This window comes from Streptomyces sp. NPDC043685, from assembly GCF_056436585.1.
On sequence record NZ_JBWKCH010000007.1, the window covers coordinates 561 to 113727 of the forward strand.

102 protein-coding genes and 2 pseudogenes (1 of these 104 running past the window's edge) are annotated in these 113167 nt (G+C 72.7%); 62 read left to right on the forward strand and 42 right to left on the reverse strand.

Going from position 1 to position 113167, the window contains the following annotated elements:
- From AC0665_RS23125 to AC0665_RS23135, 3 genes and pseudogenes are all read left to right on the forward strand, one after another.
- Positions 1-382, forward strand: a pseudogene (locus AC0665_RS23125) (hypothetical protein); the annotation flags it as partial.
- 118 nt (positions 383-500) lie between these two features.
- The gene (locus AC0665_RS23130) at positions 501-1223 is read left to right on the forward strand and encodes a hypothetical protein (RefSeq protein WP_478705836.1); all 723 of its coding nucleotides are present in this window, start codon (positions 501-503) and stop codon (positions 1221-1223) included.
- Complete coding sequence (locus AC0665_RS23135; protein ID WP_478705829.1) at positions 1115-1906, forward strand: tetratricopeptide repeat protein; 792 nt, start codon at positions 1115-1117, stop codon at positions 1904-1906. Before AC0665_RS23130 ends, AC0665_RS23135 begins: the two co-directional genes overlap by 109 nt.
- Before the next feature lie 61 nt (positions 1907-1967).
- Here AC0665_RS23135 and AC0665_RS23140 read toward each other — a convergent pair whose 3' ends face one another.
- Positions 1968-3260 carry a DUF1015 domain-containing protein gene (locus tag AC0665_RS23140; RefSeq protein WP_478606826.1) on the reverse strand — a complete coding sequence of 431 codons (1293 nt, stop codon included), beginning with the start codon at positions 3258-3260 and terminating at the stop codon, positions 1968-1970.
- A 72-nt stretch (positions 3261-3332) separates the two neighbouring features.
- Between AC0665_RS23140 and AC0665_RS23145 the strand changes: the two genes are divergently transcribed.
- The 4 genes from AC0665_RS23145 (at position 3333) to AC0665_RS23160 (ending at position 7480) form a co-directional block, all read left to right on the forward strand.
- Positions 3333-4364 carry an HAD hydrolase-like protein gene (locus AC0665_RS23145; RefSeq protein ID WP_478705717.1) on the forward strand — a complete coding sequence of 344 codons (1032 nt, stop codon included), beginning with the start codon at positions 3333-3335 and terminating at the stop codon, positions 4362-4364.
- A gap of 85 nt (positions 4365-4449) precedes the next feature.
- A complete protein-coding gene (locus AC0665_RS23150) occupies positions 4450-5493 on the forward strand; it encodes a FecCD family ABC transporter permease (protein ID WP_478705718.1) in 1044 nt (347 codons plus the stop codon).
- Between the two features lie 35 nt (positions 5494-5528).
- On the forward strand, positions 5529-6566 hold the full coding sequence (locus AC0665_RS23155) for a FecCD family ABC transporter permease (RefSeq protein ID WP_468410726.1): 1038 nt from the start codon (positions 5529-5531) through the stop codon (positions 6564-6566).
- On the forward strand, positions 6563-7480 hold the full coding sequence (locus tag AC0665_RS23160) for an ABC transporter ATP-binding protein (protein WP_478606820.1): 918 nt from the start codon (positions 6563-6565) through the stop codon (positions 7478-7480). Before AC0665_RS23155 ends, AC0665_RS23160 begins: the two co-directional genes overlap by 4 nt.
- Here the strand turns inward: AC0665_RS23160 and AC0665_RS23165 are convergent.
- Entirely contained in the window at positions 7464-7811 is a 348-nt protein-coding gene (locus AC0665_RS23165; RefSeq protein WP_478606817.1) for a sterol-binding protein, read from the reverse strand. The two genes, AC0665_RS23160 and AC0665_RS23165, sit on opposite strands and share 17 nt — an antisense overlap.
- A 42-nt stretch (positions 7812-7853) precedes the next feature.
- Here AC0665_RS23165 and AC0665_RS23170 point away from each other — a divergent pair, with 42 nt between their 5' ends.
- The 5 genes from AC0665_RS23170 (at position 7854) to AC0665_RS23190 (ending at position 13138) form a co-directional block, all read left to right on the forward strand.
- Positions 7854-8129, forward strand: coding sequence for a hypothetical protein (locus AC0665_RS23170; RefSeq protein WP_468410682.1), 276 nt, complete (start codon positions 7854-7856; stop codon positions 8127-8129).
- 7 nt (positions 8130-8136) lie between these two features.
- Positions 8137-8952: a TlyA family RNA methyltransferase gene (locus tag AC0665_RS23175; protein WP_468410680.1), complete on the forward strand. Its 816-nt coding sequence runs from the start codon at positions 8137-8139 to the stop codon at positions 8950-8952.
- Complete coding sequence (locus AC0665_RS23180) at positions 8949-9854, forward strand: NAD kinase (RefSeq protein ID WP_363122572.1); 906 nt, start codon at positions 8949-8951, stop codon at positions 9852-9854. The genes AC0665_RS23175 and AC0665_RS23180 overlap by 4 nt, the downstream gene beginning before the upstream one ends.
- A 199-nt stretch (positions 9855-10053) precedes the next feature.
- The gene (recN, locus tag AC0665_RS23185) at positions 10054-11772 is read left to right on the forward strand and encodes a DNA repair protein RecN (protein WP_468637289.1); all 1719 of its coding nucleotides are present in this window, start codon (positions 10054-10056) and stop codon (positions 11770-11772) included.
- Between the two features lie 223 nt (positions 11773-11995).
- Entirely contained in the window at positions 11996-13138 is a 1143-nt protein-coding gene (locus AC0665_RS23190; protein ID WP_468637237.1) for a glycosyltransferase family 4 protein, read from the forward strand.
- 6 nt (positions 13139-13144) lie between these two features.
- On the opposite strand, the gene AC0665_RS23195 is transcribed toward AC0665_RS23190, so the two are convergent.
- Positions 13145-14791, reverse strand: coding sequence for a PucR family transcriptional regulator (locus AC0665_RS23195; RefSeq protein ID WP_478606808.1), 1647 nt, complete (start codon positions 14789-14791; stop codon positions 13145-13147).
- Positions 14792-14896: 105 nt separating this feature from the next.
- On the opposite strand from AC0665_RS23195, the gene AC0665_RS23200 reads away from it, so the two are divergent.
- A complete protein-coding gene (locus tag AC0665_RS23200; protein ID WP_478606806.1) occupies positions 14897-15853 on the forward strand; it encodes an LLM class F420-dependent oxidoreductase in 957 nt (318 codons plus the stop codon).
- A 57-nt stretch (positions 15854-15910) separates the two neighbouring features.
- On the opposite strand, the gene AC0665_RS23205 is transcribed toward AC0665_RS23200, so the two are convergent.
- The 5 genes from AC0665_RS23205 to AC0665_RS23225 form a co-directional block, all read right to left on the reverse strand.
- Positions 15911-16591 (reverse strand): haloacid dehalogenase type II, encoded by a 681-nt coding sequence (locus AC0665_RS23205; protein ID WP_478705719.1) that lies wholly within the window; start codon positions 16589-16591, stop codon positions 15911-15913.
- A gap of 112 nt (positions 16592-16703) precedes the next feature.
- On the reverse strand, positions 16704-17840 hold the full coding sequence (solA, locus tag AC0665_RS23210) for an N-methyl-L-tryptophan oxidase (RefSeq protein WP_478705720.1): 1137 nt from the start codon (positions 17838-17840) through the stop codon (positions 16704-16706).
- Positions 17841-17948: 108 nt separating this feature from the next.
- Positions 17949-19007: a tartrate dehydrogenase gene (locus tag AC0665_RS23215; protein ID WP_478705721.1), complete on the reverse strand. Its 1059-nt coding sequence runs from the start codon at positions 19005-19007 to the stop codon at positions 17949-17951.
- A 73-nt stretch (positions 19008-19080) separates the two neighbouring features.
- The gene (locus tag AC0665_RS23220) at positions 19081-19965 is read right to left on the reverse strand and encodes a LysR family transcriptional regulator (RefSeq protein WP_478606795.1); all 885 of its coding nucleotides are present in this window, start codon (positions 19963-19965) and stop codon (positions 19081-19083) included.
- A gap of 88 nt (positions 19966-20053) precedes the next feature.
- Complete coding sequence (locus tag AC0665_RS23225) at positions 20054-21856, reverse strand: glycoside hydrolase family 15 protein (RefSeq protein ID WP_363122580.1); 1803 nt, start codon at positions 21854-21856, stop codon at positions 20054-20056.
- A 473-nt stretch (positions 21857-22329) separates the two neighbouring features.
- Between AC0665_RS23225 and AC0665_RS23230 the strand changes: the two genes are divergently transcribed.
- The 11 genes from AC0665_RS23230 to AC0665_RS23280 all read left to right on the forward strand — a co-directional run bounded on the left by AC0665_RS23230 (position 22330) and on the right by AC0665_RS23280 (position 35305).
- The gene (locus tag AC0665_RS23230) at positions 22330-23976 is read left to right on the forward strand and encodes a CTP synthase (protein ID WP_363122564.1); all 1647 of its coding nucleotides are present in this window, start codon (positions 22330-22332) and stop codon (positions 23974-23976) included.
- 96 nt (positions 23977-24072) lie between these two features.
- On the forward strand, positions 24073-24699 hold the full coding sequence (locus AC0665_RS23235) for an NUDIX hydrolase (RefSeq protein WP_363122563.1): 627 nt from the start codon (positions 24073-24075) through the stop codon (positions 24697-24699).
- 270 nt (positions 24700-24969) lie between these two features.
- On the forward strand, positions 24970-27009 hold the full coding sequence (locus tag AC0665_RS23240) for a tetratricopeptide repeat protein (protein WP_478705722.1): 2040 nt from the start codon (positions 24970-24972) through the stop codon (positions 27007-27009).
- 137 nt (positions 27010-27146) lie between these two features.
- Positions 27147-28271: an alanine dehydrogenase gene (gene ald, locus AC0665_RS23245; protein WP_363122561.1), complete on the forward strand. Its 1125-nt coding sequence runs from the start codon at positions 27147-27149 to the stop codon at positions 28269-28271.
- 447 nt (positions 28272-28718) lie between these two features.
- Positions 28719-29846 carry a ParA family protein gene (locus AC0665_RS23250; RefSeq protein ID WP_363122560.1) on the forward strand — a complete coding sequence of 376 codons (1128 nt, stop codon included), beginning with the start codon at positions 28719-28721 and terminating at the stop codon, positions 29844-29846.
- A complete protein-coding gene (locus AC0665_RS23255; RefSeq protein WP_468410648.1) occupies positions 29831-30415 on the forward strand; it encodes a hypothetical protein in 585 nt (194 codons plus the stop codon). Before AC0665_RS23250 ends, AC0665_RS23255 begins: the two co-directional genes overlap by 16 nt.
- An 18-nt stretch (positions 30416-30433) precedes the next feature.
- Positions 30434-31705 (forward strand): segregation and condensation protein A, encoded by a 1272-nt coding sequence (locus AC0665_RS23260; RefSeq protein WP_478606784.1) that lies wholly within the window; start codon positions 30434-30436, stop codon positions 31703-31705.
- A complete protein-coding gene (scpB, locus tag AC0665_RS23265) occupies positions 31702-32388 on the forward strand; it encodes an SMC-Scp complex subunit ScpB (protein WP_468410644.1) in 687 nt (228 codons plus the stop codon). The genes AC0665_RS23260 and scpB overlap by 4 nt, the downstream gene beginning before the upstream one ends.
- Entirely contained in the window at positions 32388-33506 is a 1119-nt protein-coding gene (locus AC0665_RS23270) for a pseudouridine synthase (RefSeq protein WP_468410642.1), read from the forward strand. Before scpB ends, AC0665_RS23270 begins: the two co-directional genes overlap by 1 nt.
- Positions 33507-33569: 63 nt before the next feature.
- Positions 33570-34289: an NUDIX hydrolase gene (locus AC0665_RS23275; protein WP_468410640.1), complete on the forward strand. Its 720-nt coding sequence runs from the start codon at positions 33570-33572 to the stop codon at positions 34287-34289.
- Entirely contained in the window at positions 34286-35305 is a 1020-nt protein-coding gene (locus AC0665_RS23280; RefSeq protein WP_478705723.1) for an ADP-ribosylglycohydrolase family protein, read from the forward strand. Before AC0665_RS23275 ends, AC0665_RS23280 begins: the two co-directional genes overlap by 4 nt.
- A 24-nt stretch (positions 35306-35329) precedes the next feature.
- On the opposite strand, the gene AC0665_RS23285 is transcribed toward AC0665_RS23280, so the two are convergent.
- Positions 35330-35767, reverse strand: coding sequence for a Rieske (2Fe-2S) protein (locus AC0665_RS23285; protein WP_468410636.1), 438 nt, complete (start codon positions 35765-35767; stop codon positions 35330-35332).
- 179 nt (positions 35768-35946) lie between these two features.
- Here AC0665_RS23285 and aroH point away from each other — a divergent pair, with 179 nt between their 5' ends.
- From aroH to der, 5 genes are all read left to right on the forward strand, one after another.
- A complete protein-coding gene (aroH, locus tag AC0665_RS23290) occupies positions 35947-36309 on the forward strand; it encodes a chorismate mutase (protein ID WP_363122552.1) in 363 nt (120 codons plus the stop codon).
- Positions 36306-37391 (forward strand): prephenate dehydrogenase, encoded by a 1086-nt coding sequence (locus tag AC0665_RS23295; RefSeq protein WP_468410634.1) that lies wholly within the window; start codon positions 36306-36308, stop codon positions 37389-37391. The genes aroH and AC0665_RS23295 overlap by 4 nt, the downstream gene beginning before the upstream one ends.
- A 205-nt stretch (positions 37392-37596) precedes the next feature.
- On the forward strand, positions 37597-38259 hold the full coding sequence (cmk, locus tag AC0665_RS23300) for a (d)CMP kinase (protein ID WP_468410632.1): 663 nt from the start codon (positions 37597-37599) through the stop codon (positions 38257-38259).
- Entirely contained in the window at positions 38256-38903 is a 648-nt protein-coding gene (locus AC0665_RS23305; protein WP_468410630.1) for a lysophospholipid acyltransferase family protein, read from the forward strand. The genes cmk and AC0665_RS23305 overlap by 4 nt, the downstream gene beginning before the upstream one ends.
- Before the next feature lie 79 nt (positions 38904-38982).
- A complete protein-coding gene (der, locus tag AC0665_RS23310; RefSeq protein WP_478705724.1) occupies positions 38983-40476 on the forward strand; it encodes a ribosome biogenesis GTPase Der in 1494 nt (497 codons plus the stop codon).
- Between the two features lie 59 nt (positions 40477-40535).
- Here der and AC0665_RS23315 read toward each other — a convergent pair whose 3' ends face one another.
- Together AC0665_RS23315 and AC0665_RS23320 are read right to left on the reverse strand one after the other, a co-directional pair.
- Positions 40536-40922 carry a hypothetical protein gene (locus AC0665_RS23315; protein WP_478509850.1) on the reverse strand — a complete coding sequence of 129 codons (387 nt, stop codon included), beginning with the start codon at positions 40920-40922 and terminating at the stop codon, positions 40536-40538.
- 85 nt (positions 40923-41007) lie between these two features.
- Entirely contained in the window at positions 41008-41790 is a 783-nt protein-coding gene (locus tag AC0665_RS23320; RefSeq protein ID WP_363120446.1) for a hypothetical protein, read from the reverse strand.
- 541 nt (positions 41791-42331) lie between these two features.
- Here AC0665_RS23320 and AC0665_RS23325 point away from each other — a divergent pair.
- Complete coding sequence (locus tag AC0665_RS23325) at positions 42332-42991, forward strand: LysM peptidoglycan-binding domain-containing protein (RefSeq protein WP_478705725.1); 660 nt, start codon at positions 42332-42334, stop codon at positions 42989-42991.
- Between the two features lie 72 nt (positions 42992-43063).
- Here the strand turns inward: AC0665_RS23325 and AC0665_RS23330 are convergent, their stop codons facing one another.
- From AC0665_RS23330 to AC0665_RS23340, 3 genes are read right to left on the reverse strand one after another with little or no spacing between them, the layout of a single operon-like run.
- On the reverse strand, positions 43064-43705 hold the full coding sequence (locus tag AC0665_RS23330; RefSeq protein ID WP_478705726.1) for an ATP-binding cassette domain-containing protein: 642 nt from the start codon (positions 43703-43705) through the stop codon (positions 43064-43066).
- The gene (locus tag AC0665_RS23335) at positions 43702-46557 is read right to left on the reverse strand and encodes an ABC transporter permease subunit (RefSeq protein WP_478705727.1); all 2856 of its coding nucleotides are present in this window, start codon (positions 46555-46557) and stop codon (positions 43702-43704) included. Before AC0665_RS23335 ends, AC0665_RS23330 begins: the two co-directional genes overlap by 4 nt.
- The gene (locus AC0665_RS23340) at positions 46557-47033 is read right to left on the reverse strand and encodes a hypothetical protein (protein WP_478705728.1); all 477 of its coding nucleotides are present in this window, start codon (positions 47031-47033) and stop codon (positions 46557-46559) included. Before AC0665_RS23340 ends, AC0665_RS23335 begins: the two co-directional genes overlap by 1 nt.
- Positions 47034-47177: 144 nt before the next feature.
- On the opposite strand from AC0665_RS23340, the gene AC0665_RS23345 reads away from it, so the two are divergent.
- Genes AC0665_RS23345 through AC0665_RS23355 form a run of 3 tightly spaced genes read left to right on the forward strand, consistent with a single transcriptional unit; the run spans position 47178 to position 50082 of the window.
- Positions 47178-47741, forward strand: coding sequence for an MTB12 C-terminal domain-containing protein (locus tag AC0665_RS23345; protein WP_478606767.1), 564 nt, complete (start codon positions 47178-47180; stop codon positions 47739-47741).
- The gene (locus AC0665_RS23350; RefSeq protein ID WP_478606764.1) at positions 47716-49002 is read left to right on the forward strand and encodes an ABC transporter substrate-binding protein; all 1287 of its coding nucleotides are present in this window, start codon (positions 47716-47718) and stop codon (positions 49000-49002) included. The genes AC0665_RS23345 and AC0665_RS23350 overlap by 26 nt, the downstream gene beginning before the upstream one ends.
- A gap of 39 nt (positions 49003-49041) precedes the next feature.
- Positions 49042-50082, forward strand: coding sequence for a helix-turn-helix transcriptional regulator (locus AC0665_RS23355; protein ID WP_478705729.1), 1041 nt, complete (start codon positions 49042-49044; stop codon positions 50080-50082).
- Here the strand turns inward: AC0665_RS23355 and ctaD are convergent.
- Positions 49976-51652: pseudogene (gene ctaD / locus AC0665_RS23360) on the reverse strand (aa3-type cytochrome oxidase subunit I); the annotation flags it as partial. The gene AC0665_RS23355 and the pseudogene ctaD overlap by 107 nt on opposite strands.
- A gap of 425 nt (positions 51653-52077) precedes the next feature.
- Here ctaD and AC0665_RS23365 point away from each other — a divergent pair.
- On the forward strand, positions 52078-52293 hold the full coding sequence (locus AC0665_RS23365) for an I78 family peptidase inhibitor (RefSeq protein ID WP_478705730.1): 216 nt from the start codon (positions 52078-52080) through the stop codon (positions 52291-52293).
- A gap of 74 nt (positions 52294-52367) precedes the next feature.
- Here the strand turns inward: AC0665_RS23365 and AC0665_RS23370 are convergent, their stop codons facing one another.
- Both AC0665_RS23370 and AC0665_RS23375 read right to left on the reverse strand, forming a co-directional pair.
- Positions 52368-53360: a phosphatase PAP2 family protein gene (locus AC0665_RS23370; protein ID WP_478606758.1), complete on the reverse strand. Its 993-nt coding sequence runs from the start codon at positions 53358-53360 to the stop codon at positions 52368-52370.
- Between the two features lie 227 nt (positions 53361-53587).
- Positions 53588-54793 (reverse strand): mannosyltransferase family protein, encoded by a 1206-nt coding sequence (locus AC0665_RS23375; RefSeq protein ID WP_478705731.1) that lies wholly within the window; start codon positions 54791-54793, stop codon positions 53588-53590.
- A gap of 263 nt (positions 54794-55056) precedes the next feature.
- On the opposite strand from AC0665_RS23375, the gene AC0665_RS23380 reads away from it, so the two are divergent.
- Entirely contained in the window at positions 55057-56658 is a 1602-nt protein-coding gene (locus AC0665_RS23380; RefSeq protein WP_478705732.1) for an MFS transporter, read from the forward strand.
- A 164-nt stretch (positions 56659-56822) separates the two neighbouring features.
- Positions 56823-58013, forward strand: a complete 1191-nt coding sequence (locus tag AC0665_RS23385; RefSeq protein ID WP_468410604.1) for an acyl-CoA dehydrogenase family protein — start codon at positions 56823-56825, stop codon at positions 58011-58013.
- Positions 58014-58064: 51 nt separating this feature from the next.
- On the opposite strand, the gene AC0665_RS23390 is transcribed toward AC0665_RS23385, so the two are convergent.
- Positions 58065-58505: a cell division protein SepF gene (locus tag AC0665_RS23390; RefSeq protein ID WP_363120433.1), complete on the reverse strand. Its 441-nt coding sequence runs from the start codon at positions 58503-58505 to the stop codon at positions 58065-58067.
- Positions 58506-58794: 289 nt separating this feature from the next.
- Between AC0665_RS23390 and AC0665_RS23395 the strand changes: the two genes are divergently transcribed.
- From AC0665_RS23395 to AC0665_RS23410, 4 genes are all read left to right on the forward strand, one after another.
- Positions 58795-60057 carry a DUF5685 family protein gene (locus tag AC0665_RS23395; protein WP_478509839.1) on the forward strand — a complete coding sequence of 421 codons (1263 nt, stop codon included), beginning with the start codon at positions 58795-58797 and terminating at the stop codon, positions 60055-60057.
- A 27-nt stretch (positions 60058-60084) separates the two neighbouring features.
- Positions 60085-60867 carry a DUF1684 domain-containing protein gene (locus AC0665_RS23400; RefSeq protein ID WP_478705733.1) on the forward strand — a complete coding sequence of 261 codons (783 nt, stop codon included), beginning with the start codon at positions 60085-60087 and terminating at the stop codon, positions 60865-60867.
- A 230-nt stretch (positions 60868-61097) separates the two neighbouring features.
- The gene (locus AC0665_RS23405) at positions 61098-62003 is read left to right on the forward strand and encodes a S1 family peptidase (RefSeq protein WP_363120430.1); all 906 of its coding nucleotides are present in this window, start codon (positions 61098-61100) and stop codon (positions 62001-62003) included.
- Between the two features lie 368 nt (positions 62004-62371).
- Positions 62372-63454: a S1 family peptidase gene (locus AC0665_RS23410; protein ID WP_468410598.1), complete on the forward strand. Its 1083-nt coding sequence runs from the start codon at positions 62372-62374 to the stop codon at positions 63452-63454.
- Between the two features lie 145 nt (positions 63455-63599).
- Here AC0665_RS23410 and AC0665_RS23415 read toward each other — a convergent pair whose 3' ends face one another.
- Entirely contained in the window at positions 63600-64622 is a 1023-nt protein-coding gene (locus AC0665_RS23415; RefSeq protein ID WP_478606732.1) for a DUF3533 domain-containing protein, read from the reverse strand.
- 152 nt (positions 64623-64774) lie between these two features.
- Between AC0665_RS23415 and AC0665_RS23420 the strand changes: the two genes are divergently transcribed.
- Complete coding sequence (locus tag AC0665_RS23420) at positions 64775-68299, forward strand: DNA polymerase III subunit alpha (RefSeq protein ID WP_468410594.1); 3525 nt, start codon at positions 64775-64777, stop codon at positions 68297-68299.
- Positions 68296-69288, forward strand: a complete 993-nt coding sequence (locus AC0665_RS23425) for a DNA polymerase Y family protein (protein WP_478606726.1) — start codon at positions 68296-68298, stop codon at positions 69286-69288. Before AC0665_RS23420 ends, AC0665_RS23425 begins: the two co-directional genes overlap by 4 nt.
- Positions 69289-69304: 16 nt before the next feature.
- Here AC0665_RS23425 and AC0665_RS23430 read toward each other — a convergent pair whose 3' ends face one another.
- Positions 69305-69679: a cupin domain-containing protein gene (locus tag AC0665_RS23430; RefSeq protein ID WP_468637176.1), complete on the reverse strand. Its 375-nt coding sequence runs from the start codon at positions 69677-69679 to the stop codon at positions 69305-69307.
- A 79-nt stretch (positions 69680-69758) separates the two neighbouring features.
- On the opposite strand from AC0665_RS23430, the gene AC0665_RS23435 reads away from it, so the two are divergent.
- Both AC0665_RS23435 and AC0665_RS23440 read left to right on the forward strand, forming a co-directional pair.
- Positions 69759-70205, forward strand: coding sequence for a MarR family winged helix-turn-helix transcriptional regulator (locus AC0665_RS23435; protein ID WP_363120425.1), 447 nt, complete (start codon positions 69759-69761; stop codon positions 70203-70205).
- A gap of 172 nt (positions 70206-70377) precedes the next feature.
- Positions 70378-71253: an esterase/lipase family protein gene (locus tag AC0665_RS23440; protein ID WP_478606723.1), complete on the forward strand. Its 876-nt coding sequence runs from the start codon at positions 70378-70380 to the stop codon at positions 71251-71253.
- A gap of 93 nt (positions 71254-71346) precedes the next feature.
- On the opposite strand, the gene AC0665_RS23445 is transcribed toward AC0665_RS23440, so the two are convergent.
- Complete coding sequence (locus tag AC0665_RS23445) at positions 71347-72378, reverse strand: lytic polysaccharide monooxygenase (protein ID WP_468637170.1); 1032 nt, start codon at positions 72376-72378, stop codon at positions 71347-71349.
- A gap of 183 nt (positions 72379-72561) precedes the next feature.
- Between AC0665_RS23445 and AC0665_RS23450 the strand changes: the two genes are divergently transcribed.
- A complete protein-coding gene (locus AC0665_RS23450; RefSeq protein WP_478705734.1) occupies positions 72562-73011 on the forward strand; it encodes a GNAT family N-acetyltransferase in 450 nt (149 codons plus the stop codon).
- 30 nt (positions 73012-73041) lie between these two features.
- Here the strand turns inward: AC0665_RS23450 and AC0665_RS23455 are convergent, their stop codons facing one another.
- On the reverse strand, positions 73042-73176 hold the full coding sequence (locus AC0665_RS23455) for a hypothetical protein (RefSeq protein ID WP_478606715.1): 135 nt from the start codon (positions 73174-73176) through the stop codon (positions 73042-73044).
- A 139-nt stretch (positions 73177-73315) separates the two neighbouring features.
- On the opposite strand from AC0665_RS23455, the gene AC0665_RS23460 reads away from it, so the two are divergent.
- Positions 73316-73975 (forward strand): class I SAM-dependent methyltransferase, encoded by a 660-nt coding sequence (locus AC0665_RS23460; RefSeq protein ID WP_478705735.1) that lies wholly within the window; start codon positions 73316-73318, stop codon positions 73973-73975.
- On the opposite strand, the gene AC0665_RS23465 is transcribed toward AC0665_RS23460, so the two are convergent.
- Positions 73934-74434, reverse strand: a complete 501-nt coding sequence (locus AC0665_RS23465; protein WP_366050993.1) for a DUF402 domain-containing protein — start codon at positions 74432-74434, stop codon at positions 73934-73936. The two genes, AC0665_RS23460 and AC0665_RS23465, sit on opposite strands and share 42 nt — an antisense overlap.
- Positions 74415-75344, reverse strand: a complete 930-nt coding sequence (locus AC0665_RS23470; protein WP_468410576.1) for a GNAT family N-acetyltransferase — start codon at positions 75342-75344, stop codon at positions 74415-74417. Before AC0665_RS23470 ends, AC0665_RS23465 begins: the two co-directional genes overlap by 20 nt.
- Positions 75345-75415: 71 nt before the next feature.
- Between AC0665_RS23470 and AC0665_RS23475 the strand changes: the two genes are divergently transcribed.
- The gene (locus AC0665_RS23475; RefSeq protein ID WP_468410574.1) at positions 75416-75784 is read left to right on the forward strand and encodes a GntR family transcriptional regulator; all 369 of its coding nucleotides are present in this window, start codon (positions 75416-75418) and stop codon (positions 75782-75784) included.
- Between the two features lie 19 nt (positions 75785-75803).
- On the opposite strand, the gene AC0665_RS23480 is transcribed toward AC0665_RS23475, so the two are convergent.
- The 7 genes from AC0665_RS23480 to AC0665_RS23510 all read right to left on the reverse strand — a co-directional run bounded on the left by AC0665_RS23480 (position 75804) and on the right by AC0665_RS23510 (position 82591).
- Positions 75804-76580, reverse strand: coding sequence for a DUF72 domain-containing protein (locus AC0665_RS23480; protein WP_478606708.1), 777 nt, complete (start codon positions 76578-76580; stop codon positions 75804-75806).
- 64 nt (positions 76581-76644) lie between these two features.
- Positions 76645-77040 (reverse strand): hypothetical protein, encoded by a 396-nt coding sequence (locus AC0665_RS23485; RefSeq protein WP_468410570.1) that lies wholly within the window; start codon positions 77038-77040, stop codon positions 76645-76647.
- Between the two features lie 95 nt (positions 77041-77135).
- Entirely contained in the window at positions 77136-78230 is a 1095-nt protein-coding gene (locus tag AC0665_RS23490; protein WP_468410568.1) for a DUF5925 domain-containing protein, read from the reverse strand.
- A 75-nt stretch (positions 78231-78305) separates the two neighbouring features.
- Positions 78306-79106, reverse strand: coding sequence for a polysaccharide deacetylase family protein (locus AC0665_RS23495; protein ID WP_478606706.1), 801 nt, complete (start codon positions 79104-79106; stop codon positions 78306-78308).
- Complete coding sequence (locus AC0665_RS23500) at positions 79099-80088, reverse strand: glycosyltransferase family 2 protein (protein ID WP_478705736.1); 990 nt, start codon at positions 80086-80088, stop codon at positions 79099-79101. The genes AC0665_RS23495 and AC0665_RS23500 overlap by 8 nt, the downstream gene beginning before the upstream one ends.
- A complete protein-coding gene (locus tag AC0665_RS23505) occupies positions 80085-80906 on the reverse strand; it encodes a glycosyltransferase family 2 protein (protein ID WP_478509825.1) in 822 nt (273 codons plus the stop codon). The genes AC0665_RS23500 and AC0665_RS23505 overlap by 4 nt, the downstream gene beginning before the upstream one ends.
- Before the next feature lie 479 nt (positions 80907-81385).
- A complete protein-coding gene (locus AC0665_RS23510; protein WP_478705737.1) occupies positions 81386-82591 on the reverse strand; it encodes a S8 family peptidase in 1206 nt (401 codons plus the stop codon).
- Positions 82592-82927: 336 nt separating this feature from the next.
- On the opposite strand from AC0665_RS23510, the gene AC0665_RS23515 reads away from it, so the two are divergent.
- On the forward strand, positions 82928-83734 hold the full coding sequence (locus AC0665_RS23515; RefSeq protein WP_478705738.1) for an SGNH/GDSL hydrolase family protein: 807 nt from the start codon (positions 82928-82930) through the stop codon (positions 83732-83734).
- A gap of 4 nt (positions 83735-83738) precedes the next feature.
- On the opposite strand, the gene AC0665_RS23520 is transcribed toward AC0665_RS23515, so the two are convergent.
- The 4 genes from AC0665_RS23520 to AC0665_RS23535 all read right to left on the reverse strand — a co-directional run bounded on the left by AC0665_RS23520 (position 83739) and on the right by AC0665_RS23535 (position 90238).
- Positions 83739-85394, reverse strand: coding sequence for a serine/threonine-protein kinase (locus AC0665_RS23520; RefSeq protein ID WP_478705739.1), 1656 nt, complete (start codon positions 85392-85394; stop codon positions 83739-83741).
- Positions 85395-85506: 112 nt separating this feature from the next.
- Complete coding sequence (locus tag AC0665_RS23525; RefSeq protein ID WP_478705740.1) at positions 85507-87099, reverse strand: HoxN/HupN/NixA family nickel/cobalt transporter; 1593 nt, start codon at positions 87097-87099, stop codon at positions 85507-85509.
- Positions 87096-88604: a tetratricopeptide repeat protein gene (locus AC0665_RS23530; protein WP_478705741.1), complete on the reverse strand. Its 1509-nt coding sequence runs from the start codon at positions 88602-88604 to the stop codon at positions 87096-87098. Before AC0665_RS23530 ends, AC0665_RS23525 begins: the two co-directional genes overlap by 4 nt.
- 101 nt (positions 88605-88705) lie before the next feature.
- Positions 88706-90238 (reverse strand): DUF4331 domain-containing protein, encoded by a 1533-nt coding sequence (locus AC0665_RS23535; protein ID WP_478705742.1) that lies wholly within the window; start codon positions 90236-90238, stop codon positions 88706-88708.
- Positions 90239-90465: 227 nt separating this feature from the next.
- Between AC0665_RS23535 and AC0665_RS23540 the strand changes: the two genes are divergently transcribed.
- From AC0665_RS23540 to AC0665_RS23550, 3 genes are all read left to right on the forward strand, one after another.
- Positions 90466-91008 (forward strand): sigma-70 family RNA polymerase sigma factor, encoded by a 543-nt coding sequence (locus tag AC0665_RS23540; protein ID WP_363120403.1) that lies wholly within the window; start codon positions 90466-90468, stop codon positions 91006-91008.
- On the forward strand, positions 91005-91823 hold the full coding sequence (locus AC0665_RS23545) for an anti-sigma factor (RefSeq protein WP_478705743.1): 819 nt from the start codon (positions 91005-91007) through the stop codon (positions 91821-91823). The genes AC0665_RS23540 and AC0665_RS23545 overlap by 4 nt, the downstream gene beginning before the upstream one ends.
- A gap of 126 nt (positions 91824-91949) precedes the next feature.
- Entirely contained in the window at positions 91950-92216 is a 267-nt protein-coding gene (locus AC0665_RS23550; RefSeq protein WP_030850794.1) for a hypothetical protein, read from the forward strand.
- Positions 92217-92378: 162 nt separating this feature from the next.
- Here the strand turns inward: AC0665_RS23550 and AC0665_RS23555 are convergent, their stop codons facing one another.
- Together AC0665_RS23555 and AC0665_RS23560 are read right to left on the reverse strand one after the other, a co-directional pair.
- The gene (locus AC0665_RS23555) at positions 92379-93161 is read right to left on the reverse strand and encodes an ABC transporter permease (RefSeq protein WP_478705744.1); all 783 of its coding nucleotides are present in this window, start codon (positions 93159-93161) and stop codon (positions 92379-92381) included.
- The gene (locus AC0665_RS23560) at positions 93158-94123 is read right to left on the reverse strand and encodes an ATP-binding cassette domain-containing protein (RefSeq protein ID WP_468637138.1); all 966 of its coding nucleotides are present in this window, start codon (positions 94121-94123) and stop codon (positions 93158-93160) included. The genes AC0665_RS23555 and AC0665_RS23560 overlap by 4 nt, the downstream gene beginning before the upstream one ends.
- Positions 94124-94186: 63 nt before the next feature.
- Here AC0665_RS23560 and AC0665_RS23565 point away from each other — a divergent pair, with 63 nt between their 5' ends.
- A complete protein-coding gene (locus AC0665_RS23565; protein ID WP_478606688.1) occupies positions 94187-94903 on the forward strand; it encodes a TetR/AcrR family transcriptional regulator in 717 nt (238 codons plus the stop codon).
- A gap of 141 nt (positions 94904-95044) precedes the next feature.
- On the opposite strand, the gene AC0665_RS23570 is transcribed toward AC0665_RS23565, so the two are convergent.
- Together AC0665_RS23570 and AC0665_RS23575 are read right to left on the reverse strand one after the other, a co-directional pair.
- Complete coding sequence (locus AC0665_RS23570) at positions 95045-95335, reverse strand: transposase (RefSeq protein ID WP_478606685.1); 291 nt, start codon at positions 95333-95335, stop codon at positions 95045-95047.
- Between the two features lie 244 nt (positions 95336-95579).
- Entirely contained in the window at positions 95580-96368 is a 789-nt protein-coding gene (locus AC0665_RS23575; RefSeq protein WP_478705745.1) for an AfsR/SARP family transcriptional regulator, read from the reverse strand.
- Between the two features lie 110 nt (positions 96369-96478).
- On the opposite strand from AC0665_RS23575, the gene AC0665_RS23580 reads away from it, so the two are divergent.
- Together AC0665_RS23580 and AC0665_RS23585 are read left to right on the forward strand one after the other, a co-directional pair.
- Positions 96479-98647 (forward strand): MMPL family transporter, encoded by a 2169-nt coding sequence (locus tag AC0665_RS23580; protein ID WP_478705746.1) that lies wholly within the window; start codon positions 96479-96481, stop codon positions 98645-98647.
- A gap of 138 nt (positions 98648-98785) precedes the next feature.
- Positions 98786-98986 (forward strand): hypothetical protein, encoded by a 201-nt coding sequence (locus tag AC0665_RS23585; protein WP_478705747.1) that lies wholly within the window; start codon positions 98786-98788, stop codon positions 98984-98986.
- Between the two features lie 136 nt (positions 98987-99122).
- Here AC0665_RS23585 and AC0665_RS23590 read toward each other — a convergent pair whose 3' ends face one another.
- The 3 genes from AC0665_RS23590 to hmgA all read right to left on the reverse strand — a co-directional run bounded on the left by AC0665_RS23590 (position 99123) and on the right by hmgA (position 102490).
- Positions 99123-100277, reverse strand: a complete 1155-nt coding sequence (locus AC0665_RS23590; protein ID WP_478705748.1) for a type ISP restriction/modification enzyme — start codon at positions 100275-100277, stop codon at positions 99123-99125.
- Between the two features lie 26 nt (positions 100278-100303).
- A complete protein-coding gene (locus AC0665_RS23595) occupies positions 100304-101053 on the reverse strand; it encodes a GntR family transcriptional regulator (protein WP_468637132.1) in 750 nt (249 codons plus the stop codon).
- 90 nt (positions 101054-101143) lie between these two features.
- Positions 101144-102490 carry a homogentisate 1,2-dioxygenase gene (hmgA, locus tag AC0665_RS23600; protein ID WP_468637130.1) on the reverse strand — a complete coding sequence of 449 codons (1347 nt, stop codon included), beginning with the start codon at positions 102488-102490 and terminating at the stop codon, positions 101144-101146.
- Positions 102491-102643: 153 nt separating this feature from the next.
- Between hmgA and AC0665_RS23605 the strand changes: the two genes are divergently transcribed.
- From AC0665_RS23605 to AC0665_RS23640, 8 genes are all read left to right on the forward strand, one after another.
- The gene (locus AC0665_RS23605; protein ID WP_478606667.1) at positions 102644-103240 is read left to right on the forward strand and encodes a hypothetical protein; all 597 of its coding nucleotides are present in this window, start codon (positions 102644-102646) and stop codon (positions 103238-103240) included.
- On the forward strand, positions 103237-103857 hold the full coding sequence (locus tag AC0665_RS23610; RefSeq protein WP_363120394.1) for a TetR/AcrR family transcriptional regulator: 621 nt from the start codon (positions 103237-103239) through the stop codon (positions 103855-103857). The genes AC0665_RS23605 and AC0665_RS23610 overlap by 4 nt, the downstream gene beginning before the upstream one ends.
- A gap of 86 nt (positions 103858-103943) precedes the next feature.
- Positions 103944-106211, forward strand: coding sequence for a molybdopterin oxidoreductase family protein (locus tag AC0665_RS23615; RefSeq protein WP_478705749.1), 2268 nt, complete (start codon positions 103944-103946; stop codon positions 106209-106211).
- Between the two features lie 134 nt (positions 106212-106345).
- The gene (locus AC0665_RS23620) at positions 106346-107788 is read left to right on the forward strand and encodes a CitMHS family transporter (RefSeq protein WP_478606661.1); all 1443 of its coding nucleotides are present in this window, start codon (positions 106346-106348) and stop codon (positions 107786-107788) included.
- A 23-nt stretch (positions 107789-107811) separates the two neighbouring features.
- Positions 107812-109149 (forward strand): MFS transporter, encoded by a 1338-nt coding sequence (locus AC0665_RS23625; RefSeq protein WP_478705830.1) that lies wholly within the window; start codon positions 107812-107814, stop codon positions 109147-109149.
- A 93-nt stretch (positions 109150-109242) separates the two neighbouring features.
- Positions 109243-109836 carry a hypothetical protein gene (locus AC0665_RS23630; protein WP_468637122.1) on the forward strand — a complete coding sequence of 198 codons (594 nt, stop codon included), beginning with the start codon at positions 109243-109245 and terminating at the stop codon, positions 109834-109836.
- Between the two features lie 742 nt (positions 109837-110578).
- Positions 110579-111679 (forward strand): class F sortase, encoded by a 1101-nt coding sequence (locus AC0665_RS23635; protein WP_478705750.1) that lies wholly within the window; start codon positions 110579-110581, stop codon positions 111677-111679.
- A gap of 197 nt (positions 111680-111876) precedes the next feature.
- Positions 111877-113167, forward strand: the 5' portion of a protein-coding gene (locus tag AC0665_RS23640) for an ABC transporter ATP-binding protein (RefSeq protein ID WP_478705751.1). Its footprint extends 89 nt past the window's final position; only the first 1291 of its 1380 coding nucleotides appear in the window; the start codon lies at positions 111877-111879; its stop codon lies off the right edge, out of view.

A 113167-nucleotide genomic window follows, 5' to 3' on the forward strand; every position in this document is an offset into this window, starting at 1 on the left:
TGGTGGCTTCGGCCGGCGCGACGACCGTGACCGTGGACCCCGTAGGGACGATCGTGATCGCGGTGGGTTCCGTCGGGACGACAGCCGTGGTGAGCGGCCCCCCTTCCGCCGTGATGACCGGGACAACCGCGGCGGCGAGCGCCCCGCCTTCCGGCGCGATGACCGGGACAACCGTGGCGGCGAACGCGGCGGTGACCGTGGCGGTTTCCGTCGTGACGACAGCCGTGACAACCGTGGTGGTGGCTTCGGCCGGCGCGACGACCGTGACCGTGGACCCCGTAGGGACGATCGTGATCGCGGTGGGTTCCGTCGGGACGACAGCCGTGGTGAGCGCCCGCCCTTCCGCCGTGATGACCGGGACAACCGCGGCGGCGAGCGCCCCGCCTTCCGGCGTGACGACCGGGACAACCGTGGGGAGCGTCCCCCCTTCCGCCGTGACGATCGGGACAACCGGGGCGAGCGCCCCGCCTTCCGTCGCGACGACCGCCGGGACGACAGGCGTGACGACCGGCGTGGCGAACGGCATGAGGGCGATCGCGGTGGGTTCCCTCGTCGCGACGACCGGGACCGTGGCGGCTTCCGCCGTGACGACAACCGCGACCGTGGCTTCCGTGGCGACGACCGAGGCCGCGACGGTGACCGTGGTGGTTTCCGGCGTGACGACCGTGGTGGTTTCCGGGGCCGCGATGACCGACGCGACGACCGTCGGGATGATCGCCGCGGAGACGACCGCCGCGGAGACGACCGCCGCGGAGACGACCGCGGTGAGCGCGGCGGCTTCCGGCGTGACGACGCCGGCCGGGGCGGGCGTCCCGCTTTCCGTCGTGAGGACGGGCCCCGCAGCGACCGCGGCGAATTCCGCCGTGACGACAACCGGGGTGACCGCGGTGACCGCGGTGACCGCGGCGACCGTGGTGGCTTCCGCGGCCGGGACGACCGCCGTGACGACCGCGGTGCGCGCGGCCCCCGGCGTGACGACCGGGGTGACCGTGGCTACCGGCGCGACGACCGGCGTGACGGTGACCGTGGTGGCTTCCGCGGCCGGGACGACCGGCGTGGTGGCGAGGGCCGGTTCCGTGATGAGCGTGAGCGGGACAGGGAGCCGATCAAGCGGCTGCCGATCCCCGAGGACGTCACGGGCGACGAGATCGACAAGGACGTACGGCAGGAGCTGCAGAGTCTGCCCAAGACGCTCGCGGAAGACGTCGCCAGGAACCTGGTGATGGTCGCGCGGCTCCTCGACGAGGACCCCGAGGGCGCGTACGGCTACTCCAGGGTCGCGCTGCGGCTGGCGTCGCGTGTCGCCGCCGTACGGGAGGCCGCCGGGTTCGCCGCGTACGCCACCCAGAAGTACGGCGAGGCGCTGGCCGAGTTCCGGGCCGCCAAGCGGATGACCGGGAACATCGACCTGTGGCCCGTCATGGCCGACTGCGAGCGCGGGCTCGGGCGGCCGGAGAAGGCCCTGGACATGGCCGGCGCGCCCGAGGTCAACAAGCTCGACAAGGCCGGGCAGGTCGAGATGCGTCTCGTCGTGGCCGGTGCGCGGCGGGACATGGGGCAGCTCGACGCGGCCATCGTGACGCTGCAGAGCCCGGAGCTGGCCGCGAACTCGGTCCAGCCGTGGACCGCGCGACTGCGGTACGCGTACGCCGACGCGCTGCTCGCGGCCGGGCGGGAGACCGAGGCGCGCGAGTGGTTCGCCAAGGCCGTCGAGGCCGACCGCGACGGCAGCACCGACGCCTCGGACCGGCTCGCCGAGCTGGACGGCGTGGAGTTCGTCGACGCCCTGGTCGAGGACGAGACCGAGACCGAGGACGAGGACGAGGCCGACGAGGTTCCGGCCGCGCCGCACGCGGACCAGGACGACGACGGGGACCCGGTCGAGGGCGAGCACGACAAGGACTGACGTCCGCGGAAAGGGGCGGGACCCGAGGCCATGAGGCCTCGGGTCCCGCCCCTTTCTGCTGTCAGAGGTCCAGCGCGCGAAGCACCAGGCCCGTCGCCGGTTTCGGGCCGAACGAGGTCGACTTGCGGGGCATCGTCACGCCCTGGCGGGCCAGTTCGCGGACGACCTCCTCGCGGACCGGGTGCATCAGGACGGCCGTGCCGCCGTCGCGTTCGGCCTTCTCGACCGTGGCGGCCGTGTCGTGGATGTAGGCGATGTGGGCGGGGGAGTCCTCGGGGATGTGCCAGACGTGTTCGAGGAGCGTGGCGTGCAGGACCGTCGCGTCCAGGGTGCGCCAGGCGGCGGGGCGGTCGGCCGGGATGGTGCGGGCCAGCAGGTCCGGGTCCGGGCGGTCGGCGAGGTGGAAGGCGCCGTCGCCGGCCAGCAGGAACGCGTTGCCGGCGCAGGCCGCGTCCGCCAGGGTGTCCAGGGCCTCGGCCAGCGGGACGTCGAGGCGGCGCACGCGGAAGTGGCCCTCCAGGGCGGCCACGGCGTCGCCGACCGGCAGATCGTGCAGGAGGCGGTGGATGGCGCGGACCCGGAGGGGATAGCGGGCCGTGTCGACCAGCAGGACCAGGCCGTGGTCCCAGGGGCTGGGCGAGGGGTGCTCCGTACGGAGGCGGCGGTAGGTCGCCCAGCGATGGTGGCCGTCGGCGATGAGGGCCTGGTGCCGGCCGAGGTCGCGCTGGATCGTCGCCAGGTCGTCGGGGTCGGTGACCGACCACAGGCGGTGGCGGAAGCCGTCCTCCGTGGTGGTGGCGAGGAGCGGGGGCCGGTCGGCGGTGCGCTCGATCAGGTCCGCCGTGGCGGTCGTCGAACCGTCGCCCCGGTAGGTGAGGAGGAGGGGTTCGAGGTTCGCGGAGGTGGCGCGCATGAGGGCCGCGCGGTCGGCGACGATGTGCGGCATGACGTCCTCGTGCGGCAGCACCACCTGCTCGGCGGGGTCCGACACGCGCAGGGCGCCGATGACGCCCCGTTGCAACATGCCGTTGCCGTCCTGCTGCTCGTAGACGTAGAGGCCCGGTTCCGGGTCGGTCGTCAGGACACCCTCGGACAGCCAGCGGCGCAGGGTGTCGGCGGCGCGTTCGTTGCGGGCGCTGGGCGTGGCGGCCTGGGGGAGGATCAGGCGGACGATGTTGTGCGGGTCCGCCGATTCGAGGTGGTGCAGGCCGTCGGGGCGCACCACGACGTCGTAGGGCGGAGATGTGACGGCGGCAAGGCTGCCGACCCGGTCGGGGTCGTAACGAAGGCCTCGGAACGGGGTGAGTTCCAGGCCTCGGTGCGTCGTTGCCTCCGAGTGACCTGCTGTCTTCATCAGGGCATCGTACGGCTGTCGGTGGCATGGGGGATGATCGGGGGAAAGCCGTCGAACGAGGAGCGATGCGGGATGAGCCGGAGCGTCAGGACAAGGCCCGAGGCCAGTGGGCAGGCCCTGAGCGAGGCGTACGACACGGCGCTGCTCGATCTGGACGGCGTCGTGTACGCGGGCGGGAGCGCGATCGCGCACGCGGTCGAGTCACTGGCCGCGGCCCGGGAGGGCGGGATGCGCCTGGCGTACGTGACGAACAACGCGCTGCGGACCCCGGACACCGTGGCCGGGCATCTGACGGAGCTCGGCATACCGACGGGCGCGGACGACGTCATCACCTCGGCGCAGGCGGTCGCGCGGCTGATCAGTGAGCAGGTGCCGCGCGGCGCCCGGGTGCTGGTGATCGGCGGTGAGGGGCTGCGCGTCGCGTTGCGCGAGCGGGGGCTCGTGCCCGTGGAGTCGGCCGACGACGATCCGGCGGCGGTGGTGCAGGGGTTCGGCGGGCCCGACCTGCCGTGGGGCCGGTTCGCCGAGGCCTCCTACGCGGTGGCGCGGGGCGTGCCGTGGTTCGCCTCCAACACCGACCTGACGATTCCCAGCGGTCGCGGCATCGCGCCGGGCAACGGGGCCGCGGTGGAGGTCGTCCGGATCGCCACGGGCGCCGAGCCGCAGGTCGCGGGCAAGCCGCTGCCTCCGATGCACCGGGAGACCATCCTGCGCACCGGCGCGCAGCGGCCGCTGGTGGTGGGGGACCGGCTGGACACGGACATCGAGGGCGCGTTCAACGGCGAGGTGGACTCGCTGCTCGTCCTGACGGGTGTCACGGACGGCGCGCAGTTGCTGGCGGCGCCGCCGCAGCACCGGCCGACGTATGTGGACGCCGATCTGCGCGGGATGCTCCGCGGCCAGCCGGAGGTCGCCGAGGTGAGCGAGGGTGCCTTCCGGTGCGGTGGCTGGACGGCGAAGGCCGGTGCGGACCGGCTGGAGCTCGACGGGAAGGGCGAGGCTGTGGACGGGCTGCGCGCGCTGTGCGCCGTGGCGTGGACGACCGCCGGTGAGGGTGTGTGCGAGCTGGACGGGGGGAAGGCGCTGGCACGACTGGGTGTCTGAGCACGTGGTCGGGGAGTCGGGGGGCACGGTGGGCACCCGGGACGCCGGATCTCGCGTGTATGCGAGGGTAGGCTAACCTAACCACGTGTTGGTCGAGAGTCCCCCCGAACAGCGCGCGGAGACCGCCCCCGCGCCCTCAACCCGACGGACGGTACGAGCCTTTGGGCTGCTCCTGTCCGCCGCGATCCTGGTGCTGGTCGCGCTGGCGAGTATCGCGATCGGTGCGAAAGAGCTGTCCCTCGGGCAGGTCTGGCACGGCCTGTTCGACGACACGGGGACCTACGGGGACGTCGTCGTCGCGGAGCGGCTGTCGCGGACCGTGCTCGGACTGCTCGCCGGTGCCGCCCTCGGCCTGTCCGGGGCGGTCCTCCAGGCTCTCACCCGCAATCCGCTGGCCGACCCCGGACTGCTCGGCATCAACGCGGGCGCGTCCGCCGCGGTCGTCACAGCCATCACGTACTTCGGGGTCACCTCGCTCAGCGGCTACGTCTGGTTCGCGTTCTTCGGCGCGGCGGCGGTCGGGGCGCTGGTCTGGTTCCTCGGCGGCAGCCGGGGTGCGACACCGGTGCGCCTCGCGCTCGCCGGCACGGCGATCAGCGCCGCGCTGTACGGCTACCTCCAGGCCGTGATGATCATGGACGAGGCCGCGCTCGGCAAGATGCGGTTCTGGACGGTCGGTTCGCTGGCCTCGGCCACGAACTCGACCATCACGCAGGTCCTGCCGTTCCTGCTGACCGGCACGGTCCTGGCTCTGGCCCTGGCCCGGCCGCTGAACGCGATGGCCATGGGCGACGACACCGCCAAGGCCCTCGGCGCCGACCTCAACCGCACGCGGGCGCTGTCCATGCTGGCCGCGACCGTGCTGTGCGGTGCGGCGACCGCCGCCTGCGGGCCGATCGTGTTCGTCGGGCTGATGGTGCCGCACGTCGTGCGCTCCTTCACCGGGCCCGACCTGCGCTGGATCCTGCCGTACGCGGCGATCCTGTCGCCCGTGCTGCTGCTCGGCGCCGATGTGCTCGGGCGGATCGTGGCCCGGCCCTCGGAGCTTCAGGTGGGCATCGTCACCGCGATCCTCGGCGGACCGGTGTTCATCTTTCTCGTACGACGGCGGAGGACCGCACAGCTGTGAAGACCACCCACCGCGCGGCGACCACCGGCCGTGGCGTGCAGACCACCAGCCGTACCGTGCGAAGCGGCCGGCTGTCGATACGCCTGGACCTGCGGGCCGTCACCGTCGTGCTCCTGCTGCTGGCGGCGGCGCTCGCGGCGAGTGTCGTGCTCATCGGCACCGGCGACTTCCCGATCCCGGCCGCCGACGTGCTGCGGACGCTGGTCGGTCAGGGCAACCCGGGCCAGGAGTTCATCGTCACCGAGCTGCGGCTGCCACGGGTCCTGGTGGGTCTGCTGGTCGGCGCCTCCCTCGGACTCGGCGGCGCGCTGTTCCAGGCCATCTCCCGCAATCCGCTGGGCAGTCCGGACGTGCTCGGTCTCGGGCAGGGCGCCACGGCCGGCGCGCTCGTCGTGATCGTGCTGACCTCCGGGAGCGCCAACCAGGTGGCCGCCGGGGCGCTGGTGGGCGGCCTGGTGACCGGCCTCGCCATCTACGTGCTCGCCTGGAAGCGGGGGGTGCACGGCTACCGGCTGGTCCTGGTGGGCATCGGCGTCTCCGCGATCGTCACGGGCATCAACGGCTATCTGCTCACCAAGTCCGACATCGTGGACGCGGCCCGCGCGGTCGTGTGGATGACCGGCTCCCTGGACGGCCGGGACTGGGACCAGGTGTGGCCGCTGCTCGCGCTGACCGCCGTGCTGGTGCCGCTCGTCCTGGTCAACGCGCGGGGGCTGCGGATGATGGAGATGGGCGACGACGTGTCGTACGCCCTCGGCGTACGGGTCGAGCGCGTACGGCTGCTGCTGATGGTGGCGGCCGTGCTGCTCACCGCGTCCGCCACCGCCGCGGCCGGTCCCGTCAGCTTCGTCGCGCTCACCGCGCCGCAGCTGGCCCGGCGCCTGACCCGTGCGCCCGGGCCGAACCTGCTCGCCTCGCTGTGCATGGGCGCGGCCCTGCTGGTCGTCGCCGACTGGGCCTCCCAGCGCGCCTTCGGTGCCGAGCAGCTGCCCGTGGGCGTGGTCACCGGCGTGCTCGGCGGGGTCTACCTGCTGTGGCTGCTGGTCAGCGAGCGCAGGGCGGGCCGGATATGAGGGCGGGCACAACGAGCGCCGAGCACAGCACCACCAGCGGACTGAACAACCCAAGGAGCCCCGTGAACCGCCTGTCCGCCGAGAACGTCACCCTCGCCTACGACCAGCGGGTCATCGCCGAGCAGTTGTCGGTGGAGATACCCGACCAGTCGTTCACGGTGATCGTCGGCCCCAACGCCTGCGGCAAGTCGACGCTGCTGCGGGCGCTGTCGCGGATGCTCAAGCCGAGCAAGGGCCGGGTCCTGCTGGACGGGCACGTCATCCAGTCGATGCCGGCCAAGAAGGTCGCGCGGACCCTCGGCCTGCTGCCCCAGTCCTCGGTCGCGCCCGACGGCATCACGGTCGCCGACCTCGTCGGCCGCGGCCGCTACCCGCACCAGGGCATCCTGCGCCAGTGGTCCACGGAGGACGAGCGGGTCGTCCAGGAGTCCATGCGGCAGACCGGCGTCGCCGAACTCGCCGACCGCTACGTCGACGAGCTCTCGGGCGGCCAGCGCCAGCGCGTGTGGATCGCCATGGCCCTCGCCCAGCAGACCCCGCTGCTGCTGCTCGACGAGCCGACGACCTACCTGGACATCCAGCACCAGATCGACGTCCTGGACCTGTGCGCCGAGCTGCACGAGGAGCAGGGGCGCACCCTCGTGGCCGTGCTGCACGACCTGAACCACGCCGCCCGCTACGCCACCCACCTCATCGCCCTGCGCGAGGGGCGGGTCATCGCCGAGGGCGCGCCGAAGGACATCGTCACGGCGGAACTGGTGGAGGAGGTCTTCGGGCTGCGCTGCCAGGTCATCGACGACCCGGAGACGGGCACACCGCTGGTCGTGCCGGCGGCCCGCACGTCCCGCGCCGCGCACGCGGTCGGGAAGGCCGCGGCCACCGTCGGGAAGACCGCGGCTACAGAAGCTTCCTGAGCCGGAGCAGGTCCCGCACGCCCGCGTGCAGCCTCACCCGGCCCGAGCCCCAGGCCTTGGCGAAGTGCAGCTCGCCGCCGACCAGCGCGACCAGGTCGTCGCCGGTCATGGCGAGTCTGATCTCGGCCGTGCCGGGCGGCGGGCCGGGCACGGTGTCGTGCACCTCGATCCGCCCGCCGCGCATCCGGCCGGTGAAGGTGACGTCCAGGTCCGTGATGTGGCAGCTCACCGAGCGGTCCAGGGCGGCGGCCTCGCGGGCGTCCCCTGCGGCGTGCTGCATGGTGTCCGAGAGCTTGTCGAGTGCGCTGCGGCACTCCTCGATCGTGGCCATCGCGGTCGACGGTACCGCAGCGGTTCGCGGTAGCGTCGGGGCATGGACGACCCAGTTCCCGAGATCCCGCCGGCGGCGGAGGAAGAGCCCGCGTACGACCCCGCCGCCCCCGCCCCCCTGAACGTGCCCCGCACTCCCACCGGTGACGCCGGTGTGGACGCGGCGCTGGACCGGCTCGGTGATGCGGACCACCTCGCCACCGACGGGCACATCGAGGTGTACGAGGATGTACACCGGGGGCTGCGCGACGCGCTGACCGCGCTCGACGTACGCCCGGGACCTCCGGTGCCCCCGCGGCCGTACGAGCACAGGAGCTGAACCGAACGTGGCAGGAGTCGCACGCCGCCGTCTGGACGCGGAGCTGGTCCGCCGGAAGCTCGCGCGTTCGCGCGAGCACGCCGGGCAGCTGATCGCCGCCGGGCGCGTCTCCGTCGGCAAGACCGTCGCGACCAAACCCGCCACGCAGGTGGAGACGGCGGCGGCCATCGTGGTGGCCCAGGACGACAGTGATCCCGACTACGTCTCGCGCGGCGGCCACAAGCTCGCCGGAGCGCTCGCGGTGTTCGGGCCGCAGGGGCTGTCCGTCGAGGGGCGCAGGGCGCTCGACGCGGGCGCGTCCACCGGCGGTTTCACCGACGTCCTGCTGCGGGCGGGCGCCGCCCATGTCGTCGCCGTGGACGTCGGATACGGCCAACTCGCCTGGTCCCTCCAGCAGGATGAACGCGTCACCGTCAAGGACCGTACGAACGTACGCGAGTTGACGCTTGAAGCGATCGATGGGGAGCCTGTGGATCTTGTCGTGGGGGATTTGTCCTTCATCCCGCTCGGGCTGGTCCTGCCCGCCTTGGTGCGGTGCGTGAGGCCGGACGCCGACCTGGTGATGATGGTCAAGCCGCAGTTCGAGGTGGGCAAGGAGCGCCTCGGCAGCGGGGGAGTGGTGCGCAGCACCCAGCTGCGGGCCGAGGCGGTACGGGGGGTGGCCGAGAAGGCCTGGGGGCTGGGGCTCGGGGTGAAGGGCGTGACGGCCAGTCCGCTGCCCGGGCCGTCGGGGAATGTCGAATACTTCTTGTGGCTGCGGGCCGGGGCACCGGAACTGGACCCGGCCGACGTTGACCGTGCAGTGGCGGAGGGGCCGCGTTGACCGAGAACCGAGCTCGTACTGTTTTCCTGCTCGCCCACACCGGGCGGCCCGCGGCCGTGCGCAGTGCCGAGCTCGTCGTGAAGGGGCTGCTGCGCTCCGGCCTCGGGGTGCGCGTCCTGGAGGCCGAGGCGCGCGATCTGCCGCTTCCGGCGGAGGTGGAGCTGGTCAGGGAGGCCACTCCGCAGTGCCTGGACGGGTGCGAGCTGCTGATCGTGCTGGGCGGCGACGGCACGCTGCTGCGCGGCGCCGAGTTCGCCCGGGCGTCGGGTGTGCCGATGCTCGGCGTCAACCTCGGGCGGGTCGGCTTCCTCGCGGAGGCCGAGCGGGACGACCTCGACAAGGTCGTCGACCGGGTGGTGAGCAAGGCGTACGAGGTCGAGGAGCGGATGACCGTCGACGTCGTCGTGCACCGCAACGGGGACATCGTGCACACCGACTGGGCGCTGAACGAGGCGGCCGTGCAGAAGGTGTCCGCCGAGCGGATGCTGGAGGTCGTCCTGGAGATCGACGGGCGGCCGGTGACGGGGTTCGGCTGTGACGGGATCGTGTGCGCGACGCCCACCGGGTCGACGGCGTACGCCTTCTCGGCGGGCGGGCCGGTGGTGTGGCCGGAGGTGGAGGCGCTGCTGATGGTGCCGATCTCCGCGCACGCGCTGTTCGCCAAGCCGCTGGTGACCTCGCCGGATTCGGTGCTGGCCGTGGAGGTGCTGCCGCACATTCCGCCGGGTGTGCTGTGGTGCGACGGGCGGCGGACGGTGGAGTTGCCGCCGGGGGCGCGGGTGGAGGTGCGGCGGGGGGCTGTGCCGGTTCGGCTGGCCCGGCTGCATCACGCCTCGTTCACGGACCGGCTGGTGGCGAAGTTCGCGCTGCCCGTCTCCGGGTGGCGGGGGGCTCCTCACTAGCGGCTTGTGGGGGGTGGTTTCGCTTCGTCGGCGAGTGCGGGGCGTCTGTGGCCTGTCGCGCCCGGCCGGCGGAGCCGCACATCGCTACGCCCCCGCGTCCCTGAGAAAAACAGGGCTCCGCCACTCTCGTGGGTGACAAGGGCAGGCCAGTCGCAATCCCTGGCCCGGACCTCGTAAGGTCGTGTCCGTGTTGGAGGAGATGCGGATACGGTCGCTGGGCGTGATCGACGACGCCGTGGTCGAGCTGTCGCCCGGGTTCACCGCGGTCACCGGTGAGACGGGTGCGGGCAAGACCATGGTGGTCACCAGCCTGGGGTTGCTGCTGGGCGGGCGGGCCGACCCGGCGCTCGTGCGGATCGGGGCCGGCAAGGCGGTCGTCGAGGGGCGCATCACCGTGCCCCGTGACGCCACGGCCGCGGTGCGTGCCGAGGAGGCCGGGGCCGAGCTCGACGACGGGGCCCTGCTGATCAGCCGTACCGTTTCCGCCGAGGGGCGCTCACGGGCGCACCTGGGCGGGCGCAGCGTGCCCGTGGGCGTGCTGGCCGAGCTCGCCGACGAGCTGGTGGCCGTGCACGGGCAGACGGACCAGCAGGGGCTGCTCAAGCTGTCCCGGCAGCGGCAGGCGCTCGACCGGTACGCGGGTGACGCGGTCGCCGGACCGCTGGCCAAGTACGGCGAGGCGTACAAGCGGCTGCGGGCCGTCTCCGCCGAGCTCGAGGAGATCACCACCCGGGCGCGCGAGCGGGCCCAGGAGGCCGACCTGCTGCGCTTTGGACTCGACGAGATCGCAGGCGTCGAACCCCGCGCGGGTGAGGACGTGGAGCTGGCCGAGGAGGCCGAGCGGCTCGGGCACGCCGAGGCGCTGGCGTCCGCCGCCGCGGCCGCGCACGCCGCCCTCGCGGGCAACCCCGAGGACCCGGAGGGCGTCGACGCCGGAACCCTCGTCGCGGGTGCCCAGCGGGCCCTGGACGCCGTACGGACGCACGATCCGGCACTGGCCGCGCTCGCCGACCGCATCGGGGAGATCGGGATCCTGCTGCGCGACGCGGCCGGGGACCTGGCCGGGTACGCCGACGACCTGGACGCCGATCCGCTGCGGCTGTCGGCCGTCGAGGAGCGGCGGGCCGCGCTCACCGGGCTGACCCGGAAGTACGGCGAGGACATCGCCGCCGTGCTGGCCTGGGCCGAGCAGAGCGCCGCCCGGCTCACCGAACTCGACGGTGACGACGAGCGGATCGGGGAGCTGACCGCCGAGCGGGACGCGCTGCGGGCCGAACTGGGCGGGCTCGCCCAGGCCTTGACGGACGCCCGGACGGAGGCCGCCGAACGGTTCGCGGCCGCCGTGACCGCCGAGCTCGCCTCGCTCGCCATGCCGCACGCGCGGGTGTCCTTCGACATCCGGCAGACCGACGACCCCGACGGCGTCGAGGTCGGCGGGCGTCCGGTGGCCTACGGTCCCGCGGGCGCCGACGAGGTCGAGCTGCTGCTGGCCCCGCATCCGGGCGCGCCGCCCCGGCCCATCGCCAAGGGCGCCTCCGGCGGTGAGCTGTCGCGGGTGATGCTGGCCGTGGAGGTCGTGTTCGCCGGGACGGATCCGGTGCCGACGTACCTCTTCGACGAGGTCGACGCCGGGGTCGGCGGCAAGGCCGCGGTCGAGATCGGCCGGCGGCTCGCGCGGCTGGCGAAGAACGCGCAGGTCGTGGTGGTGACGCACCTGCCGCAGGTGGCCGCCTTCGCCGACCGGCAGCTGCTGGTGGAGAAGACCAGCGACGGGTCCGTGACCCGCTCCGGAGTCAAGGTCCTCGAAGGTGAGGACCGGGTCCGGGAGCTGTCGCGCATGCTCGCCGGCCAGGAGGACTCCGAGACGGCACGGGCACACGCGGAGGAGCTGCTGGCGACGGCCCGGGCGGACGGCTAGCCGGGGCGGCGCACCGGCCGGGGTGTCGGCAGCGGCCGGACCGCCGCCCAAGTTCACTCGTGTGGGTGACTCTGGTGGGGCGTGTCACCCCGGTGCCGCGCCCCGCCGTCGCGTCGCGGGGGCCGCGGCGTTCCCGTAACCCTTGTAGGGCCTGGCATCCTTGGCGGAGTACGCGGGCGAGACCGCGTCGTGACCGTCCGACCCGACCCAGGAGCCCGGCCACGTGACCCCCGTGAGCAGCCACTCACCGCATGGCCAGTCGCCGCTGCGTACCGTGCAGGTGCTGGGCGGAGGCAATGCCACCAGCAGCGCGCATGTGCGCTCGCTGGCCGCGGGGCTCGTCGCACGGGGCGTGAAAGTGACCGTGTGCGCCCCCTACGAGGCCGATCGCTCCTATGACTTCACCGGTGCCGGGGCCGACCATGTGCACATTCCGCGCAGCAGCGATCCGGTGTCGGTGGCGGCCCTGAGGGCGGCCTGCGCCAATGCCGATCTGGTGCACGCGCACGGGCTGCACGCCTCCTTCCGCACCGTGCTCGCCCTCGGCGGACGGCGCGTGCGCACCCCGCTGGTCGTGACGTGGCACGACCGGGCACACGCCGACGGTGCGCGGGCCCACATGCTGCGGGTGCTGGAGCGCAGGGTCGTGAAGGCGTCCACCGTGGTGCTGGGCACCACCTCGGCGCTCGTGGACCGGGCCCGGCTCACCGGGGCGCGGGACGCCCGGCTCGCGGCCGTCGCGCTGCCCGGCCGCCGCAGGCCCCCGGAGCCCGACGACCCCGACCGGCTGCGGCCCAAGGTGCGCGCCGAGCTCGGCGCCATCGGCAGGCCGTTGCTGATGGCCGTCGGCTCCCTGGACCGGCACCGCGGTTACGACGTGCTGCTGGACGCCGCGCGCGTCTGGCGCCGGCTCGACCCCGTGCCCCTGGTCGTGATCGCCGGGGAAGGCCCGCTGCGCGGTGAGCTCCAGGGGCGGATCGAGGAGGAGGGGCTGCCCGTCCGGCTCCTCGGGCGGCGGGACGACATCACCGATCTGCTCGCCGCCGCCGACCTCGCCCTGCTGCCGAGCCGCTGGGAGGCCCGCTCGGTGCTCGCCCAGGAGGCCCTCCACGCGCGCGTGCCGCTGGTCGCGACCGCGGTCGGCGGCATCCCCGAACTGGTCGGGGACGCGGCCGAACTCGTCCCGTACGGGGACGCGAAGGCCCTCGCCGACGCCGTCGTGGGACTGCTCGGCGACCCGGAGCGCCGGGACCTGCTGGCGGCCAAGGGCGCCCGGCAGGCCGCCACCTGGCCGACCGAGGACGAGACGGTCGCCCAAGTGCTCAGCGTGTACGACGAGTTGACCCAGCCCCGGCCCCTGCCGTAGCGGTCCCTACGGGACGTGTCGGCGGGCCCTGAGGGCCAGGCTCAGGGCCAGGACCGTCTGTGGGTCGTCGAGGTCCGTGCCCAGCAACTCCCCGATGCGGGCCAGGCGGTTGTACAGGGTCTGCCGGTTCAGGTGCAGCTCCCGGGCCGTCTCCGCCTTGCGTCCCGCGTGGGCGAGGTACGTCGTCAGCGTGGGCAGCAGCGGCGGCCGGGAACGGCGGTCGTGCGCGAGGAGCGGGCCGAGGGCACGGTCGACGAAGGCCGCCAGATCCGGATGGTCGCGCAGCCGCCACAGCAGCAGGTCGATGTCGAGCCGGCGGGCGTCGTACCAGGGCCGGTCCGGCAGCCCCTGGGCCGCCGTGGCCGTCTCGGCCGCGTGCCGCAGGCCCGAGGCCACCGCCGTCCAGCCCCCGGCCGTCCCGACGACCACCACGGGCGGCTGCCCGCCCGGCCGCGGCATGCCGGACCGGCTCGCCCCCGCCCGCAGGGCGGTCGCGACCCGGTCCGCGACCGACTCCCGTTCCGACTCCTCCCGCAGGCCGAGCAGCACCAGCACCCGACCCTCCACCGGCCGCACCCCCAGCAGCACCGGCACGCCCACCGACGCCAGCTCCTCCGCGATCGCCCGGGCCGGCACGGCCCAGCCTCCCCCCTCCGGGGACAGGACGTCCCCGAGCCGCATGACCACCGGCAGCAGCGGCCCCCCGCCCGGCCGGAAGCCCAGCACGCGTGCCTGCGCCGGGGCGTCCTCCGCCGCGATCCGCCCCTCGGCGAGGTCGGTGAGGAAGTCACCGCGCCCACGCGCGGCCAGTTCCTCCTCCTGGCGGGCCTGCATCAGCACCACGGCCAGGATGCCAGCGGCCCGCTCGGTCGCCATCCGGTGCACCGCGGCCGGAGGGGTCCGCACCGGCGGCACCACCAGCCGGGCGCGGACACCCCCGCTGCCCGGCCCCCCGCCCGGCACGTCCACCAGGACCGACCCCGCGAGCGGCGGCTCCTCCTTGCGCTGGCCCCGCAGCCCCTCCCACACCTGGAGCGGGTCCGTGCCCTCGGGACCGGCCCCGGCCGCGTACAGCAGCTGCCCGTCGGCCGTCTCCAGGAACACGGGATTGCCGGCGAAGTCCGCCAGAATGCCCAGGACCTGCGGCACCCCGCCACCGCCCAGCACGGCCTGTGTGCACCGCCGGTGCACCTCCTCGGCCCGCTGGAGCAGGGCGTAGTGGCCGTTGACGATCTCGGTGTGGACCTCCTCGGTGACCGTGACGAACGCCACCTCGCGGTGCAGCTGGACCAGGGGCAGTCCGGCCGTACGGGCCGTGTCGACGAGGGCCGCCGGCAGCCGGGTGAAGCGCGGGCCCAGCTCCACGACCAGGGCCGCGATACCGCGCTCGGCCAGGGTGCGCACGAAGGCCCGCTGCTCGGCGGGGCGGGTGCCGAGACCGTAGCCGGTGGTCAGCAGGAGTTCGCCGCCCTTGAGCAGTGAGGCGATGTGCGGCACCTCTCCGGCGTGCACCCAGCGCACGGTCCGCCCGAGCCGCTCGGCGCCCGCCAGCACCTCGGGCAGCCCGCTGCGCAGCCCCGGCAGCTCCAGCGCCCGCCGCACGGTGATCCCGGCGCCCGGGGTGTCGTAACCGCTGTCCGTCCCGCTGTCCATGTGCCGGACGCTACCCGCGCGGACGCCGCACGGACATCTCCGGGCGGGACAACGGGACGATCACACACCGGAATACCCGGTGACCGACCGGGTACGGGCGCCCTCATGGACATGAGCGTGGTCGCGGTGGGTCGGGAGGACGACAGTCCGGTCGAGGAGCCGATGCGGGTCGCGGTGCTCGCCGACCGGCTCGGGTACCGGGAGGTATGGGCGGGCGAGGGACCGACGTGGGACTCGTTCGTGCTGGCGGCGGCGATCGGGGCGGCCACCGAGCGGGTCGCGCTGACCGCCGGGCCGGTGCCGGTGTCGGTGCGCGACCCGCTCACCATCGTCCGGGGCGCCGCCTCCGCGGCGGCCGTCACCGGCCGGTCCGTCGGCGTGGCCCTGGGCACCTCCAGCAAGCGGGTCGTCGAGGGCGTGCACGGCCGGCCGCGCACCCGGCCCGCCGCGGCCCTCGCGGAGTCGGCGGCGGCCGTGCGGGCGCTGATGCACAGCGTGCCCGGCGAGCCGATCGTGCCCGGCAGCTCCTTCCCGCGCCGGCTGCCGCCGCCCGGCGGCCCGGTCACCGTCGCGGCGTTCGGGGAGCGCGCGGTCGCCGCGGCCGTCGCCCACGCGGACCGGATGCTGCTCGACCTCGTCTCGCCGGAGCAGGTGCGCATGCTGCGGGCCCGGATGCTCACCGCCGCCGAGAAGGCGGGCCGAACGCCGCCGCGGCTGGCCGCCTGGCTGCCAGCCGCAGTCGACCCCGAGCCGGAGTCGCTCCGGCAGGTGCTGCGCAGCGTCGTCGGCTACCTCGCCGTGCCGGGCTACAGCGACATGTTCATCGACGCCGGGTTCGCCGAGGTCGTCGAGCTGGCCGCCAAGGGCGCCGACGCGGACACCCTGCTCCAGGCGCTGCCGGCCGAGGCCGCGGGCACGGTCGCCCTCGTCGGTGACACGGACACCGTCCGTGCTCGCATCGCCGCCTACGCCGAGGCCGGACTCGACGAGATAGCCCTGGTCCCGGCCACGGCAGGCGACCCCGCGGGGGAGCGCACGCTCACGGCCCTCAGGCCCGGCTGACGCACCCCGTCTGTCACCCCGCCCGCAGGTTTCCTTCGCTGGTGGCCACCGCGCGCGTCAGATGCCCAGCATCTGGTTGAGCTCGTCCAGGGACTTGACGGTCACGTAGTCGTAGCCGTGGGTCACCGGGTCGCAGCCGCGGTCCAGGAGGACGAGGTTGCGGAAGCCCATGTCGTGCATCGGCATCAGGTCGTAGCGGGTGTGCGAGGAGACGTGCACGAAGTCCTCGGGGGACGCGTCGAGCTGGTCGAGCATGTACTCGAACGCCGCGTACCGGGGCTTGTAGTAGCCGGCCTGCTCCGCGGTGAAGACCGCGTGGAAGTCGGCCCCGAGCCGGGGCACGCTCTCGGCGAGGAAGGCGTCGTCGGCGTTGGAGAGGATCACCAGCTTGTAGTGCTCGCCCATCTTCTTCAGCGGTTCCGGCACATCCGCGTGCGGGCCCCAGCTGCGCACGCCGTCGGCGAACCGCTTGCCGGCGTCCGGGGCTGCCTTGATGCCCCACTTGCGGCAGACCCCCTCGAAGGCGGCCTGCAGCGTCTGCTCGTAGGGGTAGTACTTGTCGAGGACCGAGTTGTAGCGGTAGCCGCGGAACTCCTTGACGAACTGGTCCCAGTGCTTGGCCGGGATCTGGTCGCCGACGAGCTCACGCGTGATGGGGGTCATCGGCCACTCGATCAACGTGCCGTAACAGTCGAACGAGACGTACTTCGGGCGGAACTGGAACGAGGGAATAGGCATGGAAGCGCTCACTTTCCTGCTTCGGGGAACTGGTTACGGGCGACACCGCTTTCGGGCATGCCCATGACAGGGATGTCGGGATGAGGGGTGCTGACGTCGGCGTTCGCCGGGGTCAGGTGGCGTCGACTCGGGCCGGAGCGAGGAAGCCGACGGGGTGGTCGGTGGTGCCGTCGAGCGCCAGGTCGGCGGCGATCTCTCCCATGGCGGGCGAGAGCTTGAAGCCGCTGCCGGAGAATCCGGCCATGACGATGATGTCGTCCTCGCCGGGCAGATGGCCGACGAGCGGATTTCCGGACTTGGTGTAGCCCTCCATGTAGGCCGACATCCTGATGGGGTCGGGGTTCAGGTCGGGCATGAGTTCACCGATGAGCTCGCGGAAGATGCCGAGTTCCTCGGGGCGGACGGTACGGTCGAGCCGTTCGGGCTCGGGCACCGGCGCATGGTATTTGAAGGAGAGACCGAGCTTGACGGAGATGCCGTCGGGGGACGGGATCCCGAAGCAGTCGTGGGGTGTGGCGCGCACGAAGGGAGGCGCACCGCCCGCGAACCAGTCGTGGCGGGTGGGCAGGTGCCAGGAGCAGACCACCCGGCGCACGTCGACGGTCCGGGGGAGGTCCGGGAGCAGGGTGTTGATCCACGGGCCCACGGTCACCACGGCCGCGTCCACGTGGTCCGTGCCCTGGTCGGTGACGACCCGCACCCCGCCGCCCGCCGCGGGGACGACCTCGCGCACCGTGGTGTAGCGGCGCAGCCGGGCGCCCAGCTCCTCGGCACGGGCGGCGGCGGCCTGGATCGACGCCTCCGGCCTGATGACGGCGCCCAACCGGTCGAGTACGGCGGTGTGCCCGTCCGGGAGCCGGTGCTGCGGGTAGCGGCGGGCCAGGGCGTCCCGGTCCAGTACCTCGTGATCCAGGCCATGGGCGGCGCTGGTGGACAGCAGGAGGCGCATGGCGGGCGAGGCGGTCTCTCCCAGCACCAGGCTGCCGCCGCGGCGTCGCAGCTGCCGGCCCGTCTCCGCCTGGAGCTGCTCCCACAGCTCGTCCGCGAGCCGCAGCAGCGGAATGTACCCGGGTTCGCCGAGGTGGGCGGCGCGGAAGATGCGGCTCTCGCCCCCGGCCGCGCCGCGGTCGTGACCCGGCGCGTACCGGTCGTAGCCGATGATCTCGGCTCCCCGGGCGGCCAGTCGCCACATGGCCTGGCTGCCCATGCTGCCGGCGCCGATCACGGCGACGCGCTTCGGGATGCTCATGAGGTCGCTCCTTTCTTCCGGTTGTGTCCCGCTGGGTGGCGTTCACCATCAGCTCGGGAAAGCCGCAGGTCAATCACCTGTGTGCTCCTCGACGCAGGGGGAGATGACTTAGAGCAGTTCGATCAGCTGGTCGGTGAACTCGGCGGTGGTCGCCGTTCCGCCCAGGTCACGGGTGCGGATGTCGGTCTTGGCCAGGATCGAGGCGATCGCGTCCGTGATGTCCTTGGCCGCGGCGGGATGGCCGAGGTGGTCGAGCATCATGGCCGCTGACCAGATCGCGCCCAGCGGGTTGGCGATGCCCTGGCCGGCGATGTCGGGTGCGGAGCCGTGCACCGGCTCGAACATCGAGGGGAAGTCCCGCTCGGGGTTGAGGTTGGCGGACGGGGCGACGCCGATGGATCCGGCGACGGCGGCCGCGAGGTCGCTGAGGATGTCGCCGAAGAGGTTGGAGGCGACGACGACGTCGAAACGGGCCGGGTCGAGGACGAACTTCGCCGCGAGCGCGTCGATGTGCTCCTGGTCCCAGGCGACCTGCGGGAACGCGGCGGCCCGCTCGGTGACGAGCTGGTCCCAGAACGGCATGGTGTGCACGATGCCGTTCGACTTGGTCGCGGAGGTCAGACGGCCGCCGCGCCGGGAGGCGAGCGTGAAGGCGTAGTCCAGCACGCGTGAGACGCCGGCCCGGGTGAAAACGGCCTCCTGCACGGCGATCTCGTCCGGGAAGCCCCGGTTGAGCCGGCCGCCGACCTCGCTGTATTCGCCTTCCGTGTTCTCGCGCACGACGACGACATCGACCTCGCCCGGCCGGGCGCCGCGCACCGGGCTGTCGATGCCTTCGAAGACACGGATGGGCCGGAGGTTGACGTACTGGCGGAATTCGCGCCGGATCGGGATCAGCAGCCCCCACAGCGAGACGTGGTCGGGCACCCCCGGGTATCCCACCGCGCCCAGCAGGATCGCGTCCTTGTCGCGCAGCTGGTCGATCCCGTCCGCGGGCATCATGGCGCCCTCCCGCAGGTACCGCTCGCACGACCAGTCGTACGACGTGTAGGACAGGCCGAAACCGTGGCGGCGGCCGACGATATCGAGCACCTGCTGTGCGGGAGGCAGTACCTCGGCGCCGATGCCGTCGCCCGGGATCAGGGCTATGTGGTGGTTCTTCGTCATGCCGACGATTGCAGCAGGGTGGTCCGCAGGGCGTCCAAGACGCAAAGCGGATCTCCCTTATAAGCCGTACCTATCAGCTGTCGGCGGCCGAGGTCGCGGCCGCGACGAACGCCGAGGCCGCGGGCGACAGGATGCCGCGGCGGGCGACGAGGGCGATGTCCAAGGTGCTCTCCGGCTCGATGTCCAGGACGCGGGCGCCCAGCCGCCCGGCGAGGTCCCGCCAGGAGTCCGTGACCACCGCGAGCCCGACCCCGGCCAGTACCAGGGGCATCAGCGACACCCGGTGCTCGGTCTCGACCGCGACGGTGAACTCGATGCCCTGCTCTCCCAGCGCGTCGACGTAGGCCCGCATCCCGGTACCCGACTGTCCGACGATCAGCCGCTGCCCCGCGAGCTCCCGGTGCTCCACCGCCGTCCGTCCGGCGAACGGGCCGTCGGCCGGCACCACCAGCACGAAACGCTGCCGCCCCAGCACATAGGAGACGACCTCCTTGTCGGAAGGAGAACCGGCGGACGCCAGGAGCCCCAGCTCCACCGCGCCCGTGCGCACCATGTCGATCACATCACGCGACGTGAACGCCGCATTGATCGTCACGGAGACACCGGGATAACGGCGGCTGAAGGCACTCACCAAGCTCGTCAGCGGCTCCACCGCCTGCGATGGCATCGACGCCACATCCAGGCGCCCCTCACGCAGCTCGTGCACCGCCGCGACACTCGCCCGCGCCGTCTCCAGACTCCGTACGGCCTCCCGGGCAGGCTCGATCAGCGCCCTTCCCGCCTCCGTCAGCACGGCCCTGCGCCCGATGCGATGGAACAGCTCGGAGCCGAGATCACGCTCCAGCGCCCGCACGGCCTGCGACAGCGACGGCTGGGACACGTACAGGGCCGACGCCGCACGGTTGAACCCCCCACGATCGACAATCGCGAGGAAGTACTCCAGCTGCCGAATGTCCATACGCGCCCTCTGCCCTGGAGGGGAGGATTTTCCCTCCCCGTGTCCTCTTGGCCACGGGGACTGGAGACCTACAGCCCCGCCCGTCCGCTCAGCCGCCGTAGGCGCCCGAGGCCGTCAGCCGCAGGGCCGTGTCGATGAGCGGCACATGGCTGAACGCCTGCGGGAAGTTGCCCACCTGGCGCTGCAGGCGCGGGTCCCACTCCTCGGCCAGCAGACCGAGGTCGTTGCGCAGGGACAGCAGCTTCTCGAACAGCCGGCGGGCCTCGTCCACGCGGCCGATCATCGCCAGGTCGTCGGCCATCCAGAACGAGCAGGCCAGGAACGCGCCCTCGTCACCGGGCAGACCGTCGACGCCCTCGTCGCCGCCCGAGGTCGGGTAGCGCAGGATGAAGCCGTCCGGCGTGGACAGCTCCCGCTGGATCGCCTCGATCGTGCCGATGACCCGCTTGTCGTCGGGCGGCAGGAAGCCCACCTGCGGAATCAGCAGCAGGGAGGCGTCCAGCTCCTTGGAGCCGTAGGACTGCGTGAAGGTGTTGCGCTCCTTGTCGTACCCCTTCTCGCACACGTCGCGGTGGATGTCCTCGCGCAGTTCCTTCCAGCGCTCCAGCGGGCCGTCCGCGTCGCCCGACTCGATCAGCTTGATCGTGCGGTCGACCGCGACCCAGGCCATCACCTTGGAGTGCACGAAGTGGCGGCGCGGGCCGCGCACCTCCCAGATGCCCTCGTCCGGGTCCTGCCAGTGGTCCTCCAGGTAGCGGATCAGCTTCAGCTGGAGCAGCGCGGCGTAGTCGTTGCGGGCGAGGCCCGTCATGTGGGCCAGGTGCAGGGCTTCGGTGACCTCGCCGTACACGTCCAGCTGGAGCTGGTGGGCCGCGCCGTTGCCGACGCGGACCGGGCCGGAGTTCTCGTAGCCCGGCAGCCAGTCGAGCTCCGCCTCGCCCAGCTCGCGCTCGCCGGCGATGCCGTACATGATCTGGAGGTTCTCCGGGTCGCCCGCCACCGCGCGCAGCAGCCATTCGCGCCAGGCGCGGGCCTCCTCGCGGTAGCCGGTGCGCAGCAGCGAGGACAGCGTGATCGCCGCGTCGCGCAGCCAGGTGTAGCGGTAGTCCCAGTTGCGGACGCCGCCGATGTCCTCCGGCAGGGAGGTGGTCGGCGCGGCGACGATGCCGCCGGTCGGGGCGTACGTCAGGGCCTTCAGCGTGATCAGCGAGCGGATCACGGCCTCCCGGTAGGGGCCGTGGTACGTACAGTGGTCCACCCACTCGCGCCAGAAGTCCTCCGTGGCCTCCAGCGACTGCTCCGGCTCGGGCAGCGGCGGCGGCTCCTTGTGCGAGGGCTGCCAGGAGATCGTGAACGCGATCCGGTCACCCGGGGCGACCGTGAAGTCGGCGTACGTCGTGAGCGACTTGCCGTAGGTCTCGGCGGATGTGTCGAACCACACGGAGTCGGGGCCGGCGACCGCCACCGTGCGCCCCTCGTGCTTGTGCACCCACGGCACCACCCGCCCGTAGGAGAACCGCATCCTGAGCGCCGAGCGCATCGGCACCCGGCCCGAGACGCCCTCCACGATCCGGATCAGCTGCGGGGCGCCGTCACGCGGCGGCATGAAGTCGGTCACCCGGACCGTGCCCCGCTGGGTGTCCCACTCGGACTCCAGGATCAGCGAATCGCCCCGGTAGCTGCGCCGCGCCGCGGTGGGAGGCTGCTGGTCGGAGGCGTGCGCGGGCCCGAGCCGCCAGAAGCCGTGTTCCTCGGTGCCCAGCAGGCCGGCGAAGATGGCGTGCGAGTCGAAGCGGGGCAGGCACAGCCAGTCGACCGTCCCGTCCCGGCAGACCAGGGCAGCGGTCTGCATGTCTCCGATGAGTGCGTAGTCTTCGATGCGCCCGGCCACGTGCAACTCCAGTCGAACGGCCACGTCACCCCACGAGGGGGCTGTCGCTAGTGCGGTCAAGGGGGTTTCAGCAGGTCTTGCAATGCGTCGTTGAGCGATGAAGCAAAACAGTTCACTCAGCCGTGACGCAAAGCGCCAATTGTTGCTCAACGAACTGACGAGCTCACGTTGTTCCGGTGCTTACGGGCGGGGGGTGGTGCCGTTGGGCCGGACGGGCTCGGCAGCGAGTGTCCGAGCAGGATACGACGCACGCGGATGTTCCGGGTGCCGGTCGCGGCAAGGCGGGTACGCCGAACGAGTGAGCAACGGGTGAGAGACCGGTGCGGGTGACCGGCTCCGTGTCGGGATGTGTGCGGAGCGTGGCCGGAAGCCATCGCCCCGCGGCGCTGATACGCTGGTAGCCCGTGGACCGGTGGGCGTCTGGCCCCCGAACCGCACCTCCAGATCGCGACCACGGGAGCCCCCTCTTGGCCATGCCCAATTCCACGACGACCAAGCACATCTTCGTCACCGGGGGTGTCGCCTCCTCGCTCGGCAAGGGCCTGACGGCCTCCAGCCTCGGCATGCTGCTCAAGGCCCGGGGTCTGCGCGTCGTGATGCAGAAGCTCGACCCGTACCTCAACGTCGACCCCGGCACGATGAACCCCTTCCAGCACGGTGAGGTGTTCGTCACCAACGACGGCGCCGAGACCGACCTGGACATCGGCCACTACGAGCGCTTCCTCGACCGCGACCTCGACGGCTCCGCCAACGTGACCACCGGCCAGGTGTACAACACGGTGATCGCCAAGGAGCGGCGCGGCGAGTACCTCGGCGACACCGTGCAGGTCATCCCGCACATCACCAACGAGATCAAGCACCGCATCCGCCGCATGGCGACGGACGAGGTCGACGTCGTGATCACCGAGGTCGGCGGCACGGTCGGCGACATCGAGTCGCTGCCGTTCCTGGAGACGGTCCGCCAAGTCCGGCACGAGGTCGGCCGTGACAACGTCTTCGTCGTCCACATCTCGCTCCTGCCGTACATCGGCCCCTCGGGTGAGCTGAAGACGAAGCCGACCCAGCACTCGGTCGCGGCCCTGCGCAACATCGGTATCCAGCCGGACGCCATCGTGCTGCGCTGCGACCGCGAGGTGCCCACCGCGATCAAGCGGAAGATCTCGCTGATGTGCGACGTCGACGAGGCCGCCGTGGTCGCCTGCCCCGACGCCCGCTCGATCTACGACATCCCCAAGACCGTGCACGGCGAGGGCCTGGACGCCTACGTCGTGCGCAAGCTGGACCTGCCGTTCCGCGACGTCGACTGGACGACCTGGGACGACCTGCTCGACCGCGTCCACAACCCCGACCACGAGATCACCCTCGCCCTGGTCGGCAAGTACATCGACCTGCCCGACGCCTACCTGTCGGTCACCGAGGCCCTGCGCGCCGGCGGCTTCGCCAACCGGGCCCGCGTCAAGATCAAGTGGGTCACCTCCGACGACTGCAAGACCCCGGCCGGTGCCGCCGCCCAGCTCGGCGACGTCGACGGCATCTGCATCCCCGGCGGCTTCGGCGAGCGCGGTGTGAACGGCAAGGTCGGCGCGATCCGCTACGCCCGCGAGAACAAGGTGCCGCTGCTCGGCCTCTGCCTCGGCCTGCAGTGCATCGTGATCGAGGCCGCGCGCAACCTGGCCGACATCGCCGACGCCAACTCCACCGAGTTCGACCCCGCCACCGGCCACCCGGTCATCTCCACCATGGCCGAGCAGATGGACATCGTCGCCGGTGAGGGTGACATGGGCGGCACCATGCGGCTGGGCATGTACCCGGCGAAGCTGGCCGAGGGCTCGATCGTGCGCGAGGTGTACGACGGCAAGGAGTACGTCGAGGAGCGCCACCGGCACCGCTACGAGGTGAACAACGCCTACCGCGCCGAGCTGGAGAAGCAGGCGGGCATCCTGTTCTCCGGCACCTCGCCGGACGGCAAGCTCGTCGAGTACGTCGAGTACCCGCGCGACGTCCACCCGTACCTGGTCGCCACGCAGGCTCACCCGGAGCTGCGCTCGCGCCCGACGCGTCCGCACCCGCTGTTCGCCGGGCTCGTCAAGGCGGCGGTCGAGCGGAAGACTTCGAAGTAACACACCAGTTGTACGGTGGCCGGGGTGCATCCCTTCAAAGGGTGTGCACCCCGGTTTCGTTCCGGCAGGTCGCGCAGGGCACGTGGAAGGACAGGCATGACGATCAAGGACACTCCCGAGGAGTGGGAAGTCCGGGCGACGAACACCCCCTTCGTGGGCAACAAGACCTCCGTCCGCACGGACGACGTGGTCATGCCCGACGGCACGGTGGTCGGCCGTGACTACCAGGTCCACCCGGGCTCCGTGGCCGTCCTCGCCCTCGACGAGGCCGACCGCGTCCTGGTCCTGCGCCAGTACCGCCACCCCGTGCGCCACAAGCTGTGGGAGATCCCGGCCGGACTGCTCGACGTCCCCGGCGAGAACCCGCTGCACGCCGCGCAGCGCGAGCTGTACGAGGAAGCGCACGTCAAGGCCGAGGACTGGCGGGTGCTGACCGACGTCTACACGACCCCCGGCGGCTGCGACGAGGCCGTGCGGATCTTCCTCGCACGCGACCTGTCCGAGGCCGAGGGCGAGCGCTTCGCGGTGGAGGAGGAAGAGGCCGACATGGAGCTCGACCGGGTGCCGGTCGAGGACCTCGTGCGGGGTGTGCTCGCCGGGGAGCTGCACAACAACTGCCTCGTGGTGGGTGTCCTGTCGCTGGTCGCCGCGCGGTCCGGTGACGGCCTGGACGCGCTGCGCCCGGCGCAGGCGCCGTGGCCCGCGCGTCCGTTCGAGGCGTAGCGCTCCGCCGGGAGGGCCGTGACGGGCCGGGGCCGCGCAGGCCGTCGGCCGGGTGCGGCGGCGTCGTGGCGGGTCGCGCGGTTCCCCGCGCCCCTTCCAGGGCGCCCACGACACGGTCGGTCCTACGATCTGCTGATCCGATCGGGGGATGCCGCCGCCGTGCCCGCCGTGCTCCACCGGGAACGTTGCAGAGCGTGAACTAGGCTCTGTGGCACGCCCGAACCGGAGTCCCGGCGGGCTTGCGTGTGCGGTGGGACGGGAGTGTGGCCCGTGGCGGATCAGGTCGTGGAGACAGGCGACGTGCGGCCGGCCGGGCGCGCTGCCGGGCAGAGCGAGTTCCTGGGCCGCACACGGGAGTTGAAGGAACTGCGCGCCGACATCGAGCGCGCCGGACTGGACACCCTCGCGGGCCGCAAGGCACCTCGCGCGCGCGTGCTGCTCATCGCGGGACGGCCCGGCTCGGGCCGCACCGCACTCGCCGAGGAACTCGTACGGCAGATCGCCGACCGTTACCCCGACGGCGTCCTGCGCGCCCGCCTCACCGACCCCGACGGCACCCCCGTCCCCGTCGGACGCGCCGCCCGGGACCTCCTCGCCGCCCTGGACGAGCAGGCTCCCGCCGGCGCCTGCGAGGACGACCTCACCGACGCCCTGCGCACCGCCCTGGCCGACCGCCGCATGCTGCTCCTGCTGGACGACGCGGCCGACGCCGAGCAGGTCGACGCCCTGCTGCCCGACACCCCCGACTGCCTCGTCGTCGCGGTCTCCGAAGGCCCGCTGACCGGCATCTCCGACGTCCGCCCCTGCACCCTGGGCGGCCTGGACGCCAAGTCCGGGGTGGAGCTGCTGACCCGGCACACCGGCTCGGTCCGCATCACCGTCGACCCCCGGGCCGCCGAGGGTCTCGCCGAGGAGTGCCAGGGGCAGCCCGCAGCGCTGATGCTGGCGGGCGGCTGGCTCGCGGCCCGCCCCAAGGCCGCCGTCTCCGACCTCGCCAAGCAGCTGCGCGCCGAGGACACCGAGGGCACCGCCCTGACCCGGGTCTTCCGCCTCGCGCACGCCGCCCTGCCGGCCACCGAGGCCCGGATGCTTCGCCTGCTCGCCCTCGCCCCGGCCGGGCTGGTCGACCCGCAGACCGCCTCCGCGCTCGTCGGCTGCTCGGTCGGCCGGGCCCGCACCACCCTGGACGACCTCGTCGCCCTCGGCTTCCTGCACGCGGTGGACTCCCCACTGCCCCAGTACGAGGTGCCCGGCTGTCTCCACCCCCACCTCCGGATCCTCGCCGCGCACCATGAACGCCCGGCCGAGCTCCAGCTGGCCCGCGCGCGCATGCTGGAGCGGACCGTACGGCTGCTCCAGGCCTGCCGGGCGATCACCGAGACCGACAGCCCGCAGGCCCGCCAGAAACTCCTGGACATGCCGAGCGCCCTGCGTTTCCCCACCCCGCGGGCGGCCGCCGACTGGCTGCGCCTGACCCGGCCGGCCCTGCTGGCCTCGGCCCGGCTCGCGGTCGCCGACGGGGAGCTGGACACGCTGGCCCGACGGCTGATGTCGCAGCTGGTCCGGGCCATGGCGGCGCACATCGGCATCCGGGCCGCCGCACCCGACCTCTACGACATCCACGGCATGGTCCTCGACGTCGCCGAGCGCCGGAACCTGCCCCGCGAGCGGGCCGCCGCCCTGCTGAACCTCGGCGACCTCGACGCCCGTACCGGCCGCACGGCCGACGCCCTGGCCCGCTACCGGGCCGCGCTGGACGCCGGACGTGAGGTGAACGACCCCTACGCCACCGGTCGCGCGATGGAATCCGTAGGCGGCGCCCACCTGGACCTCGGCGACTTCGACCGGGCCACCGACTGGTTCGGCCGCGCCCTGGTCGAGCGGCTCGCCCGGGACGAGCGCGCCGAGGCCGCCCGGCTCTACGGGCGGATCGCCGCCGCCCACACCTTCGCCGGCCGTTACGGCGAGGCCCTGCGCAACTGGCGCGCGGCGATCGCCGGGCACCGCAAGAACGGCGATGTGGCCGCCCAGGCACGGGCCTTGAGCGAGCTGGCGCGGGTCCAGGAGTACGCCGGCCGCCCCGAGGAGTCGCTGCGCACCTGCCGGGAAGCCGTGGAGTGGGCCCGGCGCGCGGAGGACCCCCGGTTGCAGGCCGCGCTGCATCTGCGGGTCGCCGACACCCTCGAGCACCTGGGTGACCCCGCCTCGGCCGGGCTGCACCGGGGCGCCGCCGAGCGGATCCTCGGCGACTCAAACCTTCAAAATGAACCTGACGCCTGCGAAATCCGTACCGCATCCGCTGAAGATTGATGCAATGAAAGGCTGGACAGCGAGAACACCTTCATTAGACTGGCTCTGCCGCACGTTCTCCTGCGGTCTCTCCCGGTGTGCCCGCGCGTGCCCGGGTATGTCTGAGAAATACCCCCATACCCTCTGAGCCAAGGACCGTGATCGACGTGAAGGTCGGCATCCCCCGCGAGGTTAAGAACAACGAGTTCCGGGTGGCCATCACCCCCGCCGGTGTGCACGAGCTGGTGCGCCACGGCCACCAGGTCGTCGTCGAGCGCGACGCCGGCCTCGGCTCCTCGATCACGAACGAGGAGTACGTCGCCGCGGGCGCGCAGATCCTGGAGACCGCCGACGAGGTGTGGGCCGCCGCCGACCTGCTGCTGAAGGTCAAGGAGCCCATCGCCGAGGAGTACCACCGCCTCCGCAAGGACCAGACGCTCTTCACCTACCTGCACCTGGCCGCTTCCAAGGAGTGCACGGACGCCCTGCTGGAGTCCGGCACCACCGCGATCGCCTACGAGACCGTCGAGCTGCCCAGCCGCGCGCTGCCGCTGCTCGCCCCCATGTCCGAGGTCGCGGGCCGGCTGGCCCCGCAGGTCGGCGCCTACCACCTGATGCGCGCCAACGGCGGCCGCGGTGTGCTGCCCGGCGGTGTCCCCGGTGTGCTGGCCGGCCGGGCCGTCGTGATCGGCGGCGGTGTCTCCGGCTGGAACGCCGCGCAGATCGCCATCGGCATGGGCTTCCACGTGACCCTGCTCGACAAGGACATCAACAAGCTCCGCGAGGCCGACAAGGTCTTCGGCACGAAGATCCAGACCGTCGTCTCCAACGCCTTCGAGCTGGAGAAGGCCTGCCTGGAGGCCGACCTCGTCATCGGCGCGGTGCTCATCCCCGGCGCCAAGGCGCCGAAGCTGGTCACCAACGAGCTCGTGTCGCGGATGAAGCCCGGAAGTGTCCTTGTCGACATCGCGATCGACCAGGGCGGCTGCTTCGAGGACTCCCGCCCGACCACCCACGCCGAGCCGGCCTTCCGGGTCCACGACTCGGTCTTCTACTGCGTCGCCAACATGCCCGGCGCGGTGCCCAACACCTCCACCTACGCGCTGACCAACGCGACGCTGCCGTACATCGTCGAGCTGGCCGACCACGGCTGGGCGGGCGCCCTGCGCCGCGACCCGGCGCTGGCCAAGGGCCTCAACACGCATGACGGCAAGGTCGTTTACCGCGAGGTCGCCGAGGCGCACGGCGTGGAGCACGTGGAGCTGTCCGCGCTCCTCGGCTGAACCCCCGCAGCCGGTAAGTCGGCTAAGTGACAGACCGGCGAAGGCGATACTCCCCCCGTCCCGGCTTCGCTCGATCAGGGGGACTCCCTCACCGGTCGTCAACACCGCACACCAGGCCGGACCTTGCCCGACAAGGTCCGGCCGGATGTGTGTATGGTCACTTCGCGATTCTCGAGCAACTCGCCTCGAACGTAACCCTTCAACCGATTCGCACACCGGTGAAACCTGCCGTGCGACGGCCGTACGCCCTTGACAGCCGGATGTTTCATTGCCGACACATCGGGCCGGGTCCGGCGGATTGTGTTGCTGCGGACGCCCGACACGCCATAGAGTCGCCAATCGTCGGCATGGTGCCACGCTGACCTGTCTAGAAGTTTCCTGGTCACCAAGGAGGTAAGACGACTTGTGAATGAGTCGACATTTACTCCCGGGGGTGGTCAACCAGGAATGCCTGCACGGGACCAGGGTCCCGCGGGGTTCGAGGCTGTCGGCTCCGTCGCTGTGCGCACCTTCGCAGCCCACCAGAGTCAGCAGGCGACTCACACAGCACACCAGAAGATGGATGGCCATCACGTGAACGCCATGGCCGGCGACGGAAGTGGCGCGCCCCACAACCACTTCGCCGACTACGACGAACTGCCCGAGGGGCACTTCTACGACCCCGACGCGGAGTACGAGCCCGACCCCGAGTACGCGGCCACTCTCGCGCCCGACGCGGCCAGACAGCGCCGGGAGCGGGTCGGCCCGACCGGGCGCCCGCTGCCGTACTTCCCGATCCCGGGTCCGCTGCCCGAGCACGGACCCGCGAAGATCATCGCGATGTGCAACCAGAAGGGCGGCGTCGGCAAGACCACGTCGACCATCAACCTGGGTGCCGCGCTCGCGGAGTACGGACGCCGGGTCCTGCTCGTGGACTTCGACCCGCAGGGCGCGCTGTCGGTCGGACTCGGTGTCAACCCGATGGAACTCGACCTGACCGTCTACAACCTGCTCATGGAGCGGGGGATGGCGGCCGACGAGGTGCTGCTGAAGACGGCGGTCCCCAACATGGACCTGCTGCCCAGCAACATCGACCTGTCGGCGGCCGAGGTCCAGCTGGTCTCCGAGGTCGCCCGCGAGTCGACGCTGCAACGCGCCCTGAAGCCGCTGCTGCCCGACTACGACTTCATCGTCATCGACTGCCAGCCCTCGCTCGGCCTCCTCACGGTGAACGCCCTGACGGCCGCCCACAAGGTGATAGTGCCTCTGGAGTGCGAGTTCTTCGCGCTGCGCGGTGTGGCCCTGCTGACGGAGACCATCGAGAAGGTCCAGGAGCGGCTCAACCCGGAGCTGGAGCTCGACGGGATCCTCGCCACCATGTACGACTCGCGCACGGTGCACAGCCGTGAGGTGCTCGCGCGGGTGGTCGAGGCGTTCGACGACCACGTCTACCACACGGTCATCGGGCGCACGGTCCGCTTCCCGGAGACCACGGTCGCCGGTGAGCCGATCACCACGTACGCCTCCAACTCCGTCGGCGCCGCCGCCTACCGCCAGCTCGCCAGGGAGGTGCTCGCCCGGTGTCACGCCGAGTGAGTCTGCCGGGGGCCGACGAACTCTTCCGTACGACAGGGGGGATGGCGCTTCAGTCGTCCCAGCCCAGGCGTCAGGCCAACGGCGACGCCCGGGTGCCCGCTCCGGCGGGGGAGGGCGACGCGGCGGCGGCCGCCGAGGACGCGCCGCAGTCGGTGCCCGCGCAGGGTGGTGACGGCGAGGGTGCCGAGCACGTCGCGGCGGACGCGGAGCCGGCCGAGGCCGGGGAGGCCCACAGCCGTTCCGCGGCCGCTGAGCGCTCCGGCTCCGCCCGTCGGCAGGGCGCGCAGGAAGGTTCTGCCGCCGGTGCCGCGGGGGCCGCGCCCCGAAAGCGCGGGCGTAGTCCCTCGCGCCGCCCCAGCGGCCGTGAGCGGCACGACGAGAAGATCACGGTGTACGTGTCGGCCGAAGAGCTCATGGACCTCGAGCATGCCCGTCTGGTGCTTCGCGGCGAGCACGGCCTGGCCGTCGACCGCGGGCGCATCGTCCGCGAAGCGGTCGCCGTGGTCCTCGCCGACCTGGAGACCCGTGGAGACGCCAGCATCCTCGTACGACGACTGCGCGGGCGGTAGCGGTAGCCTGCGGGGGCCATGACCTCGAACGCTTCCCCACCTCCCCCCGGCGGCCCGGCCGGCCGCCGGCGTGTGCTGGGGATGGGGCCGGCGGCTCCGTGGACGGCTCCGCCGGCCGAGCAGCCGGAGGTCGGGCACCAGGAGGCCGAGCCGCCCCCCTCACCGCAGGGGGCCGGCCCCACGGCCGTGCCGGTCGAGCGGGCGGGGACCGAGGCGGCCGAGTCGCCCGGGCCCTCCTGCGTGGAGGACGACGGGACGGCTCCGCCGGTTGAGCTGCGGGCCGGGACGGTCCTGCTCGAAGCGCCGCCCGCGGGCGAGGGCCCCGCGCATGCGGGGCCCGCCACCCCGGCGGCCGGGCCCGGCTCCTCTGCCCCGCACGCCGCTCCCGCGCCTTCGACGTCCGGATCCCGGATGGCCGCGCCCCCCGGGCCGGTGGACACGGCTGAACCGGACGGAGTTGCCGCCGAGGCGGCGGCCGACGACGGGGTCTTCAAGGTCCGGCTCGCCAACTTCGAGGGACCCTTCGATCTGCTGTTGCAGTTGATCTCGCGGCACAAGCTGGACGTCACCGAGGTCGCGCTGTCCAAGGTGACCGACGAGTTCATGGCGTACATCCGGGCCATGGGGCCGGACTGGGACCTGGACGAGACGACCGAGTTCCTGGTCGTCGCCGCCACCCTGCTCGACCTGAAGGCCGCGCGGCTGCTGCCCGCCGCCGAGGTGGAGGACGAGGGCGACCTCGCGCTGCTCGAAGCGCGGGACCTGCTGTTCGCCCGGCTGCTGCAGTACCGCGCGTACAAGCAGATCGCCGACATCTTCAGCGGACGGCTCGACGACGAGGCCCTGCGCTACCCCCGGACCGTCGGGCTGGAGGCGCACCACGCCGAGCTGCTGCCCGACGTCGTGATCAGCATCGGCGCCGAGCGCTTCGCCAAGCTCGCCGTGAAGGCCATGCAGCCCAGGCCCAAGCCGCAGGTCTACGTCGACCACATCCACGCCCCGCTGGTCAGCGTGCAGGAGCAGGCGCTGATCGTCGTGACCCGGCTGCGGGAGCTGGGGGAGGCCAGTTTCCGCGCCCTCGTGGAGGACACCGACGACACCCTGACCGTCGTGGCGAGGTTCCTCGCCCTGCTGGAGCTGTACCGCGAGAAGGCCGTCGAGCTGGAGCAGGAGACCGCGCTCGGGGACCTGCTCGTGCGGTGGACCGGCGGGGACGGTGACCGGACACCGACCGTCACCGACGAGTTCGACCGGCCGCCCGAGCCGCCGAAGGAGGAGAAGAAGGCGTGAGCGAGCGAACGACCGACCTGCCGGCCGGGCCGCGCACCGTCGCCGACCTCGAGCTGAAACCGGCCCTGGAGGCCGTCCTCATGGTCGTGGACGAACCCGCGACCGAGGAGCACCTCGCGAAGATACTGGAGCGGCCGAAGCGGCAGATCGCCGACGCCCTGCGCGAGCTGGCCGACGAGTACACCGTCCAGGGACGCGGCTTCGAGCTGCGGTACGTCGCGGGCGGCTGGCGCTTCTACACCCGGGCCGGCTACGCACCGGCCGTCGAGCGCTTCGTGCTGGACGGCCAGCAGGCCCGCCTCACACAGGCCGCGCTGGAGACCCTGGCCGTCGTCGCCTACCGGCAGCCGGTCAGCCGCAGCCGGGTCTCGGCCGTACGCGGAGTCAACTGCGACGGTGTCATGCGGACCCTCCTCCAGCGCGGTCTGACAGAGGAGGCGGGCACGGAACCCGAAACAGGTGCGATCCTGTACAGGACGACGAACTACTTCCTGGAGCGGATGGGCCTGCGCGGCCTGGACGAGCTCCCGGAGCTCGCGCCCTTCCTCCCGGAGGCGGAGGCGATCGAGGCCGAGACCCAGGAGGGCGTACCGTCGTTCGACCCGGACGCGCCCGACGACGACGCGCCGGGCCGCCCGGTGAGCCCGGGGACCCACGACGAAGACGACCAGACGGAACTTTGATGCGAAGCAGCAGCGGCAGGAACAGCAGCGGAAACAACGGCGGGAGCCGTGGTGGCAACAGCGGCGGCCGCGGCGGGAGTGGTGGTGGTCGCGGCAACTTCCGCGGCGCCGGCAACAACCGCGACGACAAGCAGGGCAGTGGCCGTCCGAAGAAGCCGCGCCCCGAGGAGCGCCGCTACGACGTGGGCCCCGGGGCGACCAAGGACGGCCCCAAGGCCGGACGGGGCGGCGCGGCCCGCGGTGGTGCCAAGGGCGGGCCCAAGCAGCCCCAGCGGCCGGGCCGCACGGCCCCGGCGCGCCCCCGCGAGTACGAGGCGCAGATCGAGGAGCGCAACCGCGACCGGTACGCCGGGAAGAAGGAGGTCAAGCTCCCCAAGACCTTCCCCGGCGCCGAGCAGGAGGGCGAGCGGCTGCAGAAGGTCCTCGCCCGCGCGGGCTTCGGCTCCCGGCGCTCCTGCGAGGAGCTGATCGAGGAGGCCCGGGTCGAGGTCAACGGCGAGATCGTGCTGGAGCAGGGCAAGCGGGTCGACCCGGAGAAGGACGAGATCAAGGTCGACGGGCTGACCGTCGCCACCCAGAGCTACCAGTTCTTCTCGCTGAACAAGCCCGCCGGTGTGGTGTCGACGATGGAGGACCCGGAGGGCCGCCAGTGCCTCGGGGACTACGTCACCAACCGTGAGACGCGCCTCTTCCACGTCGGCCGGCTCGACACCGAGACCGAGGGTGTCATCCTGCTCACCAACCACGGCGAGCTGGCGCACCGGCTGACCCACCCGAAGTACGGCGTGAAGAAGACCTACCTCGCGCACATCGTCGGCCCCATCCCGCGCGATCTGGGCAAGAAGCTCAAGGACGGCATCCAGCTGGAGGACGGCTACGCGCGCGCCGACCACTTCCGGGTCGTCGAGCAGACCGGCAAGAACTACCTCGTCGAGGTCACCCTCCACGAGGGCCGCAAGCACATCGTGCGCCGGATGCTGGCGGAGGCCGGCTTCCCGGTCGACAAGCTGGTCCGGGTCGCCTTCGGCCCGATCACCCTCGGCGACCAGAAGTCGGGCTGGCTGCGGCGGCTGTCCAACACCGAGGTCGGCATGCTGATGCAGGAAGTCGACCTCTAGACCTTGTGACCGACTCACACCCCCTTTTATAGTCGTGGTGACTATAAAAGGGGGTGTTCGGCGATGCACGGCTACGACAAGTACGCCCATGAACCGTTCGCCGTCACCGTCGACCTGGCCGTGTTCACCGTCCGGCAGGGCGCGCTGCACGTGCTGCTCGTCGAACGCGGACAGGAGCCGTACGCCGGACGCCGGGCCCTGCCCGGCGGGTTCCTGCGGCCGGACGAGTCGGCGGAGACGGCCGCCCGGCGCGAACTCGCCGAGGAGACCGGCCTGTCCGACGTCTCGGGGCTGCATCTGGAGCAGCTGCGCACCTACAGCGAGCCCGGCCGCGACCCCCGGATGCGGGTCGTGTCGGTCGCCTTCGCCGCGCTGCTGCCCGACGCACCCGAGGTGCGGGGCGGCAGCGACGCGGCCCGGGCCGACTGGGTGCCGTACGGCACGGAGGGGCCGCTCGCCTTCGACCACGACCGCATCCTGGCCGACGCCCACGACCGCGTCGGCGCCAAGTTCGAGTACACCTGCCTCGCCACCGCCTTCTGCCCGCCCGAGTTCACCCTCGGCGAGCTCCAGCAGGTCTACGAGACCGTGTGGGGCACCGAGCTCGACCGGCCCAACTTCCGGCGCAAGGTGCTCGCCACGCCCGGCTTCGTCGAAGCCGTCCCCGGCGCCGCCCGGCTGACCGGCGGCCGGGGCAAACCCGCCGCGCTCTACCGCGCCGGAACCGCCGCCGCCCTGCACCCGCCTCTCCTCCGGCCCACCCGGGAAGGACGCCCGGCATGACCACGCTCGTCGACAAGCAAGCCGCCACCGGAACGCTGACGGGGCTCGCCCTCGGCGACGCGCTGGGCTTCCCGACCGAGTTCAACGACGTGCCCTCGATCCTCGCCACATGCGGACCCTGGCGGGAGATGGAGCTGCCGCAGCGCGCCTTCGTCTCGGACGACACGCAGATGACGCTGGCGCTGGGCCGCGCGGTGCGCACGGCGATGGACCGGGGGCTGCTCACGCCGCTGCGCCTGGCCCGGCCGCTGCGGGAGGAGTTCGTCGACTGGTACCAATCCCCGGAGAACAACAGGGCCCCGGGCCGCACCTGCATGAAGGCCTGCATGCTGCTGAAGGACGAGACCCGCCCCTGGCAGGACGCCTCGCAGATCCACTCCAAGGGCTGCGGTGCCAACATGCGCGTCGCGCCCCTGGGGCTGGTGCCCGGCCTGAGTGACGAACAGCGGGCCGGTGCCGCCCAGTTGCAGGCGGCGCTCACCCACGGCCACCCCACGGCCCTGGCGGCCTCCGACCTGACCGCCCACGCCGTACGCCTGCTCGCCCAGGGCGCTGAGCCGACGGGTCTGGTCGGCCTGCTCCGCTCGTACGCCCTGGAGAACCGCAGCCGCTACCACGAGCGCTGGCTGGGCGACCTGTGGCGCCGCGCCGAGGACACCAGCCCCGAGCGGTTCATCGCACGCGGCTGGGACGAGTGCCTGGAGGCCCTGGACCGGCTCCAGCACGCCGTGCGCACCGTCTCGCCGGAGACCGACCCGTGCCTGGCCACCGGTGAGGGCTGGATCGCCGAGGAGGCCCTGGCGACCGGGCTGCTGTGCTTCCTGATCTTCGTCGACGAGCCGGTGACGGCCCTGCGCCGTGCCGCCTGCACCTCGGGCGACTCCGACTCGATCGCCTGCCTGACGGGCGCCTTCACCGGCGCGCACCTGGGCGCGCAGGCCTGGCCCACCGAGTGGGCCGACCGTGTCGAGTACCGGAGCGACCTGCTCGCCCTCGGGGCGCTGTGGGACGCGTGACACGGCGGGGCCGGCCGCGGGCCCTCACGCCAGGCGGATCGAGTTTCCCTCCACGGTGATCCGCTCGGCGGGCAGCGGCCGCGTCGCCGGGCCGTGGGCCACCGCGCCGTCGGCGATACGGAACTTGCTGCCGTGGCACGGGCAGTCGATGGTGCCGTCGGACACGAACCCCACCGTGCAGCGCTGATGGGTGCAGATCGCCGAGAAGGCCTTGAAGCGGCCCGCCTCCGGCTGGGTCACCACGACCTCCGCGTCCGCGAAGATCTTGCCGCCGCCGACCGGGATCTCGCCGACGTCGGCCAGGACCCGCCCGGCGCGCCCGCTCGTCGCGTCCCCGCCGGTGGGGGAGTCCGTCGACTCGGAGCCGCTGTCGCCGCCCCCGCCGCAGGCCGCGACGAGCACCGCCGCGCCTGTCGCGCCCGTCGCGAGGAGGACCGTGCGGCGCGTGGTCTCGTAGCTCATGTCGTCACTCCGGAAGTGCCAAGTGGGGGTGCATCGGAATTCGGTTCATCTTCACACTGAATCTACTCAAACCCCACGATCCCGGCGTCTCACCGGGCGGGCGCCGCGCACCCGGGCCGCGCGGGCTGACTAGGCTGGTCGGACGGAGAGCGACACGCACATCAGCAAGGAGCAACGCCGTGGCGGTACGAGCGGTCCGGGGCGCCGTCCAACTCGAACGGGACGAGGCCGGGCACATGGACGAGCAGGTCGGTGCCCTGCTCACGGAGATCCTCGAGCGCAACGATCTCACCGCCGACGACCTGATCAGCATCTGGTTCACGGCCACGCCCGACCTGCACAGCGACTTCCCGGCGGCCGCCGCCCGCAAGCTGGGCATCGTCGACGTCCCGCTCATCTGCGCCCAGGAGCTGGACATCGAGGGCGCCATGCCGCGCGTCGTCCGGGTCCTCGCGCACATCGAGTCCGACCGGCCCCGGGCCGGCATCGCCCACGTCTACCTCGGCGCCGCCGCCGCCCTGCGCAAGGACATCGCCCAGTGAGGACCGCACTCGTCATCGGCACCGGCCTCATCGGCACGTCCGCCGCGCTGGCGCTGGCACAGCGGGGTGTCACCGTCCACCTCGCCGACCCCGACCCGGAGCAGGCCCGTACCGCGGCCGCGCTCGGCGCCGGGACCGACGAGGCACCGGACGGGCCCGTCGACCTCGTGATCGTCGCCGCCCCGCCCGCGCACGTCGCCGGTGTGCTCGGCGACGCCATGCGGCGCGGAGCGGGACGCGGCTACCTCGACGTCGCCAGCGTCAAGGGAGGACCGCGCCGGGAGCTGGAGGCGCTCGGCCTCGACCTGTCGGCGTACATCGGCTCCCACCCCATGTCGGGCCGGGAGAAGTCCGGCCCGCTGGCCGCGACCGGGGACCTCTTCGAGGGCCGCCCCTGGGTGCTGACCCCGACCCGGGACACCGACACCGAGGTGCTGAACCTCGCCCTGGAGCTGGTCTCGCACTGCCGTGCGGTGCCGGTGGTCATGGACGCCGACGCCCACGACCGGGCCGTCGCCCTCGTCTCGCACATGCCCCACCTGGTCTCCAGCCTGGTCGCCGCGCGGCTGGAGCACGCCGAGGAGGCCGCCGTACGGCTGTGCGGGCAGGGCATCCGGGACGTGACGAGGATCGCCGCCTCCGACCCCCGGATGTGGATCGACATCCTCTCCGCGAACCCCGCGCCGGTGGCCGACCTGCTCACGGACGTCGCCGCCGACCTGGAGGAGACCGTGCGGGCCCTGCGCGCCCTGCAGTCCTCCGACGACCACAAGCGCCGCGAGGGCGCCGACGGGATCGAGGACGTGCTGCGGCGCGGCAACGCCGGGCAGGTCCGCGTCCCCGGCAAGCACGGCTCCGCGCCCCGGGCGTACGAGGTCGTGGCGGTGCTCATCGACGACCAGCCGGGACAGCTGGCCCGGATCTTCGCCGACGCGGGCATGGCCGGCGTCAACATCGAGGACGTACGGATCGAGCACGCGACGGGGCAGCAGGCCGGTCTGGTGCAGCTGATGGTGGAGCCGAAGGCGGCCCCGGTGCTGAGCGCCGCGCTGCGGGAGCGGGGCTGGGCGCTGCGGCAGTGAGCGGGTGCGGCCGGTGACGCTCCCGGGGGCTGCCGCCCGGCCTCCGCTCCGGCGCGGCAGGACGCCGCTCCCGGCCGCGGGGCGCCGCCGTGGACGCGGGGCCGGACGAGTGACGCGAACCCAGTAACCTTGTGCGGGGCACTCGCGCCCTCACCCCCGCCGAGCCCGGTTCAGGAAGGTCCCCACTGTGGAAAGCGCCACGCCAGTGATTGTCGCCATCGACGGCCCGTCCGGCACGGGCAAGTCGAGCACCTCGAAGGCCGTGGCGGCGCAGCTCGGGCTGAGCTACCTGGACACCGGCGCCCAGTACCGGGCGATCACCTGGTGGATGGTGAACAACGGCATCGACGTCGACGACCCGGTGTCCGTGGCCGCCGCCGCGGGCAAGCCCGAGATCGTCTCCGGCACGGACCCCGAGGGGCCGACGATCACGGTCGACGGCGTCGACGTGGCCGGCCCGATCCGCACCCAGGAGGTCACCTCCAAGGTCAGCGCCGTCAGCGCGGTGCCCGAGGTGCGCGCCCGGATCACCGAACTCCAGCGTTCGATCGCCGCCTCCGCGGAGCGGGGCATCGTCGTCGAGGGCCGGGACATCGGCACGACGGTGCTGCCGGACGCCGACCTCAAGATCTTCCTCACCGCCTCCGCGGAGGCCCGGGCCGCCCGCCGCAGCGGCGAGCTGAAGGGCGCCGACGTCAACTCCACCCGCGAGGCCCTGATCAAGCGGGACGCCGCCGACTCCAGCCGCAAGACCTCCCCGCTCGCCAAGGCGGACGACGCCGTCGAGGTGGACACCACCGCGCTCACCCTGGCCCAGGTCATCGAGTGCGTCGTCACCCTCGTCGAGGAGAAGCGGGCCGGAAAGTGACCGAGTTGCCTTCGGCGCGGGGCGCCGAGGTCGGGCGGCGCATCGGCGTCGGCCTGATGTACGGGCTGTGGAAGCCGCGCGTGCTCGGCGCCTGGCGGGTGCCGGCGAGCGGGCCGGTGATCTTCGCGGTCAACCACTCCCACAACATCGACGGCCCCATGGTCATGGGGGTGGCGCCCCGCCCGACACACTTCCTGATCAAGAAGGAAGCGTTCATCGGGCCGCTGGACCCCTTCCTGCTCGGCATCGGGCAGGTCAAGGTCGACCGCACCACCACCGACCGCACGGCGATCACCCAGGCGCTGGGCGTCCTGGAGGGCGGCGGCGTGCTCGGCATCTTCCCGGAGGGCACCCGGGGCGAGGGCGACTTCGCCTCGCTGCGCGCCGGGCTCGCGTACTTCGCCGTGCGCAGCGGTGCCCCGATCGTCCCGGTGGCCGTGCTGGGAAGTTCCGACCGGCCCGGACGGTTGATAAAGGCGCTGCCTCCGCTGCGCTCGCGCGTCGACGTCGTCTTCGGCGAGCCCTTCGAGGCGGGCGACGGCTCCGGACGCCGGACCCGCAAGGCGCTGGACGAGGCGACCGGGCGCATCCAGAAGCAGCTCGCGGCCCACCTGGAAAACGCCAGGCGTCTCACCAGGCGCTGAGCGACACTGAGTAGTGGATCAGCCCGGACACATCGGGCACTCCACCGACCACCACGATGAACGACGAGGTACGGACTTCATGAACGACCACATCCAGCCCGACGGCTCGGACGCGTCCGACGGCGCGTACGAGCACGACCACGGGGCGCTCGGTGACGCCGAGTTCGCGGAGTTCATGGAGCTCGCCGCGGAGGAGGGCTTCGACCTCGAGGACGTCGAGGGCGCCCTCGAGGAGGCGGGCCACGGCCCGCTGCCCGTGCTCGCCGTCGTCGGCCGCCCCAATGTCGGCAAGTCGACCCTGGTGAACCGCATCATCGGGCGCCGCGAGGCCGTCGTCGAGGACAAGCCCGGTGTCACCCGCGACCGTGTGACCTACGAGGCCGAGTGGGCGGGCCGCCGCTTCAAGGTCGTCGACACCGGCGGCTGGGAGCAGGACGTCCTCGGCATCGACGCCTCCGTGGCCGCCCAGGCGGAGTACGCCATCGAGGCCGCCGACGCCGTCGTCTTCGTCGTCGACGCCAAGGTCGGCGCCACCGACACCGACGAGGCCGTCGTCCGGTTGCTGCGCAAGGCCGGCAAGCCGGTCGTGCTGTGCGCCAACAAGGTGGACGGCCAGAGCGGCGAGGCCGACGCCTCCTACCTGTGGTCGCTGGGCCTGGGGGAGCCGCACCCGGTCTCCGCGCTGCACGGCCGGGGCACCGGCGACATGCTCGACAAGGTCCTGGAGGTGCTCCCCGAGGCGCCCCGCGAGACGTTCGGCGGGGGCGGTGTCGGCGGTCCGCGCCGCGTCGCCCTGATCGGCCGCCCGAACGTCGGCAAGTCCTCGCTGCTCAACAAGGTGGCGGGCGAGGAGCGCGTCGTCGTCAACGAGCTGGCGGGCACCACCCGCGACCCGGTCGACGAGCTGATCGAACTCGGCGGCGTCACCTGGAAGTTCGTCGACACGGCGGGCATCCGCAAGCGCGTCCACCTCCAGCAGGGCGCCGACTACTACGCCTCGCTGCGCACCGCCGCCGCCGTGGAGAAGGCCGAGGTGGCGGTCATCCTGATCGACGGCTCCGAGTCGATCTCGGTGCAGGATCAGCGGATCGTCACCATGGCCGTCGACGCGGGCCGTGCGATCGTCCTGGCGTACAACAAGTGGGACACCCTCGACGAGGAGCGCCGCTACTACCTGGAGCGGGAGATCGAGACCGAGCTCGGCCAGGTGGCGTGGGCACCGCGGGTGAACGTCTCGGCGCGCACGGGCCGGCACATGGAGAAGCTGGTCCCGGCGATCGAGACGGCCCTCGTCGGCTGGGAGACCCGGGTCCCGACGGGCCGGCTGAACGCCTTCCTCGGTGAGCTGGTCGCCGCCCACCCGCACCCGGTCCGGGGCGGCAAGCAGCCGCGCATCCTGTTCGGCACCCAGGCGGGCACCAAGCCGCCGCGGTTCGTGCTGTTCGCCTCCGGCTTCATCGAGGCGGGCTACCGGCGCTTCATCGAGCGTCGCCTGCGCGAGGAGTTCGGCTTCGACGGGACGCCGATCCACATCTCGGTGCGGGTGCGCGAGAAGCGCGGCAGGAAGAAGTAGCGGAGACAGCGCAAAGGGCGGCCCCGACGGGGCCGCCCTTTGCGCTGTCCGGTGCTCGCTCAGATGTCCCGGCGCCGCCCTGGTGGCAGCGCGGCCGGTACGTAGTGCATCCCCGTGCCGTGCGCGACGGTGCCGACGCGCTGCCACTGCGGTTGCTGCCCCGCGGCATGGCGGGCGCTCTGGGCGCCCGCGCTGTAGGCACTGTAGGAGCTGCCGTACGCGCCTGTGTACGAGCCCGAGCTGTACGGGGTGTTCCCGAAGGCGGTGAATCCCAGCTTCTCCTCGCCGCTGCGGTCGCCGGGCAGTGCGCGGAAGGACTTGACGTACTCGGCGTAGAGCGCGTCGTAGATCGGCGTGGCCGATGGGCCGCCCTGGGCGTCCTGAGCCGATCGCGCGGACGGGATCGGCGAGAAGGACTGGCGGCGGGGAACGTCGTATGCGTGCACGTATGTCCAAACGACACCGCGGGTCAAGGGATGCGGCCCGGGTACGGCTTTCGCGGGTGTCCGGTCCACGGGGGTGACGTGCGGCTCAGGTGCCGGCCAGCGGCAGCGCCGAGCCGACCAGCTGTCCGTTCGCCGCGGCCTTGTCCAGCGCGTCCCGCAGCAGGTCCTCGCGCGGCTGGCGGCCGATCGAGCCGGCGGGCGCGGCGAGCATCAGGACCTGCTGGTGCTTGTTGGCGGCCGCGCGCCAGCCCTCGGTCACCTGGAGCGGCTGGTGGGCCTGCCACCAGGCCACCGGCCGGCCGCCGTTGGTGCCCGGCTGGAGCACCGCGTGCAGCTGGCCCATGGCGAGCAGCACCGACCAGCCGTGCAACACGGGCGGCACGGCCGACAGCTCCGTCAGCGGCATGAAGCCCTGCTCGATGAGCAGCGGCAGGAAGTCGTCGCCGGTGCCGGTCGTGCCGGGCCGGGCGATGGGTCCGGTCGGCTCCACCACCAGGGCCGGGTGCAGCTCGCCGCCGATCAGGACGAGCCCGCTGGTCACGCCGAGCACCGCCTGCTCGGGCACCACCTTGTCGGGCTCCAGGTCGACGGTGTCGCCGGCGATGGACTTCACCGCGCCCCGCAGCTGCTCCTCGGTGACCTGTACGACCTGCGAGGGCAGACAGCCGGCGTGGGCGAACGCGAGGACGGCGGTCTCGTCCCCGATGAACAGGACGGTGCTGGTGCGCTCCTGGTCGGAGTCGCCCGGAGTGCGGCAGGACGTGCAGTCGTAACTGCCCGGGGCGGTCTCTCCGGCGAGCAGGCGGTCTGCTTCTTCGTCGCCGATCTCGGCGCGTACCTCGTCGCTGACGTCGAGCATGCGCGGCACGGGTGGCTCCCTCGGGGATGCGGTGCGTGGCGAGGCCGGGTGGCTCCCGGCCCGTGGTCCGGGAAGGTCCCGGCTCATGAAGATGACAACGGGCGATCTGTGGCGGGAGTCACGCCCCAGGGCGAACGGAATCGAACCAACCAGCGCACAGGGTCACGTTCGGCGCGGAATCGCGCACTCACCGTCAACTCCGCGCTGTGCGACGGATGTTGGAAGGGTGAAGTGGGTCACAGGCCACCGGGGAGGTGGGTCGACAAATCCGGAAATCCGCGAATGAAGTGGGTGTCCGGAAGCCGCCGTTACCCGAGGTATCACTGAACTGGCCTGCCGCGACGGGCGACTGGTTGATGCCGGGCCCCGGCCTCCATAGATTCCTCGGCCGTGTGCAATGAGCACCGCTCGGGTACGTCCACCGGCCGCCGGTTCCCAGGAACCGGGTGGAGCACGAGCTCCGGTGGGCGGGGCGAGCGCCGGCCTCGCGCCCGATGGCGCGCGGTGGCGTCCGCCTTGGGGGATCCCGGGTGTTTCGAAAGGGACCTACATGTCCGAATGTGCCCATACCACTCGCTCCGACGTCCGGAAGCAGCAGGTTCGTACGACGGCGGTCCCCGCCGGCGCGGCACTGCTCGCGCCCCTCGGAGTGCTCGCCGCGACCGGGAACGCCGCGGCGGCCGACAGCGGAGTGTGGGACCGCATCGCCCAGTGCGAGAGCGGCGGCGACTGGCACATCAACACCGGCAACGGCTACTACGGCGGACTTCAGTTCGCGCCCTCCACCTGGAACGCCTACGGCGGCACGGCCTACGCGCCCACCGCCGACCGGGCGAGCAGGTCCCAGCAGATCGCCGTCGCCACCAAGGTCCAGCGCGCCCAGGGCTGGGGCGCCTGGCCGACCTGCTCGGCACGCGCCGGGGCGAGCGGCGGCGCACCGGCCGCCGACCCGGTCACCTCCACCGGGCCGGCCCCGTCGAAGCCGTCCGAACCGTCGAAGCCGGTGAAGTCGTTCGGGGCGTCCGCGCGGGCCACGGAGCACGCGGACCGCGGATCGTCCCGCGGTGACCACACGGTGCGCCCGGGCGACACGCTGAGCGGCGTCGCCGCCCGGCACGGAACCACCTGGCAGCGCCTCTACGCCGCCAACAGGGCCGCCATCGGGGCGGATCCCGACGTGATCGTGCCCGGCCTGCGTCTCGTGTTCTGAGCCGCTGCTCCCCCTCGCCGGGACACGGGCCCCGTCCGGTCGGCCGACCGGGCGGGGTCTCGGCGTCGGGGATCAGCCCGTGAGCTCGCGCGCCTCCCCGGCGAACGCGACGGTCCCGCGGCGCAGTTCGTAGACGAGCGCGGGCCGCTCCCGCAGGGCGGGCGGCAGCCGCTGCTCGGCGATCACCACGCACGCGTCGAGCCCGGCCAGCCACGCGTACGTCCGGGCCGCGACCGCGGGCGACATGCCCTGGGCGGGCTCGTCGACGAGCACCACGCGCGCGTCCGCGAGCAGGGCCCGGGAGAGGGCGAGCATGCGCTGCTCCCCACCGGAGAGGGTGCCGGCGCGCCGCTCCAGCAGGGGCCGCAGCGGGGGGTAGACGTCGAGGGCCGCGGTGTGGTCGAGGGCGGTGAGTTCGAGGTTCTCGCGCACGGTGAGCGAGCCGAACACCGCCTGCCGCTCCGGTACCAGGCACATGCCGCGCCGGGCGCGCTCGTACGCGGGCACGCGGGTCACGTCGGCGCCGTCCCACAGCACCGCACCACCCGACAGCGGCACCGTGCCGGCCAGGGCGCGCAGGGCGGTGGTGCGGCCGGAGCCGTTGCGCCCCAGCAGCACGGTGAGGCCCGGCCCGGGGGCGGCCAGCGTGATGCCGTGCAGGGCCTCCAGGGGGCCGTAGCGCACGCGTGCGTGGCGCAGGGCGACGAGCGTCATCGGCCGTCCCCCCGGGCGAGGGTGTCGAGGACCTGCCCGGGCGGGCCGGAGGCGACGATCCGGCCCGCGGCCATCACCAGCACGACATCGGCCAGACCCGCCACCAGGTCCAGGTCGTGCTCGACGACCAGCAGGGCCGTGCCGTCGGCGGCCAGGGCCTTGAGGACCCGGGCCAGGGCGGTCACCTCGGCGGTGTCGAGACCGGCGGCGGGCTCGTCGAGGAGCAGGACGCGGGGGCCGCCCGCGAGCGCCCGGGCCAGTTCGACGCGGCGCAGCGTGCCGGTGGGCAGCCCGGCGGCGGGCAGGGCGCGGACGGGTCCGTCGAGTCCGAGCAGCCTGAGGGTCCGCTCCACGGCGCCCGGATCGGCCGGCCGCCGCTGCTCGGCGCCCACCCGGACGTTCTCGGCGACGGTCAGTGAGGGGAAGACGGCCAGGCGCTGGAAGGTCCGCGCGACACCGAGCCGGGCGCGGGCATGGGAGGGCAGCGCGGTGATGTCCCGCCCCCCGAGCCGCACCGTGCCGTGCACGGGCCGCAGCGTCCCGGCCAGACAGTGGAACAGGGTGCTCTTCCCGGCCCCGTTGGGTCCGACGACCGCGGTGATCCGGCCGGGGGAGAGCTCCAGATCGACTCCGTCGAGGGCGGTGAAGCCGCCGTAGCGGGCTTGGAGGCGACGGGCGATGAGGAGGGGAGCGACGGCCGCCACGGCGACCGGACCCGCGGACGCCGCCGGACGGGGCCGGGCGGCGGGGGAGGGGGCCGGGGGTGTCTCCGGCCGGGTGGTCGGTGGGGGTTCGTGGGTGAGTCCCGGGCGGACGGCTGGGGAGGGCGCAGCCCTCGCCCGGCCTGCCATATCTGTCGCCCCAGCCGCGCCTGCCGCCCCAGTCACCCCATTCGCGCCCGCCGTATCAGTCGCCCGCGTCCCACCAGTCGCACCCATCGCCCCCGTCGCAGCCGTCGCCCCCGTCGGCACCCGTGCCCCCCGGGCCGCCACCGGCTGCGCCGGGCGCAGCAGCTCGCGGGCCCGCACGCCCACCGGCGTCAGGGCCGGGGCGCGGCGCCGCCGCAGGCGTTCGGCCGCCGTGCGCAGCGCCTCGTACACGCCGCCCGGGAAGCGGCCCACCAGGACCGCCAGGACGCCGATCAGGGCCGCCGCGACACCGCCCCGGGTGCCGGCGTCCAGCCCGACCAGCAAGGCCGCGGCGCCGAGCGCGCCGAGCGTGCTGTCCGCGCCCAGCACGACCACCGCGGCGAACCACAGCAGTCCGCGCACGGGGTCGTAGGCGGCCGCGTCGAAGGCCCGCAGCCCGATGCCGAGCATGCCGCCACCGAGCGCGGCCAGCGCGGCGCCCGCGACGAAGGCCGTCAGCTTCAGGGACGGCACCCGCACGCCCGCCGCCCGCGCACCCGCCTCGTGGTCCCGCATCGCGGCGAGGGCCCGGCCGGTCCGCCCCCGGCGCAGCGCGTGCGTCGCCAGCAGCGCGGCCGCCAGCAGCAGCAACTCCAGCGCGTAGTACGTTCGGTCCCCGTCGAAGCCCGCCGGGCGGCTCAAGGACAGGCCCGACGTGGCGTACGGCTGGGCGAAGACGAAACGGCTCACCCCCACGCCCACCGCGAACGTCGCCAGTGCCGGCGCCAGGCCCCGGCGGCGGATCGCCGGCCAGCCCGTCAGCAGTCCGAGCGGCGCCACCAGGGCCACCGACACCGCGAGCGCCGTCAGTTCCGGCAGCGCGGGCAGCCCCGGGAAGCGGCCCGCCGCCAGCAGCGCCGTGAACAGCGCGCCCAGCCCGGCGTAGGCCGCCTGCCCCAGCGCGATCTGACCGCCGCGGCCGGAGACCACCACCAGGGACAGCAGGATCACGGCCAGCGCCGGCACCTGGACGGAGGTGTGCAGGTCCCGGCCCGCCAGGCCCAGCGGCAGCAGGAACAGCACGACGACCACGATCCGGACGCCCGGCGGGGCCGGCACTCGCGCGGCGGGCGTACGCGGCAGGGTGTCCCGTTCCCCGACGCCCGGCAGCACCAGCGCCGCGGCCAGCAGCGCGACGACGAACAGGTTCGTCCCCACCGCCCGGAGCAGCGGCTCCGCCCAGCCGGACGGGTGCAGCCGCGTCAGCTGGCTCTGCGCCACCCCGACAGCCAGCGCCACCACCACCGCCACCGGCAGGCTCCGCATCCGCGCGGCCACCGCGACCGCCACCACCTCCATCACCAGCAGTGACAGACCGTACGGGTCGAGCCGCACGTACGGCGCCAGCAGCACTCCCGTCAGGCCTGCCGTGAACGAACCGAACGCCCAGCCCGTGGCCGCGACCCGGTCCGCGTCGACACCGCCCAGCACGGCAAGCCGACGGTCGTCGACCACGGCCCGCAGCTCCCGCCCGAACCGCGTCCTGCGGACCACCGCCGTGACCCCGGCGGCCAGCGCGAGCACCACCGCCAGCTGCCCCCACGGCTCGTCCGGCACCAGCACCGGCGCGTCGTCCCGGGCTCCCTGCCCCCACACCAGCGCCGCCCCGCCCACCAGCAGCACGAACACGCCGATGGACGCCACCAGCGTCTGCGCCGGATCACCGCCCAGGACCGCCAGGGGCCGGAAGACGAACCGCTCCAGGACGACACCCAGCCCGGGAGCCAGCACCAGCAGCGTCACGGCCGACCCGAGCCACAGCGGCCAGTCCCACTCGACCACGCACTGCCGCAGCGCGTACGCGCACACCATCGCGATCGCGCCGTGCGCGAAGTTCAGCACGCCCGTCGCGCGGTACGTCACGATCAGACCGATCCCGGTGAGCGCCGCCGCGCTGCCGACCGAGAGCCCGGCGAGGGTGAGGTCGTACGTGAGCGAGGACATCAGTCGGTTTCTTCGGCCGGCTCACAGATCGGGCAGGGGGTCAGCTCACCGCTCGCCACCAGCTCGGAGTCCACCGGGACCGCCTCGGCCTTTCCCGCCACCAGCGGGCAGTCCGCGCGGTGCCACAGGGTGCCGCCCGGCACCGTCCGCAGGTCGCCGCTGACCGCGAGCGGTGCCCGCGCGGCCCCGCCGGTCTCCTGCGGTTTCGCCGGTCCGGCCGCCACCAGCAGGCCGTACAGCTCCTCCACGCGTGTGGCGGCGAGCGATTCCCGGCCCCGGGCCAGCAGCACCGCCCCGGCGACGATCAGCGCGGCGCCGGGGATCGAGCAGGAGGCCAGGTAGGGCAGCTGCCGTTCGGCGTAGCGCTCGCCGGAGACGCCGTACCAGCCGGCCACGCACAGCACCGCTCCGGCGGCGAGGGCGGCCCAGCCCGCCCACGAGACGGGACGCACGGTCCGCAGTCGACTGGTCCGCATCGCTGGCTCCCACACGTCGGATGTGCTGTGCACGCGCCTGGCCGCCTGTTCAAGTCCGCCGATCGCTTGCACTATGCCCTGTGGAAGCTGACCCTGAAAGCACCGGGCGCACATGGCCCGGACCGACACCCGGTGGTGAGCCAGATGGTTCTCGGCAGCGACCTCAGGCGGGGGAACGCGACGGGGGGTCCACGAGCCGCGGGACGGGGTACGGCGATCGCCGCCTCCCTGGTCCTGGTCCTCGCCCCGGCCCTGGCCGCGTGCAGCGACGACAGCGGGGGCGGCAGCGCGTCCACGCCTCCCACGCCGACCGCCGAGCGGACCACGAGCGCCCCGGCCTCCGCCCCGGCGGACCGGGCTGCTGCCGAGGCGGAGATCCGGCAGAACTGGCAGAAGTTCTTCGATCCGAAGACCTCGACCGAGGACAAGCAGGCCGTCCTGGAGAACGGCGACCGCATGGGCCCGGTCCTGCAGGCCTTCAGCGGTGACGAGCGCGGCGGGCAGGTCCAGGCGAAGGTCACCAAGGTCGAGTTCACCTCCGCGACCGGCGCGGACGTGACGTACACGCTCACCCTGAAGGGCGCCACCGCGCTGCCCGACGCCTCCGGGAGCGCCGTCGAGCAGAACGGCACCTGGAAAGTGTCCGCCAAGACGCTGTGCGCGCTGGTGCAGCTGAGCGGCAATGCGTCACCGGTCCCGGGCTGCTGAGGCGGTGGCCGCGGCGCTGCTGCTCGCCCTGAGCGCGGCCTGCGGCAGCCGGCTCCCCGAGAGCGACTTCGAGCACGGTGGCCGCAGCCCCGCACCCCGCGACGCCGCGCCCCTGCGGGTCGGGATCATCACCAGCGCCACCAGCCCGGTCGGCGGCAGCGCCTTCACCGGCCCCCGCGACGGGGCCCGGGCCTACTTCGACCGGCTGAACGCGCGCGGCGGCATCGACGGGCGCCGGGTCGACGTGCGCCTGTGCGACGACGGCGGCAGCGGCGTCGGCAACAACGAGTGCGTCCACCGGCTCGTCGAGCGGGACGAGGTCGTCGCGCTGGTCGCCACCACCGCCCTCGACTACGCGGGCGCCTCCCGCGTCTCGCGTGCCCGCGTGCCCGACATCGGGGGCCAGCCCATCGGCAGCGCCTACGACACCTACCCGCACCTCTACGGCATCTACGGCAGCCTCGCGCCCCGCGACGGCACGCCGGGCTGGGGCGGCACGCTGTACGGCGGCACCGAGGTCTACCGCTACTTCAAACGCGAGCACGGCGCCCGCACCGCCGCCGTGGTCTCCTACAACCAGCCGGCCTCGGCCGCCTACGCCCGGCTCGTCGAGCGGGGCCTGCGCACCGAGGGCTACAAGGTCGTCACCGAACAGGTCGACTTCGCCCTGCCCAACTTCCGCGCGGCGGCCGCCGACCTGAAGGAGCAGGGCGTCGACCTGGTGTTCGACGCGATCGACGCGCACGGCAACGCCCGGCTCTGCACGGCCATGGACGAGGCCGGCGCCGACGTCACCGCCAAGGTGACCAACGTGCAGAACTGGACCTCCACCGTGGAGGACGACTACCAGGACGCCCCGCACTGCCGCAACGCCCTCTGGGCCACCGGCGCCAGCCGCAACTTCCAGGACACCGGCCACCCGGCCGTACGGGAGTTCCGTGCGGCGACCAAGGGCCTGAAGACGCACTCCCAGTGGCAGCTGGAGGGGTGGGCGGCCGCGCGCTGGTTCACCGACGCGGCGAGGTCCTGCGCGCGGACGGGCATCACCCGCGCGTGCGTCGACGGCTTCATGAACCGCAGCCGGGGCTACACCGCCGGAGGGCTGCTGCTCCCCGTCCGCTTCGAACGGTCGCCCGAACCGCCGAAGACCAGCAGGACGTGCCTGTCGGTCGCCCGCTGGCAGGACGGCAAGGGCTGGGTCGGCCAGGGGGACATGAACCGCACCTGCTTCACCGTCCCGCAACTGGCCTACCGGCCTTGAGGACAGTGGCTGTCCGCAAGGCCTGGCAGACTCGCCCCCATGTTGGAGACCTCGGCCCGCCTGCTGCGTCTGCTGTCCCTGCTCCAGGCCCACCGCGAGTGGTCCGGAGCCGACCTGGCCGGACGGCTCGGCGTCAGCGCCCGCACCCTGCGCCGGGACGTCGACCGGCTGCGCGAACTCGGCTACCCGGTCAACGCCAGCCCCGGCACCGGGGGCGGCTACCAGCTGGGCGCGGGTGCCGAACTGCCGCCGCTGCTCCTGGACGACGACGAGGCCGTGGCCGTGGCGGTCGGCCTGCGCACGGCCGCCGGCCAGGGCATCGACGGCATCGGCGAGACCTCGGTCCGGGCCCTCGCCAAACTGGAACAGGTGCTGCCGAACCGGCTGCGCCGCCGGGTGAGCGCCCTGAACGCCGTCACCGTGCCCATGCTGCGCAGCACACTGCCCTCCTCGGTCGACCCGGCCGTGCTCACCGAACTCGCCCACCTGTGCCGGGACGCCGAGCGGCTGCGCTTCGAGTACCGCGGCCACGACGGCACCTCCACCCGCCGCAGTGTCGAACCGCACCGCCTGGTGTGCACCGAGCGCCGCTGGTACCTCGTCGCCTGGGACCTCGACCGGGACGGCTGGCGCACCTTCCGCGTGGACCGCGTCACGCCCAGGCCGCCGCACGGCCCGCGCTTCGTACCGCGCGACCCTCCCGCCGAGGACCTGGCCGCCTACGTCTCCGAGGGTGTCTCCACGCGCGTCTACGCCACCCACGCCGTCGTGCGGCTCCTGGCGCCCCTGGCGGAGGCCGTCCAGCGCATCTCGCCCTCCGCCGGGGTGCTGGAGGCGGAGAGCGAGGACACCTGTCTGCTGCGCTGCGGCGCCGGCAGCCTCGACGTGATGGTCATCCACGTGGTGATGCTGGGCTTCGAGTTCGAGGTGCTGGAGCCGGTGGAGCTGATCGAGGCGGTCAGGAGGACCCGGGACCGGCTTGATGGCGCTCTGGCTCGGGCTGCGCAGTCACCGCCGCGTACTGCGGATGGTGCAGGTCGAACGCCGGCGACTCGGAGCGGATCCGGGGCAGCGTCGTGAAGTTGTGCCGCGGCGGCGGGCAGGAGGTCGCCCACTCCAGGGAACGGCCGTAGCCCCAGGGGTCGTCGACCTCGACCTTCTCGCCGTACCTGGCGGTCTTCCACACGTTGTAGAGGAACGGCAGCGTCGACATGCCGAGCAGGAACGCCCCGATCGTCGACACGGTGTTGAGCGCGGTGAACCCGTCAGCGGCCAGGTAGTCGGCGTAGCGGCGGGGCATGCCCTCGGCGCCCAGCCAGTGCTGGACCAGGAACGTGGTGTGGAAGCCGACGAACAGCGTCCAGAACTGGATCTTGCCGAGCCGTTCGTCGAGCATCTTGCCGGTGAACTTCGGCCACCAGAAGAAGAAACCGGCGAAGATCGCGAAGACGACGGTGCCGAAGACGACGTAGTGGAAGTGCGCCACCACGAAGTACGTGTCCGTCACATGGAAGTCCAGCGGGGGCGACGCCAGGATCACCCCGGTCAGCCCGCCGAACAGGAACGTCACCAGGAAGCCCGTCGCCCACAGCATCGGCGTCTCGAAGGACAGCGAGCCCTTGAGCATGGTGCCGGCCCAGTTGAAGAACTTCACGCCGGTCGGCACCGCGATGAGGAAGCTCATGAAGGAGAAGAACGGCAGCAGCACCGCGCCCGTCGCGAACATGTGGTGCGCCCACACGATCATCGACAGACCGGTGATCGCCATCGTCGCGCCGACCAGTGTCAGATAGCCGAACAGCGGCTTGCGGCTGAAGACCGGGATGATCTCCGTGATGATGCCGAAGAACGGCAGCGCGATGATGTACACCTCGGGATGGCCGAAGAACCAGAACAGGTGCTGCCACAGGATCGCCCCGCCGTTGGCCGCGTCGAAGACCTGCGCGCCGAACCGCCGGTCCGCCTCCAGCACCAGCAGCGCCGCCGCGAGCACCGGGAACGCCATCAGGATCAGGATCGAGGTGAACAGGGTGTTCCACACGAAGATCGGCATCCGGAACATCGTCATGCCCGGGGCGCGCATCCCGATGATCGTGGTGATGAAGTTGACCGCGCCGAGGATCGTGCCGAAGCCGGACAGTGCGAGGCCCATGATCCACAGGTCGGCCCCGATGCCCGGGGTGCGCTCCGCGCTGTTCAGCGGGGCGTAGGCGAACCAGCCGAAGTCGGCCGGACCCGACGGCACCAGCAGCGAGCCGAGCACGATCAGCCCGCCGAACAGGAACAGCCAGTACGAGAACATGTTCAGCCTCGGGAAGGCCACGTCGGGCGCGCCGATCTGCAACGGCATCAGCTCGTTCGCGAAGCCCGCGAAGGTGGGCGTCGCGAACAGCAGCAGCATGATCGTGCCGTGCATCGTGAACGCCTGGTTGAACTGTTCGTTGTCGATGATCTGCAGACCCGGACGCGCCAGTTCGGCGCGCATCAGCAGCGCCATCACACCGGCGACCAGGAAGAAGAGGAACGACGTGATCAGGTAGAGGTGGCCGATCTTCTTGTGGTCCGTCGTCGTCAGCCAGTCGACCACCAGCCGGCCGTGCCGCGTGCGCGGCACGACCGGCGCCACGGCCTGTACGGTCTGCGTCCCCATCGCTCGCTCGCCCCTTCGCTCATCGCGTACCGGGTCCGCCGCAGCCCGCGCCTCGGGTGCCCGCGAGCTCACGCCATGATGCTCGCGTCACCGCGCACTCCGACAGGGGGCGTACCGGCCTCTTCGCGCCGCGGCACGCATTTCCCGCGGCGCGCAGGCCCCGCCGGGCGGGCGAGGCGACCGGAAAGGAACGCGGTCCCGGAGGCACTTCTCCCGGCGCTTTCCGCCGGGCCTTTCCATGAGCTCATGTGACCCGCGGGAATTACGATCGAATGCCTGCGGAAGGCGTAAGGAACCGCTCGTCCGTGTGACGGACGGCGTCCGAAACTCCTGTCGTGATCTTGTGACAGAAGCGTGACCGGGGGCGGACAGTGACCGGCCGGGCCGGACTTCCGCGGTCGCCGGGCAGGACATAGCGTGGCGGCATGGCACCGAATCCGACACCTTCCGCGGAACCCGACGACAGCCCGGACACCTACGTCGGCCTGGAGGCCGACCGGGCCGAAGACCTCGCGCGCCGGCGTGGCTGGGCGACGGTGCGTTCGCTGCCGCCGGGGGCGATCATCACCATGGAGTACCGCGTGGGCCGGCTGAACTTCGAGGTCAGGGGCGGCCGCGTCGCGCGGGCCTGGAAGGGCTGAGACACGGCGAAGGCCCCGGTTCCGCTGCGAACCGGGGCCTTCGCGCTGCCGGGCGGGGTGCGCACCGCCGCAGGTCAGCCGCCCGTCAGGGGGCGGGCCGACGGGGTCGAACCGCGCGGATGGCGCTCCGGGTGGGCCGGGCGGCGGCTGCCGGCCGGGGTGGTCGGTGTGCGCTCCGAGCGGGCCGTGTGCGGGCCCGGCGCCAGACGGACCGGGGCCCGGGGCGAGTGGGCCGCGACGTCCTCCCGGTCGGGCAGTGGCGTGACCACCACGGGCGGTGCGACGGCCGGCACGGCCGAGCCGCCCCGCCGCCGGGCCCGCAGACGGTCGCGCAGGTCGAAGATCCAGGCCTCGGCACGGGCGATCAGCGGCTCGAACCACGGAAGGCCGAGCAGGATCAGCAGGCCCGCGGTCCAGCCGAGGAGAACATCGCTCAGCCAGTGCGTACCGAGGTAGACGGTGGCCATCCCGACGCCGAGCGAGGTCACGGCGGACACGGCGGACAGCCAGCGCTGCGCTCTCGCGGAGGAGGCCAGGTAGGCCAGGATTCCCCAGGTCACGACGGCGTTGGCGGTGTGACCGCTCGGAAATATATCGCCGCCGAGCCACATCTCGTTCGAGCCGATGATGGTCGCGTAGTGCGGTCCCAGGCGGCCCATGCCGTACTTGGCGGCGCCGACCGTGATGTTCAGCAGCAGCAGCGAGACGCCGAGGGCGAGCAGCGGCCGCAGGGTGTGCTGGCGCCAGGAGCGCCAGCCCAGCCAGGCCGCGACCATCACGGCGGTCGGGCCGCGCTGTCCGAGGACCACGTAGTAGTCGACGAACCAGTGGATCTCCGACCACTGCTGGTACGGGCGGAAGAACATGACCTGCCAGTCGAGCCGGACCAGCCAGGACGTGATCACCACGGCCCACACGATCGCGCCGTAGAAGGCCAGGGTCGCCGCGAAGAGCACGATGCGGTGCCTGCTCATCTTCGGCACATCGATGTGGGCCGGTCGTTCCGGCTCACGGTCCAGCCGGGCGAAGACCCGGTCCAGACGGGTGAGCTTCGGTTCGGTACGCACCCAATCGACGTTACAGCGAGTGAGCTCAGATCCCGGGCGAATCAACGGCTTTGTGATGACGATGTGATGTGGGATTCCTCTCAGGGGGAGGTTTATTTCCAGCGAATCTGTAATCGCCGGAGGCTGTGGCCTTCAATTCCTTTGATCATTCAGGATGCGGGTTTTATTGCGCTTTTGAATTCGTTCACCCCGGCATGGCACGGAATTCCCCTGACGCTCACAGCGGGTCAGGGCGGACCGGAGCCGTTCAGCCAGAACGCCCCGTACACCGCCGAAGCCACCCCGACGACCCCGAACACCGCCGCCGACCTGCGAGGACGCGCCCTCGCCAGGGCCAGTGCGAGCGGCAGCAGCAGCGGGAAGGCGGGCATCAGCAGACGCGGTTTCGAGCCGAAGTAGCTCGACGCGCACAGGGCGAGCGCGGTCACGACGCCGCTGTAGACCAGCAGCGGGAGCGGCTGGCGCTGACGAACACCGACCGCGTACAGCCAGACGACTGACGCGACCCCCAGGACGAGCCCCGCACCGGCCAGGGCCGACGGGAACGACGTGAACTTGTCGGCGACGAACCGGCCGAAGGCGTAGCCGCCGTCGAAGCCGTTGCGCCAGCCGGCCTGGACGTCGAGATAGCCCAGCGGGCCCTTGCCGGTGCGATGCCCGACCCAGAGCACGTAGCCGGCGGCGCCGAGGGGGGCCAGGAGCATGCCGAGCACACGCCGGGCGCGAATCTCGGGATCGGCGGGATTCCCGGCGCGCGACGCGTCCCGCACGCCGTCCGGTCCGGCCGCACGTCCCTCCCGCACGAAGGAGACCACCGCCGTCACCCAGACGGCCGCCACCACGGCCAGTCCCACCGGCCGGGTCAGCCCCGCCAGCAGGGCCAGCGTGCCCGCCGTCACCCACCGGCCGGTCAGGACCGCGTACAGCGACCAGGCCGCGAGCGCCGTGAACAGCGACTCGCTGTACGCCATCGACTGCACGACGCCCACCGGCAGGACGGCCCACAGCAGCACAGCGCACACCCCGGCCCGGCGGCCGTACACCCGGTCGGCCACGGCGAAGACGCCCCAGGCCGCCGCGAGCGAGGCCAGCAGGCTGACGAGGAACCCCCCGTCCGCGTACGACAGCGGCGAGACCGCCGCCACCAGCCGCTCCAGCCAGGGCAGCAACGGGAAGAACGCCAGGTTGGAGTGCACGTCCCCGTTGGCCAGCCGGACCTCGTAGCCGTAACCGAGCTCGGCGACCCTGACGTACCAGAGCGCGTCCCAGCGAGCGGTCAGCAGCGTGTACGCGCTCTTGTCCCGCGCCGCGCTCCACAGGAACAGGGCGAGCAGACCCAGGGCACGGACGGCCGCGTACCCGGCCAGTGCCGGGGCCGCCCGGCGCAGCGCCCCGGCGCGGGCCGGGGCCGCGCGCGTCTCAAGATCGGTCACCCGCCCGATTATCGACCCCGGCCGCAACCGCGCGGCCGGCCGGGGCGTCGACGACACCGGGGACAGTGGCGTACGCCACATCCCTCCGCCCGAGGTCTGAGAGGTCCGCCACTGGCCTGTGGCGGGGACTCGCGTACGCTGACGTGTCACTCGCTTTTCGTTTGCGCGGGCCGGAGACCACCGCTCCTCTCCGGCCGAGTCGCGGGGGCGTCCCCCACCCCGTGAGCCCGCCGATCGCGAGGGAACATCTGGGAGGTACGTACATGTCCGGGACGACCACGGCCGCCGCTGCGTCGCGCCGTCGGGCGGCCGGGGCCGGTGCCGACCGCTGGGTGGTCCTCGTCGTCCTCTGCGTCAGCCTGCTGCTGGTCGCCGTCGACGCCACCGTGCTGCACGTGGCGGTCCCCGCCGTCACCGAGGACCTGAGGCCCGGCGGGATAGAGCTGCTCTGGATCGTCGACATCTACCCACTGGTCTGCGCGTCGCTGCTGATCCTCTTCGGCACGCTCGGCGACCGCGTCGGCCGCCGCAGAGTCCTGCTCCTCGGCTACACGCTGTTCGGGGTCGCCTCCGGCCTCGCCGCCCTGGCCGACAGCGCCCAGGTGCTGATCGCGGCGCGGGCGCTGCTCGGGGTGGGCGGCGCGATGATCATGCCAGCGACGCTGTCGATCCTGCGGCAGGTCTTCCCCGACCGGCGTGAGCGGGCGCTCGCGATCGGCGTCTGGAGCGCCGTGGCCGCCGTCGGCGCGGCGGTCGGTCCGCTGCTCGGCGGTTTCCTGCTGGAGCACTTCTGGTGGGGCTCGGTCTTCCTCGTCAACATTCCGTTGATGCTGGTCAGCCTCCCGGTGGGGCGGCTGCTGCTGCCCGAGTCGAAGGGCGATCGCGAGGGTCCCTGGGACGTCGTCGGCGCGCTGATGGCGGCGGCCGGCCTGTTCGGTGTCGTGCTGGGCGTGAAACGGCTCGGCGGCGGCGGGTCGCTGGGGAGCCTGCTCACCGTGCTGCCGCTGGTGGTGGGCGCGGCGCTGCTGGCCGGCTTCGTACGGCGGCAGCGGCGGCGGACGTATCCGCTGGTCGATCTCAAGATGTTCGCGCGGCCGGCGTTCAGCACGTCCGTCGGATGCATCGTGCTGGCGATGCTCGCGCTGGTGGGCCTGGAACTGATCGCGGCGCAGTACCTGCAACTGGTCCTCGGGCTCTCACCGCTGGAGACCGGGCTGCGGCTGCTGCCCCTGACGTTCGCCGCGATGGCGGCCGGACTGGCCGGGGCGCGGATGCTGCGGCGGTTCGGGCCGCGACGGATGGTGTGCACCGGGTTCTGCCTCACGGCGCTCGCGGTGGTGCTGCTGACGGCGCTGGGTCCGACGGACGAGTGCGCGCTGATGGTGAGCGGGTTCGTGCTGCTCGGCTTCGGGCTGGAGACGACCCTGTTCGGGGCGTATGAGTCGATGCTGAGCGAGGCGCCGCCGGAGCAGGCCGGAGGGGCGGCGGCCATCGGGGAGACGTCGTACCAGCTCGGGGCGGGGATCGGTATCGCCCTGCTCGGCACGGTGATGAACGCGGCGTACGCGCCCGGACTGTCGGGCGTGCCGGGCGTTCCGGCGTCGGCGTCCGCGTCCGCGGGGCATTCGCTGGGGGAGGCGTACGAGGTCGCCTCGCAGCTCGGCGGGGCCGCCGGTGCCGCGCTGCGGCACGCCGCCCGGGACGCGTTCGTGCACGGGCTGCATGTGACGCTGCTCGTCAGCGCGGGTCTGTTGCTGCTCGGGGCGGTGATGGCGCTGCGGCTGCCGCGGGCCATGCAGTGCGAGCCGGGACAGGTCGACCTGCCCGCCCCCAGGGACGCGGCGGACTCACGCGTCTCGGTGTGACGCGCCCCTCGGCGCCCGCCCACGCGGGGTGGACCTCGCGTCCGGACTCGGGGCGCAGTCCCGGTCCGGTCACGTCGGCGGCTACCGCTGGTGCGGGAGCGGGTGGGCGTCGTAGCGTCTCGACTAGCGCTGCTAGTTAAACAGACTCACGGAGGGTGCCGATCATGTCCGGTTCGTCCAAGCTGCCTCCCTTCGATCCCGGCGACCCCCTCGGCCTGGACGACCTGCTGGAGCCGGAGGACCTCGGGATCAGGGACACCGTGCGGGCCTGGGCCGCCGACCGGGTGCTGCCGTACGTCGCCGAGTGGTACGAGAAGGGCGAGCTGCCCGGCATCCGGGAACTGGCCAGGGAGCTCGGCGGCATCGGTGCCCTCGGGATGTCCCTGGACGGGTACGGCTGCGCCGGGGCGTCCGCCGTGCAGTACGGGCTCGCCTGCCTGGAGCTGGAGGCCGCCGACTCCGGCATCCGGTCGCTGGTCTCGGTGCAGGGCTCCCTCGCCATGTACGCCATCCACCGGTTCGGCAGCGAGGAGCACAAGCAGCGGTGGCTGCCGCGCATGGCCGCCGGCGAGGTCATCGGCTGCTTCGGGCTCACCGAGCCCGACCACGGCTCCGACCCCGCCTCCATGCGGACCCACGCCAAGCGCGACGGCTCCGACTGGATCCTCAACGGCCGCAAGATGTGGATCACCAACGGGTCGGTCGCCGGGGTCGCGGTGGTCTGGGCGCAGACCGAGGACGGGATCCGCGGCTTCGTGGTGCCCACCGACAGTGACGGGTTCTCCGCGCCCGAGATCAAGCACAAGTGGTCCCTCAGGGCCTCCGTCACCAGTGAGCTCGTGCTCGACGACGTACGGCTGCCCGCCGATGCCGTCCTGCCCGACGTCACCGGGCTGCGCGGACCCCTCAGCTGCCTCTCGCACGCCCGGTACGGAATCGTCTGGGGTGCCATGGGCGCGGCCCGCAGCAGTTTCCAGGCCGCGGTCGACTACGCGAAGTCACGGGAGCAGTTCGGGCGGCCCATCGGCGGCTTCCAGCTCACCCAGGCCAAACTCGCCGACATGGCGGTCGAACTGCACAAGGGGATTCTGCTCGCCCATCATCTGGGGCGGCGTATGGACGCCGGCCGCCTGCGTCCCGAGCAGGTCAGCTTCGGCAAGCTCAACAACGTCCGGGAAGCGATCGAGATCTGCCGCACGGCCCGGACCATTCTCGGCGCCAACGGGATCTCGCTCGAATATCCCGTGATGCGGCACGCGACCAACCTCGAGTCGGTGCTCACCTATGAGGGCACCGTCGAGATGCACCAGCTCGTGCTGGGCAAGGCGCTCACCGGACTCGACGCCTTCCGGTAGGACCGGTCCGGTGGACCCCGCGCGGGGGCAGGGCCGATGAGCGGCCCTGCCTCAGCTCTGGTTGAAGAAGCCGTCCGTGCGGTGCGCGGCCGGGTCGCCGTTGACGATCTCGGTGTTGGCCGGGGTCAGCAGGAACACACGGGTCGACACTCTCTCGATCGAACCGCGCAGGCCGAAGATCAGTCCGGCCGCGAAGTCGACCACGCGCTTGGCGTCGGCGGCGTCCATGGCCGTGAGGTTCATGATGACCGGCACGCCCTCGCGGAACAGCTCGCCGATCGCGCGCGCGTCCCGGAAGCTGTCCGGGGTCACCGTGCCGATGCGCCGGCCCCTCTCCTCGGCGACGTCCGAGGCCACCTTGACACGCGGATCGGTGACCCAGGCCTCCCCGGGCTCGTTCCCGTCGGAGTAGTCGTCGTCGTCGTAGTAACGCTCGTCTTCGTTGTCGTCGACGAGGCCAAGCCAGGCACTTGCCTTGCGTACCGATCCCATGGACGCCTCCTCTCACAGCGGTCTTTCTGCTTTCCGCATCCCTATGGTCGTCCATGATGCGGATGGCGCGCCAAGTGGATAGACGCCGCACGGGGGGTTTGTGACGGTACTGGTGCACAGCGAATCCGTCGAGAGTCCGTGTGTCCCAAGGGCCGTTTCCCAAACGGCTGCTGACTGTGAGTGAAATATGATTCTTCTCGGCGTACGGGTGACGGTCGGGGCGTACGGGTGAATGCGCGGCCGATACGATGCCGCAGCTCAACGTCGTCATGGAGTTCGGGGGAGCGTCGTGTTCGGAATCGTCAGGCCCTGCAGACACCGGCTCGGAGAGAAGCTCACGAGCCAGTGGATGGCGCATTTGTGCGGGCTCTGCCTGGCACTGCGCGGTGACCACGGGCAGTTCGCGCGGATCGTGACGAACTATGACGGACTTCTCATCTCGGTTTTGACGGAGGCTCAGACGGAGAGTGACGGTTCCGGGCGGCGAACGGCCGGACCGTGCGCGCTGCGCGGCATGCGCACCGCCTCCGTCGCGCACGGCGAGGGGGCCCGGCTGGCGGCGGCCGTCTCCCTGGTCCTGGCCTCCGCGAAAGTACGCGACCACGTCACCGACGGTGACGGGTTGCTGGCCCGCAGACCGATGGCGCGGGCCGCGCGGCGGGTCGCCGCGAGCTGGGACACGGCCGGCGCGCGGACCGGCGGCGCTGTGGGATTCGACACCGCCCTCCTGGTCGACGCCGTGGACCGGCAGGCGGGCATCGAGGCGCTGGCGGGGCCCGGGACTCCGCTCCTGACGGTCACCGAGCCGACCGAGACCGCGACCGCCGCCGCCTTCGCGCACACGGCCGTGCTCGCCGGCCGGCCGCACAACGTCCAGCCGCTCGCCGAGGCGGGGCGGCTCTTCGGACGCCTCGCGCACCTGCTGGACGCCGTGGAGGACCAGCACGCTGACGCCGCGTCAGGCGCCTGGAACCCGATCACCGCGACCGGTACCCCGCTCGCGGAGGTGCGCCGGCTCGCCGACGACGCGGTGCACGGCGTCCGGCTGGCGCTGCGGGACGCCGAGTTCGCCGACGCGCAGCTCGTGCACCTGCTGCTCGTGCACGAACTGCGGCGCTCGGTGGACCGGGCGTTCGGCACCGTGCCGGTGTGCGCCTCCCACCAGGGCGGGCCCTACGGACAGCCGGGCCCCCATGGACAGCCGGGACCCCACGGGCAGCAGCCGCCCGGGCCCTACGGCTCCCCGCAGCACCCGTACGCGGGTGGGGGCGGGAACCCGTATGCCGGCGGGGGAGGGGCGTACGGCGGAGACGGGTTCGGCGGGGGCGGTTTCGGTGGCGGCGGATTCGGTGGTGGCGCGCCGGTGCCGCAGCAGCCGCCCCGGCGGCGCGGGTTCTGGGCCGGCTGCGGGATGTTCTGGCTGCTGTGCTGCACCTGCAAGCTGTGCTGCGCCAAGGAGTACGAGGGGCCGTGGTCCCGCAAGAAGCGCGAGGGCGTGTGCCGGGACTGCGACTGCGACGGGTGCGACTGCTGCTGCCCCTGCGACTGCTGACCCACCCCGTGTGACAGGGTCGCCGGTATGACGACGGACGCATCCCAGGACTGGCAGCGGTGGCACGAGCGGCGCGTGGCGTCGGTGTCTGCCCCGTACGGACCGCTCGCGCTCACCGGCACGCACTGGCTCGAGGACTATCCGGAGGGTCGACTTCCGGACATCCCCGGATCCTGGCGGGCCGAGGGCGACGCGGTCGTGCTGACCGCCTCCCAGGCGGACGGGCTCACCGTGGACGGACAGCCCTTCGGCGGTGAGGTGCGCCTCGCGGCCGACCCGGGGCCCGCGGGCACGGCCCGGGTGGCGTACGGCGAGCGACGGCTGGTCGTGCTGGTGCGCGAGGGGGCGTGGGGCGTGCGGGACTTCGATCCCGAGTCCTCCGCGCGCCGGGCGTTCCACGGCCTCGTGGTCACGCCGTACGACCCGCGCTGGGCGGTGCCGGGGCGCTTCACGCCGTACGACACCGGCCGCACGGTCCGGGTGGCCAACGCCGACGGACGCGAGCGCGGCCTCGGACTCGGCGGGGAACTGGCCTTCGAGCTGGACGGGCAGGAGCTGAGCCTCCAGGTGTCGCTCCAGGGCGACGGCTCGCTGTGGGCCGTGTTCGCCGATGCCACCAGCGGGAGGAGCAGTTACCGCTTCCGGTTCCTGTACCCCGCAGCACCGGACGCCGAGGGGCGTACGACGGTCGACTTCAACCGCGCGCTGCTGCCGCCGTGCGCCTTCGCCGACCACTTCGTCTGTCCCTTCCCGCCGCCGGGGAACACGCTGCCCCTCGACATCGCCGCGGGGGAGCGCACGCTGGTGTGACGTGCGGACGGGGGGCCCGCAAGCCGGTCGCGGGACGACTTCGTAAAGAACCGTCAAAGGGTGTCGTCCGAAAGGCACTCTTGCGCCGACCGGCCGTTCGGCCGAATACTCCCCCTCAGCGCTTGTCAGGGGCACGGCGTGTTCGGAATCCGGACACCTGGTCGCTGGCTGCGCCTCACGGGCCCGAAACCCCACGAGGGCCCCCGACTTCCTTTGTGGAGGAACGAAAAGTGAGGATCAAGCGCACCACCCCCCGCAGTGGCATTTCGAGACGGACCCGGCTGATCGCCGTTTCCACCGGCCTCGTTGCCGCCGCAGCGATCGCGATCCCCAGCGCGAACGCCTCCGACACCCCCACCACCTTCAGCTCGGCCGAGCTCAAGAGCGCCAGCGGCTCCTTGCTGAAGGCCGACATCCCGGGCACCGCCTGGGCCGTCGACAGCAAGACCAACCGGGTGCTCCTGACCGTCGACAGCACGGTCACGCAGGCCGAGATAGCGAAGATCAAGCAGCAGGCCGGCGCCAACGCCGACGCGCTCACGATCAAGCGCACCCCCGGCAAGTTCACCAAGCTCATCCAGGGCGGCGACGCCATCTATGCGAGTAGCTGGCGCTGCTCCCTCGGCTTCAACGTCCGTGCCAGCAACGGCACCGAGTACTTCCTGACCGCCGGGCACTGCACCGACGGCGCGGGCACCTGGTACTCCAACTCCGCCCGCACCACGGTCATCGGCTCGACCGCCGGCTCCAGCTTCCCGGGCAACGACTACGGCCTCGTGCGCTACAGCGGGTCCGTCAGCCGTCCCGGCACCGCCAACGGTGTGGACATCACGCGCGCGGCCACCCCGAGCGTGGGCACCACCGTCATCCGCGACGGCTCCACGACCGGTACGCACAGCGGCCGTGTCACCGCCCTCAACGCCACCGTGAACTACGGCGGCGGTGACATCGTCTCCGGCCTGATCCAGACCACCGTCTGCGCCGAGCCCGGTGACTCCGGCGGTTCGCTCTACGGCAGCAACGGCACCGCGTACGGTCTGACCTCCGGCGGCAGCGGCAACTGCTCCTCCGGCGGCACGACGTTCTTCCAGCCCGTCACGGAGGCCCTGAGCGCCTACGGCGTCAGCGTCTACTGAGCCACCGGCGGGCAGTTCGCAGCGTTTCACGGCCCCCGCACGCATCGCGTGCGGGGGCCTTCGCGTGCGTGCCGGGAGCCGTCCCAACCGGCCCCGACGGGGGCGAGATTCAGCCATGTGCGGACCTCGCAGAGTGTCCGCACATTACTCACGCGTAATGTTTGCAGTGTGAACGCGGGGGTGTTGAGTCCCATTTGATCGTGGACGATCAAAATGAGGGGGCGTGCGAAGCGCTGTCTACGCGCGTCTCGAACTCACCCTTGTGTGCTCCCCGTTGTCCTCGGAATAGTGGGCGCTCGTCAACGAGGCCTTCCGGCTCGTGAGGTCCCCACAACCTCTCGTGCCGACCCCCCACAGGAGGACAGAAGTTGAAGCACCGACGCATACCCAGGCGGCGTGCGGCCGTGGCAGGTGCGGGCATCGCCGCGCTGGTCGCCGCGGGAGTGACGTTCCAGACCGCGAACGCCAGTGAGACCCCTGAGGCGTCCGCACCCCGGACCCTGTCGGTCACGGCGGCCGGAAAGCTCGCCTCGACGCTGACCGAGGACCTGGGCGGCGACGCGGCCGGGACGTACTACGACACCAAGAGCAAGAGCCTCGTGGTGAACGTGCTCGACGAGGCCGCCGCGCAGGCCGTCGAGAAGGCCGGAGCCAAGGCGAGAGTCGTGGCGAACTCCCTCGCCGAACTCGCCGGCGCCCGCAGCACGCTGAAGCAGGACGCGACGATCCCCGGCACGGCCTGGGTGACCGACCCGACGACGAACAAGGTCGTCGTGACCGCCGACCGCACGGTCTCCGAGGCCGAGTGGGCGACGCTGACGAAGGTCGTCGACGGGCTCGGCGCGAAGGCCGAACTCAAGCGCACGAAGGGGGAGTACAAGCCCTTCATCGCCGGCGGCGACGCGATCACCGGTGGCGGCGGGCGCTGCTCGCTGGGCTTCAACGTGGTCAAGGGCGGCGAGCCGTTCTTCCTGACCGCCGGGCACTGCACCGAGGGCATCTCCACCTGGTCGGACTCCAGCGGCAAGCAGATCGGCACCAACGCGGACTCCAGCTTCCCGGGCAACGACTACGGGCTGGTCAAGTACACCGCGGAGGTGGCTCACCCGAGTGAGGTGAACCTCTACAACGGCTCCGCCCAGAAGATCTCGGGCGCCGCGGCCGCGACCGTCGGCATGGCGGTCACCCGCAGCGGCTCGACCACGCAGGTGCACGAGGGCAAGGTCACGGGACTGGACGCCACCGTGAACTACGGCAACGGCGACATCGTGAACGGGCTGATCCAGACCGACGTGTGCGCGGAGCCGGGTGACAGCGGCGGCTCGCTGTTCTCGGGCGACAAGGCGGTCGGCCTGACGTCCGGCGGCAGCGGTGACTGCACCTCGGGCGGGGAGACGTTCTTCCAGCCGGTGACCGAGGCGCTGTCGGCCACGGGGACGCAGATCGGCTGACGCTCGGAGTGTGTGGAGCCCCGCCCCTTGTGAGGGGTGGGGCTCTCCTTTGTGTGCGGCGGGTGGTGGGGGTGCGCGTTCGTGTCGCCTTCGCGGCGGGGGTGGGGCGGGGCCGGGCGCGGGTGCGGGCCGGCTCCGGCGGGGGTCACGGCGGCGGCGCCGCGGTCGCGCGTCTGCGTACCGCGGCCGCCGCCAGGGTGATCGCGGTTCCCGCCACCGCCCACGCCGACAGGACCAGCAGGGGGCCGGTCATCGCGTTGTCGCCGAAGTAGGCGATGGAGCGGGCCGACCAGGTGCCGGCGCCCGGCGGCAGGGCCGGGCCGATCGCCTTCCAGAAGGGCGGGAGGAGGGGTGGGGGCAGGGCGCCGCCCGCGCTGGGGTTGCCGAGGATGACCACCAGCAGGATGACCAGGCCGATGCCGATCGTGCCGAAGACGCCCTGGAGGGCGAGGGTGGCCGCGCCCACGGCGAAGATGATCAGGGCACCCAGGCCCCAGAGGGCCGCGGTGCTGCCCGGCAGGGCGTCCAGGACCGGGCCCGTGATCAGGGCTCCGCCCAGGCCTCCGGTGATCGCGACCAGGGCCATGACCGCCAGGCGGATCGCGGCGCGGGTGGGGTTGGACGGTTTCGCACCGGCGCTGATGGCCAGGGCCGCGGCGCCCAGGTAGCCGCCCACGCACCAGCCGATCACCAGGTAGAAGGACGACAGGCCGTTGGGGTCGTGGGGGGCGGAGGGGATGACGTCGATCGTCCGGATCGTGCGCCGTTCGGACTTCTCCAGGGTGGTGACGAGGGCCGTCAGGGTGGTGGACAGCACCCGGCCCCCGCCGGAGGCGACCAGGAGGGTGTCCGTGCTGCCCCGGGGGTCGACGATCAGGGCGGCGTCGATGTCACGGTGGCCGAGCTGGGTCCGGGCCGTCGCCTCGTCGGGCAGGGCGCGGGGGTCCAGGGGGGAGCCGGGGAGGCGTTCGAGCCGGGTGACCGCCTGTGCGGCCGCGGCCTGGGGGGCGACGAGGCCGAAGGGGACGTCCTTGGGTTTCGGATCGTGCAGGGCTCCCACGTACGACGCGATGAACAGCAGCTGGAGCGCGATCACGCCGACGATGAGCAGGGTGGCCCGTGGGGTGACGGCGTCTTTCACCTCGGCGAGGAACGAGCGGTGCGGCATGCCTCCACGGTCGGGGGCTGCGAGGTGTTTCCGCAGGTGGGGCGGGGCCGAACGGATGTCGCACACACATTCGAAGATGGGGGTATGGTGGGTGGGGTAGCTGGGAACAGATGTTCGAGAGCCGAGGGGGCTCACGAGTGCGGGAGGTGCGTGTGCCGGGGTTCACGCATCTGCACACCGTCTCCGGATTCTCGTTGCGCTACGGAGCCTCGCACCCGGAGCGGCTGGCCGAGCGTGCCTCCGCGCGGGGCATGGACGCCCTGGCGCTGACCGATCGCGACACCCTCGCCGGCGCGGTCCGGTTCTCGAAGGCCTGCGGGAAGGCGGGGATCCGTCCGCTGTTCGGGGTCGGCCTGGCCGTGGCCGGTGCCGAGCCCGGGGTGGAGCGGCAGGGGCGGCGGCGCCGGACCCCGGTGCGCGGCGGCGCCTTTGTCGACGAGTCGGCTCCCCGGGTGACCTTTCTCGCCCGGGACGGTGCCCGGGGCTGGGGGGAGCTGTGCCGGCTCGTCTCGGCCGCCCATGAGGCGGAGGGAACGCCCCTGCTGCCCTGGGACCGCAACCACGCCGAGGGGCTGACCGTGCTGCTCGGGCCGGAATCGGATGTCGGGCGTGCCCTGGCCGCCGGACGGCCCGACCACGCGGCACGGCTGCTCGGGCCCTGGCGGGAGACCTACGGCGACGACCTGCGGCTGGAGGCCGTCTGGCACGGCCGGAAGGGCACCGGCCCCGGGTCGCTGCGACTGGCCGCCCGTACCGTCGGTTTCGCCGCCGAGCAGCGGATCCGGCCCGTGCTCACCAACGCGGTGCGGTACGCCGACCCGGGACTCGGGCCGGTCGCCGACGTGCTGGACGCCGCCCGGCGGCTGGTGCCCGTCGACCCGGCCCGCGAGCTGGACTCCGGCGAGGCCTGGCTCAAGGACCCCGGGGACATGTTCGGGGTGGCGGAGCGGATCGTGGAGGCCGCGGGGTTCCGGCGGGAGACCGCTCACCGGCTGGTGGAGCAGACGCAGGCCACGGCCGCCGCGTGCCGGGTGGACCCCGAGGGCGACCTCGGGATCGGCACCGTCCACTTTCCCGAGCCCCACCTGGTCGGCGCCGGGCACCGCACCGCCCAGCGGACGCTGGCCTCACGGGCCGCGGCCGGGATGGTGCTGCGCGGCTACGACCGGCGGCGGGAGTACTGGGAGCGGATGCACCACGAGCTGGACATCATCGCCCACCACGGATTCGCCTCCTACTTCCTGACCGTCGCCCACGTGGTCGACGACGTGCGGAAGATGGGCGTCCGGGTCGCCGCCCGGGGCTCCGGGGCCGGGTCGCTCGTCAACCACCTGCTCGGTATCGCGCACGCCGATCCCCTCGAGCACCGGCTGCTGATGGAGCGGTTCCTGTCCAAGGAGCGGGTCGTGCTGCCCGACATCGACATCGACGTGGAGTCCGCGCGCCGGCTGGAGGTCTACCGCGCGATCATCGGCCGGTTCGGCACCGAGCGGGTCGCGACGGTCGCCATGCCCGAGACGTATCGCGTGCGGCACGCGATCCGGGACGTGGGGGCCGCCCTGTCCATGGACCCGGCCGAGATCGACCGGATCGCCAAGTCCTTTCCGCACATCCGGGCGCGGGACGCCCGCGCGGCACTGGAGGAGCTGCCCGAGCTGCGCGCGCTGGCGGGGGAGAAGGAGAAGTACGGCAGGCTGTGGGAGCTGGTCGAGGCGCTGGACGCCCTGCCGCGCGGGGTCGCCATGCACCCGTGCGGGGTGCTGCTCTCCGACGCCTCGCTGCTGTCGCGTACGCCGGTCATGCCGACCAGCGGCGAGGGCTTTCCGATGTCGCAGTTCGACAAGGACGACGTCGAGGAGCTCGGGCTGCTCAAGCTCGACGTGCTGGGAGTGCGGATGCAGTCGGCCATGGCGCACGCGGTGGGGGAAGTGGAGCGGGTCTCGGGGGAGAGGGTCGATCTGGACGCGCTGGCGCCGGACGATCCGGCGACGTACCGGCTGATCCAGTCCACCGAGACGCTCGGGTGCTTCCAGATCGAGTCGCCCGGGCAGCGGGACCTGGTCGGGCGGCTCCAGCCGGCCGGCTTCCACGACCTCGTCGTCGACATCTCGCTGTTCCGGCCCGGACCGGTGGCCGCCGACATGGTGCGGCCCTTCATCGAGGCGCGGCACGGGCGGGCGCCGGTCCGGTATCCGCACCCGGACCTGGAGGGGCCGCTGAAGGAGACCTACGGGGTCGTCGTCTTCCACGAGCAGATCATCGACATCGTCGACATCATGACCGGCTGCGGGCGCGGCGAGGCCGACCGGGTGCGGCGCGGGCTGTCGGACGCGGAGTCGCAGGCGCGGATCAAGGTGTGGTTCGCGCAGCACGCGGCGGCGAACGGCTATGACGCGGAGACGATCCAGCGGACCTGGGGGATCGTCGAGGCCTTCGGCAGTTACGGCTTCTGCAAGGCGCACGCGGTCGCCTTCGCCGTGCCGACGTACCAGTCGGCGTGGCTGAAAGCGCATCACCCGGCCGCCTTCTACGCGGGCCTGCTCACGCACGACCCCGGCATGTACCCCAAGCGGCTGCTGCTGGCGGACGCGCGGCGGCGCGGGGTGCCCGTGCTGCCGCTGGACGTGAACAAGTCGGGGGTCGCACACCGTATCGAACTGGTGTCCGGTAAGTGGGGTCTGCGGCTGGCCCTTTCCGATGTGCACGGCATCAGCGAGGCCGAGGCGGCGCGGATCGCCGAAGGCCGGCCGTACGCCTCGCTGGTCGACTTCTGGGAGCGGGGACGGCCCAGCCGCCCGCTGGCCCAGCGGCTCGCGCAGGTGGGGGCGCTGGACGCGTTCGGCGCCAACCGCCGTGATCTGCAACTGCATCTGACCGAGCTGCACCGGGGGGCCCGGGGCGGGGGCGGCGGCCAGCTCCCCCTGGCCGGAGGACGGAAGACCGCACCGGCCGGGCTGCCCGACCTCACCTCCTCGGAGCGGCTCAGCGCCGAACTGGGCGTCCTGTCCATGGACGCCTCGCGGAACCTGATGGACGATCACCGGACGTTCCTCGACGAACTCGGCGTGGTGCCGGCGCGGCGGCTGCGCGAGGCCCGGCACGGGGAGACGGTGCTGGTCGCGGGCGCCAAGGCGGCCACCCAGACACCGCCGATCCGGTCCGGCAAGCGGGTCATCTTCAGCACCCTGGACGACGGCACGGGCCTGGTCGACCTCGCCTTCTTCGACGACTCCCACGACACCTGCGCCCACACCGTCTTCCACTCCTGGCTGCTGCTGGTGCGCGGGGTGGTGCAGCGCCGAGGCCCGCGCAGCCTGAGCGTGGTGGGCGCCGCCGCCTGGAACCTCGCGGACCTGCTGGAAGTGCGCCGGGAGGAGGGGCTGGAAGGGGTGGCGGCCCGGCTGGCCGGCCCGGCACCCGGCCCCGGCGACTCCGGCGAAGGCGGTTTTGCGGACGGCGGCGGTGACGACGGGCAGGGGGCCGCGCGCCGGCGGCTCGCCGGGTCGGACGGGGCGCCCGCGCCGACGGGTTCGGCGGCCCAGGACCCGATGGAACGGCGGAAGATCCGCATGTCCACGGGGTACGAGATGCACCCCTGGGCCGATCTGCGTCCGGCGGGCGAAGAGCCCGCGAACACGAGGAAGTTGTGGCACCAGAGTCCGGGGAGTGCGGGATGACCATCCTCTGCGTACGTTTCCAGCTGCCTGCGACGAGCGAGGCGGAGCTGCCCCCTCTGCTCGGGATGCTCGAGGAGTTCACCCCCGTCGTCCAGGCCCTGCCACCCGACGGGGCGCTGGCCGACCTGCGCGGCGCCGAACGGTACTTCCGGCGGGACGCCGTCGAGCTGGCCTCGGTGATCCGGGTGCGGTCGCTCGCGCTGCACGGCGTCGACTGCGTGATCGGTGCGGGCCCCGGGCCGATGCTGGCCCGGATGGCGTTGCGCGACGCCCTGCCCGGAGTGACACGTACGGTGCCCGACGAGCCCGGCGCCGTCGCGGAGTTCCTCGCGGACCAGCCCGTCGCCGCCCTGCCAGGCGTGGGCACCGCGACCGCCCGCACGCTGGGCGACTACGGTCTCGACACCCTCGGCCGGGTCGCCGCCGCGCCGCTGTCCACGCTCCAGCGGCTGATCGGTGCCAAGGCCGGCCGTGAGCTGCGCGAGAAGGCGAACGGCGTCGACCGAGGCCGGGTCGTACCGAACGCCGTCTCCCGGTCCCTCGCCACGGAACGCCCCTTCGAGCGCGACGAACTGGACCCGGACCGGCATCGCCGGGCGCTGCTGTCGGCCGCCGAGGAGATCGGCGCCCGGCTGCGCGCCCTGGAGAAGGTCTGCCGCACGCTCACCCTGACCGTGCGCTACGCCGACCGGTCTGCCACGACCCGCGCCCGCACCCTGCCCGAGCCGACCGCGCACTCCCCGGCGCTGACCAGGGCCGCGTACGGCATGTACGAGGCGCTCGGGCTGCAACGGGCCCGGGTGCGGGCGATCGTCCTGCGCGCCGAGGGGCTCGACCCCGCCGACCAGGCCTCCCACCAGCTGACCTTCGATCCGGTGGACGAGAAGGTCCGCCGGATCGAGGAGGTCGCGGACCGCGCGCGAGCGAAGTTCGGGCCCCGGGCGGTGATGCCCGGGGGGCTAGGGGGGCCGGGGAGGCGGGTGGCGTAGAGCCTCCCGCGTGACGTCAGTTGGCCCACGGCGGCACGATCCGGGTGCCGTCCGCCAGCCGTGCCTCCAGGCCGATCGAGGTGGTGACCCAGGAGTACGCCGTCCGGTCGGTCGGGTTCTCCACGGTCAGGGTGGCGCCGGGGTTGATGATCACCGTGTCGCCCGCGGCGATCCGCTCGGTCCGGCCGTCGAGGGTGATCAGCAGTTCGCCGTCGAGCAGATGGAAGATCTCCTCCCGGCTGACCGTGTGCGCGGGTGCCTTGAGGCCGGCCGGGATCTCACCGCGCCAGGCGCACAGCTCCTTGCTGCCGCTGCCCGGGGTGGCATACGAGACGAAACGGGCTCCGTGGATCTCGTGAATGACGGCGTCGGACGAGCGGACGATGGGCATGAGGCCTCCAAGTAGTCAAGCTGCTTGACTACATAGTCAAGCAGCTTGACCAATGCGTCAAGGGTGTTTCAATGCACGGGTGCACAACTCCGAGGCCATGGCCCTGTCCGCCGCCCTGCTCGCCGCCGCCGGCGGACTCACCCAGCGCATCCACGAGGGTGTGGTCGCGCGCGGTTTCGAGGACGTGCGGCCCGCGCACGGCTTCGCCTTCGCCCGGCTCGCACCGGACGGGGCGACGGTCACCGACCTCGCCGCCCACCTCGGGGTGACCAAGCAGGCTGCGAGCCAGCTCGTCGACGAGTTGGTACGCAAGGGGTACGTCGAGCGGCGGCCGCACCCGGGGGACGCGCGGGCGCGGCTGGTGGTGCTGACGGGGCGGGGCCGGGACTGTACGCGCGCCGCGGAGGAGGCGGCGGCCGAGGCGGTGCGGGAGTGGAGCGCGGTGCTGGGGGAGGGGGAACTGCGCGCCCTGGGGGAGCGGTTGCTGCGGATCGCTCCGCGCGGGCCCATCCGGCCGGCCTGGTGAGGGGGCGTCAGGGGGGATCCTGTGCGCCGATTACCACTGGAAGTTTTTACTGACGCGTAACTTCCCCATTTGACTACTCGCCCGTAACTTGACGAATGAACAGCATCCTCGTGATCCGGATCACAGGGCGTCGTGCCGTCGCACCTCCCTTGAGCCGCAAGGAGATCACTCGATGCTGCCCTGGAAACGAGCGCTCAGACCCCTGGCCGCGCTGCTGCTGACCGCAGCGGCCGTCACCGTCCCCGCCACCACTGCCCAGGCCACCACCGCCCAGGCCTCCGGTGCCCCGGGCTCCGGCTGGAACGACTACTCCTGCAAGCCGTCCGCCGCCCACCCCCGCCCGGTCGTGCTGGTCCACGGCACCCTCGGGAACTCCGTCGACAACTGGCTGGGCCTCGCCCCCTACCTCCGGGTCCGCGGCTACTGCGTCTTCTCCCTCGACTACGGGCAGGTGGAGGGTGTCCCCTTCTTCCACGGCCTCGGGCCCGTCGAGAAGTCCGCCGGACAGCTGAAGGACTTCGTGGACAAGGTGCTCGCGGCCACCGGCGCCGCCGAGACCGACGTCGTCGGGCACTCCCAGGGCGGCATGATGCCCCGTTACTACGTCAAGTTCCTCGGCGGAGCCGCCAAGGTGAACGCCCTGGTCGGCATCGCCCCCAGCAACCACGGAACCGACCTGAACGGCTTCACCCACCTGCTGCCCTACTTCCCGGGCGCCGCGGACCTGCTGACGAAGAACACCCCCGCCCTCGCCGACCAGATCACCGGCTCCGCCTTCCTCAGCAAGCTCAACGCGGGCGGCGAAACCGTGCCCGGCGTGCGCTACACCGTCATCGCCACCCGGTACGACGAGGTGGTCACGCCGTGGCGCAGCCAGTACCTGAGCGGGCCGGACGTGCGCAACGTCCTGCTCCAGGACCTCTGCCCCCTCGACCTCTCCGAGCACGTGGCCGTAGGGCTGCTCGACCGGGTCGCCTTCCACGAGGTGGCCAACGCCCTCGACCCGGGGCGGGCCGAACCCACCACCTGTGCGTCGGCCTTCGAATGACACGTGCCACCTGTTGACACGTGTCGGGGAAACGTTTCGGGGCCTGTCCGGCCTGAGCCGCCGGACAGGCCCCGGGTCAGGGGGCGGTGGGGGTCAGCGACCGTGCCGTCCGGCGCTCGCCGTCCGGCGCCGGGCCGACAGGAACAGGGCCGACGAGCCGAGCGCCAGTGTGGCCGCGCCGCCGATCGCGAGGTAGGCGGTGCCGCTGTCGCCGCCGGTCTCGGCCAGGTTCCCGGTGGCCCCGGCCGCCTTCGGCCGGTTGGGCGCGGGTGCGGCGGCCGTCGGCCGGTCCGCGGTGTTCTCCTCCCCGTCCCCGGACGTGCCCTCCGCCACCCCGGTCTCCTTCTCGGGGGCCGCGGCCGGCTCCGCCGAGGTGCCGGGGTCGTCGTCTCCGTGTCCGTGGTGCTCGATCGTCGACTTGCCGTTGCCCTCCTCGATCTGCTCCTCGGTGGGAGCGGAGGCGGCCGGCGCCGGGGCCGCGCCTGTCGCGCCGCCGAAGCTGACGTCCGAGCAGGAGTAGAACGCCTCCGGACTGTCCGACCGCTGCCACACCGCGTACAGCAGGTGCTTGCCGGAGCGCTGGGGCAGGGTGCCGGAGAAGGTGTAGAAACCCCCGGTGGCGGCCGGGTCGGTGGACGTCGCCACCGGCTTCGCCAGGTCCAGGTCCTTCCAGGCGAGCGGCTTGGCCGGGTCGTAGCCGGGCTTGGTGATGTAGACCGTGAAGGTGCCCTTGTGCGGGGCCGTCACGCGGTATTTGAAGCTGTACGGGCCGCTGCGGACGCCGGTCGCCGGCCAGTCGGCGCGGGCCAGGTCGAGGCCCTTGAACTCGGCGTTGCCCGCGCTGCAGAGCTTGCCGTCGGGGATGAGCCGCTGGTGGCGGCCGCCCGCGTCGCCGATGCGGACGCCGTTCCAGTCGTAGAGGGCCTGGGTGCCGCCGGCCGCGACCGCCGCCTTGCACGCGGCCGACTTCGGGCTCTCGGGGCCCTCGGCGTAGCACTGCGAGACCCGGCTGACCGGGTCGCCCATCGAGCCGTGCGCGGCGGCCGGCGCGGCGGTCAGCACGGTCAGGGCGAGCGGGAGGCCGCCGAGGGCGGCGACGGTGGCGGCCGTGCGGCGTGCGGGCATGCGGGAACTCCTCGAAACGGTGCGGGGGACAGGGGCCGGGCCCGAGGGGGCCGGATCCCGTGGGGTGGTTGCGAAGCTAGCCGCTCGGAACCGGGAAATCGCCTGCTCGGGGCGGGTGGAGGAGATCTTTATGGCCCGCTTAAGGGAGTGTTCGGACTGGCATCAGGTAGGTACCGTCACGGCATGGCAGACGAGGAGATCCGCCCGGCCGGCGCCACCGACGTACCGGCCGTCGCGGAGGTGATCGACGCGGCCTTCCGGCCCTACATCGCGCGCATCGGGCGCGTGCCGCAGCCGATGCGGGAGGACCACGCGGCGAACGTGGCCGCGGGCAAGGTGTTCGTGACGGGCGACCCGGTGACCGGGCTCGTCGTGGTCGAGGCGTTCGAGGACCACCTCTTCCTCGACACCATCGCCGTCCACCCCACCGCGCACGGCGGCGGAGTGGGGCGGCGGCTGCTGCGGTTCGTGGACGCACACGCGCGTGCGCTGGGGCTGGCCGAGATCAGGCTCTACACGAACGCGCTGATGTGGGAGAACCAGAAGATCTATCCCAGATACGGCTACGAACTGGTGGAACGCCGCGTGGAGGGGCCCTACGACCGCATGCACTACCGCAAGCGGCTGCCCTGAGGCGTGCGTCTCATGCCCGGCACCGGCCGCTCAGGCGTCCGGCCACCAGGTGCGTGCGATGTCTTTGCGGACCTCCGGGCGCCCGGCGGGGCGCTCGTCGGCTTCCTCACGGACCCGGCGGCCGTCCGACTTGGTCAGGGGCTTCTGCACGGTCACACGGCGCATGGCTGCCTCCTTAAGGGTCTACCGGGTTCCGCGTTCTCACGGAGGTAGACCTTTCGGGGGAGGGTTACTCATCGCTACCGGTCTGTCAGTGGCGGCAGTCACGATCCGGGTGTCAGTGGCGGGTGTCACTCTTGGGCCCATGACGAACGACAGGCAAGCTTCGAACGGCTCCGACGTGGACTGGGACGCGGCGGCCGCCTCCTTCGACGAGGAGCCGGACCACGGCCTGCGCGACCCCGGGGTGCGCCGGGCCTGGGCCGGGAGGCTGCGGGACTGGCTGCCGGGGCGCGCGGGCGACGTCCTCGATCTCGGCTGCGGCACCGGCAGCCTGTCACTGCTCGCGTCCGAACAGGGGCACCGCGTGACGGGCGTCGACCTCTCCCCGGCGATGGTGACGCTCGCGCGGCAGAAGCTGGCCGGCCGTGACGCCGTGTTCCTCGTCGGGGACGCCGCGTCACCGCCGGTCGGGGAGCGGCGCTTCGACACCGTGCTCGTCCGGCACGTCCTGTGGACCCTGCCCGACCCCGGCCGCGCCCTGCGGCACTGGCGTGGGCTGCTGCGGCCGGGAGGGCGGCTCGTGCTGGTCGAGGGCGTGTGGGGGAGCGTCGCGCCGGTCGGCATACCGGCCGAGCGGCTCACCGGCCTGCTCGCCCCGGTCGCCGGGCGGGTGCGCGTGGAGCGCCTCTCGGACGACCCGCTGCTGTGGGGCGGCGAGGTGACGGACGAGCGGTACGCGGTCGTCGCCGAGGTCCGCTCGTCAGGCCAGCAGCGCGGTGAACCCGCCGCCGCGGGCCAGTGACTCCAGCTCGTCGAGCGCGGCCAGGGCGGACCGGGCCGCCTCCGGGTCCGTCTCGCCGAGACCGCTCTCGGCGAACTCGTCCTCGTCCAGGCGCCGTACGTCCGCGCCGTCCGCCGAGCGCCACAGGTCCAGGTCGAGATCCTCCACGACCAGCTCCGGGCCGGTGCGCCGGGCGGGGCGGGTCACGTCGCAGTACCAGCCCTTCAGCACCCCCGTGGCCGACCGGACCTCCTTCACGGCGTACCAGCGGTCGCGCCAGTAGTACTCCGTGAAGACGTCCCCGGGCTCGAAGCGGACGAACCCGAAGTCGCGCACGCCGGAGCCTGCCCACGGTGCGCGCAGGGCGACACGCGTGCCGTCGTCGGCCAGCAGCTCGCCGGTGTAACGGATCTTCGTACGGCCCGCCTTGACGAGGACGACGTCCAGCCGGGCGGACGCGTCAGCCGAGTTCGCGGACATAACGCACCTCCTTCGCGCAGAACTCGTAGCCGAACCACTTGTTGATGGCGATCATCGGCTCGTTCCCGGTGTCGTTGCCGGTGAACGCCTCCGTGTACCCCGCGGCGCGGGCGCGGTGCAGGGAGTCGTTCTTGGCGAGCTTCGCCAGGCCCCGGCCCCGGAAGGCGCGGGCGGTGCCGGTCATGGCGGTGCCGTAGCGCCAGGCGCCGTCGGTGTGCGCCACGCTGAAGGCGGCCGGGCGGCCGTCGACGAGCACGACGGTGGTCAGGTCGCGGTTCAGCAGCGGGTGCTTCCAGTGCTCGTCGAGCCAGGCCTGGTAGTCCGTGAACTCCACGTCGATGTCGCTCGGTTCGTCCGACGAGGTCTCCGCGTCCAGTGCGAACACCGGGCGCGGGTCGTCCGCGAAGTCGGCGGCCGTGCGCAGTTCGACACCCGCCGGCAGGTCCTGGCGGGGCGGCAGGGTGCCGGCCGCCAGGTCGAGACGCAGGAACCAGGCGGAGCGGCTGGCCCGGAAGCCGTGCCGCTCGGCGAAGGCGCGGTTGTCCGGCTCGTCCAGCACCCAGGCGAACAGCTTCGTGACACCCAGGCGTCCCAGGCGCTCCTCGGCGGTGCGCAGCAGCAGTGAACCGGCGCCGCGGCCCCGGTGGCCGGGGCGCACATAGATGTTGGCGGAGCCCTGGCCGGGTTCCGGGCTGTCGTGGGCGACGGAGACCTGGGCCGTGCCGATGATCTCACCGTCCTCCTCGGCGACGAGCTGCCCGAAGTGGGCGTCCGGGTGCGCGTGCGTCTGGGCGTGCACCACGGACTCGGGCGTGGAGAGCATGTACGGAAGGGCCAGGCGGCGGGTGGTCGAGAAGCCCTCGGCGTCGGCTCGGACATCGGGACGGAGGTCGCGCACGATCACGGTCATGGAGGCGCACGCTACGCGTGGACCCGTCCCGGGTGCCTCTCATTTTCCGTCGGGTGCGCGACAATCGGCCTGTGACCTTGAAGATCGACATCGACGACAGCGCTCCGCCCTACGAGCAGGTGCGGGCGCGGATCTCCGAGCAGGCGCGGTCCGGCGCGCTGCCGGTGGGATACCGGCTGCCGACCGTGCGGGGGCTGGCCGAGTCGCTGGGCCTCGCCGCCAATACGGTCGCCAAGGCCTACCGGGCGCTGGAGGCTGACGGGGTGATCGAGACGCGGGGCCGCAACGGCACCTTCGTGGCCGCCGCCGGCTCGGCGGCGGACCGCGAGCTGGCCACGGCCGCACAGGCCTACGCGGAGCGGGCCAGACGGCTCGGGCTGGGGGAGGACGTGGCGCTCGCCGCGGTCCGCGACGCCCTGCGGGCGGTTCACGCCGAGTAGGGGGCCCCGGCCCGGCGCCTCAACCGGAGGGCTGCGTGAGGCGCTGCGGTGTCCGGGTGATGTCCAGTCCCGCCGACCTTCCCGCCCGTGCGAAGGCCATCGCGTCCTCCACCGCGGCCCCGCCCGGGTCGTTGTTGAAGTACGTGTAGACGTCCTCGCCGCCGGGCCAGGTCGTGGCGATGCGGTCGAGCCAGGTGGCGAGGGAGCGGCGGCCGTAGCGGGGCCAGGGCCGGGCGCGGCCCTGGTGGAAGCGGACATAGCCCCAGTCGGTGGTGCGCCACAGCGGTGTGACGGGGCGGGCCGATACGTCGGCCCAGCACAGGGCGGCGCGCCGGGACTCCAGGACGCGGCGGACCTGCGGCGTCCACCACGAGTCGTGGCGCGGCTCGACCGCGACCTGGGTCGAGGCCGGGAAGCAGGCCAGACACGCGTCCAGCAGGCCCGGGTCGGCGCGCAGGGTGGGCGGCAGCTGGAGGAGGACCGGGCCCAGGCGGTCGCCGAGGCCCGCCGCGTGGCTCATCAGCCGGTGCACCGGCTCCTCGGGGTCCTTGAGCCGTTTGATGTGGGTCAGATAGCGGCTCGCCTTGACCGCGACGACGAAGTCCCCGGGCACCCGCCCCCGCCAGTCCTCGAAGGTCTCGCGCGCGGGCAGCCGGTAGAAGGCGTTGTTGATCTCGACGGTGGCGAAGTGCCCCGCGTACTCCTCCAGCCAGAGCCGCATCGGCAGCCCGGACGGGTACAGGACGTCCCGCCAGTCCTTGTACTGCCACCCGGACGTGCCGACGAACAGGGTCATATCCCCATCAAAGCACCACGCGCCCCGAAGGGCGGCAGGAGCGGCCCGGCCCTCCGGGCCCCCGCTACGCGTCGTTGCGCGTGTGGAAGCGGTAGAACAGCAGCAGGAAGACGCCTGCCGTGACCAGCAGCGTCGTGATGACCACCGGACGGGGGTCGTCGCCCGTCTGGCTGTAGAGGAAGCCCAGAGCGGCGCCGGCGAAGACGGCCCGGAGCAGGGCGTGCAGGGCGTGCAGCTCGCGCCTCAGGCGCCGGGTCACCTGCACCACGGCGACGCAGACGGCCACGAAGGCGAACGCGCTCCACACCCCCCACGCCACATCCGACCCGGTGATCGGGCCGCCGTGACGCCGGTTCACCGCCACCCAGTTGCCGTAGACGACACCGAGGACGACGGGCAGGACCCACCGCGCGAGGCGGTGGGCGGGTTCGCTGAACACGGTGGGTGCCGTATGTGCCATCGGGCCTCCTCAGTCCCGGCGCGGCGCGGTGCCGCCGCCGCGCACACCCTGGCACGCCGGGGTAACAGGGAGGTGAGAGGCAGTTGTGTGCGCACCTACAGGTACAGCCCCGCGTCCGCACTCTCGCGCGGCTCCGGCAGGGCTGTCGGGGACGTGCCCCGGCGCAGCGCGTACAGCTCCGCCAGGGTCGCGCCCTCGCGGCCGACGCCCTCCTCGTGCCCCAGCCAGTTCACCGCCTCCCGGCGGGTCAGCGGGCCGACCTCGATCCGGGCGAGGCAGCGGCCGGGACGGACCACGGCAGGGTGCAGGCGCTCCAGGTCCTCGTTGGTGGTGACCCCGACCAGGACGTTGCGGCCCTGGCCGAGCAGGCCGTCCGTCAGGTTCAGCAGCCTCGACAGGGCTTGGCCGGCGGTGTGCTTGGCCTCGCCGCGGATCAGCTCGTCGCAGTCCTCGAGGAGCAGCAGCCGCCAGCGGCCCTTGCCCGTCCCGTCCTCCTCGCCGATGGCGATGTCCATGAGGTAGCCGACGTCCGAGAACAGCCGCTCGGGGTCCAGGACGCAGTCCACCTGGCACCAGTCCCGCCAGGAGCGGGCCAGCGTCCGCAGCGCCGACGTCTTGCCGGTGCCCGGCGGGCCGTGCAGCAGCAGGAGACGGCCCGCGATGTCCTGGGGGGTCGTCTTCATCAGGCGGTCCATGGCGTCCGCCACCGGCGCGGTGTAGTTGGGGCGGACCTCGTCCCAGGTGCCCGCGGCGATCTGGCGGGTGGTGCGGTGCGGGCCGCGCCGCGGGGAGACGTACCAGAAGCCCATCGTGACGTTCTCCGGCTGCGGTTCGGGCTCGTCCGCCGCGCCGTCCGTGGCCTGGTCGAGGATCTTCTTCGCCAGTTCCTCGCCGGTCGCCGTCACCGTGACGTCGGCACCCCGGTTCCAGCGGGAGACCAGCAGCGTCCAGCCGTCGCCCTCGGCGAGGGTCGCGCTGCGGTCGTCGTCCCGGGCGGCGCGCAGCACCCGGGCGCCGGCCGGGATCAGGGTCGCCCCGGAGCGGACGCGGTCGATGTTCACCGCGTGGGAGTACGGCTGCTCGCCCGTCGCGAAGCGGCCGAGGAACAGCGCGTCGATGACATCGGACGGGGAGTCGGAGTCGTCGACGTTGAGCCGGATCGGCAGCGCCTCGTGCGGGTTACCAGACATGCCGCCATGATCCGGCACGGGAGCGCCGCGTGCACCCGGTTTCCGGGTGCACGCGGCAGGGAACTCCCGCGCAGGTCAGCCCGCGGAGCGAACGACCAGCCGGCGTGCCTGCCGGGCCCTGCGCACCACGGCGTACCCCTTGGTCAGGGCACGGTCCCCGGCGAACGTACGGGCGAGGGCACGGCCTTCGATCAGCCGCTCGAACTCCTCGGCGTCCGTGCTGCGGCGCACCGTCACCCGCCGCAGGGCGTACGGCCCCTGCGCCCGGCGTGCGAGGCCGTTGCCGACGGCGAGGGCCTGGGCCCAGCCCGTCTCGCGCACCGCCTGCCGGACCCGGCGGCTGGAGTAGCCGTACGGGTAGGCGAACGAGACCGGCACGGGCCCCAGCTGGTCCGAGATGATCTCCTTGCAGTGGATCAGCTCGAACCGCAGCGTGGCGTCGGAGACCTGGTCGAGCTGCGGATGGCTGTGGCTGTGCCCGCCGATCTCGACACCCGCCGCCGCGAGTTCGCGGACCTGGTCCCAGTCCAGCATGGTGTCCAGACCGCCCCCGGTGTCGTACGGGCCCCTGAGCCACCCGGTCGAGACGAACAGGGTGGCCGGGAAACCGTGCTTGGCGAGCGCGGGGAGGGCGTGCCGGTGCACCCCCTCGTAGCCGTCGTCGAAGGTGATGAGGACCGGCCGCCCGGGCAGCGCGCGGCCGGAACGCCAGCACGCCGCCAGTCCGGCCGTGGTCACCGGTGTGAACCCCCGGTCGGCGAGGACCGTCAGCTGCTCGGTGAACGCCTCCGGGGTCACCGACAGGGCACGCGTCGCCTCGTTCGGGTCGGTCGCCACCGCGTGGTACATGAGGATCGGAACGCGCACGTCACTCACGGGCCGTCACCTCCACCTCGGGCACCCGGAACGTGGTCTTGCCGCGTCGCGCCCGGACACTGCCGACGACGTAGCCACCCGCCGCCGTCAGCACCCCGGCCACGATCGCCCCCGCCCGTCCCGCACCGCCAGGCCTGGCCAGCAGGGCGTCCCGCAGTCCCCGGGCCACTCCGGCCGGCAGGACCCGGGTGGCGTACCGGCGCTCGGACTCCAGGCCCTTGCCGGCTCCGACGCTGCGCGCCACCAGCGCCTTGGACAGGCCCTCGGCGTAGGCGCGGGTGCGGAAGTAGCGGAAGTGCTCCCGGATCTCGGGCACCCGGTGATGGATGACCGCCCGGTCGTCGATCAGCAGGACCGCGTCGGGCCTGGCGCGGCCGAGGCGGATGCACAGTTCCGTCTCCTCGCAGCCCAGCGGGCGTTTGTCGCCGTCCCGGCCGATGCCGGTGGCGAAGCCGCCCGCCGCGTCGAAGGCGCTGCGGCGGAACGAGGCGTTGCCGCCGAGCACGTTGCGCACGCGCACGCGGCCGCGCGGCAGGCCCCGGTAGGTGCAGCCCACCACCCAGTCGAACTCCTCCGGGAACCATGGCGGCCGCCGTCCCGACGCCCAGACCGGCACCGTACGCCCGCCGACCGCCATCACCCGCGGATCGGTGTACGCCTCGGCGAAGTGCCGCAGCCAGTCGCGCTCGGCCACGGCGTCGTCGTCGAGGAAGGCCACGATCTCGCCGCGGGCCGCGGCGATGCCGGTGTTGCGGCCCGCGGACAGGCCGCGCGGGCCCGCGTTGGCCAGCACCCGCACGTCACCGGCCTCCTTGTACTCCTTGCCCAGACGGTCCAGGAGCGTCTCGTTGTGGTCGACCACCAGCAGCGTCTCCAGCGCGGGCCGTGACTGCGCCCGCACCGAGGAGACCGCCGCGAGGATGTCCTCCCAGCGGTCCTCGATGTACGCGCAGATCACGACGGAGATGCCGGGACCGCTCAAGACACCTCTCCCCGCATCGCGGCCGGCATCGCCGACCGGGACGAACGGCGGCGCAGCGCCCGGCGGTTGGAGCGCTCCTGAAGGATCACCCGCAGCACGCGCAGCCCGTCCCGCACCGCCCGCAGATTGCTGACGCCGTGGATGCGCAGGTACTCGTGGCTGGGGATCTCCTGCACCTTGAGCCCGGCCTTGACGACCCGGATGTTCATCAGAGTCTCGACCTCGAAGCCCGTGCAGTCGAGGTCGATCTTGTCGAGGCAGTGCCGCCAGAACGCGTTGTAGCCGTAGCACAGGTCGGTGTAGCGGGCGCCGAACTTGCGGTTGACGGCCGTGCACAGGGCCCAGTTGCCCAGCTTGCGGATGAACGTCATGTCGTCGGTCCCGCCGCCGTTGGCGAAGCGGGAGCCCTTGGCGAAGTCCGCGCCGGAGACCAGCGCGGAGACGTAGGACAGGATCTCCCCGCCGTCCGCCGAGCCGTCCGCGTCGATCATCACGATGATGTCGCCGGTGCAGGCCTGGAAGCCGGTGATCAGGGCGTCGCCCTTGCCCTTGCCGCGCTGCTCGACGACCTTGACCTCGGGCCACAGCTCGCGGGCCACGGCGACGGTGTTGTCGGTGGAGTTGCCGTCGACGAGAACCACTTCGTGGATCCAGTCGGGCAGGGTCTTGAAGACGTACGGAAGGTTCTCCGCCTCGTTCATGGCCGGGATGACCACGCTCACCGGTGGCGCTATGGCCAGGTGCGAGGAGACGGGTCGGTACTTCCCGGCGGTCGGCGGATGCGGGTCCGTCGCGGCCGGCTGCAGTACGGAACTCATGAGTCTGGTCCCTCTCGTCCGGTGGACCGCCCCCCCAGGGCAGTCCGGATCCAGTCCGGTTCGAAAGGGGGGTTCTCACCCGGGGCAGGCCGAGATGGAGCTTCGGCACGCCGGGTGAGCTGGCAAAGCTGACCGGCCGCGGAAAAACGGCAGCCGACCGCGCGGCACGGCCCGGAGACAGTTGCGGTCACCGAGCACGGCACCCCCCTACCGCGCCCCGCGCCGGTTCGTCGCGGTCCTTGAGCCCTCCCCTAGAGCCGCGTACTGACGGACCGATGCGGGTGAGATGTATGACGGTATTGACGATTGAACCCGTATGGCAAGACCTGGAACGGCCTCTCACGTTTTTGTTGGTTTGGTCGTTGCGACAGACATTTCGCGTGACGCAAGTTGCGAGTTCCCGTCACATAAACGTGCGTTCCCCGGGGGCGATCAGGGCCTCCGGGGAACGCGTGTTCAGGTGCTGGTGCGGGCGTCGGTCACTGCACGATCTGCAGCAGCCGGTTCGGCGAGCCCGAACCCGCGTTGGTGACCTTGCCGGTGACGGCGCCGTTCACCAGGGCCGTGGCGACCTGGGCCGGGGTGGACGAGGTGTGGCCCGCCAGGTAGACCGCCGCCGCGCCCGCGACGTGCGGGGTCGCCATCGAGGTGCCGGAGATGGTGTTGGTCGCGGTGTCGCTGGTGTACCAGCCGGCCGTGATGGAGGAGCCGGGCGCGAAGATGTCCAGGGCGGAGCCGTAGTTGGAGTAGCTCGCCTTGGCGTCGGTGCTGGTGGTGGCGCCGACCGTGATGGCCTCGGCGACCCGGGCGGGGGAGGACGAGGAGGCGGTGGTGCTGCTGTTGCCCGCGGCGACGGCGTACGTGACGCCGCTGGCTATGGAGTTGCGGACGGCCGTGTCCAGGGTGGCGGAGGCGCCGCCGCCGAGCGACATGTTGGCGACCGAGGGGCCGGAGTGGTTCCGCGTCACCCAGTCGATGCCCGCGATCACGCCGGCCGTGGTGCCGGAGCCGCTGTTGTTCAGCACTCGTACGCCCACGATCTTCGCCTTCTTGGCGACGCCGTAGGTCGAGCCCGCGATCGTGGTGGCCACATGGGTGCCGTGGCCGTTGCCGTCGGAGGCGGTGGTGTCGCCGTCGACGGCGTCGTAGCCGTACGATGCACGGCCGCTGATCTGCTGGTGGGTGATGCGCACACCGGTGTCGATCACATAGACCGTCACACCGCTGCCCGCGCTGTCCGGGTAGGTGTAGGTGCCGGACAGCGGGAGCGAGGCCTGGTCGACGCGGTCCAGGCCCCAGGGGGCGTTCGTCTGGGTGGCGGCGAGCGTGACGCGCTGGTTCTGCTCGACGGTGGCCACCGCCGGGTCGGCGGCGAGTTGCCTGGCCTCGGCGGCGGAGAGGGTGGCGGAATAGCCGTTCAGCGCCTTGTCGAACGTCTTGTCGACCGAGCCGCCGTACTCCTTCACCAGGTCCTTGCCCGCTGCCGAGGACGCCTTCAGGCCCGCGCTCTTCTTGAGCGTGACGAGGTAGCTGTCCTTGATCGCGGTCGGTGAGTCCGCGGCGAGCACCCGGCCCTCGGCGGGTGCGGCCTGGGCGGGAAGCGTGGTGAGCCCGCCCATGAGGGCGGCGGTCGCCAGCGAGGTGAGTGCGGCGAACCCGAATCTCTTGCTACGCAGTTGTGCCATTACGAGGGAGTCCTCCTCTAGGCGGCGCGCGCCTGGGTGGGGCGCGCGTCAAGTGGGGGATGTGCGCGTGGCCGCGCACACAGGCCGGGGAGCGTCGCGTTCCGCTCCCGGCCGGAGTAAAGCGTCGGCCAACTACCGGTGTGGAACAAGAGAGTTGAGCATCAGTCAACAAACCTGTCATGGGCACGTAACAAGAGGGGTCGTCACGTAACAAGAGGCGTGGGGAACGCGCCAGGAATCCGGGGAGGGGCCGAAAAGACTTGGCATGGACACTTCCTGTCAACACGCGTAGCTGCTACGACGGTTACGGCAGAGATCCTGCTAAAGGGAGGTTCCATGAGACGTTCCCGACTTGTCGTCCTCGTGAGCTCGCTCCTCCTCGCCGTCGGCACCGCCCTCACCGGGGCTGCGACGGCGCAGGCGTCCTCACTCGCCGCAACTGGCGGCTATGTGGCCCTCGGTGACTCCTACTCCTCCGGAGTCGGAGCCGGCAGCTACATCGCTTCCAGCGGCGACTGCAAGCGCAGCACCAAGGCCTATCCCTACCTCTGGGCCGCCACCCACTCACCCTCCACCTTCGACTTCACGGCCTGCTCGGGCGCCCGAACGGGTGATGTTCTGGCGAGTCAGCTCGCCCCGCTCAGCGCCTCCACCGCCCTCGTCTCGATCAGCATCGGCGGCAACGACGCCGGCTTCGCCGACGTCATGACGACCTGTGTGACCCAGTCCGACAGCGCGTGCGTCTCCCGCATCAACACCGCCCGGGCGTACGTCGACTCCACGCTGCCCGGAAATCTCGACGGCGTGTACTCGGCGATCCGCTCCAAGGCACCGGCCGCCAAGGTCGTCGTCCTCGGCTACCCCCGCTTCTACAAGCTCGGCACCACCTGCCTCGGTCTGTCCGAGACCAAGCGCAAGGCCATCAACGACGCCTCCGACCACCTCAACACCGCCATCGCCAAGCGGGCAGCCGACCACGGCTTCGCCTTCGGCGACGTCCGCACCACCTTCACCGGCCACGAGATCTGCTCCGGCGACTCCTGGCTGCACAGCGTCAGCTGGCTCAACATCGGCGAGTCGTACCACCCGAAGGCCCCCGGCCAGTCGGGCGGCTATCTGCCGGTGCTCAACAACAACGACTGACCGCTCAGCCGGAGTCCGACTCCGAGTTCGATTCGGAGTCCGACTCCGGATCCGTGCCGGAAGGAGAAGGGGAGGCCCCGCCCGACGGGGTCTCCGTCTCGCAGGTCACCGAGAACGGCACCGACTCGGACGTCGTCCGCACCGGCTCGCGCACCTCGACGCTGATCTCGTTCTCGAACGTGCCGGTCTTCTCCTGGGTCGTCACCCGGATCGTGTCCCGCTTCGCACGGCCGCCGTCCTGGGCGAACGACAGCGTCTTCCAGCCCCCGTCCAGCACCTGGCCGTCCCGCGTCACCCAGCGGTAGCTCACCTCGGCCGGCAGCCGCCCCACCGTGAGCGTCGCGGTGAGCTCGGGCGCCTGGGCGTTCGGCGGCGGGCACGTCCCCGCGTAGTCCGTGCGCCGCCCCTGGAGGGTGACCCGCACCGACTGCGCCGGCGCACTGCTCTCCTTCGACTCGCTCGGCGTCGGCGACGGGCTGGACTTCTCCGTCCCGGTGTTCCGGGGCGGACTCTTGGTCGCGGTGGGCGTACTGTCCCCGGCGCCCTGGTCATTGCCGCCGGAGCCGTCCTCGTTGTTCAGCAGCGCGTACGTCAGGCCGCCCACCGCGAGCGCCAGCGCGATCACGCCCGCGACCAGCACCCGGCCGGGCCGGTGGTCCCGATGGCCCCGGTGGTCCCGGTCGGGTCCGGTGGCCGTCGTGGCCGCGCCCGTGCCCTCGCCGAAGGCCGCCGAGCGCCCCGGGAAGGGCACCGGGGGCGTCGGGGCGGCCTCGGGACGACCCGCGACCGGCGGCGGGAAGGGAACCGCCCGTGTGGTGTCCGCGCTCGGCGCGCCGCCCGCGGCGACGACCCGCAGGTCCTGCTCGGCCCGCTCGGGCGGCAGCCGCTGCTCCGGATCCTTGCGCAGCAGCCCCTCGATCACCGGGGCGAGCGGACCGGCCCGGTACGGCGGCGGCAGTTCCTCGTCGACGATGGCCCGCAGCGTGCTCAGCGGGGTGTCGTGACGGAAGGGCGAGTGGCCCTCCACCGCCGCGTACAGCAGCACCCCGAGCGACCACAGGTCGGACTCCGGCCCCGGTGTACGGCCCAGCGCCCGCTCCGGGGCGAGGAACTCGGGCGAGCCGATGACCTCCCCGGTCATGGTCAGCGCCGAACTGCCCTCGACCATGGCGATGCCGAAGTCGGTGAGCACGACCCGGCCGTCGTTCGAGATCAGGACGTTGGCCGGCTTCACGTCGCGGTGCAGCACCCCGGCCTCGTGCGCGGACCGCAGCGCGGCCAGCACCTCGGCGCCGATGCGCGCGGCGCGCTGGGGTGCCATCGGGCCCTCGGCGTCCAGGATCTCGGCCAGGGAGAGGCCGCGGACCAGTTCCATGACGATCCACGGCCGGCCGTCGTCCGTCGCCACGTCGTACACCGTCACGACATTGCGGTTGGTGACCCGGGCCGCCGCCCAGGCCTCCCGCTCCAGCCGCGCGTACATCCGCCGCACGTCGTCGCCCGCCAGCCCGGCCGGCGCACGCACCTCCTTGACGGCGACCTCGCGGTGCAGCACCTCGTCGCGGGCGCGCCACACCGTGCCCATACCGCCCTCGCCGAGCGGTGCCAGGAGCCGGTAGCGGCCCGCGATCACACGCTCATGGCCCGGTTCTTCGAACACGGCGCCCCCATTCGCAGCCGGGCGAAATCTCCATGAGTGGTCTTTTCCCCATGAGATCGGTTTTCCTCACGACGTCCGCCGTTCGTCGCGTCCGCTGCTTCTCGAACGTAACTCAGCCGAGTGCGGATGCCGCCCCCTTGAACACGAGTCCGGCCCCGAGGACCACCACGGCGAAGGCCGAGCCGAGAGGTGCGGTCCGGCGCACCAGGGCCGCCATCGGGCCCGCCGTCCAGTGGGGGCGACGGTCCAGCAGCCGGGTCATGCCGCTGCCCGCCTTGACGACGGCGTACCCGGCGGCCGTGAGGGTGAGCGCCAGTCCGACGCCGTAGGCGACGACGAGCAGCAGACCGAACCAGGCCTGCCCGAGTGCCGCCGCCCCGACCAGCACCACCACGGCGGACGGGCTGGGCACGAGCCCGCCGGCGAACCCCATGAGGACGGTGCCGCGCAGGGTGGGGGCGACGGGGTGGCTGTGGGTGGAACCGCCGTGGGTGTGCTCGACGGTGTGGGGGTGGGGGTGGGGGTGATCGTGCGGGTGGTCGTGGGCGTGGTGGTGATCGTGACCGTGCTCGTGCTTGACGTGGTCGTGGTCGTGGTCGTGCTTGTGCTTGTCGTGGTCGTGGGTGTGGCTTCCGTGGCCGTGATGATGACCGTGCGGGGGGTGGTGCGCCCGGTTGCGCAGGGCCCGGCGGAGCAGGCTCGCGCCCGCCAGGGTCACCAGCAGGCCGCTGGCGACACCGAGCCAGGCGATCACCGAGGGTGCCGCCGCCGAGCCGGCCGTGACCAGCAGGCCCAGGGCGACCACGCCCAGGGTGTGGGTGACCGTCACCGAGGCGGCCATGGGCAGGACGTCCTTCATCCGGGCCTGACCGCCCCGGGCCGCCGCCGTCGCGGCCATGATGGTCTTGCCGTGGCCCGGAGCGAGCGCGTGCATGGCACCCAGGACGACGGCGATGAGGAGGGCCAGCGCGGCGAAGCCGGCCGTGAGGTCCTGGCGGGCGACCAGGTCGTCCAGGGCACGCGTCCAGCGGTCCGCGCCGCGCGGGAGCACGGAGGCCGCGGGGGCGTCCGACTCCTCCTCGGCGAGGGCGGCGCCGCCGGGGCGCACCCGCAGCGCGGCCGACGCGGTGTCGGCCGGTGAGGACAGCAACTCCTCCGGATAACGCGTCAGTTCGCCCGAAACCGACTTCTCCGGCACGTCGGAAGCGGCGAGCGTCATACGGTCGCCCCGAGCGGTGATCTCCCGCCAGCCCGGGCCACCGGAGGCACCGGCGCCGCGGAAGCCCAGGCTCAGGGTCTTCTCGTCCGAGGGGAGAGGAGCGGTGAGCTCGCACTCCACCCGCAGGGTGTCGAGCCCCGCCTGCCCGGGCCGCACGCGTGCGTGGCCGCGCTCGGCGGTGAGGGCGACCCGGCGTCCGTCGACGCTCGCACGGCTGTCCTCGGCGGCCGCGGCGCACCGCTCGCGGGCCCAGCGGTCGATGCCCAGCCGCTCGATCTCCGGCTTCGCCTGCGTCGCCGGGATCTCGGCGAGGTCCTCCACGTGGTGGACCCGCAGTTCACCGGGGGCGGCGACCAGGCCGTCGTAGCGGTTGACGGTGAAGTTGCCCAGCGGGTGGGCGCTCGCCGTGGCGGCGGGCAGCAGGGTGAGCGCGCAGGCGGCCGTGAGGACGGCGGCGCCGGACGCGAACAGCCGGCGCAGGGTCACCGGTTCCCCTCCAGGTCCTTGAGTGCGGCACGGGCCTCGCGCGCGCCGAGGGGCGAGAAGCCGGGGTTCAGGTCCAGCGCGGCCTTCAGGTGCGTGCGCGCCGCGCCTTCGTCACCGGTGGCGCGCTCGATGACGCCCCGGTGGTGGAGGAAGACGGCGTTGCGGTAGCCGGTGGCGGTCGCCCGGCGGGCGTACGGCAGGGCCTCCTCGTCACGGCCGTTGACGTGCAGGGCCCACGCGAGGGCGTCGGCGGTGTGCACGGTGTGGCGGCGGTCCCACTCGGCGCGGGCGGCGCGCAGGGCCTCCTTCTCGTCGCCGTGGTCGGCTGCGGCCATCGCCGTGTCGAGGTCGACGTTGACCCCGCCGGCGCGGGCGAGGGCGGTCCAGGCGTCGACGAGGGCGTACTGGTCGTCGGCCTTCGCCCGGTCACCGTCGTCGCCGCGGTCCTCGTACAGCTCCCCGAGGGCGACGAGCGGGCCGGGCAGCGGGAACCGGGTGACGACCTGCTCCAGCCCCCGCACGGCGGCCGCCCGGTCACCGCTCGCCGCCTGGGCGCGGGCACGGCCCTCCAGGGCGGGCAGATACGTGTCGTCGGCCGCGAGGGCGCGGGCGTAGTGGCCGAGGGCGGTCTTGTACTCGCCCTGGTTCCAGGCGAGTTGCCCCAGGGCCGTGGCGACGTACGCGATGTCGGCGGGCGCGTTCGCCGAGTCCAGGGCGCGCTCCAGCACGGCACGCGCCGTGCGGACGTCGCCGCGCAGCTCGCGCACGTACGCGTACCGCGTGAAGACGGGGACGCCCGGGCGGCGGTCGTCGGCGGTGTCGGCGGCCTCGGCGGCCTCGTCGTACCGGCCGAGTTCGACGAGGGCGTCGATACGGGTGCACAGGGCACGTTCGTTGTAGGGGTTCTGCCCGAGCGCGCGGTCGGCGTACGCCAGGGCGCCCGGGAAGTCGTGCCGGGCGGCGGCCAGGGCGGCCCGGCCGGCCAGGGCCTGGTCGTTTGCGGGCTTCAGCGCCAGCGACCGCTTCAGGGCGCGTTCGGCCTGCGGGTAGCGGGAGGGGTCGCCCTTCGTCCGGGCCTGCTCGACGTAGGCGACGCCGAGCGTGGCCCAGCTGCCGAAGTCCCTCGGCTGGGCGCGCAGATGCTTCTGGAGGGACGCGATGCCGGCGTCGAGGTCCCCCCGGGCCAGATCGCCGGGCGAGAGCGCCCCGGCCGCGGACACGGCGGCGACGCCGGTCCCGCGGTCCCGCACACCCCCGACGGCGATGGCCCCGCCCGTGACGGCGACCGCCAGCAGCACGGCGCACCCGGCCAGATGCAGCCCCCGCCAGCGCCGGCCCCCGTCGGCGGCCCGCCGCAGCGCGGCGACCCGCTGAGCGACGCCGGGCCCGAGGCCGGAGTCGCTCCCGGTGTCACCTTCCCGCTCCCCGGTGTACCGGGGTTCCGGGTCCGTCGACGGCGCGTCGTCGCGCCTCTCCGGTGTGCTGTCGGTCGTACGCGCAGGCATGACCTCTCCTCGTCGGATGGGGTGGGGTGCGGCGGAGGGGGCGCGGCCCGTTGCCGTGGGGGCCGGGGGACGGGCCGCGCCGGTCGGGGGAGCGGAGCGGGTCAGTACGCCCGGTTCCGCATGCGGCGCCACCACATCAGGGCCGCGCCGATCAGGACGATGCCGCCGGCACCGGCCCCCGCGGAGGCGGCCATCAGACCCATGTCGTCCGACCCCTCGGCGCCGGCCGGCTGAAGCGCGTCGCCGAGCTGGCTGCGGACGTCGTTGCCGCCGTCCACGCCCTTGGCGAGCGGGCCGCGCGAGCCCTCCGTCGGCAGGGCGACGTACGGGAAGTACTTCTCGAACTTCTTGTCGTTCTTGTCGACCGCGTCACCGAGGTCGTTCTTCGAGCCCAGCAGCTCACCCTCGACGACCTGGAGCGAGGCGTCGATGACGTCGTCGGTCAGGCGACGGCCGTTCGGGAAGCCCGCGTTGTCACCGTCCAGGACACCGAGCCGCTTGGGCTTCGCGGCCGGCTTGATGGACGTGTTGAGCCGCAGCTGCTCCGACGGCGTCACGTGCGGCGGCTGGTTGAGGTCCTTGACGCCCTTGAGGAAGACGTCGACCAGGTCGTTGCGCGGCTCGGCCGGCGCCGGGATCTTGTAGATCGCCTCGATGAGCTTGGGCAGCTCCGGGTTGGTGACGTTCCTCAGGAACTGCGCGTCGTCCCGCGGCGCGGACGCGTTGAACTTGTCCTTGTCCTTCAGCGGGTTGACGACCTCGTTGACCAGCGGGTTGCCCAGGCGCGAGACCTGCGAGAAGTAACCGCGGGCGTTCTTGCGCTGCGTCGTCGACCAGACGCCGACGACCGGCTGCTCGTGGGACTCGGTGATGAAGCTGTTGGGGACCTGGAGGGCGATCGAGTTGACGTTGTAGCCCTTGAGGGTGTCGTTGCCGACCTCGGAGAGGTTCCCGCCGTACAGCAGGTCGAAGACGCGCAGGTCCAGGAAGAACGGGTCGTCGGCCTGCCCGGCGAACGTCTGGGCGCCACCGGCGAGTTTGTGCACCGCCTGCGCGCGCAGGGCGCCGTAGTCGGGCATCGACGCCTTGCCGACGTTCGACGGCGCCACCGGCACGTCGTCGGCGACCTTGGTCTTCGACACGGCCTTCAGGTGCCGGAGCTTGATGAGCTCGAGGTCGTACGTCTGCGTGATGTTGAGGTCGGGGTCGTCGAGGCTCTCGACCGGGCCCGTGTTGTAGAGGAACGTCTTGTCGTTCTTCGTGTGCGTCTTGAAGGTGTACCGGAAGACCAGGTCTTCCTGCGCGTCACCGTTGCTGTCGATGCGCAGGTCGTACTGGGCGTCCTCGGCGAACGGGAAGAAGTTGGGCCCGCCGGCCGGCTCCTCGAAGGGGATCCAGTTCGCGACGATGGTCGTCGTGTCCGGCTTGTCCGGGCTGACGAACGCGTACACGTCCGTGTTGTCGTACTGCGGCGTCCCCGAGATGAGCGGGGCCTCCCGGTGGCTGGAGGCCGAGGCCGCCTCGGGTTCCAGCGCTGTCACACCGGCGGCCGCGAGCCCGCCGGTGGCCAGCGCGCCACAGATCACGGTCGCGATGCTCGCGCGTCCCGCACCGGTCCTGGAGATAGGTGTCATGCCGTCCGTCCTCCGTGCCAACTTGCCTGACACACGCCATTCGGAGCGGTCGGCGAAGCGGATTGGTCGAATCTCAAACGTTCTTACGGCGAGCAGGGGAAGTTGTTTCATCGCCGGGCCACCCGCGTTTTCGGCGCGCCGATCCGTAACTCCTGCCGGAGGTGTGTGCGTTGCGAATGCCTCGTGTGAGGGGACAGGCCCGGTGCGGCCTCGGGAAGGGGGACCGAGTGGAGGCGGACGAGCTGCTGCTGCGCGTGGCGGGCGGGGACCAGCAGGCCTTCGAGGACTTGTACGGACTGGTGTCCGGCCCCGTGTTCGGACTCGTACGGCGTGTGGTGCGCGACCCCGCCCAGTCGGAGGAGGTGGCGCAGGAGGTGCTGCTCGAACTGTGGCGGTCCGCGGCGAGGTTCGACCCGGGACGGGGCAGCGCGATGTCGTGGATCCTCACCCTCACCCACCGCCGTGCCGTCGACCGGGTGCGCAGCGCCCGCGCGGCCGGGGAGCGCGAGCAGCGCGAGGCCCTGCGCGCCAACCAGCCCGCCTTCGACCAGGTCACCGAGGAGGTCGAGGCCGGACTCGAACGCGAGTGGGTGCGCCGCTGCCTGGACCGGCTCACCGTCCTGCAACGCCAGTCGGTCACCCTCGCCTACTACGAGGGCTACACGTACCGTGAGGTGGCCGAGCAGCTCTCCCTGCCGCTCGGCACCGTCAAGACCCGCATGCGCGACGGGCTGACCCGCATGCGCGAGTGCCTGGGAGGTGTGGCATGAGCCTCTTCCGCCGCGAGGATCTGCACTCGCTCGCCGCGCCCTACGCGCTCGACGCCCTGGAGCCCCCCGAGCGGGTCCGCTTCGAGAGGCACCTCAGGGGCTGCGGCCGGTGCGCCGCCGAGGTGCGTGCCCTGGGCGAGGACGCCGTCCGGCTGGCCTGGTCCACGGCCGCCCCGGCCCCCGCCGCGCTGCGCGACCGGGTCATGCTCGCCGTACGGACGACGCCGCAGGACCCGGCGCCGCAGGGCGCGGTGCGTGAGCCGGCCCGGGCGCGCGCGACGCAGCTGCCGCCGCACGTGTGGGGCGCGCAGCCGCCGCCCCGGCAGCGGCAGCGGCGCCGCGTCCCGCTGTTCGTGCCCTTCGCGACGGCCACCGCCGCCGCGGCCCTGGTCGTCGCCTCGCTGTTCGCCGTGCAGGCCGACCGGGCACAGGACCGGCTGACCGCCGAGCAAGATCGGTCACGTGAGATCGCCCACGTTCTGGCGGCTCCGGACGCCCGCGCGAGCAGTGGCCGGGACGTACGGGGCCGCACCATCGGAGTGATCGCTTCCGCCACGGAGGGGAGTGCGGTGGTCACCCTCGGCGGATACGGTGCCCCGCCGGGCGGTCGCGTGCACCAGTTGTGGCTCATGCGCCCGGGCGCGCAACCGCGCTCCCTGGGCCTGTTCGAGGGCGACACGCCCCTGGTCGCGACGGATCTCGGAACCTCGGCGACGTCACTGGCCGTGACCGTCGAGCCCGCCGGGGGATCGCCGCGGCCCACTACACAGCCGATCGTCCAACTCGCCCTGAAATCTGTTGGATTCGGAGAGTAGTCGGAGACACATCGTCAACCCCCTTGTGGGGAAGGTGAATCCTGTGACCGCGATACACGCGTGCCCGGACGGGGCGATAGGGTTAACCTGCCCGGGCCGGGTGGACTCGTACGGGTGGGGAGTGACATGGATCAGATAACAGTGCGCAGCAGGGCGAGGGTCCCTGCGATCACCTGCGGGAGCAGCGCGACCAGTTCGCGCCTCGACCGCCACCTCTCGGTGCTGGGCGGTCCCGCCGTCCCTCAGCGGGAGACGGTCGAGGCGACATCGCTGATGCGGGAACTGACCGCGCGTCAGCCGCACGACCGCAGTGGCAGGGGTGCCCGCGTGCGTCGCGTCTCGCTCTTCGCGCCGCTGCGCCGGCTGCGCCGCTCGCTGTTCGGCAGCAGGTAGGGGCCCGCGCTCGGGCGGTCACACCGCCCCCCGGCGCAGCGCTGCGACACCCGTCGTCCGTCACCCCGCGGCACGCAGCGGCGCCAGGTGTGTTCCCGAGCGCGGCACGCCCTCTGTCGGTGCCTCATCCCCGCCCGGCAGTGACCGGGGGCGTACGTCCGCTCACCGCTCCCCGTGCGCGTACCGGCGCACGGCCAGCGGCACGCATGCCCCGAGCAGCACGGCACACCACATGAGCGATCCCGCGACGGGATGGGCCACCGGCCAGGCCGCCCCGTCCGGCACGGGCGCGTTGCCGAGAAGGTCACGCAGGGCCGTGGCCACCGCGCTGATCGGATTCCACTCGGCGACCGTCCGCAGCCAGCCCGGCAGCCCGCTCGTCGGGATGTACGCGCTGGAAAGCAGCGGCAGCAGGAACGTCGCCCCGCCCAGCTGGCCGGCCGCCTCCTCGTTGCGGGTGAGCAGTCCGAGGTAGATCCCGGCCCAGGTGCACGCGAAGCGGAACAGCAGCAGCAGCGCGAACGCCCCCACCGCCGCCGGCGGGCTCCCTTCGACCCGCCAGCCCACGGCGAGCCCCACGAGCAGGAACGGCACCGTCCCCACGGCTGTGGCCACCAGGTCCGCCGCGGCCTGCCCCAGCGGAACGGCCGCCCGGCTCATCGGCAGTGTCCGGAAGCGGTTCATCACGCCCCGGTGCGTGTCCACGGCCGCCTGGAACATGCCGGTCATGACCCCGCCCGAGGCGGTCGCTACCAGCAGGCCCGGCACCAGGAAGGACCGGTAGGCCTCGCCCGGCACCGCCAGCGCGCTGCCGAAGACATAGCCGAAGAACAGCAGCATGCTGATCGGCATCGTCTGGGTGAGGATCAGCAGCCCCGGGTTGTTCCGCATCCGCAGCAGCTGGCGTCCCAGCATCGCGGTCCCGTCGTACGCCAGCATGCTCATGCGGCACGCTCCTTCTCGTCGGTCGTCCCGGTCGTGGTCCCCGTCAGACGCAGGAACACGTCGTCGAGGGTCGGTCGGCGCAGGCTCACGTCGAGCAGCGGCACGCCCGCCGTGTCCAGGGCGCGCACCAGCAGCGGGATCGTGAGCGTCGGGTCCTTGCTGACCGCGCCGACGGCACGGCGCTCGTGGTCGAACGACGGCTGCGCGCCCGTCAGCCGGTCGAGCACGGCCGCGGCCTTCGCGAGGGCGTCCCCGTGCGCCACCACGACCTCGGCGTGCGCCCCGACCAGGGACTTGAGCTGTTCCGGGGACCCGGTGTGCGCGACCCTGCCCCGGTCCACCAGGGCGATGTCGTCGGCCAGCTGGTCGGCCTCCTCCAGGTACTGGGTGGTGAGCAGCACGGTCGTGCCCTCGGCGGTCAGGCCGCGCACCACGTCCTGGATGAGGGCGCGGCTGGCCGGGTCGAGGCCGGTCGTCGGCTCGTCCAGGAACAGCACGTCGGGGCGGCGGATGAGGCTCACGGCGAGGTCCAGGCGGCGGCGCATGCCGCCGGAGTAGGTGGACGCGGGGCGGTCGGCCGCCTCGGTCAGGCCGAAGCGGTCGAGGAGCTCCGCGGTCCGGCCGGCCGGACCGCGCACCCGGTGCAGCCGGCCGAACAGCTTCAGGTTCTGCCGTCCGGTGAGGTCCCCGTCGATCGAGGTGTCCTGCCCGGTGACGCCGATCCGGTCGCGCACGGCGGCGGCCTCGCGGACGAGGTCGTGCCCCGCGACCCGGGCGGATCCCGCGTCCGGCCGCAGCAGCGTCGTCAACAGCCGTACCGCCGTGGTCTTCCCCGCCCCGTTCGGTCCGAGGACCGCGCAGACGGTCCCCTCGGCGACGGCCAGGTCCAGCCCGCGCAGGGCGTGCACCTGGCCGAACCGCTTCTCCAGACCTTCACTAAGTACAGCGTACGTAGAAGTCATGGCAGGACCATAGCGCACTACGTACGCTGTACGTAACTAGGATGGTGGCCGAGGTGATGATCGATGGCGGGCCGAGCGGCCGTACCCGAAGTGATCTGGGCGCGCCCCGAGCGCACCGGCCGAGGGCCGAAACCGGCGTTCACCCGTGCCGACATCGCGGCGGCGGCCGTGCGGATCGCCGACGCGTCGGGGCTCGAAGGGGTCACCATGCGCCACGTCGCCGCGGAGCTGGGCTGCGGCACGATGTCGCTGTACAACTACGTCCCCCGCAAGGAGGACCTGTACGAGCTGATGATCGACGCCATCGGCGCCGAGCACGAGATGTTCGAGCCCACGGGCGACTGGCGCGCCGACATGCTCCGCAACGCGGAGGAGACGCGCGCCATCATGTACCGCCACACCTGGGTGCCGCGCCTGATGCCCGGGGTGTTCGGCTTCAGCCCCAACACTCTGCGCTACCTGGAGCACTGCCTGGCCTGTCTGGAACCGCTGGACGTGCCGGGCGGCACGAAGACCGAGCTGATCGCCCTGCTCAACGGCGTCGTGACGACGTACACCGGCAACGAGATCGCGACCGCCGAACGCGCCCGGTCCATGCCCTGGTCGGCGGAGGAGGAGAACGCGGTCCGCATGGCCTACCTGGGCGGCCGGATCGCCACCGGCGCGTATCCGCGGCTGGCCGCGGCCTTCATGGAGCAGAGCGGGCCGGTCGACCTGGAGGCGGTGTTCCGGCGGGCGCTCGAACGCGTCCTGGACGCCTTCGATCCCGACCTTCGCTAGCCTCCGCTTTTCAGTTGGGGTTGGCCTGTCCGGGGGGATGCCGTCGGCGCGTTTGCGGGCTGGTGGGCATGGTGGACCCGGCGCGTGGCCGGGAGCTCCAGGGTTCCTCGGGTCGTGGGTGGGCAGGGACGGGTTTTGCGCTCAGGTGGCGGGCCGGGGCAGGGCGGCCCGGGCGAATGCGCTGATCAGTTCATGTCGCCAGGGCCAGGTGGCGGCGATCCGCAAGCGGAGACGGCGTCCTCCGCGGGCGAGGCGGGTGGCGGTGTGCAGGAGCCGGTAGCGCAGCTTCTTTGGTTCGGCGGTGGCCAGTTCGCCGTCCAGCAGCAGGGTTCGGGTCCAGGTGAGCAGGTCGATCGCGGTCAGCGACAGCTCTAGCCAGGCAGGTCTGGCACCCCGCCTGGGATCAAGACGGCTCCCTGCGCTGACCGGCATGCTCGACCTGTCCGGCTACCCGGACGGCACCCGGGTCACCGTCCGGCGTGAGCGCCCGCACCCTTGCTCGGGCAGGGCCCGGACCGCGCGCCGGACCGGCTCGGTGCCCGGGTGTCCGACGGAGAAGAAGGTGTGGATGCCCTGGTCGCACAGGCCGCGCACGTGGGCGAGGAATGCTTTGGCGCCTCCGGCGCTGTCGGCGCGGATGAGGATGTCGGTGCCGTGGCGGTGGGCGTCGGGGATTTCAGCCCACCGGCATCGGCAGCAACGCCGGGTCCTGGCGCAGGATCCGTGCGTGCAGAGACCGCAGTGCCGGTCCCGGGTCCGTGCCTAGGGCCTCGGCCAGGCAGCGGCGTGCGGCCTCGTAGGCGGTGAGCGCGTCCGTCGGGCGGCCGGTGCGGCACAGGGCCAGCATCAGGAGTTCGACGAGGCGTTCGCGCAGAGGGTGCACCGCGACGAGCCGGACGAGCTCGTGGACGTACTCGAAGGAGCGGCCGCCTTCGATCGCCCCGGCGAGACGGGCCTCCAGCACCGTGAGCCGCTTCTCCGCCCAGCGCAGCCGCTCCGCCGCGAGCGAGGGGGTTTGCAGGCCCTCGGCGAAGTCTCCGCGCCACAACTCCTCGGCACGCGCGGCGAGTTCCTCCGCCCGCTCCAGATCTCCGGCGTCCCGCGCCGCGAGCGCCTCGTCCACCAGCAGGCGCCGCTCGCGCACATCGTCGGGCCGGACGCCGGTGAGCCGGTATCCCGCCCCGGTCCAGACCAGCTCCGCCCCGTCGCCCAGCGCGCGGCGCAGCCCGGAGACGTACTTCTGCACGAGGTTGCGCACATGCACCGGCGGGGCGCCGCTCCACACGGACTCGACGAGAGCGTCGTACGAGATCGGCCGTCCCTCCTGGAGCAACAGCACGGCCAGGACCGCCCGTTGTTTCGGCGGGCCCAACGGGATCTCCGTGCCCTCGCGCAACACCCGCAGCGGGCCCAGCAGTTCGCAGCGCAGGCGGGTCGTCCTCTCCGCGTTCTCCGTTGCCTCCATGGGGCGAGACTAGCCCGGACACCGGATTCCAGTAGATCTTCCAGCGAGGATTCCAGTCACGGAGGGGACGGTGGGGCGGCACACCGATCCCCTGGAGAAGGGCCGCCCTCATGCTCACCCGGCTCGGCCGACTGGCCGTGCGGCACAGTCGTGCCGTCCTGCTCGGCACGCTGCTCGTCCTCCTGGGCCTCGGCGCGTACGGCGCGGGCGCCCAGCAGGACCTCGACCTCGCGCGCTGGAACTCCCCCGGCACGGAGTCGGTGCGCGCCGCCGACGTCCTGCGCGAGGACTTCCGCACCGGCAACCCGAATCTCGCCCTGCTCGTCACGGCCAGCGACAACGACGTGGACAGCCCCGCCACCGAGCGCGCCGCCCGCGAACTGGCCGCGGAGGTCGAGCGGTTGCCGAACGTCACGGACGTCACCTCCTACTGGGACGCCCGAAGCCCGGCCCTGCGCGCCGAGGACGGACACCGCGCCCTCCTCCTCGCCCGACTGGAAGGCGACGCCACCACGGCCCGCGAGCAACTCGCCGACCTCTCATCCCGGTTGACCCGAACCACCGATCGACTCGATGTTCGTGTGGGCGGTCAGGAGGAGATCTCCCGGCAGGTCGGCGAGGAGGCCCGCGCCGACTTCCTGCGCGCGGAGGTCTTCGCGCTGCCCGTCGTGCTGCTGCTCCTCGTTCTCGTCTACCGGCGCACCACGGCCGCCCTGCTCACCGTCGGCGTCGGCGTGCTCTCTGTCCTCGGCACCCTCGCCGGACTGCGGGCCGTCGCGCAGTTCACGGAGGTCTCGACGTTCGCTGCGAACCTCGCCCTGGTGCTGGGCCTCGGACTGGGCGTCGACTACAGCCTGTTCGTCATCAGCCGCTACCGCGAGGAACGCGCCGGCGGGCACGCCCAGCCGGAGGCCGTCGTGCGGGCCACCGCCGCGGCCGGGCGCACGGTCGTCTTCAGCGGGGTCACCGTCGCCGTGTCGCTGTCCGCCCTGCTGGTGTTCCCGTTCTTCTTCCTCAGCTCCTTCGCCTACGCCGGTGTCCTCGTCGTGTTCACCGCGGTCGCCGGTGCCGTCCTGCCGCTGCCGGCCGCCCTGGTCCGCTGGGGCCACCGGGTCGAACGCACCGCCGCCCCCGCCTCCGGCTTCTGGCACCGCACCGCGCTGCGGGCCATGCGCCGCCCGCTTCTCGCCGGCGCCGGCGTCCTGACGGTGCTCCTCGTGGCCGCCTCGCCCCTGCTCGGCCTGCGCTTCGGCCTGCCCGACGAGCGCACCCTGCCTGCCGGCACCTCCTCGCGTACCGTCGCCGAGACCGTGCACCGGGACTTCGCCGCCGAGCCCACGGACACCGTCCAAGTCGTCCTCACGCGAGAGGCCGACACGCGCGCGTACGCCGTCGACCTGTCCCGGCTGCCGGGCGTGTTCCAGGTCGACGCGCCCGAGGGTACCTACCGAGACGGCCGCCGCACCGGGGCCCCCGGCCAGGACCGGCTGACCGCGCCGGACGGCCACGCGCGCGTGGCCGTAGTACCGACACAACAGGCCCTGTACGACGACGTCCCCGCGTTCGTCGACCGCATCCGGGACACCCCGGCCCCCGCCCCCGCCCTCGTCGGCGGCTACCCGGGCGAGACCACCGACTTCCGCGCCACGCTCCTGGACCGGCTGCCGCTCGCGGTCGGGCTCGTGCTCGGGGCGACGTACGTGATCCTCTTCCTGATGACCGGCAGTGTGCTGCTGCCCGCCAAGGCGACCGTGCTGAACCTGCTCAGCCTGTCCGTGATGTTCGGCTGCCTGGTGTGGGTCTTCCAGGCCGGTCACCTGTCCGGTCCGCTCGGCTTCACACCCACCGGGGCGATCGAGCCGAGCATCCCCGTGCTGATGTTCTGCGTGGCCTACGGCCTCTCCATGGACTACGAGGTCTTCCTGCTGGCCCGCATCAGGGAGGAGCACGAGCGGACCGGCGAGACCGTACGGGCCGTCGCCGAGGGCATCCGGCGCAGCGCCCCGCTGATCACCGCGGCGGCCGGGATCCTCGCCCTGTCCTTCCTGTCGTACGCCACCTCCGGCGTCGTCTTCCTCAAGGAACTCGGCATCGGGACCGCCCTGACGATCCTGGTCGACGCCACCCTCATCCGGGTCGTGCTGCTTCCGGTGACCATGCGGCTCGCGGGGCGGGCGAACTGGTGGGCGCCCCGGCGGCTGCGGCGGCTTCGGGTCAAGGAGGTCGAGGAGGCCGACGTACTTCACGGGGGAGTACGTGTGATCACCACGCGCGGGTGACGCGGTGACGGCCGTCCGGTGTCCGGCGTAGTGGGCATGGACGAGGAGCGGCGCGGCCGGCGGTGAACTGTGCGGTGGAACCGCTTCGGTGACCAGGACTCCAGGTCCCGGTGGCCGTGGCGGTCCACCGTGCTGCTGATGCCTTCGTGCTCGCGCTTCGCGGCCGAGCGGCAGGCGGGCGAACGGGCCGACCCGGACACCTTCGGCCGTGCCCTGCTGGTGACCGGCTCAGTGCTGCTGCTGTGGCGCCTGAGGCAGCCGGGTGCTCTTCGCCTTCGACACCGCAGCGGCCGCATGCTCTACCTGGGCGCCGGATACCCTACGGGCCGGTGTTCCTGACCGTCGCCCTGGCCTGCTCCAGCGCGACAGTCTCCTGACGACGACATGACCCTAGACAAGTCTCATCGTCCCAGGTCAGAGGCGCTCCTCGCTTATTTGATCACTCCTCGGACACGCCACCTGTGAAAGGGCGAGGCTAGAGCAGCGCCAGTTGCCCCTCGGGGCCCTCCTCGGGCTCCTCCAGCACCGACGCCGGCCGGCGGGCCGTGTCCGGTACCGGCAGGACGCCCGCCGCGCGCAGCTCCGCCGAGGTGACCGGGTCGGGGATCTCCGGCTCCGCCAGGGGGCCGAGTTCGGCCAGGAGTGTGAGGACGGTGATCAGCTCCAGCAGCTCCGACGTCCAGGACTGGGGCCAGGTCACCGGCCGGATCGCCGCCAGCGTGCCCGGCTCGGGGACAGCCACGCGGGCGGCGAACCACTGCTCCAGGACATGGACTCCGCCCACCTCGAAGTCCCAGGCCTGCGGCGGCACCGGCGAGATGCGCCCGTCGTCCAGGAACAGCGCCTCCTCGTCCCGGTCGTAGCGCGGCGCCACGGGCCGGGAGGGCAGCGGGGCGCGGACGTAGGGGCGGCGGCCGCCGGGCAGTTTCGGGCGCTCGCCGTCGCGGCGCATCAGCCACAGCAGCCGGTGGCCCACCTCCAGGCCCTGCTCCCACGCGTCGGCGTCCCCGGTGAGCGGGACGCCGAGGTCCGGGCGGGTCGTGGCGACGATCCAGGCCAGTACGTCCAGCGGCTCCGGGGTGCCGCCCAGGCGCGTGCCGAGGTGTTCGAGCAGCCCCGGGGCCAGGTTCGGCTCGCGACCGCCCGGGCGGCGGAACAGCGGCCGGACACGGCCGGGCCGGAGCAGCGGGAGCAGCGAGGTGACCAGCAGGGGCGGCTCGGTCACGGGTGCTTCCACCAGGAAGACCTGCCGCTCGTCCGCCACCCGCCACAGTTCCGGGCGGGCCGCGTCGATCAGCCGCTGGTCGGGGATCAGCCACTGCTCGTCGTAGGGCGCGAGCAGGACGCGCACCGGCTCCGGGCAGGGCCCCGAGGCGCGCACCAGTTTCTCCGTGCCGCTGTCCGCCCGGCCCGGCAGGCGGCCGACGGCCGTGTGCAGCGTGCGGGAGCGGGTCGGCTCGAACAGGGCGGCGCGGTCGGGTCCCTCGGCCTTCACCAAGGCGTCCCAGCGGGCCTTCAGGGACGCCGAGTCGGGCGCCGCCGGCCAGCTCCGGCCGAGCCGCGGAGGTGCCACGGACCACGGCATGAGGTCCGCCAGCGCCGGAGCGTCGTCGTGCGTCACGCAGGGCATCGTACGACCTGCCGGCCGGAGGCGGGTCAGGTGGCGTCCAGGGTCACCGTGAAGGAGAACCGGTCCCCGCGGTAGTGGATGACGGCCACGTCCAGGGGCCGCCCCTCGGCGTCGTACGTCACGCCGGTGTAGTGCAGGATCGGGCTCAGCAAGGGGACTTGGAGCAGCTTCGCGGTCTCCGGGTCGGCCAGCCGCGCCTCCACCGTGTCCGTGATGCGGCTGATGTCCGCACCCACCACGTCCCGCAGCACCTTGGTCATGGGCCAGCGGACGAGGTCGTCCAGGTCGATCCGCGCGGCCAGTTCGGGACGGACGTAGTTGCGGGCGTGGTTCGTCGGCTCGCCGGTCTTCTCGTCGCTGCGCAGCCGGTGGTACGTCGCGACCTCCGGTACATCCGGGAAGAACTCGGCGAGTTCGCCCGGCACCGGGACGGAGCCGTGGTCCAGCAGGTCGGTCGTCATGCCCGACTGCTGGGCCACGATCGCGTCCACCGAGCCGAGCAGGCGCACGGGGGAGCCCCGGCGCGCGTCCGGCTCGATGAACGTGCCCCGCCGGCGGTGGCGCGAGATCAGCCCCTCGTCCTCCAGCTCCTTCAGCGCCTGCCGCATCGTGAGCACGCTCACGCCGTAGTGCCCCGCCAGCTGCTCCTCGGTGGGCAGCCGCAGCGGGTCCCGGGGCGAGCGGCCGAGGATCGAGGCGCGCAGCGACTGCGACACCTGGTACCAGAGCGGCAGCTTGCGGTTCAGGACGATGGAGTCCGGGGCGAAGGAGGTCACGGGCCATCCGTACCGGTAGGGAATGATCGCTGCAAGGGGGGTGCCGGCGGAACTCCCGGGGAAGGAGGAGCGGCTTCCGCCGGCCAACCGCTAGGGGCGGAAGTGCCGCTCCAGGCCCTGCCAGACGTCGTCGTAGCGCTGCTGGAGGTGTTCGGCGCGGGCCGCCTGCGGGGTGAGGGTGAGCGGCCAGCGCGTCTCGAACATGAACGCCAGCCCGTCGTCGATCTTCTGCGGCTTCAGCTCGGCGGCGCTCGCCCGGTCGAAGGTCTCCCGGTCCGGGCCGTGCGCCGACATCATGTTGTGCAGCGAACCGCCGCCCGGCACGAAGCCCTCGGCCTTGGCGTCGTAGGCGCCCTCGATCAGGCCCATGTACTCGCTCATCACGTTCCGGTGGAAGTACGGCGGCCGGAAGGTGTCCTCGCCCACCAGCCAGCGCGGCGCGAACACCACGAAGTCCACACCGGCCAGTCCCGGGGTGTCCGACGGGGACGTCAGCACCGTGAAGATCGACGGGTCCGGGTGGTCGTAGGTGATGGTGCCGAGCGCGTTGAACCGGCGCAGGTCGTAGACGTAGGGCACGTGGTTGCCGTGCCAGGCGACGACATCGAGGGGGGAGTGGTCGTAGGTGGCCGTCCACAGGTTGCCGCAGAACTTGTTCACCACCTCCACCGGGCCCTCGACGTCCTCGTACGCGGCGACCGGGGCGCGGAAGTCCCGGGGGTTGGCGAGCCCGTTGGCGCCGATCGGGCCGAGGTCGGGGAGGCGGAAGGGCGCGCCGTAGTTCTCGCACACATAGCCGCGGGCGGACTCGTCGAGCAGGTCCACACGGAAGCGGACACCACGCGGGATCAGCGCCACATGTCCCGGCTCCACATGCAGCAGGCCGAACTCGGTGCGCAGCAGCAGCCCCCCGCGCTCCGGCACGATCAGCAGCTCACCGTCCGCGTCGCTGAACACCCGGTCCATGGAGGCGTTGGCGGCGTACAGGTGGACCGCGACGCCGGTGCGCTGGGTGGCGTCGCCGTTGCCGCCCAGGGTCCACAGGCCGGCCAGGAAGTCGGTCTCGGGCGCCGGGTCGGGCAGCGGGTTCCAGCGCAGGCGGTTGGGGTCGGGCACGGTCTGGGTGAAGGGGGCGGTGCGGACCGAGCCGTTGTGGGTGCGGGTGAACGCCGGGTGGGCGGCCGACGGCCGGATCCGGTACAGCCAGGAGCGCCGGTTGTGCGCCCGCGGCTCGGTGAACGCCGAACCGCTCAACTGCTCCGCGTACAGCCCGAGCGGGGCCCGCTGGGGCGAGTTGCGGCCCTCGGGCAGTGCGCCCGGGACGGCCTGCGAGCTGTGCTCGTTGCCGAAGCCGGAGAGGTAGGTCAGCCCTTCGGCGGTCTTCCGCGCGTTCTCACGCTCGAACCCGCTCGCGCGGGACGTGTCCCCGTCGCCCATGTGTGCCGCTCCCTTGCGATCCGATTCCTATGCATCACCGTAGGATTGCGATTTCCCCGACGCAAGAGGGGCGCGCCCCTCCTCTTGACGGATGACGCGAACCCGACTTGAGGACGATCCGCCGGGCCGGACGTGTGTTCTACGCTCACCGGCATGTCGTGGACACGGAGACCTTTCGCCGCGCTCGCGGTCTGTGTCCTCCTTCTGACCGGATCCGCGGGCTGCGGCTCCGATGACGCCGGGCGGGGTGCCGCGTCACCCTCCCCGGTCGGCAATCTCCTGGAGGACCGGGACCCGGAGGGCCGGCCCTACCGCGAGGTCGCGCCGGAGGAGGCGCCCGACGTCGGGATCGAGGTGCAGCCCGACGCGGCCGGCGGCTGGGACGTACGCCTGACCGTGCGCAACTTCCGCTTCTCGCCGGCCGGCGCGGCAGCCCGGGCGGTGCCGGGGCGCGGTCTGGCGCACCTCTACGTCGACGGCCGTCCCGTCGCCCGGCTCCGCTCCCCGGACTACCGGCTGGACGCGCGCCTCGTACCGCGCGGCACGCACCGCGTCACGGCCCGCCTCTACGCCGACGACGCCACCGTCTGGGCCGTGGACGGCAAGCCCGTGGAGAGCACGGCCGACATCACCGCCTCCGAGCCCGGCCCGGACCCGACGCCGGACGCCGCCTCCCGGCGCAAGGCCCGGCCGCTGGGGACGGAAGTCGGGGGGCGAGGTTCACCGGACCGCGCCGCAGCGGCATCATGATGCCCGTGCCCCACGCGACATCGCTCCGTCGTGCGCCCGTGCAGCGGCGCAGTGCCGAACGTCTGACCAGGATCCTCGACGCCTGCGCGGACCTCCTCGACGAGGTCGGCTACGAGGCCCTGAGCACCCGTGCCGTGGCCCAGCGGGCCGAGGTGCCGATCGGATCCGTCTACCGTTTCTTCGGCAACAAGCGCCAGATGGCCGACGCCCTCGCCCAGCGCAATCTGGAGCGGTACTCGGCGCGCGTCACCGAGCGCCTCCAGCGGGCCGGTGGGGACGGGGGCTGGCGCACCGCCATGGACGCCGTGCTCGACGAGTACCTGGAGATGAAGCGCACCGCGCCCGGGTTCTCCCTCGTCGACTTCGGCAACCAGATCCCGGTCGGGGCCCGCCACGCCGAACCCAACCACCGCGTCGCCGACCGTCTCACCGAGCTCCTCTCCGGCCATCTCGACCGCGAGCCCGACGAGGACCTGCGCCGCGTCTTCCTCGTCGCCGTCGAGACCGCCGACACCCTCGTCCACCTGGCCTTCCGGGTCGCGCCGGAGGGGGACCGGCGGATCATCGACGAGGCCCGGGAGATGCTGCGGGCCTACCTGGCCCGGGCGCTCGACTGACTCCGGTTCCCCCAAGGCCTCCCCGCCGTCCATACCGGTCGGTATGCTCGGGCGCGTCACCGTAGCCGCCGCCCCCGGGAGGACCCGTGTCCCGCACCGCCCTGCGTATCTGTCCCCTGTGCGAGGCCACCTGCGGCCTGACCCTCAGCATCGAGGGGACGCGCGTCACCCACGCCCGCGGGGACCGCGACGACGTGTTCAGCCGGGGGTTCATCTGCCCCAAGGGCGCCTCCTTCGGCGCCCTCGACTCCGACCCCGACCGGCTGCGCACGCCGCTGGTGCGCCGGGACGGCGAGCTGCGCGAGGCCACCTGGGAGGAGGCCTTCGACGCGGTCGCCGCCGGTATCCGGCCCGTCGTGGAGCGCCACGGCCCGAACTCCGTCGGGGTCGTCCTCGGCAACCCCAACGTGCACACCATGGCCGGTGCCCTCTACCCGCCGGTCCTGCTCGCCGGGCTCGGCACCCGCAGCGTCTTCACCGCCTCCACGGTCGACCAGATGCCCAAGCACGTCTCCAGCGGCCTGCTCTTCGGCGACGCGAACGCCATCCCCGTGCCCGACCTCGACCACACCGACCACCTGCTCCTGATCGGCGCCAACCCCCTGGAGTCCAACGGCAGTCTGTGCACCGCCGCCGACTTCCCGGGCAAACTCAAGGCGCTCAAGGCCCGGGGCGGCAGGCTCGTCGTGATCGACCCGCGGCGCACCCGCACCGCCGGGCTCGCCGACCGGCACATCGCGATCCGGCCCGGCACCGACGCGCTGCTGCTGGCGGCGATGGCACGGGTGCTCTTCGACGAAGACCTCGTCGCCCCCACCCCGCACGTCCAGGGCCTCGAGGAACTGTCCGAAGCCCTCGGCGAGTTCACCCCCGAGGCCGTCGCCGAGGCCTGCGACGTCGAGGCGGGCGTCATCCGGGCCCTCGCCCGTGACCTCGCCGCCGCCCCGACCGCCGCCGTCTACGGCCGGATCGGCAGCTGCACCGTCGCGCACGGCACCCTCGCCAGCTGGCTCGTCGACGTGCTGAACATCCTCACCGGCAACCTCGACCAACCCGGCGGCGCGCTCTTCCCGCAGGCCGCCACCGACAAGACCCCCCGCCCCGCAGGACCCGGCCGCGGCTTCGCCCTTGGGCGCTGGCACTCCCGGGTGAGTCGGCACCCCGAGGCCAAGGGCGAACTGCCTTTGTCGGCCCTCGCAGAGGAGATCGACACCGCCACCGAGGAGGGCGAGCCCGTCCGCGCGCTCATCGCCGTCGCCGCCAACCCCGTGCTCTCCGCACCCGACGGCGACCGGCTCGACAAGGCGCTCGCCTCGCTCGACTTCATGGTCAGCGTCGACCCGTACCTCAACGAGACCTCGCGCCACGCCCACGTGGTCCTGCCCCCGCCGCCGCCCTCCCAGAGCCCGCACCACGACTTCGCCTTCAACACCCTCGCGGTCCGCAACCAGGTCCGCTACACCCGCCCCGCCGTCCCCCTGGAGCCGGGCCGCATGGCCGAGACGGAGATCCTCGCCCGGCTGATCCTCGCCGTGACCGGCATGGCCGGGGCCGACCCCGGAGCCGTCGACGAGATGGTCATCGGCCAGACACTCGGCAAGGCGGTCCGGGAGCCCCACTCGCCCGTGCACGGCCGCGATCCGCAGGAGCTGGCCGCCGCGCTCACCGGCGACACCGGCCCCGAGCGACGGCTCGACATGATGCTGCGCCTCGGCCCCTACGGCGACGGCTTCGGTGCCCGGCCGGAGGGACTCGGTCTGGACAAGCTCCTCGCGCACCCGCACGGCATCGACCTCGGCCCGCTCGCACCCCGCCTGCCGCAACCGCTGAAGACCCGCAGCGGAAAGGTGGAGCTGCTGCCCGAGCCGATCGCCGCAGACCTGCCCCGCCTGCGCGCGGCCCTCGCCGACCGCCCCGACGGACTCGTCCTGGTCGGCCGCCGCCATCTGCGCTCCAACAACAGCTGGATGCACAACGTGCCCGCCCTCACCGGCGGCTCCAACCGCTGCACCCTGCACCTCCACCCCGAGGACGCCGAGCGGCTGGGCGTCGAGGACGGGGCCGCCGTGCGCGTCAAGGGCGCCGGGGGAGAGGTCACCGCACCCGCCGAGGTCACGGACGCGATCCGCCCCGGGGTCGTGAGCCTGCCGCACGGCTGGGGCCACAACCGTCCCGGCACCCGCCTGAGCCACGCCTCCACCGACCCCGGGGTCAACGTCAACCAGCTCCTCGACGGCCGGCTGCTCGACCCGCTGTCGGGCAACGCGGTCCTCAACGCGGTGCCGGTCGAGGTGACCCCCGCGACGGCCCCGGAAGGTGCCCCCATGACCGAAAAGCTCACCGCTCTGACCTGAGCAAAGCTGTGACCAGCAGTTTTGCGCTTATTGCTCGCACGTCAACGTCTTGTTAACGCTGCTTGAACGGACCTAACGTCTCGGACACCGCCGGCCCTGGTGGGAGTTCAAGGGCGAACGTTAGGTATCCACTCATGCTGACCATCCTCGGCTTCGCCATGATCGCGACCTTCCTGGTCCTGATCATGATGAAGAAGATGTCGCCGATCGCGGCGCTCGTGCTGATCCCCGCACTGTTCTGCGTGTTCGTCGGCAAGGGCGCCAAGCTCGGCGACTACGTCATCGACGGCGTGACCAGCCTCGCCCCCACCGCGGCGATGCTCATGTTCGCGATCGTCTACTTCGGCGTGATGATCGACGTCGGTCTCTTCGACCCGATCGTCCGCGGCATCCTCAAGTTCTGCAAAGCCGACCCGATGCGGATCGTCGTCGGCACCGCCGTGCTCGCCGCGATCGTGTCGCTGGACGGCGACGGCTCGACGACCTTCATGATCACCGTCTCGGCGATGTACCCGCTGTACAAGCGCCTGAAGATGAGCCTGGTCGTGATGACCGGTGTCGCCGCCATGGCCAACGGCGTGATGAACACCCTCCCGTGGGGCGGCCCGACCGCCCGCGCCGCGACCGCGCTGAAGCTCGACGCCAGCGAGATCTTCGTCCCGATGATCCCGGCGCTCCTGGTCGGCCTGCTCTTCGTCTTCGTCCTGTCCTACGTGCTGGGTGTGCGCGAGCGCCGGCGCCTGGGCGTGCTGACCCTCGACGAGGTGCTGGTGGGGGAGAAGGAGACCGAGACGGTCCTCGTCGGCGCGGGCGGCTCCGGCGACGGCAAGGTCTCGATGCGCAAGGGCGGCACGGCCGCCGCGGGTGGCGCGGGCTCCGGCACGGACGCCCCCGCGGGCACCACCGGCCCGGAGAGCTCCGCCGACGACGACGGCTTCCAGGGCCTCGACCCCGAGCGGGCCACCCTGCGCCCCAAGCTCTACTGGTTCAACGCGCTGCTCACGGTCACCCTGCTCACCGCCATGATCATGGAGTGGCTGCCGATCCCGGTGCTGTTCCTGATCGGCGCCGCGCTCGTCCTCTCGGTGAACTTCCCCCACATCCCCGACCAGAAGGCCCGCCTGGCCGCCCACGCCGACAACGTCCTGAACGTCTCCGGCATGGTCTTCGCCGCCGCCGTCTTCACCGGCGTCCTCCAGGGCACCGGCATGGTCGACCACATGGCCAAGTGGATGGTGGACGTCATCCCCGCCGGCATGGGCCCGCACATGGCCCTCGTCACCGGCATCCTGAGCCTGCCGCTCACCTACTTCATGTCGAACGACGGCTTCTACTTCGGTGTCCTGCCCGTCCTCGCCGAGGCCGGTGCCGCGCACGGTGTCTCCCCGGTGGAGATGGCCCGCGCCTCGCTGGTCGGCCAGCCGCTGCACATGTCCAGCCCGCTCGTCCCGGCCGTCTACGTCCTGGTCGGCATGGCGAAGGTGGAGTTCGGCGACCACACGAGGTTCGTCGTGAAGTGGGCCGCCCTCACCTGCCTGGTCATCCTCGGCGCGGGCATGCTCTTCGGGATCATCTGAGCCACCTCATGGAGGACGTCACTGTGAGGCCCGGTGGGAACCGCGGCTGGCTGCTCCGCCTCGTCATCGCCTTCTCCTTCGCGCAAGGGGCGGTGTCGATGGCCCGGCCCGCCGTCTCCTACCGGGCCCTCGCGCTGGGCGCGGACGAACGCGCGATCGGTGTGATCGCCGGTGTGTACGCGCTGCTGCCCCTGTTCGCCGCCGTGCCGCTGGGCCGGCGCACCGACCACGGCCGCTGCGCGCCCCTGCTGCCGGTGGGCGTGGTCCTGATATCCGGCGGCTGCGCCCTCAGCGGGTTCGCCGGCTCCCTGTGGACGATGGCCGTGTGGAGCGGGGTGATGGGCCTCGGGCACCTGTGCTTCGTCATCGGCTCCCAGTCCCTCGTCGCCCGCCAGTCCGCGCCGCACGAACAGGACCGCAACTTCGGCCACTTCACCATCGGGGCCGCGCTCGGCCAGCTGGTCGGCCCGGTCGCCGCGGGCGCGCTGATCGGCGGCGAGGACATGGCCGGCAGCAGCGCCCTCGCCCTGATCGTGGCCGGCGCCACCGCGGCCGTGGCGTTCACCTCGCTGTGGCGCATCGAGCACCGCCGCACGGCCTCCACGGCCCGGCCGGACAAGGGCGACCGCATCCCGGTCGGGGGCATCCTGCGCGCCCGGGGGGTACCGGCGGGCATCTTCATCAGCCTCGCCGTGCTGTCCGCGACCGACATCCTGACCGCCTACCTGCCGGTGGTCGGCGAACACCGGGGCATCGCGCCGTCGGTGATCGGCCTCCTGCTCAGCCTGCGCGCGGCGGCGACGATCGCCTGCCGCATGGTGCTGACGCCCCTGCTGCGGCTGCTCGGCCGGCCCCTGCTGCTGACGCTCACCTGCCTGCTGGCGGCACTGCTGTGCACGGGCATCGCGCTGCCGCTGCCGGTGTGGGCGCTCGCACTGCTGCTGGCCGTGCTCGGTTTCTGCCTCGGGGTCGGCCAGCCGCTGTCCATGACGACGGTCGTCCAGGCCGCCCCCGACGCCGCCCGCTCCACGGCCCTGGCCCTGCGCCTGACCGGTAACCGGCTCGGCCAGGTCGCCGCGCCCGCCGGGGCCGGGCTGATCGCCGGAGTCGCGGGCGCGGCGGCGCCGTTCGTGATGCTCGGCGCGCTGTTGCTGCTGTCGTCCGCGGTCGCCGTGCGGTCGCGACGACGGGAGGAGCCGGAGTCGGAGGAGGCGGAGTCGGAGGAGCCGGAGGCGGAGGAGGCGGAGCCTGAGGAGTCTGAGGAGGCGGAGGACCGCTCCAAGACGCCCGAGGGCGAGGCTCGCGGGGCGCGAAAGGGCCTGCGGCGCGCGGCGACGCTGCGCCGGAAGAGCGATATCTGACGCGTCGTAGGGCGGTGTTGCCGCCTTTTCGGTGGCCGAGTGACAGAGAGTCAGATACGAGGTGTTTGTATGTAAATCATCTGACTGGGAGGCATGTTCATGCCCGTCGTACCCCTCGCGCGCAGTGCCGGCGCCCGCACCGCCGTCGTCGCCGCCCTCACCCTCGCAGGGACCGCCCTGAGCGGGGTGTCCGCCGTCGCCGCTCCCATCCCGGGGGACAACGGAGACGTCAAGATCCACGCCAGCACGACGGCCGCGGCCAATCAGCGCAACGACCCGAAGGTCTGCGACTTCTACCTCGCCGCTTTCAACTTCGACGCGGGCGAGAAGGTCAACTGGACCATCCAGACCCAGCCCGAGGTCCCGGGCGGGGCCACGCGCACCGGCACCTTCACCGCCGACGCGACCGGCAAGGGCCGCACCACGGCCGTCGACCTGCCCAACGGGCAGTACAAGCTGACGTGGCTCACCGACCAGGCCCACGGCGCCGGCAAGTTCAAGGTGTTCAAGGTCGACTGCCCGACCTCCAAGCCGACGACACCGGTCGGCGGTCCGCCGGCCGGCGGTGGTGGCATCGCCCGTGGTGAGGCCTTCACCCCGGTCACCGGCGCGGCCGCGGTCGGCCTGGCAGCCGTCGCCGGGACGGTCTGGTTCCGGCTCCGTCGCCGCCCCGATGGCGCCGCGTAGGCCGGGTTCCACGGATCGCTCCGCCCGGGCGGGTCAGGGCGCTGGCGCGCCCGGGCCGGACGCCGGGCCGGTCAGGCGCAGGGGCGGTGCCGGGGCCGGCGCCGCCCCTGCGGCGCGGCGCGGGGCGGGTGCCGGTTCGGGCGACGCGCCCCCGGAGCGACGCGGGAAGGTTTCCGGTTCCGGCCGTGCGCTGTCGGGGCGGCGCACGGGCGGAACCGGGGCCGCCCCCGATCCCGTGGGGCGACGGGGCGCTGCCGCCGGCCCCGGGGTGAGGCGCGGGGGCGATTCCGGATTCGCCGCGCCTCCAGTGGCCCGGCGAGGCGCCGGCGCCGCTCGCGTGCCGTCGGGGCGGCGTGGGGCCGGGAGGGTCGTTGACCCAGGGTCTCGGCGCGGGACCGAGGCCGTCGCGGAGCCCGGGTTTCGGCGTGGGGCCGAGGCCGTCGCGGAGGCCGGGTTTCGGCGTGGTGCCGGGTCGGTCGCGGGGGCTGGGTTCCGGCGTGGTGCCGGGACGGTCGCGGAGGTCGGGTTCCGGCGTGGGGCCGGGACGGTCGCGGAGGCGGGGTTCCGGCGCGGCGCCGGGGCTGCCGCCGTCCCCGTGGTCCGGAGTGGTTCCGGCTCCGGCCACGGCACCGTTCCCCCCGGGCGTTCCTCCCTGTCCGCCGACGTCCCCGGGGCGTGGTCCCGGCGGTCCCGCAGGCCCTGGTACCGGAGGCGTGCCTTCCGGCTGACGCGGACGATCGCGATGGCCGTCTCGCTGCTGGTGGTGGTGGGGGTCTGCTGGGACCGGGGCGACGAGCCGAGCGGAACGGTCACGGCCCTCCCGCCCGACTTCACCACGGCCGCCCATCCGGCCGGTTCCGGCACGGGGACCGCTGCCCTGGCGGGAGCCCCCGGCGCAGGTGCCCGGCCGGGAGTCCCCGACGCGGGCGAGGGCGCCGCATCCGGAGCCGCTGGTACGGGCAAGGGCGCCGCATCCGGGACCCCCGGTACGGGCCAGGCTGCCGCGCCCGGAGCCCCCGGTACGGGCAAGGGCGCCGCATCCGGAGCCCCCGGCGGAACCGTCCCGCCGGGAACCTCCGGCGCAGCCAAGGCCGCCCCACCGGGCGCCTCCGCCCCCCGCGTCGCCACCCCTCCGCCCCGCTCCACCGCGCCCGGCTCCCGCCCCCGCACGGCCCCACCCCGTACACCCGCGTCCCCCGGGGCCGACGCCCGTGCTTCCGCGCCTCGTGTCCAGGGGCCCCGACCGCCCCGGCCCTCCACCCCCGGGCCCCGTAAGGGCAGCCCCGCGCTCGCCGACCGCCCCGCAGCCGCCGCCCCGCATCCCGCTCCCCGGCGCGCCGCCCCCGCCGCCCGCAAGCCCCGCCCCCCGGCAGGCCTTCGGTCGCTGCCCCGTTCCCGGGCCACCCGCCTCCTCATCCCCTATCTCCGCCTCGACGCCCCGGTCATGGACCTCGGCCTCGACCGCGACCGGCGCCTCACCGCGCCCCCGGACGACGACCCCAAGCTCGTCGGCTGGTACCGGCACGGTCCCTCGCCGGGGGAGCAGGGCACCGCCGTGGCCGTCGGGCATCTGGACACGGACAGCGGGCCCGCCGTCTTCGCCGGGCTGACCGAACTGAGGCGGGGCCGCCTCATCAAGGCTCGCCGCGCCGACGGACGGACCGCCGTCTACACGGTCGACAAGATCAAGTCGTACGAGAAGGCCGACTTCCCGAGCCAGGAGGTCTACGGCGCCCGGGGGCGCCCCGAGCTGCGCCTGATCACCTGCGGCGGCAGCTATGACCGCAGGAAGGGCTACTCCGGGAACCTGGTCGTCTTCGCCCACCTCACCGGCGTCCGCTGACCCCGGCCGGCCCCGGACGACGGTTGAACGGGGCCGTCCGCTTTCTCACCAGATGGACCGAAGCCCTCGATCATGACCGGCGTCTTCCCCGCGCCGCACACATTCCGTTAACTTCCGTGACGCACAGCCCCGTACGACCCGTACGGGGCTTCCGACCGCGGAGCACCAGCGCCCTGATGACCCCTCGGGGGCCCCTCATGACACGCGCCATCTCCCTCCAGGACGTGAGCAAGTCCTACACGCGGGGTGTCCGCGTCGTGGACCGCCTGTCGCTGGACATCGCGCCCGGCGAGTTCCTCGTCCTGCTCGGCCCGTCCGGCTGCGGCAAGTCGACCGTGCTCCGGATGATCGCCGGGCTGGAGGAGATCGACGAGGGCCGGCTGCTGCTCGACGGCGAGTACGCCAACGAACTGCAGCCGTCCGGCCGGGACATGGCGATGGTCTTCCAGAACTTCGCCCTCTACCCGAACATGACCGGCCGCGCCAACATCGGCTTCCCGCTGCGCATCGAGGACCCGGCAGCGGATCCCCGCCCCCGTGTCGACGCCACCGCCCGCATGCTCGGCATCGAGGAGCTCCTCGACCGCCTTCCCGCTCAGCTCTCCGGCGGCGAACGCCAGCGCGTGGCCATGGGCCGGGCCATCGCCCGCCACCCCTCCGCCTTCCTCATGGACGAGCCGCTGTCCAACCTCGACGCCAAGCTCCGCACCCATCTGCGGGCCGAGATCTCGCGGCTGACGAAGGAACTGGGCGTCACGACGATCTACGTCACCCACGACCAGGCCGAGGCGATGTCGCTCGGCGACCGGGTCGCCGTACTGCGCGGCGGGGTGCTCCAGCAGGTCGGCACCCCCCGCGCGGTCTACGCGCTGCCCAGCAACGTCTTCGTCGCCACCTTCATCGGCACCCCGCGCATCAACCTGCTGCGCGGCCTGGTCCGCGCCCCGCTCGACGGGGCGATGACCATCAGCCTGGGCAAGCAGTTCCTGCGCCTGCCCGAACCGCTCTCCCCGGACCACCAGTTGCTGCGTGTGCAGCAGGGCCGCGAGGTCATCGTCGGGCTGCGCTCGGAGGCGGTGCGGATCGCGCCCAAGTTCTGGGCTTCGCTCGGACAGGGGGCACCCCCCTGGCACAGTGCGGTCCGCCCCTGGGAGGTGCCGATCACCGGCCTGGTCGAGCACGTGGAGTTCCAGGGACACGAGATCCTCGTCCACTTCGACACCGGCTCCAGCCTCGCCGTCGTCCCCGAGCTGGAGGCCCCGCGCCCGCGCCCCGGCCGTCCGGCCCGGCGGCGCCGCCGCGAGCTCTCGGCCCTCACCCGTCTGCGGGAGCGGACCGGAGCCGGCCGGGCCGGGCCCGTGGTGGAGCTGGAGCACCCCGGCGACGCCGATCCCCGCCCCGCGGCCGCCGAACCCCGGCTGCCCGGCGACCTCATCGTGCGCACCACCCCGGACCTGGCCCTCCGGCACGGCATGCAGGTGCCACTCC

Coding starts and splice junctions, on each gene's coding strand:
- AC0665_RS23140 (WP_478606826.1), bottom strand. CDS start 3,260: ATGAAGACAGCAGGTCACTCGGAGGCAACGACGCACCGAGGCCTGGAA.
- AC0665_RS23145 (WP_478705717.1), top strand. CDS start 3,333: ATGAGCCGGAGCGTCAGGACAAGGCCCGAGGCCAGTGGGCAGGCCCTG.
- AC0665_RS23160 (WP_478606820.1), top strand. CDS start 6,563: ATGAGGGCGGGCACAACGAGCGCCGAGCACAGCACCACCAGCGGACTG.
- AC0665_RS23165 (WP_478606817.1), bottom strand. CDS start 7,811: ATGGCCACGATCGAGGAGTGCCGCAGCGCACTCGACAAGCTCTCGGAC.
- AC0665_RS23170 (WP_468410682.1), top strand. CDS start 7,854: ATGGACGACCCAGTTCCCGAGATCCCGCCGGCGGCGGAGGAAGAGCCC.
- recN (WP_468637289.1), top strand. CDS start 10,054: ATGCGGATACGGTCGCTGGGCGTGATCGACGACGCCGTGGTCGAGCTG.
- AC0665_RS23195 (WP_478606808.1), bottom strand. CDS start 14,791: ATGGACAGCGGGACGGACAGCGGTTACGACACCCCGGGCGCCGGGATC.
- AC0665_RS23200 (WP_478606806.1), top strand. CDS start 14,897: ATGGACATGAGCGTGGTCGCGGTGGGTCGGGAGGACGACAGTCCGGTC.
- AC0665_RS23205 (WP_478705719.1), bottom strand. CDS start 16,591: ATGCCTATTCCCTCGTTCCAGTTCCGCCCGAAGTACGTCTCGTTCGAC.
- solA (WP_478705720.1), bottom strand. CDS start 17,840: ATGAGCATCCCGAAGCGCGTCGCCGTGATCGGCGCCGGCAGCATGGGC.
- AC0665_RS23215 (WP_478705721.1), bottom strand. CDS start 19,007: ATGACGAAGAACCACCACATAGCCCTGATCCCGGGCGACGGCATCGGC.
- AC0665_RS23220 (WP_478606795.1), bottom strand. CDS start 19,965: ATGGACATTCGGCAGCTGGAGTACTTCCTCGCGATTGTCGATCGTGGG.
- AC0665_RS23230 (WP_363122564.1), top strand. CDS start 22,330: ATGCCCAATTCCACGACGACCAAGCACATCTTCGTCACCGGGGGTGTC.
- AC0665_RS23235 (WP_363122563.1), top strand. CDS start 24,073: ATGACGATCAAGGACACTCCCGAGGAGTGGGAAGTCCGGGCGACGAAC.
- AC0665_RS23250 (WP_363122560.1), top strand. CDS start 28,719: ATGCCTGCACGGGACCAGGGTCCCGCGGGGTTCGAGGCTGTCGGCTCC.
- AC0665_RS23260 (WP_478606784.1), top strand. CDS start 30,434: ATGACCTCGAACGCTTCCCCACCTCCCCCCGGCGGCCCGGCCGGCCGC.
- AC0665_RS23270 (WP_468410642.1), top strand. CDS start 32,388: ATGCGAAGCAGCAGCGGCAGGAACAGCAGCGGAAACAACGGCGGGAGC.
- AC0665_RS23275 (WP_468410640.1), top strand. CDS start 33,570: ATGCACGGCTACGACAAGTACGCCCATGAACCGTTCGCCGTCACCGTC.
- AC0665_RS23280 (WP_478705723.1), top strand. CDS start 34,286: ATGACCACGCTCGTCGACAAGCAAGCCGCCACCGGAACGCTGACGGGG.
- AC0665_RS23285 (WP_468410636.1), bottom strand. CDS start 35,767: ATGAGCTACGAGACCACGCGCCGCACGGTCCTCCTCGCGACGGGCGCG.
- der (WP_478705724.1), top strand. CDS start 38,983: ATGAACGACCACATCCAGCCCGACGGCTCGGACGCGTCCGACGGCGCG.
- AC0665_RS23325 (WP_478705725.1), top strand. CDS start 42,332: ATGTCCGAATGTGCCCATACCACTCGCTCCGACGTCCGGAAGCAGCAG.
- AC0665_RS23330 (WP_478705726.1), bottom strand. CDS start 43,705: ATGACGCTCGTCGCCCTGCGCCACGCACGCGTGCGCTACGGCCCCCTG.
- AC0665_RS23335 (WP_478705727.1), bottom strand. CDS start 46,557: ATGTCCTCGCTCACGTACGACCTCACCCTCGCCGGGCTCTCGGTCGGC.
- AC0665_RS23340 (WP_478705728.1), bottom strand. CDS start 47,033: ATGCGGACCAGTCGACTGCGGACCGTGCGTCCCGTCTCGTGGGCGGGC.
- AC0665_RS23345 (WP_478606767.1), top strand. CDS start 47,178: ATGGTTCTCGGCAGCGACCTCAGGCGGGGGAACGCGACGGGGGGTCCA.
- AC0665_RS23350 (WP_478606764.1), top strand. CDS start 47,716: ATGCGTCACCGGTCCCGGGCTGCTGAGGCGGTGGCCGCGGCGCTGCTG.
- AC0665_RS23355 (WP_478705729.1), top strand. CDS start 49,042: ATGTTGGAGACCTCGGCCCGCCTGCTGCGTCTGCTGTCCCTGCTCCAG.
- AC0665_RS23365 (WP_478705730.1), top strand. CDS start 52,078: ATGGCACCGAATCCGACACCTTCCGCGGAACCCGACGACAGCCCGGAC.
- AC0665_RS23380 (WP_478705732.1), top strand. CDS start 55,057: ATGTCCGGGACGACCACGGCCGCCGCTGCGTCGCGCCGTCGGGCGGCC.
- AC0665_RS23385 (WP_468410604.1), top strand. CDS start 56,823: ATGTCCGGTTCGTCCAAGCTGCCTCCCTTCGATCCCGGCGACCCCCTC.
- AC0665_RS23390 (WP_363120433.1), bottom strand. CDS start 58,505: ATGGGATCGGTACGCAAGGCAAGTGCCTGGCTTGGCCTCGTCGACGAC.
- AC0665_RS23400 (WP_478705733.1), top strand. CDS start 60,085: ATGACGACGGACGCATCCCAGGACTGGCAGCGGTGGCACGAGCGGCGC.
- AC0665_RS23415 (WP_478606732.1), bottom strand. CDS start 64,622: ATGCCGCACCGCTCGTTCCTCGCCGAGGTGAAAGACGCCGTCACCCCA.
- AC0665_RS23425 (WP_478606726.1), top strand. CDS start 68,296: ATGACCATCCTCTGCGTACGTTTCCAGCTGCCTGCGACGAGCGAGGCG.
- AC0665_RS23430 (WP_468637176.1), bottom strand. CDS start 69,679: ATGCCCATCGTCCGCTCGTCCGACGCCGTCATTCACGAGATCCACGGA.
- AC0665_RS23440 (WP_478606723.1), top strand. CDS start 70,378: ATGCTGCCCTGGAAACGAGCGCTCAGACCCCTGGCCGCGCTGCTGCTG.
- AC0665_RS23445 (WP_468637170.1), bottom strand. CDS start 72,378: ATGCCCGCACGCCGCACGGCCGCCACCGTCGCCGCCCTCGGCGGCCTC.
- AC0665_RS23450 (WP_478705734.1), top strand. CDS start 72,562: ATGGCAGACGAGGAGATCCGCCCGGCCGGCGCCACCGACGTACCGGCC.
- AC0665_RS23455 (WP_478606715.1), bottom strand. CDS start 73,176: ATGCGCCGTGTGACCGTGCAGAAGCCCCTGACCAAGTCGGACGGCCGC.
- AC0665_RS23460 (WP_478705735.1), top strand. CDS start 73,316: ATGACGAACGACAGGCAAGCTTCGAACGGCTCCGACGTGGACTGGGAC.
- AC0665_RS23465 (WP_366050993.1), bottom strand. CDS start 74,434: ATGTCCGCGAACTCGGCTGACGCGTCCGCCCGGCTGGACGTCGTCCTC.
- AC0665_RS23470 (WP_468410576.1), bottom strand. CDS start 75,344: ATGACCGTGATCGTGCGCGACCTCCGTCCCGATGTCCGAGCCGACGCC.
- AC0665_RS23480 (WP_478606708.1), bottom strand. CDS start 76,580: ATGACCCTGTTCGTCGGCACGTCCGGGTGGCAGTACAAGGACTGGCGG.
- AC0665_RS23485 (WP_468410570.1), bottom strand. CDS start 77,040: ATGGCACATACGGCACCCACCGTGTTCAGCGAACCCGCCCACCGCCTC.
- AC0665_RS23490 (WP_468410568.1), bottom strand. CDS start 78,230: ATGTCTGGTAACCCGCACGAGGCGCTGCCGATCCGGCTCAACGTCGAC.
- AC0665_RS23505 (WP_478509825.1), bottom strand. CDS start 80,906: ATGAGTTCCGTACTGCAGCCGGCCGCGACGGACCCGCATCCGCCGACC.
- AC0665_RS23510 (WP_478705737.1), bottom strand. CDS start 82,591: ATGGCACAACTGCGTAGCAAGAGATTCGGGTTCGCCGCACTCACCTCG.
- AC0665_RS23515 (WP_478705738.1), top strand. CDS start 82,928: ATGAGACGTTCCCGACTTGTCGTCCTCGTGAGCTCGCTCCTCCTCGCC.
- AC0665_RS23530 (WP_478705741.1), bottom strand. CDS start 88,604: ATGCCTGCGCGTACGACCGACAGCACACCGGAGAGGCGCGACGACGCG.
- AC0665_RS23535 (WP_478705742.1), bottom strand. CDS start 90,238: ATGACACCTATCTCCAGGACCGGTGCGGGACGCGCGAGCATCGCGACC.
- AC0665_RS23545 (WP_478705743.1), top strand. CDS start 91,005: ATGAGCCTCTTCCGCCGCGAGGATCTGCACTCGCTCGCCGCGCCCTAC.
- AC0665_RS23550 (WP_030850794.1), top strand. CDS start 91,950: ATGGATCAGATAACAGTGCGCAGCAGGGCGAGGGTCCCTGCGATCACC.
- AC0665_RS23555 (WP_478705744.1), bottom strand. CDS start 93,161: ATGAGCATGCTGGCGTACGACGGGACCGCGATGCTGGGACGCCAGCTG.
- AC0665_RS23560 (WP_468637138.1), bottom strand. CDS start 94,123: ATGACTTCTACGTACGCTGTACTTAGTGAAGGTCTGGAGAAGCGGTTC.
- AC0665_RS23565 (WP_478606688.1), top strand. CDS start 94,187: ATGGCGGGCCGAGCGGCCGTACCCGAAGTGATCTGGGCGCGCCCCGAG.
- AC0665_RS23570 (WP_478606685.1), bottom strand. CDS start 95,335: ATGCCGGTCAGCGCAGGGAGCCGTCTTGATCCCAGGCGGGGTGCCAGA.
- AC0665_RS23575 (WP_478705745.1), bottom strand. CDS start 96,368: ATGGAGGCAACGGAGAACGCGGAGAGGACGACCCGCCTGCGCTGCGAA.
- AC0665_RS23580 (WP_478705746.1), top strand. CDS start 96,479: ATGCTCACCCGGCTCGGCCGACTGGCCGTGCGGCACAGTCGTGCCGTC.
- AC0665_RS23585 (WP_478705747.1), top strand. CDS start 98,786: ATGCCTTCGTGCTCGCGCTTCGCGGCCGAGCGGCAGGCGGGCGAACGG.
- AC0665_RS23590 (WP_478705748.1), bottom strand. CDS start 100,277: ATGCCCTGCGTGACGCACGACGACGCTCCGGCGCTGGCGGACCTCATG.
- hmgA (WP_468637130.1), bottom strand. CDS start 102,490: ATGGGCGACGGGGACACGTCCCGCGCGAGCGGGTTCGAGCGTGAGAAC.
- AC0665_RS23605 (WP_478606667.1), top strand. CDS start 102,644: ATGTCGTGGACACGGAGACCTTTCGCCGCGCTCGCGGTCTGTGTCCTC.
- AC0665_RS23610 (WP_363120394.1), top strand. CDS start 103,237: ATGATGCCCGTGCCCCACGCGACATCGCTCCGTCGTGCGCCCGTGCAG.
- AC0665_RS23620 (WP_478606661.1), top strand. CDS start 106,346: ATGCTGACCATCCTCGGCTTCGCCATGATCGCGACCTTCCTGGTCCTG.
- AC0665_RS23630 (WP_468637122.1), top strand. CDS start 109,243: ATGTTCATGCCCGTCGTACCCCTCGCGCGCAGTGCCGGCGCCCGCACC.
- AC0665_RS23635 (WP_478705750.1), top strand. CDS start 110,579: ATGGCCGTCTCGCTGCTGGTGGTGGTGGGGGTCTGCTGGGACCGGGGC.